A 115,343-nucleotide genomic window follows, 5' to 3' on the forward strand; every position below is an offset into this window, starting at 1 on the left:
TTTGACGTCTTGGTTAGACAGAGGTTCCAACTCAAAAATTTGCACCCGGCTACGAATGGCTGGCGTAACAGAGAAGAAAGGATTTTCAGTTGTAGCCCCAATCATGATGACCAGTCCACTTTCCAAGAGAGGCAAGAGGAAGTCTTGCTTGGTTTTATCTAGTCTATGAATCTCGTCTAGTAATAGGACGAGACCACCAGAGAATTTAGCCTCTTCCGCAATTTCTTGCAATCGCTTTTTACTATCAACTGTCGCATTGAAAGTTCGAAAGGCATACTTGGTCGTCCCTGCGATGGCAGAGGCAATACTGGTTTTGCCGATTCCAGGAGGTCCGTAGAGAATCATGGAGGACAGACGATTGGCTTCCACCATGCGGCGGATGATTTTTCCTTGTCCGACCAGATGTTCCTGACCGATGACCTGGTCGATGGTTTTAGGGCGCATGCGAAGCGCGAGATTGTCTGGCATAGCAGTCCTTTCTAACGTGGATTTTAGTTTCATATTTTTTGAGTAGAATGACTCATCTAATATATCTTACTATGTCCATTCTAGCCTATTAGTTGTGATATTTCAATGGTTTTGTAATATTCAGGGTGTGAGATAGAATCTTTTTGACTATTTAATTGGATGAGGAGAGGTATCAGCATTCCCTTAAAGCTCAAAATGTGATAGTTGAGTCTAAAGAAGTGTAATTACTGATTTGAGAAATAACATTGCTAAATGTTATTGCATGAACTATAATGAAAAGAGAGGTAATAAGTAGTGGAAATAATGGAATTACCAAGTTAGGAAGTTTTGATTTTTACAAAACAAATTCGTCATTGGATTCTTAGTGATCAAGTTATTTCAGGAAAAAGAAAATTTTTCTTCCGGGAAGATACTCCAAAAGAGATTTTAGATTTGTACGAAAACATTAAATCTAAACTTGATTTTGCTTACCAAGAAGTTCATTCTAATAATTATGAATTGGAAAAATATGAAAAATAGAATAATTGGTGTTTTTAAAGTAGTAAGTCGTCTTCTTGTAATATAGTGGAATGAAATAGAAACCGAACAAATCAAGTAGGGAATTCAAACCAATTTCTAACAATGTTTTAGAAACCTTGGCGTACTATTCCAAATTCAATAAACTACAACTGTTAAAAATCCTGATTTCGAAGACTTGAGAGTTAATCAATTTGTAAAAATTGGAGATAAAAAGTATAGAGTACGCAGTGTTCCTATGATTCATTCAACTCCGCCTCAGTCTGTCTTAAATCGAGATACTTTTACAATTGACTATACAAATGATGAATGGATCGAGAAAGAAGCAGTATTTACCACTCAAAAAAATAGACATGAATAAATTGGCTACCCTTAGAACCACATCTAGGAGCTTTTTGGTATGAGAGAATAATAAGTATCATCCTCCTTTACAATACGTGTAGCACGTGTTATAATGGTGTTGTCAGGAGGTAAAAGCGCTATGCCTATGACACAAAAAGAGATGGTTAAACTCCTTACGGCTCATGGTTGGATAAAGACTAGAGGCGGTAAAGGCTCCCATATTAAAATGGAGAAGCAAGGGGAAAGACCTATCACAATCCCTCATGGTGAGCTGAATAAGTACACTGAAAGAGGGATAAGAAAGCAAGCTGGGTTGTAAAATTCAGCCCCTGCTTTTTGATATGGAGGTAGTGAAATGTTAGTGACATATCCAGCTTTATTTTATTATGATGATACAGATGGGGTAAAAGCGACTTATTTTGTTCATTTCCCGGATTTTGAATACTCAGCTACACAAGGAGAGGGGATTTCTGAGGCTTTGGCTATGGGTTCGGAGTGGTTAGGGATAACTGTCGCAGATTTGATAGAGAGTGATGGAGATTTGCCCCAGCCATCAGATATCAATAGCTTGTCTTTAATTGATAATGATCCTTTTAAAGATGATGAAGATTTCGTGTCAACCTATGACCTTGATAAATCTTTTATTTCTATGGTATCTGTTGATGTATCAGAGTACTTAGGAAGTCAGGAACCAATTAAAAAGACCTTGACCATACCAAGATGGGCAGATAAGTTGGGACGAGAAATGGGACTTAACTTTTCTCAGACTTTGACAGACGCTATTGCAGATAAGAAAATACAAGCATAAGATTAAGTGTGACATCGTGGGAATGGCCAATAAAAAAGCACATCTAATTGTGCTGGTTACTTGTCTATTGATTTTATAGATTTCTTAGCCCTTTCGAGGGCTTTTTGTGTTGAGTTTTTGGAAAAAATAAAGAAATCAGACTGTTAAGAAAATCACTAATACCAAGGGTTTAAATGAGGTAATATGGTATAATTAGGACATAAAATAATTTTGTGGTAAGATGGTAGTATCTATTTTAGCATATTTCCGAGCAATCGGGGCGATTAAAGAGTCGCATAGAAAGAGGACAAAATGGCAACATACGGATTTTTAGATGTTTTAGAGGAAGAGTTGGAGAAGAATTTTCCCTTTGACTTTGAGATTAGTTGGGACAAGCGTAACCACGCGGTTGAAGTGAGTTTTCTATTGGAAGCGCAAAACGCTGCAGGTGTGGAGATGGTAGATGAAGACGGAGAGGTTTCGTCAGATGACATTCTCTTTGAGGAAGCAGTGCTTTTTTACAATCCTGCCAAATCAACAGTCAATGAGGAAGACTATTTGACGGTTATTCCTTACCTACCTAAAAAAGGTTTTTCTCGTGAATTTTTAGCTTATTTTGCTCTATTCCTTAAAGACACTGCCGAGGTTGGACTAGATGCCCTCATGGACTTTTTGGAAGACCCAGAAGCAGAAGAATTCGTCATGGAATGGAACCAAGAAGTCTTTGAAGAAGGAAAAGTTGGCTTGGAAGAGGGAGAATTTTATCCTTATCCGAGATATTAGGAGTTGGTTGGAGATTTTATGAAGAAAATTGGGATTTATTTGGTTTATGTGCTAGCTGTTGTCTTTATTATGCTAGCTTTTGCTTGTGGAACCATCGCATTTGCAGAGTTGGGCTATTCTGCATTATTAGTTTTTAGTTTTGGTTATGCTTTTGCTTTTCTAAGCATGTATGTAATCTTGATTCTTCATGAGCTTGGTCATGCATTTTGTGGTTATCTGACAGGCTATCGTCTGGTGGCTTTTGGGTTAGGACATTTTATTTTGACCAAAAAGTTAGGCAGGTTTCATCTTAGTAGAACAGCCATTCTGAAAAATGTTGGTGCTCAATACATTGGTTTAAAAGAGGATGAAAGTGATCAAAGAATCATCCTGATGCTTTCAGGAGGCTTGATGGTTCATCTCAGCTTGATATTATTGGCGATAGTGTTTGGATTTTTGACAAGAAGCTGGTATTTTGCAGGGACTTGGATTTTTCTTAATTTGTCTTTCTTCCTAAATAACATTTTGCCAGTCGGCATCACCGATGGAGCAAAAATTTGGGAATTGCTACAACACCCTGAAAATACGAAATACGCCTACCTGATGTTGAGGCATTCTGCCCAGACCTTGCTAGCTCCTCAAGAATATGATTTAAAAGACTTTATCATGCCTGTTGATGAGGAGGTGAGAGGGAGTTTTGCAGAAAGTGTTCAGACTCTTCAGGGGTTGGTATTCATATTGGATGATAATATAGAACTTGCAAAGCAACAGTTTCAGTCTGTGTTAGATAAAACAGACAATCCAATGTCTAAAACTAGTTCTCAATTATACCTTCTTCAAGTTGCTCTGATGGAAGGAGATAATAAGAAGGCGGAAGAATATGCAAGTATTCGAGGAGTCAAATCCTTTTTATCTCTAAAAACAGCAGATATGCAGGTCATTCAAGCTTGGTATCAATTTAAGGTAAAGAAAGATGTAGTTCAAACTCACAAGGCTATGAAGATTGCTAGACAGAAAATGAATAGCAGTCGGATGTTACGGGATGAGAAAAGCTATTATCAAAACTGGTTAGCTGAGCTGGAAAAGGAATTAACCGAAGGAGTCTAATATGGAAATAGAGATTTCTGATTTCACAGGCTGTAAGATTGCTTTGTTTTGTGGGGATAGGCTCCTGACCATCTTACGCGATGATAAGGCAAGCATTCCCTGGCCCAATATGTGGGAACTTCCAGGCGGTGGACGTGAAGGTGATGAAAGTCCTTTTGAGTGCGTGGCGCGTGAAGTTTATGAAGAACTGGGAATTTATCTGACTGAGGATTGTCTGCTTTGGAGTAAGGTTTATCCAAGTATGCTTTTTGCGGATAAACAATCTGTATTTCTAGTCGGTCAGTTGACACAGGCTCAGTTTGACAGTATCGTATTTGGAGATGAAGGACAGGGCTATCAGCTGATGAATGTTGAGGAATTTCTTAGTTCCAGTCAAGTTGTCCCTCAGTTGCAGGATAGATTAAAAGATTATTTAAAAGTAAGTGATTAGAAAGGATGGTTCAGTTACATTTCTAAACTGAACTCGCCCTAAACACTGTGCCAAAAAGATAAACTTCTCTTAGACACAAGCGTCTTCAGAGAATTTCCTATTTTGGTCTTATGTTTTACGGGCTTGGTGTCTTAAATATGGAAACATGGCAAGAGTTAAAAGTTACAGTTAAGCGTGAGGGAGAGGAATTGGTTTCTAATCTCTTGATTGAGCTGGGAGCGCAAGGTGTTGCGATTGAAGATAGCATGGACTATGTGGGGAATGTGGATCGCTTTGGCGAAATTTTCCCAGAGGTCGAGCAACAGGAAGAAATTGTAGTGACGGCCTACTACCCTGATACGGTTGATGTAGTAACGGTTGAGGCAGACTTGCAGGCCCGTCTCGCGGAACTAACTGATTTTATGGATTTGGGAGAGGTAAAAATGGGGACGACTGCCTTGGCTGAAGAAGACTGGGCAGACAACTGGAAGAAATATTATGAACCAGCTCGTATTACTCATGATTTGACCATCGTTCCCTCTTGGACAGACTATGAGGCGACTGCTGGAGAAAAGATTATCAAGCTAGATCCTGGTATGGCCTTTGGAACAGGAACCCACCCAACTACCAAGATGAGCCTTTTTGCCTTGGAACAGGTTCTTCGTGGTGGGGAAACGGTGCTAGATGTGGGGACTGGATCAGGCGTTCTCTCCATTGCTAGCTCGCTGCTTGGTGCCAAGGAAATCTTTGCCTACGACCTGGATGATGTAGCAGTTCGTGTTGCTCAGGAAAATATTGAGCTAAACCCTGGTATGGAAAACATCCATGTAGCAGCAGGAGATTTGCTTAAGGGAGTTGAGATTGAGGCAGATGTGATTGTAGCTAATATCTTGGCGGATATCCTCATTCATCTGACAGACGATGCCTATCGTTTGGTTAAGGACGAAGGCTACCTGATCATGAGTGGGATTATCAAGGACAAGTGGGACATGGTGCGCGAGTCGGCTGAGTCAGCTGGATTTTTCCTTGAAACCCACATGGTTCAAGGGGAATGGAATGCCTGTGTCTTTAAGAAAACCAAGGATATTTCAGGTGTGATTGGAGGCTAGCATGCAACAGTATTTTGTCAAAGGCAGTGCTGTCTCTCCTGTCACCATCGAGGACAAGGAAACCAGCAAGCATATGTTTCAGGTTATGCGCTTGAAAGAAGATGATGAGGTTACTTTGGTCTTTGATGATGGAATTAAGCGCTTGGCGCGTGTGCTGGATGTGGAAGCCCGTCAGTTTGAGTTAATCCAAGAATTGGCTGACAATGTGGAACTGCCAGTCCAAGTGACCATTGCATCCGGCTTTCCCAAGGGGGACAAGCTGGAGTTTATCACTCAAAAAGTAACCGAACTGGGTGCCAGCCAAATCTGGGCCTTCCCTGCCGATTGGTCCGTTGCCAAATGGGATGGCAAGAAATTGGGTAAAAAGGTTGAAAAACTAGAAAAAATTGCTCTCGGAGCGGCAGAACAAAGTAAGCGTAATGTTGTTCCAAGTATCCAGCTTTTTGAAAGGAAAGCAGACTTTCTAGCCCAACTTGACCAGTTTGACCGCGTCGTAGTGGCTTATGAAGAGTCGGCCAAAGAAGGAGAAAGCGCTGCGCTTTTACAAGCAGTTACTGGACTCGAGAAAGGAGACAAATTGCTCTTTATCTTTGGTCCAGAAGGTGGCTTGTCACCTGCAGAAATTGAGAGTTTTGAAGCTAAGGGAGCAGTCTTGGCAGGTCTTGGTCCTCGTATTTTGAGAGCAGAAACAGCACCACTTTACGCTTTATCAGCCCTTAGTGTTTTATTAGAATTAGAGAAATAAGAGGAAGAAAATGGAACAAAAACACCGTTCAGAATTTCCAGAGAAGGAACTTTGGGATTTAACAGCCCTATACCAAGATCGTGAAGATTTCTTGCGTGCAATCGAGAAGGCTCGCGAAGACATCAACCAGTTTAGCCGTGATTACAAGGGCAATCTTCATACTTTTGAGAATTTTGAAAAGGCCTTTGCAGAATTGGAACAAATCTACATTCAGATGAGCCATATTGGAAACTATGGATTTATGCCTCAGACGACAGACTATAGCAATGACGAATTTGCCAATATTGCCCAAGCTGGGATGGAATTTGAAACAGACGCCAGCGTAGCTCTGACCTTCTTTGACGATGCCTTGGTGGAAGCTGATGAGGAAGTCTTAGACCGTTTGGGTAAATTGCCACATTTAACAGCTGCCATTCGTCAGGCAAAAATCAAAAAAGCCCACTATCTAGGGGCTGATGTGGAAAAAGCCTTGACCAATCTTGGTGAAGTTTTCTACAGTCCACAGGATATTTACACTAAGATGCGAGCTGGGGATTTTGAAATGGCTGACTTTGAAGCCCATGGCAAGACCTACAAAAACAGCTTTGTGACCTATGAGAATTTCTACCAAAACCATGAGGATGCTGAGGTTCGTGAGAAATCCTTCCGTTCCTTCTCAGAGGGACTTCGTAAGCACCAAAATACGGCTGCTGCAGCCTATCTAGCTCAGGTTAAGTCTGAAAAACTATTGGCAGATATGAAGGGCTACGACTCTGTTTTTGACTATCTTCTAGCTGAACAAGAAGTGGACCGTGCCATGTTTGACCGCCAGATTAACCTCATCATGAAGGATTTTGCGCCAGTCGCTCAGAGATACCTCAAGCATGTTGCAAAGGTTAATGGTCTTGAAAAGATGACTTTTGCAGACTGGAAATTGGACTTGGATAGCGCCCTTAATCCTCAAGTGACTATTGACGACGCCTATGATTTGGTCATGAAGTCAGTAGAACCTTTGGGGCAAGAATATTGTCAGGAAGTTGCTCGCTATCAAGAAGAGCGCTGGGTGGACTTTGCTGCTAACAGTGGCAAGGATTCCGGAGGTTATGCGGCGGATCCATATCGCGTGCACCCTTATGTCCTCATGAGCTGGACAGGTCGTTTGAGCGATGTCTATACTTTGATTCATGAAATCGGCCATTCTGGTCAATTCATCTTTTCAGACAATCATCAGAGTTACTTCAATGCTCACATGTCGACCTACTATGTCGAAGCGCCGTCAACTTTCAATGAATTGCTACTCAGTGACTACTTGGAGCACCAATCTGACGACCCACGTCAAAAACGTTTCGCTCTTGCCCATCGCTTGACAGACACCTACTTCCATAACTTTATTACCCACCTCTTGGAAGCAGCCTTCCAGCGTAAGGTGTATACATTGATTGAAGAAGGAGAAACCTTTGGAGCAAGCAAGCTCAACAGCATTATGAAGGAAGTTTTGGCCGATTTCTGGGGAGATGCCATTGAGATTGACGACGATGCAGCTTTGACTTGGATGCGCCAAGCTCACTACTACATGGGCTTGTATAGTTACACTTACTCAGCAGGACTAGTCATCTCGACTGCAGGTTACCTTCATCTGAAACATTCTGAAACTGGAGCTGAAGACTGGCTCAATCTCCTCAAATCAGGTGGTAGCAAGACACCGCTTGAGTCAGCTATGATTATCGGAGCGGATATCTCAACAGATAAACCACTTCGTGATACGATTCAGTTCTTGTCTGACACAGTTGACCAGATTATCGCCTACAGTGCCCAGTTGGGAGAGTAAATTAAAAGAGTCTGGGACAAAAGTCTAACCTTAAATATAAAAAGCGAACAAAACGAGTTATCTGACACTCAGAATTCTGTCTTGTTCGCTTTTTTTCTAATCTATCGATTTTAAAAATTTATAATAAAGAATTCCTAAAATCAAAATTTTTTGTCCTGGCCTCTTAAATTATCCCCAAAAGCTATCTTCTTCAGCTTGATCTGAAGAGAAGAGCCAAACTTCTTTGATTTTTCCGTCTTCAATGCGGAAGAGGTCAATCCCGTTCATATTGAGTTCAGTACCATCAGCCCGTGTTCCAAGAAAAGTAACATTGGCTGCGATTAAATCCTTATTGTCAGAAACCCAATTTGTTATCACTTTAAAGGTTCCATTAGTTTTCTCAGCAAATGTAGCCAGGTGAGTTCCTAGCTTGTCCTTACCAACAACTGAACCAGATATACTATGATTACCAGGTTGATGCCAGACAATATCGTCTGCCATCGTTTCAAAGACACCAGGAAAGTCACCAGCAATTAAAGCTTGGTTATAAGCGTTGAAAATTTCTAAGTTTGTTGACATATATATTCTCCATTTCTTTTTTATGATATAATTGTAACAGTTACAAACAAAAAAACAAGTAGACACTTTTTCGATAGCTAGTATCAAAAGTAGTACTATTATTGATACTAAAAGATAAATTTTTTTAAAAAAATAGAAAGAAGATATTTTATGACAAATAAAGTGAGTGAGTATGGTATTTGTCCATTTGCGACAACGCAGAGGGTTTTAACAGGGAAATGGGCACTGGTAATCATTTATCAGTTGAGTACGGGTACCAAACGATTTAAAGAATTGCAGAGATTATTGCCTGGGATTACTCAAACTATTTTGACCCGTCATCTCCGTCAATTAGAAAAGGATAAGATTGTTCAACGAAAGGTCTATGCCGAAGTTCCACCACGAGTTGAGTACAGCTTAACTGAAGTGGGGCAGGAATTCAGAGTTGTTTTAGATGCTGTCGAGAAATGGGGTCTAGATTATATCAAGTTGCTAGAAATGTAGAGGTATTGCCCATGTATCAAGAGTTACTTAGAAAAATGGCAGAAGAAAAACCAAGTTATCATGAGGAAGAAATCCAATGGTTGCTTGATCATTTGGGAGATCCTTCTCCAGAAATTCGCGATGATCTTGTTTTTACAAACTTTGCTAGAGGGATTCAGGAAGAGCTATTTACACAGGAACAATTTCATTTCATTGCTGAGGTTGTCTTAGCTGATGGAGGACTAAATAAAGAAATTGATAAGGTAGGTCTGCCAACCCTTGAACGTTCTTTTAGGGCGCTTATTTATGCAAATCTCTTGTCTGCGGATACCAACCAGCAATCGATTTTTTATCAGGGATTAAAAGCAGAAATTCGTAATGTCCTTTTAAATCAAGGCTTGCACTATCTTTCAAAAGAAAAGGATACAACGGGTTTTTCAAGTCAGTACGGTTGGGTTCATGCTTTTGCACATGGAGCCGATTTACTGACAGAGGTGGTTTGTCATCCAGACTTTCCTAAAACCAGAGTTCATGAAGTATTTGATATACTTGGCCAACTATTTAAAAGAATTTCGATTCGCTTTACAGATGATGAGGATTGGCGTTTAGCAAGAGTAATCTATGAACCTATTTTACAAGGGAAGTTGGAGCAAGAGAAAGTGACTTCTTGGATAAAAGCTGTTGACTTTCCGATAGAAGAAAGGGAAGATTTTTATAAATTTTCCAACTTCAGATCCTGTCTGTTGGAAGTCTATGTCCAACTTGACCAGAGAAATAGTTTACAAGATGACTTGAAAGAAGCCATCCAGTCTTTTCAATACTAGGGATAAGCTAATATTATTTATTGAAAGAGTTTCTATTGTATCCTCCTAACTAATAATGAAAACTAATAAAAGAGGTTAAATCATTTTCCAACCTCTTTTCTTGTATCTTAATGGAATTGCATACCACCATCAACGATAATGGTTTGTCCTGTAATGTAGTTTGAATCTGGCCCTGCAAGGAAGCTGACAGCAGCAGCCACATCTTCTGGTTCAGATAGACGTTTTAGGGTAATATCTTTTGCAAATGTCTGCATACCCCACTCGTCATCTTTTCCTGCATTTTTACCAACTTCATGAGCGATATCGTACATCATTGGTGTTTTCACAATACCTGGTGCGTAGGCGTTAACAGTGATGCCTGAGTCTGCTAAATCACGTGCTAATGTTTGCGTAATTCCACGAACAGCAAATTTTGTCCCACCGTAAACAGTTAGATTTGGATTACCGACTACACCAGCTTGAGAGGTTGCGTTGATAATTTTACCTCCGTGGCCAAGTGCTTTAAATTGCGCTTGTGCAGCTTGTGAACCCCAAATGACACCACCAACGTTGATACCGAAAGTGCGTGTAAATTGTTCCTCAGTAATTGTATCAAGAGGAGTAGTTGGAGCAACACCAGCGTTATTTACGACAACATTTAAATCACCAAAATGGTCAACAACCTTTTGAAATGCTTGTGCAACTTCGGCCTGTTTCGAAACATCGGCCACGACAGCAAAGGCATTTTCAGCTGATAATTCGGCAACAGCTTTTTCAGCTGTTTCAGGATTGTAGTCTAAGACTCCTACCTTAAAGCCATCTTGAACCAATCGTTTTGCGATTGCAAAACCGATTCCTTGACCTGCACCTGTGACAATAGCAACTTTAGACATATGATTCCTCCTTGGTATTCACGATACCATTCAAACGTTCATAAAAGAACAGCAAAGGTTTACAAATAAGCTTCGATAATGGGTTTTGTAAACCCTATCAAAACTACGCTATTAGTATACACCTTTGAAAAAAATGTTTCAAATAATCACTACCGTTTTTACAGAATTCTAACCTGAAATTTCCAATCAATTTTCTTGAAACCCTTTCCCTCTTTTGATAGACTAGTATCTAGTTTTTGAACAAAGGAGAAAGAAAATGAAAAAATTTGTTGCTGAGTTAATCGGTACTTTCATGCTTGTGTTCGTCGGAACAGGAGCTGTCGTTTTTGGAAATGGTCTTGATGGTCTTGGACACCTTGGAATTGCTTTTGCTTTTGGTTTGGCAATCGTGGTTGCAGCCTACTCAATCGGAACTATTTCAGGTGCTCACTTGAACCCAGCGGTTTCGATCGCTATGTTTATTAACAAACGTTTGTCATCTTCAGAGCTTGTAAACTACATCCTTGGACAAGTAGTTGGAGCTTTCCTTGCGTCAGCTGCGGTATTCTTCCTCTTGTCTAACTCAGGCATGTCAACTGCTAGCCTTGGTGAAAATGCCTTGGCAAACGGTGTCACTGTCTTTGGTGGATTCTTGTTTGAAGTCATCGCAACCTTCTTGTTTGTTGTGGTTATCATGACTGTTACTTCAGAAAGTAAAGGAAATGGCGCGATTGCTGGTTTGGTAATTGGTTTGTCATTGATGGCTATGATTCTTGTTGGATTGAACATTACTGGACTTTCAGTAAACCCAGCTCGTAGCTTGGCACCAGCTGTCTTGGTAGGTGGCGCAGCCCTTCAACAAGTTTGGATTTTCATCCTTGCCCCAATCGTTGGTGGAGTTCTTGCAGCCCTCGTTGCAAAAAACTTCCTTGGAACAGAAGAATAATTGAAAAACAAAAAGCCTTGCTCCTCAGCTTGAGGAACAGGGCTTTTTCGTATGAGTTTAGCGGTTGTCAATTTTCTCTGGATAAAGGTCGTGTTGGAATAGGCGTTGTTCTGCCAAGCCTTCATACTTAGTTCCAGGCTTACCGTAGTTGTAGTAGGGATCGATTGAGATGCCACCGCGCGGAGTGAATTTTCCCCAGACCTCTAAATAGCGAGGGTCTAGCAAGTTGACCAAGTCTTTCCCGATGGTGTTGATACAGTTTTCGTGGAAATCTCCGTGGTTTCGGTAGCTAAAGAGGTAGAGTTTGAGGGATTTTGACTCAACACAGAACTTGTCAGGAATGTAGGAAATATAAATAGTCGCAAAGTCTGGCTGAGCAGTGATTGGGCAAAGTGAGGTGAATTCAGGGCAGTTGAATTTGATGAAATAGTCATTTTCCACATGACGATTGTCAAAGGATTCCAGGACTTCTGGTTGATACTCGAAAATGTAGTTGGTTTCTTTGTTGCCTAGTAGGCTTAGGTTTTTCATTTCTTCTTGTTGTGACATGATTTTTTCTTTCTAATCTTAAACACCACGTTTGTTGTCGTAGAGGAGGGTATGGAGTTGAGGAAGGACGCGGACATTGCCCCAGCTATCGTCGGCAGCGATGCGTTCCCAGAGTTCTTTGAGACGGTCCAGTTGGTCTTGGACAATATTACCCGTAGCCTTGGGCTCAGGATTTCCTGCTGATAAAAAGAGAACATCTGGTTGGTAGCGTTCTTGTATGCCTCTGGCAAAGGCCAAATCTACATCGTCAAAGACAGGGATTTTAAAGGTGACCTTGTCTGGATCAAGTTGGGAAACGATAAAGTCCAAGGTTTCAAAGTTGACTTCCATCTTGGATGAAGGAGGTTTTGGACTGAGAGTAACCTGGTCGATGTCTTTCAACCAATTTTGCCAGCGGGAGCCTTGAGTTTCAACAGCTAGAGTGACACCACGTTTCTTGAGTTTAGTGACCAATTCAGCCATGTTGGCTGCTAGGATAGCAGGATTTCCCCCAGATAGGGTTACATAGTCGTAGCTCCCTAATTTATCCAAGGCAGCAATGACCTCGTCAGCAGTCATACGAGTTGGCTTTTCAGAGCCATCCCATGTAAAGGCAGAATCGCACCAGTCGCAGTGGTAGTCGCAACCTGCAGTGCGGACAAACATGGTTTTCTGCCCGATTGCACGGCCTTCGCCTTGAAAGGTTGGGCCAAAAATTTCCAAAACTGGTAGTTTGAGGACACGTTCCCTAGTCATCTAACCACTCCCGTCTAAACTCTGCAAAGGCAGTCGGAGTTTCATAGAGGCGAACATATTCCAAACGGAGACCGCGCTCGTCTGGCAACTCTTGGTTCATGGTTTGGAAAATCCAGTAAACCATATTTTCAGCAGTCGTGTTCATATAGGGAAGAGTTTCATTGAGATAGCGATGATCCAAGTGGGGCTCTAAGTAGTTCTTGTAGATCGCTTTGATATCTCCGAAATCGTAGGTCATGCCACGTTCATCTAAAAATCCACTGACAGCAATCTGCAGATGATAGGTGTGGCCGTGCAGGGACTTGCATTTTCCCTCATAGTGAAAGAGGTGGTGGGCAGCATCGAAGGTAAATTCTTTTGATACCAAGGTTCTGTGTGGATTGTAGACAAGAGACTCCCCAGTTTCTCGTTTGATTTCTTTGGGTGCAAAAAACATTAGGCTTCTCCTTTCTGTGAGAGATAAACATCTAAACCATGTTGACGTAGGTGGCAGGATGGACAATCTCCACAACCACTTCCGATAATCCCGTTGTAGCAGGTTAAGGTCTTTTCACGAACATAGTCAAAGGCACCGAGTTGGTCGGCTAATTCCCAAGTTTCAGCCTTGTCTAGCCACATGAGAGGTGTTTGGATAACGAAGTCGTAATCCATGGCAAGGTTGAGGGTAACATTAAGGGATTTGACAAAGACATCTCGACAATCGGGGTAGCCTGAGAAGTCTGTCTCGCAGACACCTGTCACGATATCTTTAATACCTCGTTGCTTAGCAAGGACTGCCGCAAAGGACAGAAAGAGGTGGTTGCGACCGTCAACGAAGGTATTGGGAACCTCTCCCTCTTTTTGCTCGATTTCCATATCAGAGGTCAGGGCATTTTCAGTGATTTGCCCCAGCAGAGACATATCTAGGATATGATGACGAATCCCCTGTTCCTTAGCGATTTCTCTAGCAACTTGAATTTCGAGGTGATGGCGTTGGCCGTAGGCAAAGGTAACGGCTTCGACCGTTTCATAGTGTTCTTTAGCCCAAAAGAGGCAGGTTGTAGAATCTTGACCGCCACTAAAGACGACCAAGGCTGATTGACGTTTCATAATACTCCTTCCAAAATGGGAAATGTTCAGAGCACGCAAAAAGCTCCCTTGAGGGAGCTAAAAAATACCAAGTAGAGGTTTTTTTTAGCGATGGCATGTCCCAAACATCGTAATATTCTACTTATAGTCTAGCATATTTTTTGAAAAATGGCAAAGGGCAAGAAAAAAGAGACCAAAGCAAGTACTTGGTCTCTAGTGCGATTAGCTCAATTCAGCAACGATGGCCTTGATTTGTTCTGCTGTGTGAACACCAGCAACTTGTTTCACCACTTGGCCGTCTTTTTTGAAGAGAAGGGTTGGGATAGACATGATTCCAAAAGCACGAGCTGTGTTTGGATTTTCATCAACGTCCATTTTAACGATTTTCAAAACATCTTCTGAAAGTTCTTCAGACAATTTATCCAAGATTGGACCTTGCATACGACATGGACCACACCAAGTTGCCCAGAAGTCTACCAAGACCAAACCGTCTTTTGTTTCTTGTTCGAATGTTGCATCTGTAATTGCTTTTGCCATTGTATTTCTCCTTTTTTAGTTATATTGGCTTAAATCTTGTTTCATGAGGTAGAAGAAGACATCTCCATAAGTCCCATGGTAGTCCAAATCATGACCGTTATAAGTCAATTTTTGGACAGGGTAGTAGTCTGCGACGCCGATAAGGCAAGCTTGTTGTGAACGATCAAAGTCTTCATAAGATTCGAAAGTTACAGTTCTTTCGTTCTTGCTGGCATCTAGATAGGTAATTTCAATCATGTTTAAAACTCCTTTGTTTAATGATGATTTTATTTTACTCCTTGTAAAAGAGAATGTCAAGAAAAATGATTGCGCACGCAACTTTTTTCTAAAATCATCTTAAATCAAGAAATCCAAACCAGTTTCCAAGCTTTCTTCAACAGCCTTTTGTAGTGTGGCCAGTGTCTTTTGCCCATCACCTGTCAGGCAGATAAAACTAGAGCGTCTATCTTGATCACAACACCTGCGACTAAGTAGACCGCAATTTTTGGCTTCCAAGCGAGCCACCATCCGAGAAACAGCGCTCGGGCTCAGATGAAGCTTATCTGGCAGGTCAATCTGGCGTAGAGATTTTTCTTGAGCCAAGTCCAGATAGTAGAGCAGGTAGAACTCTTTCAAGGTCAGACTTTGCTCGCTCTGTTGGGCAATGGTCTCTTCCAAGAGACTTTCAATTTCTTTCTGACGCCGATTGAAGTCAAACCATTTTTCCAAATAGGTCATAGTATCTCCTTTCTTTTTAGAGTTGTAAATAGAAGAAAGTCCATTCACGGACAGTCTCTGTATCACAAGATGATTGCGCATGCAATAATTATACTACTTTTCAAGAATGCTGGCAAGAAGGACGCTGGAATATTTTATCCTAAATCATGCCTGTTTTCACAAGTCAAGAATTGTTTGTATCCCCTTTCCTTTCTAATTTTCATTATCCCTTGTGCATTTCCTTGAAATTTTCTGAAAAAAGAGTAAACTGGTATGCAAGAAGTCTATTTCGTGGAGTTTAGGATGAAATTATATGTTCAATTAATGATTCTCTTTGTGATTTCTCTAATCGGAGAGGGGATCTCTAGTTTCTTTCATTTGCCCATCCCAGGCAGTATTATCGGTTTGATTATTCTCTTTTTAGCCCTACAATTCAAGTGGCTGAGAACTAGGCATGTCAACATGGTGGGGAATTTCTTGCTGGCCAATATGACCATTCTCTTTTTGCCACCAGCAGTGGGAATCATGGAGAAGTTTGATGTGATTGCTCCCTATCTTTTGCCAATTGTTTTGATTATCTTTTTTGCAGCAGTCATCAATATTATCCTCATTGCTTTGGTGGTTCAGTTTATCAAACGACGGTTTGAGGGAGATTATGAGAAAGGAGATGCCAAATGAGTGAATTTGTTTCCAATCCCCTGTTTGGGCTTGCCCTGTCTATCCTAGCTTACCTGGTGGGAATGCTGATTTACAGGCGGTTTCCCCATCCTTTGACAACGCCCTTGCTTTTGTCAGCTGTTTTCATTATCATCTTTCTAAAGGTGACGGGTATTTCTTACCAAGATTACTACCAAGGTGGGGTTTATCTGAACAACTTGATTGTCCCATCGACTGTTGCTCTAGGGATTCCGCTTTATAAGAGTTTTCATCTGATGAAGCACCATGCTCGGAGTATTCTCTTTGGTAGTTTGCTAGCAGTAGTTGTCAATACCTCTTTCACAGCCCTTGTAGCTAAGATTTTTGGCATGGACTTTTTCTTAGCCATTTCTCTCTTTCCTAAGTCAGTAACAACCGCTATGGCAGTGGGAATCACAGAAAAATTGCAAGGTTTGACGACTGTGACCTTGGTCGTTGTAGTGGCTACTGGGATTTTAACCAGTGTCATCGGCCCAACCCTTTTGAAGTGGTTGAAAATAGATGATCCAGTAGCTGTTGGTCTTTCCCTTGGAGGAACAGGCCACGCAGTCGGAACAGGCACAGCCTTTCGATACGGTTCTGTAGCAGGAGCCATGGGTGGCTTGGCTATCGGTGTTACCGGTATTCTCTATGTCTTTGTCAGCCCTATCGTAGCCAGTTTGATATTGAGTTAAAAAGCAAGGAATTTGAGTTCCTTGCTTTTTAAAATCGTATGTTATAGAGCATTACTTTTCTCTGCTTAAATGAATGACTTGGTCGTAGTGTTTTAAGTCCTCTTCTGTGTAGTGGTGAATGACTTCAATGACTGTTTGAGGTAGGGAGAAGAGCAAGTCACTAATTTTTCTGCTATTTTCCAAGTCAAGATTGGCCTTAATCTCATCAGCTAAGATGAGCTGGCTATCATGGTAGAGGGCGCGAGCGATTTCAAGGCGTTGTTTCTCGCCACCAGATAGACTATCATTTCTGAGCGTTCGATTTTTCAAATGTTCTAATCCTGTTTTTTTGAGGATATGATTTAAAGTCTCTTTATTTTTATCCAGTCCCAGAAGGATATTGTCTTCCAGAGATAGTGTGTCAAAGTAATGGCTATCTTGGAGGATATAGGAACTAAAGCTTGTGATTTCTTTACGTGACAGGTTTTGACCAGCAAAGCTAATCTGTCCACTTGTCGGTGTCTCTTCTCCATGAATGATATTGAGTAGGGTTGTTTTACCAGAGCCACTTTCCCCGATAATGGCGATTTTTTCTCCTTGCTTAATGTGCATGGAAATCGGAGACAGGAGGCTATTCCCATCTTTTTCTAGGGAGATGGTGTTAAGCTGGATAGGGAAAATATTTTCTATGCTTCTAGGCGAGATGAAGTTAGACTGGCTCAAAAGTTTTTGGTATTTGTTGAGAAGAGTTCTATTCGCTTTTCGGGTGTTGGTAAAGTAAGCCAACTCTTGGAATTGATAACCGATATTATGGGAAACTAGATAGATGGCCACAAAACTCGCCGCATCTAAATAATTATAGTAGGTCATAAAGCCACCGATGACGATTGGTGTGACAGAACAAAAGGCATCGATGCTATTGATCAAGAGACTGTTTAAAGTGCGTTGCTTTTCATAGTTGATTTCGGCATCTAGACTGGTTTGTAATTGCTTTTGATAGCGAGCAAAAAAGTAGTCTTGCCCCTGATAATGGCGAATTTGTTGGCTACCACCAATAAAATTTGTCAAGCTTGCTAAGTAGCTCTGGTTAACAGTGGACCGCTTTTCAGAAAGTGAATCCAATCGCTTTGATCCGATAGCACTGCAGAGTACAGGAAAGGAGTAGAAGAGGATGAAAATCAAGCCCAGGTAAAAATTGGTCCATAGGGCATAGAGAATGGACACAGTTGTGAAGCCAAGAGAAGAAATGATGATGACCGTTGGCTCGATATAGTTTTCTTCTAGTTGCTTGATGTCGTTTTCTAGGTCAGACAAAATATCCTTTTCATCAATCTCATAACTGTTTAAAAATCGCTTGAAAATAGCACTCTTGATTCCATATTTGAAGTCAGTAATCAAACGGGCGTAGTAATAGCGTTTCCCAGCCAAACCTAGTAAGAGGATGAGATTACCAAGGATTCCTAAAATCAAAACTTTCCAAAGAAGGCCTAGTTCTTGATTGGTAAAACTAGCAACAATATTCTGAACAAGGGCTGGCGTGATAATTGCTTCCAGCCAAGTAATGGCAATAGAAAAGAAGTAAAGTACGAGGTGCTTCTTGGTAACAAATCTTCTCAGCATAAAGAGTTGCCCTCCTTATCGATATACATGTAATTAGTTTTAAAGTCATTATACTCCTTTTTATTAAATACTTCATATAAAAATGTAAATTTTGGGGGATATACAATTAAATGACAATGTCAAAATGTAACAGATTAAATAAAAAGCGAACAAAACAGAATTTGTTGTTTCGATTCGCTTTTTGTATTATTAAATAGATTTTTCTTGTAGTTCTGATAACATTTAGTCTGAGCAGGTGCACTAATAGCTGATGGAATAAAATGTATACTTTAGCTTATTTCCAAGCGCCACTGGCATCTACATAGTAACCATCAGGTGTATAGGTGTTGTGAAGCATCTTACCAGTTGAAGCAAGATAGTACCACTGACCGCCATCTTTTACCCAACCAGTCGCCATAGCACCTGAATTGCTTAGGTAATACCAAGAGTCACTATCTTTTACCCAGCCTGTTACCATAGTACCTGAATTGTTTAGGTAATACCAAGAGCCACTATCTTTGAGCCAGCCTGTTGCCATAGCACCTGAGTCTTTTAGGTAATACCAAGAGTGATTATCATATAGCCAATCACTAGCAATCATGGCTCCTGATGGTTTAAAGGCATACCAGTTGCCACCTTGATAGAGCCAAGTTTGATTGAACATGACACCTTTATCATTCATAAAGTACCAGCTTCCATTGTCCTTAACCCAAGAATTTTGAACTAATTGACCTTGTTTTTGATAGTACCAGGTTTCATCGTCACTATTTTTTCGATTTAGCCAGCTTTCTGCTTTTACAATCGGATAAAGTGTTCTGAAGGCTCCTCCCCCCTTGTAGGAATGACTGATAACTCCTGGTTTTACAAGTTTCATACCACCAGACTCCTCTGCCCAAGCAAAAACTTTTTGACCATTGACAGTCTCTGGTAAGGTGGCAGTATAAGTCTTGGTTTGATAGTCCCATTTGGTATCAAGGTAGGTGTATTGATCATTAGATTCTTTAATATGGTAGTAGCCTCTCTTTCCACCGTCATGATATACATCATCAACCACTTTAGTGGACCAGGTCTTCACCTCATTTCCGCTCTTGGCCTCTACCTTGATATCTCCTCTATAGCCATATGGAACATAGAAATTCAGGTAACGTCCTTCTTCACCGATATTGGATCTATCCACTTCTTGAGCTAGGAAATTGACAGTCTGGTCTTGACCATCTAAAGTAACTTTCCACTCGATTTTCTCAGTTGTTGGCAAATCCAAGGCTTTGATATCTATGTCATGGCCATTGTTAAATCGAAGAATTTTACCATCTTGATATTGAACACCACCCTTAATACGCCATACCTCTTGTAGCTCAAAAGCTTTGGCAGATTGAGGAAGAATAAACATAGCCAACCCTGCCAATGACAAACTAAATAGTGTGATTTTTTGTGATATTTTCATTTTATGAACTCCTTATTTTTTGAATAAAACAAATTGACTGTTTTTTGGATAAACTGATACATGTTGCTCTTCGTGAATTTGTGATGCAGCTTCAAGGACTAGAGGATAAGAGTATTGATACAGTTCCTCTAAAGTAATTTTTCCGTTAGTATTGGTGTCTGCCATAGGCGAAATCATTCTATTTTGAAGTGGATCCCAACCTGTACCCATTGCCCAGTATCTAGTGGCAAGACTACCTACTCCGACCGCACTATACGATTCTTCACCCATACAAGAGGCACATAGTACGAGGAATTTAGAATCAAGCATTTCGCCATTCTTGCTTGCTATATCTCCTGTTGAAAATCCTGCCAAAAATGCTTGATCATCAAATCTTTTTTCAGACTTGGAGGCAACCTTTTTGTTTGGCTTATCTACATCTATAATCGTTCCTGAATAGCAACAATCCAGCATAACAACAAACTTACCTTTGTATTGTTTCAGTATGGATGCTAATTCCCAACCTGAAAATGATGTTTTATCGCTACCAATGGCTATCGTTCCATCTTCTCCACCATGACAAGTAAGGTAAAGGTAGTTCACATCGCTTTCGCTAGAAGATTTGAAAAGCTCTTGCATTTTTGCAATAATCTCGGACTTAGTTTTATCTGGGAACCGAACAACTTTACTAAAGTTTTGGTTGCTAAAAACCTTTTCCATAGTATTAACGTCTTCGATAGGTACTTCTATCGTTGATGTTTCACCAAGAACTAAAGCACGGCGATTAATCGTTTGTCTTGCTCCACTAGTGGCAAAGAAATAGGTATCATCTCCGATATTGTGCCAACCTGTCTGCATAGCACCGCTATCAGCTAAATAATATTGTTGTCCTTCGATAGTCTGTAGGCCAGTTTGCATGACACCGCTAGTATTTAAATAGTACCAACTACCAGAAATCAAACACCAGCCTGTTTTCATAGCACCACTATCATCTAGATAATACCAATTTCCATGCTCATTAAACCAACCTGTTTTCATCCAACCTTCACTATCAAAATAGTACCAGGTTTCATTGATCTTTTCCCACCCGTTTTTAGTGTAAGAACCGTCAGAATGTTTATACCACCAACGGCCATTCGATTGAATCCAACTGCCGTCAGAGTGACTATAAGCCTTGGGAGAAATAGATTCTTGAGCAGAAACTGGACTATTTACTGATAGTGATGTCACTAGGCTCAGTAAAGCAACTGATGACAATAAAATTTTTTTCATAATCATATTGTCCTTTCTGTTTTATTTTTGTATAATCATAATCATATCACAAATAAAAAAACAGGTTTTATTTTTTGCAGAAATGGAAGAGGAATAGTATGGAAAATTTTGGAGCAGTTTTAAAGGATATTCGTATTTCAAAAAATTTTCGTCTTAAAGATTTGGCTTGTGATAAGATTAGTGAGTCAACTATTTCTCGTTTCGAAAATGGGATTACAAAATTATCTATTGATCATTTTTACATGTTATTAAATCGCCTGGGGATATCATTTTCGGAATTTGAAGAATTAGTTCATTGCTATTATTCTAAAAAAGAATGTTTTTTTGAAGAACTAGAACATGCTGTAAACTCTTCAGATATCATTTTGTTACAAGAACTAATAAAGAAAATAGAACTAAAACAAAAGCAGGAAAAAAGTTTATGCAATTGTCACATAAAGTTGATTGCTGAACAACAGATTAATCGCCTTGCAAACCTTCCTTACAATGCATCTAAATGTAATGAGTTAATAAAGTATTTGCTTTCTGTAGATAATTGGATGGAGTATGAACTGAAAATTTTCTATAATTCGGTGTTTTTTATGAACACTAAAACCATAAGTTTACTATATAGAGCGGTAATCAAGAAAACACGACATTTTTTAAAAACAGATATGGGAACACATAGAGTAATTCCTTTATATTTATTTAATTTAGAATTATTATTAAAAAATAATTTGTTAGATAGCGCTCAATTTTTTATAGATGATTTAGAAAATTTACTGACCAGACAAGGATATTATTTTGAAAAGACTTATTTGCTTTTTTTAAAAGGTATTTATCTTATAAAAACGAATCAAGTAGAGTTAGGTAAAAAAGAATGTTCCAAAGCTATGAGAATATGTAAGGAATATAATGATAGTGTCACAATAGAGAAATTAAACAAGACCTTTAAATCAGATTTAAAAGGATTTGTTTTTTGAATAAAGTTAGACAGAAAATGAGATAAAAGAAAAAAGGATAGCCTCTCTGTGATGAGATGTTATCCTTTTTGATTATGAAACTATTGCAAATTAACCTTGTTTCTCAAGATATAGTAGGTTCCGAGATAAAAGATAGCTATGAAAATGAGTTCTTCAACAATACCTATGCTTGTTCCCATATAGAAATTATCATTAAATCCTGCAAGTGAATTGACATAGAAGTTAGCACTGGTATTGAAGAAGACTTCAATAAATCCAATGACGATTAGGATTCCAATGTAGGCTACAATAGCGAGTGCTGTACGGTATTCATTGAACAGTTGTCCAATAGAAATGGCCAAGTAAATGCAGAGGATTCCTGAGATTGTACTAAGCAGGAAGGATACCCCCATAAGAGAGAGTTGAGGAAGGTATGTTCCTACAAGTGGAATCAACTCAGAATTTGATATCCATTCTGGAACCGTTATAGTCACAATAATAACAGCACTTAGAGCCAGTACAGCCGAGCTAAGGATAGACCAGATGAAGGCTCCGACTAATTTAGCAGTGATGATATAGTGCTCAGAAACTGGCAAGGTCAAAGTCAGATAGCCTTGTCGGTCATATACACTACCTTTGAAGCGTTTAATGATTAAGAAAAGAGTTGAAATCCCCAGTGTAATTATCAAGCCACCGAAGACGAGAGCCAGAAAGATAAATAGGAAAGGTTGGCTATCTTTGAAAGATACATAAGAATAGTAGTGTCCTTGCATTCCTATGGGGACGGAAAGGACTAGCACGGCAGCGTAAAGGGCTAAATACCACTTGTTAACATTTTTAAATTCGTAGCGAACTAAATTCCAAAACATAATAATCTCCTTTGCTTAGGCCTTAAATTCCTGACGGAAGAGTTGGTCAATGGATTCACCTGACTCATAGCGAATATCATCTACATTTCCTTGACGAACGACTTTTCCGTCTTTGAGGAAGACAATTTCATCCAAGATTGGCTCAATATCAGAAATCAAGTGGGTAGAAATCAAAACGGTAGAAGTTGGGGAGTAGTTGTTGATAATGGTATTGAGGATATACTCACGGGCTGCTGGATCCACTCCACCAATGGGTTCGTCCAGAACGTAGAGACGAGCATCACGGCTCATAACCAAAATCAGTTGGACCTTTTCCTTGTTCCCTTTTGATAGTTTCTTGAGACGACTATTTTCATCAATGCCCAGGTCTGCAAGTAGATGATGGGCGCGTTCCAGATTGAAATCTTTATAGAAGGTCTTGAAGTAGGTTAGGGCTTCCTTGACCTTCATTTGCTCATTGAGATAGGTCGTATCTGGCAAATAAGCTACGATAGCCTTGGTTGCTGGGCTTGGGTCCATATCGTTGATAAGGACGCGTCCTTGATCTGGCTGCAAGAGGCCATTGATGAGTTTAATCAGGGTTGTTTTTCCTGAGCCATTTGGCCCAAGAAGACCGACAATTTTTCCAGCTGGAATGTCAAGAGAAACATTTTCAAGGGCTGGTGTTGCTCCATATGATTTGGATACATTTTCAAATGCTAGTAATGACATAGGCTTAAACTCCTTTAATATAATCGCCGACTACGCCTGGTAGTTCTTCTTTTTCATAGCCAAAATGGGTCATGGAGGAAACGAAGTGTTCCAATTCTTCTTCTGATAATTGTTTACGCGATTGAGCGATTAGCTCCTTATCCTCAGTCACAAATCGTCCAGTTGTGCGCTTGCTGTAGACAAATCCTTCTCGTTCGAGGTCTGATAAGGCTCTTTGGATGGTGTTTGGATTGACACCCGCCTCGCTCGCCAGCTCTCTCACGGTTGGAAGTTGTTGATTGGGTTCCAGTGTATGGGAAACAATCTGAAGCTTGATTTTCTCCATAATCTGTAAATAAATGGGTTTTTTGTTGTCAAATGTCCAGGACATCTTGGTCTCCTTTCTTTTATCCTCTTGTCTTAATTAAATAATACAACAAAACAAAAAACTTGTCAAGCAAAAAGAAGAATTGTTTTGGGAATCGTTTAAAAAATGGTATAATGAAAAGAAAACGATAAGGAGGGAAAGGATGCGTTGTCCAAAATGTGGGGCTACCAAGTCAAGTGTTATCGATAGTCGCCAAGCAGAAGAAGGGAACACTATTCGTAGAAGACGTGAGTGCGATGAATGCCAACACCGTTTTACAACCTACGAAAGAGTAGAAGAAAGAACCTTAGTGGTTGTTAAAAAAGATGGCACGCGGGAACAATTCTCCAGAGATAAAATCTTTAATGGGATTATCCGCTCAGCCCAGAAACGTCCTGTGTCAAGTGATGAAATCAACATGGTAGTCAATCGTATCGAACAGAAACTCCGTGGTCGAAATGAAAATGAAATTCAAAGTGAGGACATTGGTTCACTCGTCATGGAGGAGTTGGCTGAGTTGGATGAGATTACTTATGTGCGTTTTGCCAGTGTCTATCGTAGTTTTAAGGATGTTAGTGAGTTAGAGAGCTTGCTCCAACAAATCACCCAGTCCTCTAAAAAGAAAAAGGAAAAATAAATGAAGCCAATTGACCGTTTTTCTTATCTAAAGAATAATCGGGTGTCACAAGATACCTCATCTCTGGTACAGTGCTACCTCCCGATTATCGGTCAGGAGGCACTGAGCCTTTATCTTTATACAATCAGTTTTTGGGATAATGGTAGAAAGGAATACCTCTTTTCAAGCATTCTTAACCATCTCAACTTTGGGATGGATAGACTGATAAAATCCCTGAAAATCCTATCTGCTTTCAATCTCTTGACCCTCTATCAAAAGGGTGATACCTATCAGATAGTTATCCATGCTCCTCTTTCAAGTCAGGATTTCTTGGAACATCCTGTTTATCGTAGACTCTTGGAGAAAAAAATTGGCGATGCCGCTGTGGAGGATTTGAGAGTTGAGAGTGCTGAGGGAGAAGAAATACCTGTCTCACTCAATCAAGTTTTTCCAGACTTGGCAGAACTGGGAAGTCAAGAAGACCTTGGTCTCAAGAAGAAAGTGGCCAACGATTTTGACTTGGACCATTTTCGTCAGCTTATGGCTCGAGATGGGCTTCGCTTTGCGGATGAGCAGTCCGACGTCTTAAACCTCTTTGCCATTGCTGAGGAGAAGAAATGGACTTGGTTTGAAACCTATCAACTGGCTAAGTCAACAGCTGTTTCCCAGGTTATTTCAACCAAACGCATGCGGGAAAAAATCGCACAAAAACCGATTTCCTCTGACTTTAGTCCTAAGGAAGCAACCATTATCAAGGAAGCCAAAAGTAAAACTGCCCTGCAGTTCCTGGCAGAAATCAAGCAAACACGCAAGGGGACCATTACCCAAACAGAAAGAGAACTCTTGCATCAGATGGCTGGCTTGGGCTTGCTGGACGAAGTCATCAATATCATTCTCTTGTTGACCTTTAATAAGGTAGATTCGGCAAACATCAATGAGAAATATGCCATGAAGGTAGCCAATGACTATGCCTATCAAAAGATTCATTCGGCAGAAGAGGCAGTCTTACGAATCCGTGAGCGAGGACAGAAGAATCAGGCTCAAAAAGGCAGTAAAACGAGTCCTACCAAGTCCAATGTACCCAAGTGGAGCAATCCAGATTATAAAAATGAAACCAGCGAGGAAACTCGTCTGGAACTAGAACGTAAGAAACAAGAACTATTAGCTCGATTAGAAAAAGGAGGAGATTAGATGGAAAGTGTCGGAGACGTACTCAAACGTCAACCTAGCCGTTTTCATTATCAAGATTTGGTCCAGAAAATCATGAAGGACCCTGATGTTGCGGCCTTTATCCAGCAAGAATCCTTGACTCCAGAGGAATTAAATCGCAGTATCTCCAAGTTTAATCAATACATCACCGAGAGAGACAAGTTTCTTCGTGGTGATACGGATTATATTGCCAAAGGCTACAAGCCTATTTTGGTTATGAATCATGGCTATGCGGATGTTTCTTATGAAGAAACTCCCGAACTAATCGCAGCTGAAAAAGAAGCGGCTATTAAGAACCGTCTCAAGTTAATCAATCTGCCAGCCAGTCTCAAGCAAGCTAGTTTGGCTCAAGTAGACTTGGATGATTTGGGTCGCTTGCCAGTTTTTGAAAAGCTATTAGCCTTCGTGGAGCAATATCCAGCTATTCGAAAAGGTCTTTACCTATATGGAGATTTTGGTGTGGGTAAAAGTTTCATGGTGGCTGCCTTGGCTCATGATTTATCAGAAAAACGCGGTGTTTCATCCACTCTGCTCCACTATCCTAGCTTTGTCATTGATGTCAAAAATGCTATCGGTGATGGCAATGTCAAGACCTTGGTGGATGAGATTAAGCTTTCTGAAGTCCTGATTTTAGATGATATTGGTGCCGAGCAATCAACAGCTTGGGTACGTGATGAAATCCTGCAAGTCATTCTTCAATATCGAATGCAGGAAAATTTACCGACCTTTTTTACCTCCAACTTCAACTTTGAAGATTTGGAGCTGCATTTCGCTAAAGGGAAAAATGGAAATGACGAAACCTGGGAAGCTAGACGCGTCATGGAACGCATCCGTTATTTGGCTGAGGAGACTCGTTTAGAAGGAGTAAACCGTCGATGACAGAAACGATTAAACTGATGAAAGTTCATAAGTCTGTTCGAAGATTTAAGGAGCAAGCCCTTCCTCAGGAGGATTTGACTGAAATCCTGACAGCAGCTCAGATGGCCTCGTCTTGGAAGAATTTCCAATCCTACTCTGTGATTGTAGTCCGAAGTCAAGAAAAGAAAGATGCCTTGTATGAATTGGTACCTCAAGAAGCCATTCGACAGTCAGCTGTTTTCCTTCTCTTTGTCGGAGATTTGAACCGAGCAGAAAAGGGAGCCCAGCTTCATACCGATTCATTCCAACCCCAAGGTGTGGAAGGTCTCTTGATTAGTTCGGTCGATGCGGCTCTTGCTGGACAGAATGCCCTGCTGGCAGCTGAAAGCTTGGGCTATGGTGGTGTCATTATTGGCTTGGTGCGTTACAAGTCAGAAGAAGTGGCAGAGCTTTTTAACCTGCCTGACTACACCTATCCTGTCTTTGGGATGGCACTAGGTGTGCCAAATGAGGAACATGAAGTCAAACCTCGCTTGCCATTGCATCAAGTGGTATTTGAGGAAGAATATGAGGAGCAAACAGTTGATGTGATTGAGGCTTATGACCGTGTACAGGCAGACTATGCTGGGGCGCGTGCGACAACAAGCTGGAGTCAGCGCCTAGCAGAACAGTTTGGTCAAGCTGAACCAAGCTCAACTAGAAAAAATCTTGAACAGAAGAAGTTATTGTAGAAAGTGAGAAATTATGGCCCTACCAACTATTGCCATTGTAGGACGTCCCAATGTTGGGAAATCAACCCTATTTAATCGGATCGCTGGTGAGCGAATCTCCATTGTAGAAGATGTCGAAGGAGTGACACGTGACCGTATCTATGCAACGGGTGAGTGGCTCAATCGTTCTTTTAGCATGATTGATACAGGAGGAATCGATGATGTCGATGCTCCTTTCATGGAACAAATCAAGCACCAGGCAGAAATTGCCATGGAAGAAGCCGATGTTATCGTCTTTGTAGTGTCTGGTAAGGAAGGAATTACCGATGCGGACGAATACGTGGCCCGTAAGCTTTATAAGACCCATAAACCAGTTATCCTCGCAGTTAACAAGGTGGACAACCCTGAGATGCGAAATGATATCTATGATTTCTATGCCCTCGGTTTGGGTGAACCACTGCCTATCTCATCTGTCCATGGTATCGGTACAGGGGATGTGCTAGATGCCATCGTAGAAAATCTTCCAAATGAATATGAAGAAGAAAATCCAGATGTGATTAAGTTTAGCTTGATTGGTCGTCCCAATGTTGGAAAATCAAGCTTGATTAATGCTATCTTGGGAGAAGACCGTGTCATTGCCAGTCCTGTTGCTGGAACAACGCGTGACGCTATTGATACCCACTTTACAGATACAGATGGTCAAGAGTTTACCATGATTGATACAGCTGGTATGCGTAAGTCTGGTAAGGTTTATGAAAATACCGAGAAATACTCTGTCATGCGTGCCATGCGTGCTATTGACCGTTCAGATGTGGTCTTGATGGTCATCAATGCGGAAGAGGGTATCCGTGAATACGACAAGCGTATCGCTGGATTTGCCCACGAAGCTGGTAAAGGGATGATTATCGTGGTCAATAAGTGGGATACACTTGAAAAGGACAACCACACTATGAAAAACTGGGAAGAAGATATTCGTGAGCAGTTCCAATACCTGCCTTACGCACCGATTATCTTTGTATCCGCTTTGACCAAGCAACGTCTCCACAAACTTCCTGAGATGATTAAGCAAATCAGTGAAAGTCAAAATACACGTATCCCATCAGCTGTCTTGAACGATGTCATCATGGATGCCATTGCCATCAACCCAACACCGACAGACAAAGGGAAACGCCTCAAGATTTTCTACGCGACCCAAGTGGCAACCAAACCACCAACCTTTGTTATCTTTGTCAACGAAGAAGAACTTATGCACTTTTCTTACCTACGTTTTTTGGAAAATCAAATCCGCAAGGCCTTTGTCTTTGAAGGAACACCGATTCATCTCATCGCAAGAAAACGTAAATAAAAAAGCAGAATCTGGAATGACATTTCCAGATTTTTTTGATAGAATGAAGATAAAGAAAGCGCTGTCAAATCGAGAGGGGCTGGTGATGAAACATTTGTTTAAATTGATAATCTTATTTCCCTGGTTTTACTTTTTCAGCTGGATTGAAAAGGCCGATAGAGATAGTAAATTTTTCCCAATTTTTTACTATTTTTACTGGTTTTACATCCCCCTCTATGCTCTTTTTAGCCTTGCTTGGACAGTTATTTCAGTTCTGTTTTTCAATATCGTCTTGAGAAATGTGACAGATATCAAGTTATGGGGCATTTGGTTTCTTTTTATTCTGCTAGCTATTGGTCTGAATAGGTTAACTTATTTCTGTTTCAAAAAAATGCTTCGCTTGAGACGGGAGCTAGGGAAGTCTAAAGGAGGCAAGCATTGATTTATACTCTTCGAAAATCTCTTCAAACCACGTCAACGTCGCCTTGCCGTACTCAAGTACAAGTTTCCTAGTTTGCTCTTTGATTTTCATTGAGTATTATATTACTTTCTATTTGTAGGAGGTGGCTTATGAAGATTCCTCTCTTAACTTTGGCAAGGCATAAATTTGTTTATATCTTGCTTACTTTGATTTTTCTTGCTTTGGTTTATCGTGATTTTTTGATGACTTATTTCTTTTTTGATATTCATGCGCCTGATCTAGCCAAATTTAATGGACAAGCAATTAAAAATGACTTATTAAAATCAGCGTTAGATTTTCGTATTCTCCAGTTCAATCTAGGCTTTTATCAATCATTTATTATTCCAATCATCATTTCTTTGCTAGGTTTTCAATATGTTGAGCTGAAAAAGAAAGTTTTACGATTGAGTATTGGAAGAGAAGTGAGTTATCAAGGGTTAAAAAGAAAGTTGACTTTTCAAGTCGCAAGTATCCCTTGTGTGATATATTTAGTGGCTGTGCTGACAATTGCAATCATAACCTATTTCTTTGGGACTTTTTCGCCTCTGGAATGGAATTCTCTATTTTCTGATGGAAGTAGTTTACAAAGGTTTCTAGATGGAGAGATAAAAAGGTATTTGTTCTTTACTTGTGTCCTTCTAATCGGTATCTTCATCAATACGGTCTATTTTTTAAAAATAGTTGATTATTTAGGGAATGTGACTCGTTCGGCAATTGCCTATTTGATGTTTCTTTGGCTTGGTTCTATGCTACTCTATAGTATCTTGCCGTACTATATGGTTCCTATGACGAGTTTGATGCAAGCTAGCTATGGGGATGTAAGTTTGATAAAACTCTTTACTCCTTATATCCTTTATATTGTCCCTTATATGGTGCTTGAAAAATATGAAGATAATGTTTAAGAATTTTAACAATATTTTGCTAAAGAGAAAGATCGTTTTACTACTTCGTATAGTTCTGATGATGATTTTGACCAACTATCTATTGTCAACAGCGGTTCAAAAGCAGGATATTTTTCTCTTTTTTAAGAGAGAATTGATTTCAATCTTTTCCTATAATGACTATTCTGAAGTGAATTTAGAAATCCCCAAACTCTTGTTAAACCTTTCTATTTTCATGGTAGGATGGCTCTCTGTCATTTTACTTGAAAGTGATTTGGCAGACCATTACCATCACTTGATTCGCTATCAATCAAGCTCCTTTTTCGATTATACAAGGAAACGATTGGTTGTCATTTCTAAATTTTTTACTCAAGATTTATTTGTCTGGTTCCTTGGTTTATTTCCTCTAGGAATTCATTTCAAAACAGTTGCTCTCTTCTTTTTACTTGCTCAGTTAATGATCTTGTATTTGTTACTGTCTTATCTGATAGCACTTATTAGTGTAGGCGCTGGTTTTTCCTTTTTTCTCTATTTTTTAGCATTTGTGGGACAAGAATGGATGATGGATCATATTGTAACAGTGTATTTAGGACTCTTAAGTTTATTAGTTATCTTGATTGTTAGTCGCTTGGAAGAGAAATTTAAGAAAGGATAAACGATGAGACTTGAAATTATAAATGGACAGAAAAATTACGGGAAAAGATCTATTTTAAATCAGTTAAATCTGGTCTTTCAATCAGGAAAAATTTATGGCCTTAAAGGTGATAATGGATCTGGAAAGACGGTCCTTTTAAAGGTACTTGCTGGTCATATTAAGCTTGACAAAGGAAAAGTTCTTCAAGATGGCAAAGTTTACGGGGTAAAAAATCATTATATTCAGGATGCAGGGATTTTAATTGAAAAGGTAGAGTTTCTATCCCATTTATCCCTGAGAGAAAATTTGGAACTGTTAAGGTATTTTTCATCTAAAGTTACGGAAAAAAGAATTGCCTATTGGATTCAATACTATGATTTACAGGAATTTGAAGACATTGAATACCGTCATTTATCCTTAGGAACGAAACAAAAAATGGCTTTGATTCAAGCCTTTATTGCCGAACCATCTATACTCTTTCTCGATGAACCTATGAATGCTTTGGATGAGAAGAGTGTGAGGTTAACCAAACAGGTCATTTTATCTTACCTGAAAAAAGAAAATGGTCTGGTTATCCTGACGTCGCACATATCGGAAGATATTTCAGACCTTTGTACAGATGTATTAGTTGTCGAAAATGGACATATACAATATTTAAAGGATATATAATCCTAGGAGGTGGCTTATGGAACATCTAAAATCATTTATTACACGCTATTCTAAGGTCTATATTGGTTTCGTTCTGTTGATCTGGATTGCTTTCTTCTTTCTTCCTTGGGGCAGTCCGATTCTGGGGGGGGAAGATTGACCTCTTCAGCATACAGAAAGTCTTGCTAGTTTTTGGTATTCTGTCTATTTTGATGGCCTTGCTGTCCAAGAAAGTCAGTCTCTTTGTTTTTGGATTGATCTGCTGTTTTTCTCTTTGGATAAATCTATTTATCCTATTTGCGATTTTGCCGATTTTTGTTGGCAATTAAATCATCATAAAAGTCAGAGAGGTTAGCTTGGAAACTAGCCTCTTTTTCCTTTTCAAAATGGGGATTCTTCCTTGAAAATAATCAGTAATTGTGCTAAAATTAAAAGAACATTCTAAAATATTCGGAATTTAAAGTAAGGAAAAACATGGCTAATATTTTAAAAACAATTATCGAAAATGATAAAGGAGAAATCCGTCGTCTGGAAAAGATGGCTGACAAGGTTTTCAAATACGAAGACCAAATGGCTGCTTTGACTGATGACCAACTAAAAGCAAAAACAGTTGAATTTAAAGAACGTTATCAAAATGGAGAATCACTGGATTCATTGCTTTATGAAGCATTTGCGGTTGTCCGTGAGGGTGCCAAACGTGTCCTAGGTCTCTTCCCATATAAGGTTCAGGTCATGGGAGGAATCGTTCTTCACCATGGTGACGTGCCAGAAATGCGTACAGGGGAAGGAAAAACCTTGACTGCGACCATGCCAGTATACCTCAATGCCCTTTCAGGTAAAGGGGTCCACGTAGTTACGGTCAATGAATACCTATCCGAACGTGACGCGACTGAAATGGGTGAATTGTACTCATGGCTTGGCTTGTCAGTAGGGATTAACTTGGCTGCCAAATCTCCAATGGAGAAAAAAGAAGCCTATGAGTGTGATATTACTTACTCAACTAACTCAGAAATCGGATTTGACTACCTTCGTGATAACATGGTCGTTCGTGCTGAAAACATGGTACAACGCCCGCTTAACTATGCCTTGGTCGATGAGGTTGACTCTATCTTGATTGACGAGGCCCGTACACCTTTGATCGTATCAGGTGCTAATGCGGTTGAAACTAGTCAGCTCTATCACATGGCAGACCACTATGTAAAATCTTTGGACAAAGACGACTACATCATCGATGTGCAGTCTAAAACTATTGGTTTGTCTGATTCAGGGATTGACAAGGCTGAAAGCTACTTCAAGCTTGAAAACCTCTATGATATCGAAAACGTAGCTTTGACTCACTTTATCGATAATGCCCTTCGTGCCAACTACATCATGCTTCTCGATATTGACTATGTGGTGAGCGAAGAGCAAGAAATCTTGATCGTTGACCAATTTACAGGTCGTACCATGGAAGGTCGTCGTTATTCTGATGGATTGCACCAAGCTATTGAAGCTAAAGAAGGTGTGCCAATCCAGGATGAAACCAAGACATCTGCCTCAATCACTTACCAAAACCTTTTCCGTATGTACAAGAAATTGTCAGGTATGACGGGTACAGGTAAGACTGAGGAAGAAGAATTCCGTGAAATTTACAACATTCGTGTTATTCCAATCCCAACCAACCGTCCTGTTCAACGTATTGACCACTCAGACCTTCTTTATGCAAGTATCGAGGCTAAGTTTAAGGCGGTTGTCGAAGACGTTAAGGCTCGTTACCAAAAAGGTCAGCCTGTCTTGGTTGGTACAGTAGCGGTTGAAACTAGTGATTACATTTCTAAGAAATTGGTCGCAGCTGGCGTGCCTCACGAAGTCTTGAATGCCAAAAACCACTATAAAGAAGCCCAAATCATTATGAATGCTGGTCAACGTGGTGCTGTTACCATTGCGACTAACATGGCCGGTCGTGGTACCGACATTAAGCTTGGTGAAGGAGTTCGTGAATTGGGTGGACTTTGTGTGATTGGTACAGAACGCCATGAAAGCCGTCGTATCGATAACCAGCTTCGTGGACGTTCAGGTCGTCAAGGAGACCCAGGTGAGTCACAATTCTACCTCTCTCTTGAAGATGATTTGATGAAACGTTTTGGTTCTGAACGCTTGAAGGGAATCTTTGAACGCTTGAACATGTCTGAAGAGGCCATTGAGTCTCGTATGTTGACACGTCAGGTTGAAGCAGCACAAAAACGTGTCGAAGGAAATAACTACGATACCCGTAAACAAGTCCTTCAATACGATGATGTCATGCGTGAACAACGCGAGATTATCTACGCTCAACGTTACGATGTCATCACTGCAGACCGTGACTTGGCACCTGAAATTCAGGCTATGATCAAACGCACGATTGGTCGTGTCGTTGATGGTCATGCGCGTGCAAAACAAGATGAAAAACTAGAAGCAATTTTGAACTTTGCTAAGTACAACTTGCTTCCAGAAGATTCTATTACGATGGAAGACTTGTCTGGCTTGTCTGATAAGGCCATCAAGGAAGAGCTTTTCCAACGTGCCTTGAAGGTTTACGATAGTCAGGTTTCAAAACTACGCGATGAAGAAGCAGTTAAAGAATTCCAAAAAGTCTTGATTCTACGAGTGGTAGATAACAAGTGGACAGATCATATCGATGCCCTCGATCAATTGCGTAACGCGGTTGGACTTCGTGGTTATGCTCAGAACAACCCTGTTGTTGAGTATCAGGCAGAAGGTTTCCGTATGTTTAATGACATGATTGGTTCGATTGAGTTTGATGTGACACGCTTGATGATGAAAGCACAAATTCATGAACAAGAAAGACCACAAGCAGAACACCATATCAGTACAACAGCGACTCGCAATATCGCTGCCCACCAAGCAAATATGCCTGAAAATCTGGATTTGAGCCAGATTGGACGGAATGAACTTTGCCCATGTGGTTCTGGTAAGAAGTTTAAAAACTGTCACGGTAAAAGACAATAAAATGAGATAGTTTAGAGGCGGATACCTTGTGAAAAGTAAATTTTTACTTGGTATCCGTTTGATTTATAAGGAGATGAGTTATGGTATTTACAGCAAAAAGTCCTAAAATTAATATTGAAGAAGTTCGTGCCTTATCAAAATTAGAAGGCCAAGCTTTGGAGAGAAAATCACAGCGCGATCAAGAGCTAGAAGCCATTATACGTGGAGAAGACCAGCGGATTCTCTTGGTAATCGGGCCATGCTCATCTGACAATGAAGAAGCTGTTCTTGAGTACGCTAAGCGTTTGGCAGCTTTGCAAGAAGAAGTAGCAGACCGTATCTTTATGGTTATGCGTGTTTATACTGCTAAACCCCGTACCAACGGAGATGGCTATAAGGGCTTGATTCACCAGCCTAATGCGACAGAAGCGCCTAGTCTTATCAACGGAATCAAAGCTGTTCGCCATCTTCACTATCGTGTTATCACGGAAACAGGTATGACAACAGCTGATGAAATGCTTTATCCTGAAAATCTACCGCTAGTGGATGATTTGATTTCTTACATGGCGGTTGGTGCCCGTTCTGTTGAAGACCAGCAACACCGCTTTGTGGCAAGTGGAGCAGATTTCGCGACTGGGTTTAAAAATCCAACTTCTGGAAATCTCAATGTTATGTTTAATGGGATTTATGCTGCTCAAAATAAACAAAGCTTCCTTTTCCTAGGAAAAGAAGTGGAAACAACTGGTAACCCGCTTTCACATGCCATTCTTCGTGGAGCAATCAATGAGTATGGTAAGAATATTCCTAACTACTACTATGATAATTTGATGGATACCATTGCCCAGTATGAGAAAATGGGCTTGGAAAATCCTTTTATCATCGTCGATACCAATCATGACAATTCTGGTAAGCAACATATGGACCAAATTCGAATTGTTCGCCAGACCTTGATTAACCGTGATTGGAATGAAAAAATTAAGCAGTACGTTCGTGGCTTTATGATTGAGTCTTATCTAGAAGACGGCCGTCAAAACGAACCGGAAGTATTTGGCAAGTCTATCACAGACCCTTGCCTTGGCTGGGAGAATACGGAAGTCCTCGTCAGAGAAATCTACCAAACGCTAGGAGAATAAGATGGCATTTATTGAAAAAGGTCAAGAAATCGATATTGAAGCAATCAAGGCAGAAACCCAATTGTCTGCGGAAACCTTGCGACTAAAGGAGCGTCGTGATAGAGAATTGGCAGACATTATTTCAGGAGAAGATGACCGTATCCTTTTGGTGATTGGTCCTTGTTCTTCTGATAATGAAGAAGCTGTATTGGAATATGCTCGCCGTTTATCTGCCTTGCAAAAGAAGGTGGCGGACAAGATTTTCATGGTTATGCGTGTGTATACTGCTAAACCTCGCACCAATGGAGACGGCTATAAAGGTTTGGTTCACCAACCAGATACCTCTAAGGCTCCAAGCCTGATTAACGGTTTGCAGGCTGTGCGCCAGTTGCACTACCGCGTGATTACAGAGACTGGTTTGACAACAGCAGATGAGATGCTTTATCCGTCAAATCTGATCTTGGTAGATGATTTGGTCAGCTACCATGCTGTGGGGGCTCGTTCTGTGGAAGACCAAGAGCACCGCTTTGTGGCCTCAGGAATTGATGCACCGGTCGGGATGAAAAATCCAACCTCAGGAAATCTCGGAGTCATGTTTAACGGTATCTATGCTGCTCAAAATAAACAGACCTTCCTCTTTCATGGCCAAGAAGTTGAGACTTCAGGAAATCCTTTGGCACACGTAATCCTTCGTGGAGCAGTCAATGAATATGGGAAAAATGAGCCTAACTTTTACTATGAAACCCTACTAAATGCCATTGAACGTTATGAGACAATGGGACTTGAAAATCCTTTTATTCTCATCGACACCAACCATGATAACTCAGGCAAGCAATATATGGAGCAGATTCGAATTGTTCGCCAGACCTTGCAAAATCGTGATTGGAACGAGAAAATCAAAAAGACAGTTCGAGGCTTTATGATTGAATCTTATCTAGCAGATGGTCGTCAAAACCAACCAGAGGTCTTTGGATGTTCCATTACCGATCCTTGCCTAGGTTGGGAAAATACAGAGGCCTTGGTAGAAGAGATTTATGCTACCTTGACAAAATAAGTGAAAAGGATGGAGTTGGGGAATCTCAACTCCTTTTGATGAGAATGATAGTTGGACATGGAATTGACATCGAAGAATTAGTTTCGATAGAAAGCGCAGTTACACGACATGAAGGTTTTGCTAAGCGCGTGCTGACCGCTAAGGAAATGGAACGGTTTAACAGTCTTAAAGGGCGCAGGCAAATAGAATATTTGGCTGGTCGCTGGTCGGCTAAAGAAGCCTTTTCCAAGGCCATGGGAACTGGTATTGGCAAGCTCGGTTTTCAGGATTTGGAAGTCTTGAATAATGAACGCGGGGCTCCTTATTTTAGTCAGTCACCATTTTCAGGAAAGATTTGGCTGTCTATCAGCCACACAGATCAGTTTGTGACAGCCAGTGTCATTTTGGAGGAAAATCATGAAAGCTAGTCCGCATAGACCAACTAAGGCTCTGATTCATCTGGGAGCTATTCGACAAAATATTCAGCAAATGGGGGCTCATATCCCTCAAGGAACGCTCAAATTTGCAGTGGTCAAGGCTAATGCCTATGGGCATGGGGCTGTTGCCGTTGCCACGGCGATTCAAGATGATGTTGATGGCTTTTGCGTTTCGAATATTGATGAAGCTATTGAACTCAGACAGGCTGGACTCAGCAAACGAATCCTCATTTTAGGAGTTTCTGAAATCGAAGCTGTTGCTCTAGCTAAAGAATACGACATTACCTTGACTGTGGCTGGACTGGAGTGGATTCAAGAACTCATAGCTAGAGAGGAAGAGTTAGCTGGTTTGACAGTCCACCTCAAGATTGATTCAGGAATGGGACGGATTGGTTTTCGAGAGGCTAGTGAGGCTGAGCAAGCTCAAGACTTGCTCCAACAACATGGTGCTCGTGTTGAAGGGATTTTTACCCACTTTGCTACTGCAGACGAGGAATCAGATACTTACTTTAATGCCCAGTTAGAGAGATTTAAAACTATTTTGGCCAGTATGAAAGGTCTTCCAGAGCTGGTTCATGCCAGCAATTCTGCAACGACTCTTTGGCATGCAGAGACTATTTTCAATGCGGTCCGTATGGGAGATGCTATGTATGGTCTTAACCCTAGCGGAGCGGTCTTGGACTTACCCTATGACTTGATTCCGGCCTTGACCTTGGAGTCTGCTATGGTCCATGTCAAGATAGTTGCAGCTGGAGCTTGCATGGGCTATGGAGCAACTTATCAAGCGGATAGCGAGCAAGTCATCGCGACCGTGCCAATCGGCTATGCGGATGGATGGACACGTGACATGCAGAATTTCTCTGTCTTGGTAGATGGCCAAGCTTGCCCAATCGTAGGCAGGGTTTCGATGGACCAAATCACCATTCGTCTGCCTAAGCTTTATCCCTTAGGAACCAAAGTCACCCTCATTGGTTCTAATGGGGGCAAGGAGATCACAGCTACTCAGGTAGCGACCTACCGTGGAACCATTAACTATGAAGTGGTTTGTCTTCTCAGCGACCGCATTCCGAGAGAATATTATTAGAAAAGAAAGGAGTGGAGCATGAATCTACATCAACCCTTGCATGTCTTACCTGGTGTGGGACCAAAGTCAGCAGAAAAATACGCCAAACTAGGAATTGAAAACTTGCAAGACCTCTTGCTCTACTTTCCTTTCCGTTATGAAGACTTCAAAACTAAGCAAGTATTGGAACTAGAGGACGGGGAGAAGGCAGTCCTATCTGGTCAAGTCGTGACTCCTGCCAGTGTCCAGTATTATGGTTTCAAGCGCAATCGCCTGCGTTTTAGCCTCAAGCAGGGAGAAGTCGTTTTTGCGGTGAACTTCTTTAACCAGCCCTATCTAGCAGATAAGATAGAGTTGGGAGCAACTCTTGCCGTCTTTGGAAAATGGGACCGCGCCAAGGCTAGTCTGACTGGGATGAAGGTCCTGGCTCAGGTGGAAGATGACCTCCAACCTGTCTATCGCTTGGCTCAGGGAATCAGTCAGGCCAGTCTGGTCAAAGTTATCAAGACAGCCTTTGATCAGGGACTGGACCTCTTGATTGAGGAAAATCTTCCCCAGTCCTTGCTGGACAAATACAAACTCATGTCCCGTTGTCAGGCAGTTCGTGCTATGCATTTCCCCAAGGATTTGGCAGAATATAAGCAGGCTCTTCGCCGTATCAAGTTTGAGGAGCTCTTTTATTTCCAAATGCAGTTGCAGACGCTCAAGTCTGAAAATAGAGTTCAGGGAAGCGGTCTGGTTCTGAATTGGTCTAAGGAAAAAGTGACAACAGTCAAGGAAAGCCTACCTTTTGCCCTGACTCCAGCTCAGGAAAAGAGTTTGCAGGAAATTTTAACTGACATGAAGTCGGATCACCACATGAATCGTCTCTTGCAAGGAGATGTGGGGAGCGGGAAAACGGTAGTCGCTGGTTTGGCTATGTTTGCGGCGGTGACAGCTGGTTATCAGGCTGCTCTCATGGTGCCAACAGAAATCCTTGCAGAGCAACACTTTGAGAGTTTACAGAACCTTTTTCCAGACTTGAAACTGGCTCTTTTGACAGGTTCCTTGAAAGCTGCAGAAAAGAGAGAAGTCTTGGAGACTATTGCTAAGGGTGAGGCTGATTTGATTATCGGAACCCACGCTCTGATTCAGGATGGGGTAGATTATGCTCGTCTTGGCTTGATTATCATCGATGAGCAGCACCGCTTTGGTGTGGGGCAAAGGCGTATTTTACGAGAAAAAGGCGACAATCCAGATGTCCTCATGATGACGGCGACTCCCATTCCACGGACGCTGGCTATCACAGCATTTGGAGATATGGATGTTTCCATTATTGACCAGATGCCAGCAGGACGGAAGCCTATTGTGACACGCTGGATCAAACATGAGCAACTGCCTCAGGTCTTGACTTGGTTAGAGGGGGAAATTCAAAAAGGTTCTCAAGCCTATGTCATCTCTCCCTTGATTGAAGAATCTGAAGCACTGGATTTGAAAAATGCCATTGCTTTATCAGAGGAGCTGACGGCTCATTTTGCGGGTAAGGCAGAGGTGGCTCTTCTACATGGTAAGATGAAGAGTGACGGAAAAGACCAGATAATGCAGGATTTCAAAGAGAGAAAAACGGATATTCTGGTTTCTACAACGGTTATCGAGGTTGGGGTCAATGTTCCCAATGCGACTGTTATGATTATCATGGATGCCGATCGCTTCGGGCTTAGCCAACTTCACCAGCTCAGAGGTCGTGTCGGTCGGGGGGACAAGCAGTCCTATGCTGTGTTAGTTGCCAATCCTAAGACGGATTCTGGGAAAGACCGCATGCGCATCATGACAGAAACGACCAATGGATTTGTCCTGGCCGAAGAAGATTTGAAAATGCGTGGTTCAGGTGAAATTTTTGGAACCAGACAGTCAGGTCTTCCAGAGTTCCAAGTAGCTGATATTATCGAAGATTTTCCGATTTTAGAAGAAGCTAGAAAAGTGGCCAGTTACATTAGTTCTATTGAAGGATGGCAAGAGGATCCAGAGTGGCGCATGATTGCCCTTCATTTGGAAAAGAAAGAATATCTAGATTAAGCTTTCTCTAAGGAAATCTTAAGCTAGCTTTCAGGTTTGACCCTTATACTAGAGTCATCAAAAAGAAACGAGGACTCTCACATGACCGTAACGATTAAAGTAAATTACCAAACCACTTTCCAAAAGAAAGAAGCAACAAAATAAGATTGAACAGGAGAAAAAGGGCGGAAATGCTCTTTTTTTGTTTCTAAAAGCACAATTTATTGAATCTAAAATAGCACACTGCGGATTCTAAAAAATTTCTAGAAATTATAGTAGATTGAATCCGAAATAGTCCACCGAGTTTTCTAAAACGTTGCTAGAAATTAGCTTGAATTCCGCAATCAATTTGTTCAGTTTTTATTTCATTTAACTATAATTTGACTTTCCTAATTTCTTTGTTCATATCTTATTTCAATACACTATATCTTACTATTTCAGAGCCCACATCTAGCATAACTAAAAAACAGATTCTTCCATCTATTACGGAAAAATCTGTCATTGATTAAATGATTTACAAAAACTCCAACCAGGGTTTGCGAACCTTGTCTTTGCTGGTTTCTCTGTATTTTTTTAATTCCAAGAACGCCATCTTGACTAGGTGGTTTTCTTGTCCATTATTTGTGATTGTCTTAATCTTTCAATAACGCCTCAAACTCAGCGACAGTCATACCCAATTGATCACTTGCAAATTCGGAAGTTAAAACATGTTGGCGTACCATATCCAGAAATGCAAAAAGTTTCCCTTCTTCCCTTCCTTCAACTTTCCCACGCTCAAGACCACGTTCCAATCCCTGTTCAATCCCTTCCGCCCTAGCAGTTTCTAAGGCATAATCCTGAGCCAATAACGCTTGTTCTTCGCGCATACGTAGTTGACTAAACATTTTCCTGTCCTCCTCGGACCAGCTCTTGTAGTCCAGCAGTTGGTCTGCCTGGCTGATGGCTCGCTCGGGTTGCTGGGTAAAGGGTTTATTCCCAAAAAACTCCAACCAGGGCTTGCGAACCTTGTCTTTGCTGGTTTCTCTGTATTTTTTAGTTCTTATTTATGATGCTCTTTCAATAGTTCTTCAAACTCAGCGACAGTCATACTCAACTGTTGACTGGCAACTTCAGAAGGCAAAAGACCTTGATGGACTAGATTTAATAGCATAGACAAACTCCCTTCGACTTTCCCACGCTCCAGTCCCTGTTCAATACCACGTTCCAACCCCTGTTCAATCCCTTCTGCCCTAGCAGTTTCCAAGGCATAATCATGAGCCAATAATGCCTGTTCTTCACGCATACGTAGTTGACTAAACATTTTCCTGTCCTCCTCGGACCAGCTCTTGTAGTCCAGCAGTTGGTCTGCCTGGCTGATGGCTCGCTCAGGTTGTTGGGTAAAGGGCTTGTTACCAAAAAACTCCAACCACGGCTTGCGAATATTATCTTTGCTGGTTTCTCTATATTTTTTAGTTCTTATTTATGATGCTCTTTCAATAGTTCTTCAAACTCAGCGACGGTCATTCCTAATTGTTCACTTGCAACCTCAGCTGTCAGAAGGCCTTGACGGACTAGATTCAATAGCATAGACAAACTCCCTTCAACTTTCCCACGCTCCAGTCCCTGTTCAATCCCTTCTGCCCTAGCTTGTTCCAAGGCATAGTCCTGCGCTAACAAGGCTTGTTCTTCTCGCATACGTAGTTGACTAAACATCTTCCTGTCCTCCTCGGACCAGCTCTTGTAGTCCAGCAGTTGGTCTGCCTGGCTGATGGCTCGCTCGGGTTCCTGAGTAAAGGGTTTATTCCCAAAAAACTCCAACCACGGTTTGCGAACCTTATCTTTGCTGGTTTCTCTGTATTTTTTGAGTTCCAAGAATGCCATCTTGACTAGATGGTGTTCCTGTCCATTGTTTGTGATAGTTAAGACCTCACCTGTCGTGTCCTCGCGCATACTAAAGCTGTGAAAAGCCAAGTCATCTTGGAAGTAGTTGCTGTCCACAATTGCAATGGCGTAAACAGGAGCAATATACTTGTAACTCTGGTGGGTGTCACCTTCACGTTGGCGAATTTTTTCGAGGTTTTGATTGACCTGGCTGCACAAATAAGCCCACAGGCGATTGATGAAAAAATTCTGATGATGTACCTGAATCTCAATAATTACTTGTGTCCCATTGTCCAACTCCGCCAAAACATCTATACTGGTATAGAAATCCTGCGCCGAGTACGGCAGGGAAGGCAAGACATGAATATTGCTTCCCTCTAAAATAGTTACATTTTTAGCTGGTAAATCCAGCATATCGCGGATAAACTGACAAGTGATTTCTGGATTGCTAAAGATTTTCTTAGCAACCAAGTCATTGGTTGGGCTGATGCCCGGATGTCTGAGAATCATCCATTCCCTCCTTCTATTATACCATATTTTAAAATCTAATTTTGCTAGATTCGATGGTTCTATCTATTTATTCGGAAAAAAGAGGATAAATGAAATAGTAAATAAAAAATAAGAACAGCGGATAAGCAATAAATTTTAAGATTATCTGTCTTCTCCGCTTATCTGATAATAAATAAGGTTCGCAATATAGCCTTTTCTCTCTACCCCATTTGCAACAGTCTTTAGATAGGACATTCCAGTCTTATCCATAACATGACCTGAAGCTGGGTTGAGACTGCCATATCGTGCTTTGACTTTTTGAAAATCTGCTTGAGTAAAACAGAAGTCTAAGATAGCTTTTAAGGCCTCTGTCATAAGACCACGACTCCAATAGTTTTTTCCTAAAACATAGCCAATTTCACAACTGGAATCATCCTCATTTATCTCAATGATGCTGATATCTCCTATCACTTGCTCTGGCTTTTCTTTGAGGTAAATGACTCATTTGTAATAGTTGGGATTGGCATAGGAAGCAACCCAATTACGAATTGAGTTTCGAGTGTTCTCAACATCAGGATGGGGATTTCAAGTAACATAGGTCAGATTCTCAGCAGACGAAGCCCAATTCTGAAACATGGTTTCTGCATCACTTTCCACAAATCTTCGCAAGATTAAACGATCTGTCTGTAATATTTGCGTACCTATTGCTTTCATGATGTTACCTCGCTTTCTGGTGTGTGATTCTCTATTCAATCTCCATTGAAACTATAGTATATTGAGATAAACTGTAGACAAATCAACTGTGGCATTCACATTAATTTCTAAAAATACTTTAGAAGTTGATTGGTACTATTCTAGATTCAATTTATTAGACTTTCAGTCAGTAGGTTTGAAGAAATAAAATCTAAATTCACTTTCTATATTATACTCAATGAAAATCAAAGAGCAAACTAGGAAACTAGCCGAAGGCTGTACTTGAGTACGACAAGGCGACGTTGACGTGGTTTGAAGAGATTTTCGAAGAGTATTACCCTTCTTTCTTGCATTGCTTTCTTAGATATGCTACAGTTGTGGTAGCGATTACAAAATAAAAGGAGTATATTATGAAAAATCCAGCTTTGTTAGAAGAAATCAAGACCTATAAAGGCAGGGATGAGGTTCCAGAAGACTTTGATGCTTTCTGGGATGAGGAGGTGAAAAAAGTTTCAACTCTTCCAGCCTACCACTTGGAGGAAAGAAATTTCCACATTCCTCAAGTCAAGTGCTATGAGTTAACGTTTGAAGGAACCAATGAAGGCAAGGTCTATGCGCGCGTCGTTCTTCCAAAAAGTGAGGAGAAGGTTCCACTAATCTTCCATTTCCATGGTTATATGGGACGTGGCTGGGACTGGGCCGATATGCTGTCCTTCACCGTAGCTGGTTACGGTGTTGTCTCCATGGATGTGCGGGTCCAGTCAGGTTATTCGCAAGACGGCTTACGTTCTCCTATAGGAAATACAGTTAAAGGACATATTATCCGTGGTGCTGTGGAAGGTCGGGAGCATCTCTTTTATAAGGATGTTTATCTGGACATTTACCAGTTGGTTGAAATTGTTGCTAGTCTGCCTCAGGTGGATGAGAAGCGACTTTCTAGCTATGGTGCCTCACAAGGAGGAGCTCTAGCCTTGGTTGCGGCGGCGCTCAATCCTCGAATTGAGAAAACTGTTGCCATCTATCCTTTCTTGTCAGACTTCAGACGAGTGCTTGAGATTGGGAATACTAGCGAGGCTTACGACGAACTTTTTCGTTATTTCAAGTTTCACGACCCCTTCCATGAAACTGAGGAGGAGATTATGGCGACCCTTGCCTATATCGATGTGAAAAATCTTGCCCATCGTATCCAAGATGAGGTTAAGATGATTACTGGCTTGGACGACGATGTTTGCTATCCTATTACCCAGTTTGCGATTTACAATCGTTTGACCTGCGATAAGGCCTATCGTATCATGCCAGAGTATGCTCATGAAGCCATGAATGTTTTTGTCAACGACCAAGTCTACAACTGGCTTTGTGGTAGTGATATCCCTTTTAAGTATGTGAAGTGATGAATGAGAGAGTCTAGTAGCTCTCTTTTTGTATATGGGAATTGAAAATACTTTCAAAAAAACCAGAAAAGCAAAATATTTCTAAAAATAGAATCTATTATAGATCAACATAGAGAGAAATATATTATTTTATTGTATAATAAATAAAAGTCTAGATTTTAAGAAATAAAATAATTACTTAGGGAGTATGTATTAATCGAGAATAATAAATTGCATCAATTAGATTACTTTCCTATTTTAATTTTTCAACTAATTAAAAAAATCTTAACCAAAAAAGAAAGCGCTTACTAAAAGTGTAGGAGGAGTCATATGAATCAAAGTTTTCTTAATCGTAAAAACCGATATGGTATTAGAAAATTTACTATTGGGGTTGCTTCGGTAGTTATTGGATCAGTTTTATTTGGTATTACGCCGGTTTTAGCACAAGAAACTATAACTAATATTGATGTAAGAAAGGTAGAAACTCCTTTAGAAAGTGGAGCGTCAGTATCAGAATCTGTAAGTGAGGTAGTTTCTGGTGGACTAAATCAACTAGATAAGGATTTAGTAGGCAAATTAGCTTCAGCAATTGTTAATGGAGGTGAAATTAAAAAGGAAAGTCTGAAAGAAGAAGTGCCAATTAATCAAGGGGGAAATTCTAGAAATTTTCCAGTAGAATCAAATGCAGGAAGAGGAGAAAAAACAGAGAATCTTCCAGGAAAAACTAGAAGTGCAGATGACGTTGTGCTTCCTCCACGTGATTACTTTGCCAGAGATTTAAAGAATGTTAAAACTGTATTTGAAAAAGAAGACCTTGCTACGAATGCTGGAAATGGGCAAAGAGTTGACTTGGCAGAAGCATTAGATAAGTTGAAACATCTTCAAAATGCGACTATTCATATGGAGTTTAAACCAGATGCTAATGCTCCGCAATTCTATAATCTCTTTTCTGTATCAAGTGATAAGAAAAGAGACGAATATTTCAGTATGTCTGTTAATAAAGGTACTGCAATGGTCGAAGCACGAGGAGCTGATGGAAATCATTTCTACGGAAGTTATTCAGATGCACCGCTTAAAGTAAATCCTGGTCAATGGAATTCGGTTACTTTCACAGTGGAAAGACCAAAAGTAGACCAACCAAATGGACAAGTTCGTTTATATGTCAATGGAGTTTTATCTAGAACAAATACAAAATCTGGTCGTTTTATTCAAGATATGCCAGATGTTAATCAGGTTCAGATTGGAACTACTAAGAGAGCAAACCAAACAATGTGGGGATCCAATCTTCAGGTTCGTAATCTGACTGTATATGATCGTGCCTTGACGCCTGAAGAAGTAGGGAAACGCAGTCAATTATTTAAAGTAGCGGATTTAGAAGTGAAATCATCGGAAAGTGCAAAAATTACAGAGAAGAAGGAAGTTTTTGTAAGTGGTGTAAATGGTGGATTGAATAAGGATGGAATTAATACTTACCGAATTCCAGCACTGCTAAAAACAGATAAAGGCACATTAATTGCCGGAGCGGATGAAAGACGTTTACAATTCGCAGATTGGGGAGATATTGGTATGGTAGTTCGTCGAAGTCAGGACGGAGGAGAGACGTGGGGAGATAGAATAACAATTTCTAATCTTCGTGATAATCCAGATGCCAAAGACAAAACTGCTCCGTCGCCATTAAATATTGATATGGTATTAGTTCAAGATCCGGAAACTAAGAGAATCTTTTCGGTTTATGATATGTTCCCAGAAGGAAAAGCAGTATTCGGTATGCCTGCTAAACCTGAAAAAGCATACGAGCGTATAGGGGATAAAACTTATCAAATTTTATATAAAACAGGCGAAAAAGGATATTATACAATTCGTGAAAATGGTGAAGTTTATAATTCTAAAAATCAAAAAACAGATTATCATGTTGTAGTAAATCCCAAAAAACTAGGATATAGCGACAAAGGTGATTTGTATAAAGGGAAGGATTTAATTGGTAATGTTTACTTTGCACAAAGTACGAAAAATCCTTTTAGAGTTGCAAATACTAGCTATTTATGGATGTCTTATAGTGATGATGATGGTAAAACATGGTCTGCACCGAAAGATATCACACCAGGGATTCGACAAGATTGGATGAAATTCCTTGGAACAGGTCCTGGAACAGGTATTGTATTACGTACAGGTAAGCATAAGGGACGGATATTGGTACCAGCTTATACAACAAACAGTATTTCGCATTTAGGTGGTTCGCAGTCTTCGCGTCTAATTTATTCAGATGATCATGGGGTAACTTGGCATGCTGGAGAAGCCCCAAATGATAATCGACCTGTTGGAAATAGTGTCATCCACTCGTCTAATATGAATAATAGTGGCGCTCAAAATACAGAATCAACTGTTCTTCAATTAAATAATGGTGATGTCAAACTCTTCATGCGTGGCTTGACTGGGGATCTTCAGGTTGCTACTAGTAAAGATGGTGGAGTGACTTGGGAGAAAACAATCAAACGTTATCCAGAAGTAAAAGATGCCTATGTGCAAATGTCAGCTATTCATACTATGCATGATGGGAAAGAGTATATTATTCTTAGCAATGCTGCTGGACCAGGACGCGAACGAAAAGATGGTCTAGTTCACTTGGCACGTGTTGAGAAAAATGGCGAGTTAACTTGGTTGAAGCATAATCTAATTCAAGGTGGGGAATTTGCATATAATTCATTACAAGACTTAGGTGACGGAGAATACGGAATTTTATATGAACATAGCGAGAATAGTCAAAATCGCTATACAATTTTTTATAAGAAATTTAATTGGAACTTCTTGAGTAAATAAAAGCTAATTATAGACATAAGAAAACATCTCTGTGTTAGGCTTGTCGTTCAAATACAAACGCTAAATTTCAAGTTAGTTAGCAATAAAAAAATCTCTGGGAGACTTGTAGTTCAAGCATTTTTTATGATAGTTGTTAATCCAATTTTTGATGAATGCGACTTCTTTAGGAGTCGTTTTCTTAGTTTCTTTAGGTAACCATTTATGAATGAGCTTATTGTGATTCTTATTAGTTTTATACTTAATGAAAATCAAAGAGCAAACTAGGAAGCTAGCCGCAAGCTGTACTTGAGTACGGTAAGGCGACGCTGACGTGGTTTGAATTTGATTTTCGAAGAGTTTTAGTTCATTTGGTTGTATATACGGATATTTATGTTACCTGAAACTACTTTCAGAAACAGCTGTTCTATAAAATACTTTTGAAACTGTAATCTATCCTACTACAAAGTATTGAAAGCGCTTCATAAATGATATATAATCAACTCATAAGAACAAAGAAAAGGAGGAAAGAGGATGCCACAGATTACTAAAGAAGCCTTGATTGAACAAATCAAAGATGGAATCATCGTTTCTTGTCAGGCCCTTCCTCACGAACCGCTTTATACAGAAGCGGGAGGAGTCATTCCCTTGCTGGTCAAAGCGGCTGAGCAAGGTGGAGCAGTCGGTATCCGAGCAAACAGTGTTCGCGATATCAAGGAAATCAAGGAGGTCACAAACCTTCCAATAATTGGGATAATTAAACGAGATTATCCACCGCAAGAACCCTTTATCACTGCCACCATGAAAGAAGTTGATGAATTGGCAGAACTTGATATAGAGGTAATTGCTCTGGATTGTACCAAGCGTGAACGCTACGATGGTTTAGAGATTCAAGAGTTTATTCGTCAGGTTAAGGAAAAATACCCTAACCAGCTCTTGATGGCTGACACAAGTACTTTTGAAGAAGGCCTAGCAGCTGTTGAAGCGGGAATTGACTTTGTCGGAACAACCTTATCAGGATACACATCTTACAGTCCTAAAGTGGATGGTCCCGATTTTGAATTAATTAAAAAACTCTGTGATGCCGGTGTAGATGTCATTGCAGAAGGGAAAATTCATACACCAGAACAAGCCAAACAAATCCTTGGATATGGAGTGCGAGGTATTGTTGTCGGTGGCGCTATTACTAGACCAAAAGAGATTACAGAACGCTTCGTTGCTGGTCTTAAATAACACAATTTAAAAACAGAGGAGAGTGGTGGATGCGTAGGATGGAATGAAAACGTATACAAACGCAAGAACTCATTATCCAATATGGATACGCTTATAAATTAGGAGAATACAAATGAAATTTAGAAAACTAGCTTGTACAGTACTTGCGGGTGCTGCGATTCTTGGCCTTGCTGCATGTGGTAATTCTGGTGGAAGTAAAGATGCTGGAAAATCTGGTAGCGATAGTGGAAAAACAGAAATCACTTGGTGGGCATTCCCAGTCTTCACTCAAGAAAAAACTGGTGACGGTGTTGGAACATATGAAAAATCAATCATCGAAGCGTTTGAAAAAGCAAATCCAGATGTAAAAGTGAAATTGGAAACCATCGACTTCAAGTCAGGTCCTGAAAAAATCACAACAGCTATCGAAGCAGGAACGGCTCCAGACGTACTTTTTGACGCACCAGGACGTATCATCCAATATGGTAAAAATGGTAAATTAGCTGAATTGAATGATATTTTCACAGATGAATTTGTCAAAGATGTCAACAATGAAAATATCGTACAAGCAAGTAAAGCTGGAGATAAAGCCTACATGTATCCAATTAGTTCAGCCCCATTCTACATGGCTATGAACAAGAAAATGTTGGAAGAAGCTGGAGTTGCAAACCTTGTAAAAGAAGGTTGGACAACTGATGATTTTGAAAAAGTTTTGAAAGCGCTTAAAGATAAAGGCTATACACCAGGTTCATTGTTCAGTTCTGGTCAAGGGGGAGACCAAGGAACACGTGCCTTCATCTCAAACCTTTACGGCGGTTCTGTAACAGATAAAGATGTAACAAAATATACAACTGATGATCCTAAATTCGTCAAAGGTCTTGAAAAAGCAGCTGGCTGGATCAAAGACGGTTTGTTGAACAACGGTTCACAATTTGACGGTGGAGCAGATATCCAAAACTTTGCCAACGGTCAAACATCTTACACAATCCTTTGGGCACCAGCTCAAAACGGTATCCAAGCTAAACTCTTGGAAGCAAGTAAAGTAGAAGTAGTAGAAGTACCATTCCCATCAGATTCAGGCAAACCAGCTCTTGAATACCTTGTAAACGGATTTGCAGTATTCAACAACAAAGACGACAAGAAAGTTGCAGCATCTAAGAAATTCATCCAATTTATTGCGGATGATAAAGAATGGGGTCCAAAAGACGTTGTTCGTACAGGTGCCTTCCCAGTTCGTACTTCATTTGGCAAACTTTATGAAGACAAACGTATGGAAACAATCAGTGGTTGGACTAAATACTACTCACCATACTACAACACTATCAATGGTTTTGCTGAAATGAGAACACTTTGGTTCCCAATGTTGCAATCTGTATCAAATGGTGACGAAAAACCAGCGGACGCTTTGAAAGCCTTCACTGAAAAAGCTAATGAAACAATTAAAAAAGCTACAAAACAATAAGCACTAAATCAGATTGATCCCTCCCTTTTCCCTGTGCATAGTCTATGTAAGAAAAGGGAGGATTTTGTTTGAGATGTAAGGAACTGTCACGAAATTAAAATGAAGTTCTTACATAAGCGAATCTTAAAAAATTTCATTTTGATTTTAAAACAGTTCAAGAAAGTCAAAAAATTATTCTATTTGAAAGAGAGGTGCCGACAGTGAAAGTTAATAAAATTCGTATGAGAGAAACTATTATTTCTTATGCTTTCCTAGCGCCAGTTTTATTCTTCTTCGTTGTCTTCGTTTTAGTACCAATGATTATGGGCTTCATCACAAGTTTCTTTAACTACTCTATGACTAGTTTTGAATTTGTGGGCTTAGATAACTATATCCGTATGTTTAAAGATCCTGTTTTTACAAAATCTTTGATTAACACAGTTATTTTGGTTGTTGGATCTGTACCGATTGTTGTTCTCTTTTCGCTCTTTGTGGCGTCGCAAACCTACCATCAAAATGCTATTGCCAGATCTTTCTACCGTTTCGTCTTTTTCCTTCCTGTTGTAACAGGTAGTGTTGCCGTAACAGTTGTTTGGAAATGGATTTATGACCCACTATCAGGGATTCTAAACTTTGTCCTTAAATCAAGTCATATCATCAGCCAGAATATTTCTTGGTTGGGAGATAAACACTGGGCATTACTGGCAATTATGATTATCCTCTTGACAACTTCAGTTGGTCAGCCGATTATCCTTTATATCGCTGCTATGGGGAATATTGACAATTCACTGGTTGAAGCGGCTCGTGTAGACGGTGCAACTGAATTTCAAGTTTTCTGGAAGATTAAATGGCCAAGCCTTCTTCCAACAACTCTTTATATTGCAATCATCACAACAATCAACTCATTCCAAGTTTTCGCCTTGATTCAGCTTTTGACATCTGGTGGGCCAAACTACTCAACAAGTACCTTGATGTACTACCTGTACGAAAAAGCCTTCCAATTGACAGAATACGGCTATGCCAACACAATTGGTGTCTTTTTGGCAGTCATGATTGCGATCGTAAGTTTTGTTCAATTTAAAGCACTCGGAAACGACGTAGAATATTAAAGAAAGGAGACGGCTATGCAATCTACACAAAAGAAACCTTTAACAGCTTTCACTGTTATTTCAACTATTATCTTGCTCTTGTTGACCGTGCTGTTCATCTTTCCATTCTACTGGATTTTGACAGGGGCATTCAAATCACAACCTGATACAATCGTTATTCCTCCTCAGTGGTTCCCTAAAATGCCAACCATGGAAAACTTCCAACAACTCATGGTGCAAAACCCTGCTATGCAATGGATGTGGAACTCTGTGTTTATCTCGCTAGTAACCATGTTCTTAGTCTGTGCGACCTCTTCTCTAGCAGGTTATGTATTGGCTAAAAAACGTTTTTACGGTCAACGCATTCTATTTGCTATCTTTATCGCTGCTATGGCGCTTCCAAAACAAGTTGTCCTTGTACCATTGGTACGTATCGTCAACTTCATGGGAATTCACGATACTCTCTGGGCCGTTATCTTGCCTTTGATTGGATGGCCATTCGGGGTCTTCCTCATGAAACAGTTTAGTGAGAATATCCCTACAGAATTGCTTGAATCAGCTAAAATCGACGGTTGTGGTGAGATTCGTACTTTCTGGAGCGTAGCCTTCCCGATTGTGAAACCAGGATTTGCGGCCCTTGCAATCTTCACCTTCATCAATACTTGGAACGACTACTTCATGCAGTTGGTAATGTTGACTTCACGTCAAAACTTGACCATTTCACTCGGGGTTGCGACCATGCAGGCTGAAATGGCAACCAACTATGGTTTGATCATGGCGGGTGCCGCTCTTGCAGCCGTGCCAATCGTAACAGTCTTCCTAGTCTTCCAAAAATCCTTCACACAAGGTATCACTATGGGAGCTGTCAAAGGTTAGTACTCTGCGAAAATCGAATTCAAACTACGTCAGCGTCACCTTGCCATACTTAAGTATTGCCTGTGGTTAGCTTTCTAGTTTGTTCTTTGATTTTCATTGAGTATAAGAGAATATAGAGTTATAAGTGTCTACAAAATGTTGGGTATTTGCTGACCATAGAGATTTTGTTAGACACTTATCAACTTAAGAATGATTTTAGTTAACTATCAGAAACGAAGGAAAGAGTATGATTTTTGACGATTTGAAAAACATCACCTTTTACAAAGGAATTCATCCCAATCTAGACAAGGCTATCGACTATCTCTATCAACATCGTAAGGATTCTTTTGAATTAGGTAAGTATGAAATTGACGGGGACAAGGTCTTTCTAGTTGTTCAGGAAAATGTCCTCAATCAATCTGAAAATGATCAATTTGAGCATCATAAGAACTATGCAGATTTGCATTTGCTGGTAGAAGGACATGAATATTCGAGCTACGGTTCACGTATCAAAGATGAAGCAGTAGCATTCGACGAAGCGAGTGACATTGGCTTTGTTCATTGTCACGAAAACTACCCACTCTTGTTGGGTTATCACAATTTTGCAATTTTCTTTCCAGGAGAACCACACCAGCCAAATGGCTATGCAGGTATGGAAGAGAAGGTTCGCAAATATCTCTTTAAAATTTTGATTGATTAAAAAATCAGGAGGAGCAAACATGGCACAAAAAGGAGTAAGCCTTATCAAGGCAGCATTTGATACAGATAACTTTCTCATGCGTTTTAGTGAGAAAGTCTTGGATATCGTGACAGCCAATCTTCTTTTTGTCATCTCTTGTTTACCCATCGTGACGATTGGAGTGGCTAAAATTAGCCTCTACGAGACTATGTTTGAGATTAAGAAGAGTAGACGTGTGCCTGTCTTTAAAATCTATCTAAGAGCTTTCAAGCAAAATCTGAAGCTAGGTCTTCAGTTAGGTCTGCTTGAGTTGGGTATCGTCTCATTAAGCCTTCTAGACCTCTATCTCTTTTGGGGGCAGACAGCTATGCCTTTCCAAATGGTGAAAGCTATCTGTCTAGGCGTTCTTATCTTCCTCACTATCGTGATGTTGGCTAGCTATCCCATCGCTGCGCGCTATGATTTAACTTGGAAAGAAGTGCTGCAAAAAGGACTTATCTTGGCAAGTTTTAACTTTCCTTGGTTCTTCCTCATGTTAGCTATTCTCTTTCTTATTGTGATGGTTCTTTATCTGTCCGCCTTCAGTTTACTTTTAGGTGGCTCAGCCTTCCTACTCTTTGGGTTTGGCTTATTAGTTTTTATCCAGACTGGATTGATGGAGAAAATTTTCGCAAAATACCAATAAGATGACTTGTCTATGAAACTACTTTCAAGACATAAACATTTCAAAATTCATATCGAAACTAAAATCTAAGTGTATACAAGATATTGAAAGCGTTTTTTACAAGGTGTATACTAAAAACGTAAAGAATAAATCCTGCTTTTAGCAGAAAAAAAGAAATCTTAGGAGAAAATCTATGTCAGATTTAAAAAATACGAAGGTGTCATTCCAGCCTTCTACGCATGTTATGATGATCAAGGAGAAGTAAGTCCAGAGCGTACTCGTGCCTTGGTTCAATACTTCATTGATAAAGGTGTTCAAGGTCTTTATGTCAATGGTTCTTCTGGTGAATGTATCTACCAAAGCGTTGAAGACCGCAAGTTAATCTTGGAAGAAGTCATGGCAGTTGCCAAAGGTAAATTGACCATCATTGCTCACGTTGCTTGCAACAATACTAAAGATAGCATGGAACTGGCTCGTCATGCTGAAAGCTTGGGTGTAGATGCCATTGCAACGATTCCACCAATTTACTTCCGCTTGCCAGAATACTCAGTTGCTAAATATTGGAACGATATCAGTTCTGCAGCTCCAAACACAGACTACGTGATTTACAACATTCCTCAATTGGCAGGGGTTGCTTTGACTCCAAGCCTTTACACAGAAATGTTGAAGAATCCACGTGTTATCGGTGTGAAGAACTCTTCTATGCCAGTTCAAGATATCCAAACTTTTGTGAGCCTTGGTGGAGAAGACCACATCGTCTTTAACGGTCCAGATGAGCAGTTCTTAGGTGGTCGTCTCATGGGAGCTAAAGCTGGTATCGGTGGTACTTATGGTGCTATGCCAGAACTCTTCTTGAAACTCAACCAATTGATTGCTGACAAAGACTTGGAAACAGCGCGTGAATTACAGTATGCTATCAACGCTATCATTGGTAAACTCACTTCTGCACATGGAAATATGTATGGTGTCATTAAAGAAGTCTTGAAAATCAATGAAGGACTTAACATTGGTTCTGTTCGTTCACCATTGACACCAGTGACTGAAGACGATCGTCCAGTTGTAGAAGCAGCTGCAGCCTTGATTCGTGAAACCAAGGAGCGCTTCCTCTAATCCATAAGGAGGTATTTATGACACACTACGTTGCAATTGATATCGGTGGAACAAATATCAAATATGGTTTGATTGACCAAGAAGGCCAACTTGTTGAATCGCATGAAATGCCAACAGAGGCGCATAAGGGTGGATCTCATATCTTACAAAAGACAAAAGATATTGTAGGCAGCTATTTAGAAAAAGGACCAGTAGCAGGTGTTGCCATTTCTTCTGCAGGAATGGTGGATCCTGACAAGGGTGAAATCTTCTATGCTGGGCCTCAGATTCCAAATTATGCAGGAACTCAGTTCAAAAAGGAAATCGAAGAAAGCTTTAATATTCCTTGTGAAATTGAAAATGATGTCAACTGTGCAGGTCTTGCTGAAGCGGTATCTGGTTCAGGCAAGGGGGCGAGTGTCACCCTTTGCTTGACCATTGGAACAGGGATCGGTGGTTGCTTGATTATGGATGGGAAAGTCTTCCATGGTTTTAGTAATTCGGCCTGTGAAGTCGGTTATATGCATATGCAGGATGGAGCGTTCCAAGATTTGGCTTCTACAACAGCCTTGGTGGAGTATGTAGCAGCAGGTCATGGAGATCCAGTTGATCAGTGGAATGGCCGACGCATCTTTAAGGAAGCCACTGAAGGCAACAAGATTTGTATGGCTGGTATTGACCGGATGGTAGATTACCTTGGGAAAGGTCTGGCTAATATTTGCTACGTTGCTAATCCAGAAGTGGTCATTCTCGGTGGCGGTATCATGGGACAAGAGGCTATCCTTAAACCCAAGATCCGCAAAGCCTTGAAAGATGCCTTGGTGCCAAGTCTGGCTGATAAGACGAGATTAGAATTTGCTCATCATCAAAATACAGCAGGTATGTTGGGCGCCTACTATCATTTTATACTCAATGAAAATCAAAGAGCAAACTAGGAAGCTAGCCGTAGGCAGTACTTGAGTACGGCAAGGCGAAGCTGACGTGGTTTGAATTTGATTTTCGAAGAGTATCAATACAAAACAATCCTAGTTTGGCCCAACCAAACTAGGATTTTCTAATCAAGTTCCCTTGACTTTCTTTATAATTATGAGATAATAAAGAAAATATATAAAGGAATTATATAAAATGTCTATAGCAAATTCAAATAAAATTGTGACCTTCCAAGCTAATAGAGAATTAGTAAATGATGCCATGGAAGTGTTAAAAGAAAAAAATCTCTCTCTTTCATCGGCACTCAGATTATTTTTAAAGAATGTTGCCGTAACAAATGAAGTAGATTTACTGAGTGAAGAGGAATTAGAGAAGGAGTATTTGTTTAGACAATTACAAGCAGAAGTTCAAGAAAGTTATGCCAAGATTGAGGCTGGAAATTACTTGACAGATGAGGATGTCGTGACACGCTATGGATTATAAAAAATATAGGATTTTGTATTCTCCTAGAGTGATTGATAGTTTGGATAAAATATATCAGTATATAGCGGAGGAAATCGGTTCTGTAGAGGCTGCGAGACGAAAAGTAGCCAATATTAGAAAAGATATTAATCGGCTAGAAATTTTCCCCCAAGCTGGATTTGATGCCGATGAAAAATTTGGTAAGAAATTAGATCCTCACTACCAAACGCGAGGATTGACCTTGAGTAAGGATTACATCGTATTATATACAATTGTTGAGGATACCGTCAGACTTGCTTATTTACTCCCTTCAAAAAGTGATTACATGAAATTATTCAAGACTAAGTCAAGATATGACTAATTCATAATCTTGAAGAGGTATGTTTGGTGATGAATAAAAATCCTAGTTTGGCCCAGCCAAACTAGGATTTTCTGACACGTTTTTGTCTACGATAGCCGTTGAGTTTTTTATTTTCCCAGTAGCTATTAAAGATTTTTTCCTTGCTTTCGCGATTGATTTCCAAAAAGTAGGCATAAATCAAATCGATAAAGAAGAGCATAGGAAGTTGAGCGGATATTCGTTGGATATAGGAAGGCTGGCTGTGGGTGGCTACAAGAACAGTCTCTGTATAGGCTTGACTATCTTTATTGGGAACACTTGAAAAGAGTACAGTCTTTGCCCCCATCTCCTTGGCATCTAATAAACTGTCTAAAATAGAGGGAGTTGTACCAGAAAGTGAGAAACCAAGTACGAGACAATTTTCATCCATAATACTGGTTGTCCAGGCAAAGCCGTCTTGATCGGTCAAGGCCTCGCAGACCACACCCAGACGCATGAAGCGCAATTTCATTTCGCGAGCAACAAGGCCAGAACTCCCTGTTCCGAAGAAGTAGACACGCTCAGCATCTTCGATTAATTGGGCAATTCGTTCTAGTTGTACTTCGTCAATCAAGTCTTGTGTTTGTTCCCTCATATTGCTATAGCTTCTGAGGACTCGTTTGGTCAGTGGACTGTGCTTAGAGACTTGGTTGGCTTGATTTTCTGCCTGATGTTGGTATTGGAAAATGAATTCTCGGTAGCCAGTAAAGCCACACTTTTTAGCAAAGCGAGTTAGTGCAGCCTGAGAGATATGTAATTTTTGAGTGACCTGTTGGGAAGATAAATCATCTGTAATCGTTTCAGCTTGCAAAAAATAGCGAGCGATTTCTTGCTCTAGGTCTGTCATTTCTTCAAAATGTGAATCAATGACAGTTGCGATATCTGGTTTGTCCATAGGGAAGGCTCCTTTAAATGAGTCGTGTTGGAAAAAGGCTAGATTATTGAACTTTTACATTCATTATAACATATAATATAGGGATGAATAAATAAAAACGTATCTTGCCGTAAAAACGAAAAAAGCTTCTTTCTTTTCCATAATTTTTTGCTCAAATTGTGGTACAATTAAGAGTAAGATTTTAATTATACTCTTCGAAAATCCAATTCAAACTACGTCAGCTTTATCGGCAACCTCAAAGCTGTACTTTGAGCAGCCTGCGGCTAGCTTCCTAGTTTGCTCTTTGATTTTCATTGAGTATTAGAAATGAGACTGATTTGTATGAGAAAATTTAACAGCCATTCGATTCCGATTCGGCTTAATTTATTGTTTTCAATCGTCATTTTACTCTTTATGACCATTATTGGTCGTTTGTTGTATATGCAGGTTTTGAACAAGGATTTTTACGAAAAAAAGCTAGCCTCAGCTAGTCAGACCAAGGTCACAACCAGTTCTGCCCGTGGGGAAATTTATGATGCTAGTGGAAAACCTTTGGTAGAAAATACGTTAAAGCAGGTTGTTTCCTTTACGCGTAGTAATAAAATGACGGCTAAAGATCTGAAAGAAATCGCTAGTCAGTTGCTGGGATATGTGAGCATCAGTTCGCCAAATTTGACAGAACGTCAGTTGGCTGATTACTATTTGGCTGATCCTGAAATCTATAAAAAAACAGTGGAGGCTCTCCCAAGTGAGAAACGCTTGGATTCAGATGGCAATCGCCTATCCGAATCAGAACTGTATAACAATGCGGTCGATAGTGTTCAAACGAGTCAACTAAACTATACAGAGGATAAAAAGAAAGAAATCTATCTTTTTAGTCAGTTAAATGCCGTTGGAAACTTTGCGACAGGAACCATTGTGACAGATGCCTTGACAGATACCCAGATTGCTCTGATTGCCTCTGCTTCGAAACAATTACCCGGCGTCAGTATTTCAACTTCTTGGGATCGAAAAGTTCTAGAGACTTCCCTTTCTTCTATAGTAGGTAGTGTATCCAGTGAAAAAGCTGGTCTCCCGGCGGAAGAAGCAGATGCTTATCTTAAAAAAGGTTATTCTCTAAATGACCGTGTTGGGACCTCTTATCTAGAAAAGCAATACGAGGAAACCTTGCAAGGTAAACGCTCAGTGAAGGAAATTCATCTAGACAAGTACGGAAACATGGAAAGTGTCGAAAATATCGAAGCTGGTACCAAAGGGAATAATATTAAACTGACTATTGATTTGGCCTTCCAAGATAGCGTAGATGCCTTGCTGAAAAGTTATTTCAATTCAGAGTTGGGGAATGGTGGAGCCAAGTATTCTGAAGGTGTCTATGCAGTCGCCCTTAACCCAAAAACAGGTGCTGTTTTGTCTATGTCAGGGATTAAACATGACTTGAAAACGGGAGAGTTGACGCCTGATTCCTTGGGAACGGTAACCAATGTCTTTGTTCCAGGTTCGGTTGTCAAGGCGGCGACCATCAGCTCAGGTTGGGAAAATGGAGTCTTGTCAGGAAATCAGACCTTGACAGACCAGTCCATTGTCTTCCAAGGTTCAGCTCCAATTAATTCTTGGTATACTGCCTTTTCTGGGCCAATGCCGATTACGGCGGTTCAAGCTCTGGAGTATTCATCCAATACTTATATGGTCCAAACAGCCTTAGGTCTTATGGGGCAAACCTATCAACCCAATATGTTTGTCGGCACCAGCAATCTAGAGTCTGCTATGGGTAAATTGCGTTCAACCTTTGGCGAATATGGCTTGGGGGCTGCGACCGGGATTGACCTACCAGATGAATCTACTGGATTTATTCCCAAAGAGTATAACTTTGCCAATTTCATTACCAATGCCTTTGGGCAGTTTGATAACTATACGCCGATGCAATTGGCTCAGTATGTAGCAACTATTGCAAATGATGGTGTTCGTGTAGCTCCTCGTATTGTTGAAGGCATTTATGGTAATAATGATAAGGGAGGACTGGGCGACTTGATTCAGCAACTGCAACCGACAGAGATGAATAAGGTCAATATATCCGACTCCGATATGAGTGTCTTGCACCAAGGTTTTTATCAGGTTGCTCATGGGACTAGCGGATTGACAACTGGACGTGCCTTTTCAAATGGTGCCTTGGTATCCATTAGCGGAAAAACGGGTACAGCCGAAAGCTATGTGGCAGATGGTCAGCAAGCAACCAATACCAATGCGGTGGCCTATGCCCCATCTGATAATCCCCAAATCGCTGTTGCAGTGGTCTTTCCTCATAATACCAATCTAACAAATGGTGTAGGACCTTCCATTGCGCGTGACATTATCAATCTGTATCAAAAATACCATCCAATGAATTAGAAAGGAAATTATGCTTTATCCAACACCTATTGCTAAGCTGATTGACAGTTATTCCAAGTTACCAGGTATCGGGATTAAGACGGCTACGCGTCTGGCCTTTTATACGATTGGGATGTCTGATGATGATGTCAATGAATTTGCAAAAAATCTCCTTTCTGCTAAGAGAGAATTGACCTACTGTTCTATTTGTGGACGTTTGACAGACGACGATCCTTGTTCTATCTGTACCGATCCGACTCGTGACCAGACAACGATTTTGGTGCTAGAGGATAGTCGGGATGTGGCGGCCATGGAAAATATCCAAGAATACCATGGACTCTATCATGTCCTGCATGGCCTTATTTCTCCTATGAATGGTATCAGTCCGGACGATATCAATCTCAAGAGTCTCATGACTCGTCTGATGGATAGTGAGGTTTCAGAAGTAATCGTAGCAACCAATGCCACAGCAGATGGGGAAGCGACTTCCATGTATCTTTCCCGTTTACTCAAGCCAGCTGGGATCAAGGTTACGCGCCTGGCACGAGGCCTCGCTGTGGGAGCAGATATCGAGTATGCGGACGAAGTCACACTCTTACGGGCTATTGAAAATCGGACAGAGTTGTAAGTGTAGACAAATTTATGAACTCCATTCATTTATAAAAAATCAAGGAGGCTGAAAATCGTTCCTATCGGCCTCTTTTTGTATAGTGTGATGAGTAGGATCAGGTTCAAGTTTTAAAAAAACAAGCAAATATGATATACTAAAGAGCGAGTATTCTAGTAGAATTAGGACAAATAATATGAAACAAACGATTATTCTTTTATATGGTGGACGGAGTGCGGAACGCGAAGTCTCTGTCCTTTCAGCGGAAAGTGTCATGCGTGCGGTCAATTACGACCGTTTCACAGTTAAGACTTTCTTTATCAGTCAGTCAGGTGACTTTATCAAAACGCAGGAATTTAGTCAGACTCCAGGTCAAGAGGACCGTCTCATGACCAATGCGACCATTGATTGGGATAAGAAAGTTGTACCAAGTGCCATCTACGAAGAAGGGGCAGTTGTCTTTCCAGTTCTTCACGGTCCGATGGGAGAAGATGGCTCTGTTCAAGGATTCCTTGAAGTTTTGAAAATGCCTTATGTCGGCTGTAATATCTTGTCATCTAGTCTTGCCATGGATAAAATCACGACCAAGAGTGTTTTAGAATCTGCTGGTATTGCCCAAGTTCCTTATGTGGCCATCGTTGAAGGTGATGATGTGACTGCTAAAATCGCTGAAGTGGAAGAAAAATTGGCTTATCCAATCTTCACTAAGCCGTCAAACATGGGGTCTAGTGTCGGTATTTCTAAGTCTGAAAATCAAGAAGAACTCCGTCAAGCTTTGAAACTTGCCTTCCGATATGACAGTCGTGTCTTGGTTGAGCAAGGGGTGAATGCCCGTGAAATCGAGGTTGGTCTCTTGGGTAACTACGATGTCAAAAGCACCCTTCCAGGAGAAGTAGTCAAGGATGTTGCCTTTTATGACTACGATGCCAAGTATATTGATAACAAGATTACTATGGACATTCCAGCCAAGATTAGTGATGATGTGATAGCTGTCATGCGTCAAAATGCAGAAACAGCCTTCCGTGCCATTGGTGGGCTCGGTCTATCTCGTTGCGATTTCTTCTATACAGATAAGGGAGAGGTTTTCCTCAACGAGCTCAATACCATGCCAGGTTTCACCCAGTGGTCAATGTATCCACTTCTTTGGGACAATATGGGAATCAGCTATCCAGACTTAATCGAGCGATTGGTTGATCTTGCCAAGGAAAGTTTTGACAAGCGCGAAGCGCATTTGCTATAAAAATGAAAGAGAGGGTAGAAGCCAGAACCATCACTGCAAGGTGACTAGAGTTCTCGGACTTCAACCCTTTTTAAAGGAGTAGAAATGAAATTAACAATTCATGAAGTGGCCCAAGTTGTCGGAGCTAAAAATGATATCAGCATCTTTGAGGATACCCAGTTAGAGAAAACTGAGTTTGACAGTCGTTTGATTGCGGCAGGGGATTTATTTGTGCCCCTCAAAGGTGCGCGTGACGGTCATGACTTTATCGAAACAGCTTTTGAAAATGGCGCTGCTGCAACCCTGTCTGAGAAAGAGGTCGCAAATCATCCCTACATTCTAGTAGATGATGTTCTGACTGCCTTTCAAAAACTAGCTGCCTACTATCTTGAGAAAACAGCTGTTGATGTCTTTGCTGTCACAGGTTCAAATGGTAAAACAACGACCAAGGATATGTTAGCTCACTTGCTATCAACAACCTACAAAACCTATAAAACACAAGGCAACTACAATAATGAGATTGGTCTTCCTTACACAGTTCTCCATATGCCTAAAGGAACAGAAAAGTTGGTCTTGGAGATGGGGCAGGATCACTTGGGAGATATTCATCTCTTATCTGAATTGGCTCGTCCAAAAACAGCCATCGTGACCTTGGTTGGAGAAGCCCATTTGGCCTTTTTCAAAGACCGTTCTGAGATTGCTAAAGGAAAAATGCAAATTGCAGACGGGATGTCTTCGAATTCCTTGCTCTTGGCACCAGCAGATTCGATTGTAGAGGACTACTTGCCAACTGATAAAAAGGTAGTCCGTTTTGGGAAAGGAGCAGAGTTGGAAATCACAGACTTGGTTGAGCGCAAGGATAGTCTGACCTTTAAGGCTAATTTCTTGGAACAAGTCCTTGATTTGCCAGTGACTGGTAAGTACAATGCCACTAATGCTATGATTGCATCCTATGTTGCCTTGCAAGAAGGAGTGACTGAGGAACAAATTCGTCAGGCCTTCCAAAAACTTGAATTGACGCGTAACCGTACCGAGTGGAAGAAAGCAGCCAATGGAGCAGATATCCTATCAGATGTTTACAATGCCAATCCAACTGCTATGAAGCTGATTTTAGAGACTTTCTCTGCCATTCCAGCCAACGAAGGTGGCAAGAAAATCGCTGTCTTGGCGGACATGAAGGAACTTGGTGACCAGTCTATTCAACTCCATAACCAGATGATTTTGAGCCTTTCTCCAGATGTGCTTGATACCGTTATTTTCTATGGAGAAGACATTGCTGAATTAGCCCAATTGGCCAGTCAAATGTTCCCAATCGGTCACGTTTACTACTTCAAGAAAACAGAAGACCAAGACCAATTTGAAGACCTAGTTAAGCAGGTTAAAGAAAGCCTTGGTGTCCATGATCAAATCCTGCTCAAAGGCTCTAACTCTATGAATCTAGCCAAGCTGGTAGAATGTTTAGAAAATGAATGCTAGTGATTTTGCCAAGTATCTTCAAAGAATGATTGCCCTTACAGATACTGGATTAACCTTTACAAAAGATCCTTTCGACCGTGAGCGCTACGAAGACTTGCGAGGCCTTTTATCTGAAATGTTGAATCAGGCATCAGACCTTGATTCCGAAGAAGTGGCAGAAGTCTTGAAGCCAACTTCTGCTTATGCGACTCCGTTAATGGACGTCCGTGCTTGGATTGTTGAGGACGAAAAGATTTGTCTGATTAGGGGACAAGGAGAGAATGATTGGGCTTTGCCAGGTGGCTTTGGTGAAGTCGGCTATTCTCCAACAGAAAATATTCTCAAGGAAATTGAAGAAGAAACCGGTTTTGAAGCTAAAGTAGAAAGACTACTAGCTGTTTTTGATACCAATCGTTTCCAACTACAGAGCAAGCAATATGCAAAGTTTGTTTTTGAATGTAAGCTTCTTGATGGACAATTCCAAAAAAATCAAGAAATTGCTGACCTTCAATTTTTTGCCATTGACCAACTGCCAGCCTTATCTGAAAAACGCATTACCAAGGAGCAAATAGAGATTCTTTGGCAGGTTTATCAAGGTCAGAGGGAGCAATATCTTGATTAAGAAGATGATTATCGTATTTCTAAATTCATTTTTGACAAATAGCATGGTATAATAAAATGCAGGAAAATTTTGAATCATGAGGAATACTAGATGAATTTATGGGATATTTTTTTACGACCCAAGCAACAGAGCCACCCAAGTTTGATCTTTATTGGTATGTCAGTATATTTACACTCTTGGCCTTGACCTTCTATACAGCCTATCGTTATCGTGAAAAGAAGGTTTACCAACGATTTTTCCAAATCTTGCAGGCCGTTCAGTTAATCCTTCTTTATGGTTGGTATGGGGTCAATCATATGCCACTGTCAGAAAGTTTACCCTTTTACCATTGCCGTATGGCTATGTTTGTGGTGCTCTTGCTTCCTGGTCAGTCTAAATATAGGCAGTATTTTGCATTACTAGGAACATTTGGGACATTAGCTGCCTTTGTTTATCCAGTGCCAGATCCTTATCCATTCCCGCATATTGCGATTTTATCCTTTATCTTTGGCCACTTAGCTCTCTTGGGGAACTCTCTAGTTTATCTCTTGAGACAGTACGATGCAAGAATGCTAGATGTGAAAAGAATTTTTCTTATGACCTTTGGACTAAATGCCTTGATTTTTGTGGTCAATTTAGTAACAGGTGGGGATTACGGATTTCTGACAAAACCGCCATTGGTTGGGGATCACGGCTTAGTAGCTAATTATTTGATTGTTTCTCTGGCCTTGTCAGCAGCCATTACTTTGACAAAGAAAATCTTGGAACTATTTTTAGAACAAGAAGCAGAAAAAATGATTGCAAAGAAAGCTTAGAAATGAGCTTTCTTTTTTGTAGAATAGACAGATTGTTGACAAAGTTTACAGTGAATGAATTTCTGAACAGAAAAACTAAAAAATTGGCTGGTAAATTTAGGAAAAAACTGAGCACGATGAGATTTTTTGTGTTATAATATTCTGTGAATAGCTATGCCTACGTTTAGCTATTGAATATTACGAAGTTAGAAACTTGGAAGATAGAGAGGATGCGATGTAATGGCTAGAGAAGGCTTTTTTACAGGTCTAGATATTGGAACAAGCTCTGTCAAGGTGCTTGTAGCCGAGCAGAGAAATGGTGAATTAAATGTAATTGGCGTGAGTAATGCCAAAAGTAAAGGTGTAAAGGATGGAATTATTGTTGATATTGATGCAGCAGCAACTGCTATCAAATCAGCAATTTCCCAAGCAGAAGAAAAAGCAGGCATCTCAATTAAATCAGTGAATGTTGGTTTACCAGCTAATCTCTTACAGGTAGAACCAACTCAAGGAATGATTCCAGTAACATCTGATACCAAGGAAATTATGGATCAAGATGTCGAAAATGTTGTCAAATCAGCTTTGACAAAGAGTATGACACCTGATCGTGAAGTTATCACATTCATTCCTGAGGAATTTATTGTGGATGGTTTTCAAGGGATTCGTGACCCACGTGGTATGATGGGGGTTCGCCTTGAAATGCGTGGTTTACTTTATACAGGACCTCGTACTATCTTGCACAATCTGCGTAAGACAGTTGAACGTGCAGGTGTTCAGGTTGAAAATATTATTATTTCACCACTAGCAATGGTTCAATCTATTTTGAATGAAGGTGAACGTGAATTTGGTGCTACAGTGATTGATATGGGGGCAGGTCAAACGACTGTCGCTACAATCCGTAACCAAGAACTCCAGTTTACCAATATTCTCCAAGAAGGCGGAGATTATGTAACTAAGGATATTTCTAAAGTCTTGAAGACATCACAGAAACTAGCCGAAGGTTTGAAATTAAACTATGGAGAGGCTTATCCTCCTCTCGCAAGTAAAGAAACCTTCCAAGTCGAAGTGATCGGGGAAGTAGAACCTGTTGAAGTAACAGAAAATTACTTGTCAGAGATTATTTCTGCACGAATTAAGCATATTTTTGAACAAATCAAACAAGACTTAGACAGAAGACATTTATTGGATCTTCCTGGTGGCATTGTTTTGATTGGTGGAACCGCTATTTTACCGGGTATTGTGGAACTTGCTCAAGAAGTTTTTGGTGTTCGTGTTAAGCTTTATGTTCCAAACCAAGTTGGTATTCGCAATCCAGCCTTTGCGCATGTGATTAGTCTATCAGAATTCGCGGGACAATTGACAGAAGTACATCTCTTGGCTCAACGAGCAGTCAAGGGTGATGAAGGATTATTCCAACAACCGCTTAGTTTTGGGGGAATGATTCAGAAAACAGCTCAGTTTGTACAATCAACGCCTGTTCAACCAGCTCCTGCTCCAGAAGTAGAGCCGGTGGCGCCTACGGAACCAATGGCGGATTTCCAACAAGCTTCACAAAATAAACCGAAATTAGCAGATCGTTTCCGTGGCTTGATCGGAAGCATGTTTGACGAATAAAGAGGAAAAATAAATTATGACATTTTCATTTGATACAGCTGCTGCCCAAGGCGCAGTAATTAAAGTAATTGGTGTCGGTGGAGGTGGTGGCAATGCCATCAACCGTATGGTCGACGAAGGTGTTACAGGCGTAGAATTTATCGCAGCAAACACAGATGTACAAGCATTGAGTAGTACAAAAGCTGAGACTGTTATTCAGTTGGGACCTAAATTGACTCGTGGTTTGGGTGCAGGAGGTCAACCTGAGGTTGGTCGTAAAGCTGCTGAAGAAAGCGAAGAAACACTGACGGAAGCTATCAGTGGCGCAGATATGGTCTTCATCACTGCTGGTATGGGAGGAGGCTCTGGAACTGGAGCTGCTCCTGTTATTGCTCGTATCGCCAAAGATTTAGGTGCTCTTACAGTTGGTGTCGTAACACGTCCGTTTGGTTTTGAAGGAAGCAAACGTGGACAATTTGCTGTAGAAGGAATCAATCAACTACGTGAGCATGTAGATACTCTATTGATTATTTCAAACAACAACTTGCTTGAAATTGTTGATAAGAAGACACCGCTTTTGGAGGCTCTTAGCGAAGCAGATAACGTTCTTCGTCAAGGTGTTCAAGGAATTACCGATTTGATTACCAACCCAGGATTGATTAACCTTGACTTTGCCGATGTGAAAACAGTTATGGCAAATAAAGGGAATGCTCTTATGGGTATTGGTATCGGTAGTGGAGAAGAACGTGTTGTTGAAGCAGCACGTAAGGCAATTTACTCTCCACTTCTTGAAACAACAATTGATGGAGCAGAAGATGTGATTGTCAACGTAACTGGTGGTCTTGACTTAACCTTGATTGAGGCAGAAGAGGCTTCACAAATTGTGAACCAGGCAGCAGGTCAAGGAGTGAACATCTGGCTCGGTACTTCAATTGATGAAAGTATGCATGATGAAATTCGTGTAACAGTTGTTGCAACAGGTGTTCGTCAAGACCGCGTAGAGAAGGTTGTTGCTCCACAAGCTAGACCGACTACTAACTATCGTGAGACAGTAAAACCAGCTCATTCACATGGATTTGATCGTCATTTTGATATGGCAGAAACAGCTGAATTGCCAAAACAAAATCAACGTCGCTCGGAACAAGCTCAAGGATCTGCTTTTGGTGATTGGGATTTACGTCGCGAGACAATTGTTCGTCCGACTGATTCAGTAGTGTCACCGGTAGAACGTTTTGAAATTCCAAATTCACAAGATGAAGATGAGTTGGATACACCTCCATTTTTCAAAAATCGTTAAGTAAATGAATGTAAAAGAAAATACAGAACGTGTTTTTCGAGAAGTCGCAGAAGCAAGTCTGAGTGCTCATCGCGAGAGTGGCTCAGTCTCTGTCATTGCAGTTACCAAGTATGTAGATGTACCGACAGCGGAAGCCTTGCTTCCGCTAGGGGTTCATCATATCGGTGAAAATCGTGTCGATAAGTTTCTAGAGAAATATCAAGCTTTAAAAGATCGAGATGTGACTTGGCATTTGATTGGTACCTTGCAAAGACGTAAGGTGAAAGATGTCATTCAATACGTTGATTATTTCCATGCATTGGATTCAGTAAAGCTAGCAGAGGAAATTCAAAAAAGAAGTGACAGAGTCATCAAATGTTTCATTCAAGTAAATATTTCTAAAGAAGAAAGCAAACACGGTTTTTCGAGAGAGGAACTGCTGGAAATCTTGCCAGAGTTAGCCAAACTAGATAAGATTGAATATGTTGGTTTAATGACGATGGCACCTTTTGAGGCTAGCAGTGAGCAGTTGAAAGAAATTTTCAAGGCGACTCAAGATTTACAAAAAGAAATCCAAGAAAAACAAATTCCAAATATGCCTATGACCGACTTAAGCATGGGAATGAGTCGTGATTATAAAGAAGCGATTCAATTCGGTTCCACCTTTGTTCGCATAGGTACAGCATTTTTTAAGTAGGAGAGAACCATGTCTTTAAAAGATAGATTCGATAGATTTATAGATTATTTTACGGAGGATGAGGATTTAAGTCTCCCTAATGAAAAACGAGATGAGCCCATTTTAACTCCAGTAAATTCTACACAGGAAAAGGCTCTCTCAACGAATCAACCACCGAGCACAAATAGTACAAAAGAAAATAATATTACTAGACTGCATGCACGTCAACAAGAGCTAGCAAAGCAAAATCAGCATTCTACTGAAAAAGTAACAATTGATGTTCGTTATCCTAGAAAATATGAAGATGCGATAGAAATTGTTGATTTATTAGCAGGAAACGAAAGTATTTTGATTGATTTTCAATATATGACTGAAGTGCAAGCTCGTCGTTGTTTAGATTATCTGGATGGAGCTTGCCATGTTCTAGCTGGAAATTTGAAAAAGGTAGCTTCTACCATGTACCTGTTGACACCAGTGAATGTTATTGTAAATGTTGAAGATATTCGTTTACCAGATGAAGATCAACAGGGTGAGTTTGATTTTGATATGAGACGAAATAGAGTACGATGATGATTTTTTTAATTCGTCTGATTTATAATGCAGTGGATATTTACTCCCTGATTTTGGTAGCCTTTGCTGTCATGTCTTGGTTTCCAGGTGCCTATGAATCAAGTTTGGGTCGTTGGATTGTAGCATTGGTAAAACCAGTGCTTGCTCCTTTGCAACGCCTGCCTTTACAGATAGCAGGTCTGGATTTATCTATTTGGGTTGCGATTGTTTTGATTCGATTTTTAGGAGAAAACCTAGTCCGTTTTCTGGCGATGATAGGATGAATAAAGGGATTTACCAGCATTTCTCCATAGAAGATCGTCCATTTCTTGATAAGGGAATGGAATGGATAAAAAAGGTAGAAGATAGCTATGCTCCTTTTTTAACTCCTTTTATCAATCCTCATCAGGAGAAGCTATTAAAGATTTTGGCCAAAACCTATGGTCTTGCTTGTAGCAGTAGTGGGGAATTCGTCTCGAGTGAGTATGTTCGAGTTTTATTATACCCAGATTATTTCCAGCCAGAGTTTTCAGATTTTGAAATATCTCTCCAGGAAATAGTGTATTCCAATAAATTTGAACACTTAACGCATGCTAAGATTTTAGGGACAGTCATCAATCAATTGGGGATTGAGCGGAAACTTTTTGGAGATATCCTAGTAGATGAAGAACGGGCGCAGATTATGATTAATCAGCAATTTCTTCTTCTCTTTCAAGATGGATTAAAGAAAATTGGCCGTATACCTGTTTCGCTGGAGGACCGTCCTTTCACCGAGAAAATAGATAAGCTAGAACAGTATCGAGAGCTGGATTTATGTGTGTCTAGTTTTAGATTAGATGTTCTTTTATCAAATGTTTTGAAACTATCTAGAAATCAAGCAAACCAGTTGATTGACAAGAAACTTGTCCAAGTAAATTATCATATGGTAGACAAATCAGATTATACTGTTCAAGTTGGAGACTTGATTAGTGTGAGAAAATTTGGGCGTTTGAGGTTGCTTCAAGATAAGGGACAAACTAAAAAAGAGAAGAAAAAAATAACAGTCCAGTTATTATTAAGTAAGTGAGGAAAAATATGCCAATTACATCGTTAGAAATCAAAGATAAAACCTTTAGCACACGTTTTAGAGGTTTTGATCCAGAAGAAGTAGATGAATTTTTAGATATTGTGGTTCGTGATTATGAAGATTTGGTTCGTTCTAATCATGATAAGGATTTACATATTAAAAATTTGGAAGAGCGTTTGTCTTACTTTGATGAGATGAAAGATTCGTTGAGCCAGTCTGTATTGATTGCCCAAGATACAGCTGAGAGAGTGAAACAAACAGCACACGATCGTTCAAATAATATTATTCATCAAGCTGAACAGGATGCACATCGATTATTGGAAGAAGCAAAATACAAGGCAAATGAAATTCTTCGTCAGGCTGCTGACAATGCTAAGAAAGTTGCTGTTGAAACCGAAGAATTGAAGAACAAGAGCCGTGTCTTCCACCAACGTCTCAAATCTACAATTGAGAGCCAGTTAGCTATTGTTGAATCTTCAGATTGGGAAGATATTCTCCGTCCAACAGCTACTTATCTTCAAACCAGTGATGAAGCTTTTAAAGAAGTGGTTAGCGAAGTACTTGGAGAACCGATTCCAGCTCCAATTGAGGAAGAACCAATTGATATGACACGTCAATTTTCTCAAGAAGAAATGACAGAGTTACAGGCTCGTATTGAGGCAGCCAATAAAGAATTGGCTGAATTTGAAGCTCAAGCTAAACAGGAAGTGGAAAATCCAACTCCTGTAGTGAGTCCTCAAATGGAAGAAGAGCCTGCTCATCCAGTTGGTCCAATGTACGAAGAACCAGAAGTAGCTCCAGTACATCCTTCGGCTCCAACACCAGCTACAGAAACGTTTGATTCAGCACCAGGATTTGAAGCACCGCAAGAATCCGTTACAATTTTATAAGAAATATTCTGAGAACAATATCTTATCCTTATATTTCCAGCGAGCAGGAGATGGTGTGAGTCCTGTATTCCCTAACGATAAGATTATCCTCTCAAAAACTCAAGTCTGAAGCTAGTAAGATTTGACGTTTCCCACGTTACGGGATAAGAGGGAGAAAGACTAAATCTTTTTTCGAATAAAGGTGGTACCACGATTTTCGTCCTTTTTGGAAGTCGTGGTTTTTAATTTGTTATTATTTATAAAGGAGATACCATGAAACTCAAAGATACCCTTAATCTTGGGAAAACAGCTTTCCCAATGCGTGCAGGCCTTCCGACCAAAGAGCCAGTTTGGCAAAAGGAATGGGAAGATGCAAAACTTTATCAACGTCGTCAAGAATTGAACCAAGGAAAACCTCATTTCACCTTGCATGATGGCCCTCCATACGCGAACGGAAATATTCACGTTGGACACGCTATGAACAAGATTTCAAAAGATATCATTGTTCGTTCAAAATCAATGTCAGGTTTTTACGCACCATTTATCCCAGGTTGGGATACTCATGGTCTGCCAATCGAGCAAGTTTTGGCAAAACAAGGTGTCAAACGTAAAGAAATGGACTTGGTTGAGTACTTGAAACTTTGCCGTGAATACGCTCTTTCTCAAGTAGATAAACAACGCGAAGACTTCAAACGTTTGGGTGTTTCTGGCGATTGGGAAAATCCATATGTGACTTTGACTCCTGACTATGAAGCAGCTCAAATCCGTGTATTTGGTGAGATGGCTAATAAAGGCTATATCTACCGTGGTGCCAAGCCAGTTTACTGGTCTTGGTCATCTGAGTCAGCCCTTGCTGAAGCGGAGATTGAATACCATGACTTGGTTTCAACTTCCCTTTACTATGCCAACAAGGTAAAAGATGGCAAAGGTGTTCTAGATACAGATACTTATATCGTCGTTTGGACAACGACTCCATTTACTATCACTGCTTCTCGTGGTTTGACTGTTGGTGCGGATATTGATTACGTCTTGGTTCAACCTGCTGGTGAAGCTCGTAAGTTTGTGGTTGCTGCAGAATTATTGACTAGCTTGTCTGAGAAGTTTGGTTGGGCTGATGTTCAAGTTTTGGCAACTTACCGTGGTCAAGAACTCAACCACATCGTAACAGAACACCCATGGGATACAGCTGTAGATGAGTTGGTTATCCTTGGTGACCATGTTACCACTGACTCTGGTACTGGTATTGTCCATACAGCCCCTGGTTTTGGTGAGGACGACTACAATGTTGGTATTGCTAATGATCTTGAAGTCGCAGTGACTGTTGACGAGCGTGGTATCATGATGAAGAATGCTGGTCCTGAGTTTGAAGGTCAATTCTATGAAAAGGTAGTTCCAACTGTTATTGAAAAACTTGGTAACCTCCTTCTTGCACAAGAAGAAATCTCTCACTCATACCCATTTGACTGGCGTACTAAGAAACCAATCATCTGGCGTGCAGTACCACAATGGTTTGCCTCAGTTTCTAAATTCCGCCAAGAAATCTTGGACGAAATTGAAAAAGTGAAATTCCACTCAGAATGGGGGAAAGTCCGTCTTTACAATATGATTCGTGACCGTGGCGACTGGGTTATCTCTCGTCAACGTGCTTGGGGTGTTCCACTTCCAATCTTCTATGCAGAAGACGGTACAGCGATCATGACAGCTGAAACTATTGAACATGTGGCTCAACTCTTTGAAGAACATGGTTCAAGTATTTGGTGGGAACGTGATGCTAAGGACCTCTTGCCAGAAGGATTTACTCATCCAGGTTCACCAAATGGCGAGTTCAAAAAAGAAACAGATATCATGGACGTTTGGTTTGACTCAGGTTCATCATGGAATGGGGTTGTAGTGAACCGTCCTGAGTTGACTTACCCAGCAGACCTTTACCTAGAAGGTTCTGACCAATACCGTGGTTGGTTCAACTCATCACTCATCACATCTGTTGCCAACCATGGTGTAGCACCTTACAAACAAATCTTGTCACAAGGTTTTGCCCTTGACGGTAAAGGTGAGAAGATGTCTAAATCTCTTGGAAATACCATTGCTCCAAGCGATGTTGAAAAACAATTTGGTGCTGAAATCTTGCGTCTCTGGGTAACAAGTGTAGACTCAAGCAACGATGTGCGTATCTCTATGGATATCTTGAGCCAAGTCTCTGAAACTTACCGTAAGATCCGTAACACTCTTCGTTTCTTGATTGCCAATACATCTGACTTTAACCCAACTCAAGATTCAGTAGCTTACGATGAGCTTCGTTCAGTTGATAAGTACATGACTATTCGCTTTAACCAGCTTGTCAAGACCATTCGTGATGCTTATGCAAACTTTGAATTCTTGACAATCTACAAGGCCTTGGTGAACTTTATCAACGTTGATTTGTCAGCCTTCTACCTTGATTTTGCTAAGGACGTTGTTTATATCGAAGGTGCCAAATCATTGGAACGCCGTCAAATGCAGACTGTTTTCTATGACATTCTTGTGAAAATCACCAAACTCTTGACACCAATCCTTCCTCACACAGCAGAGGAAATCTGGTCATATCTAGAGTTTGAAGCCGAAGACTTTGTTCAATTGTCAGAATTACCAGAAGCGGAAACTTTTGCTAATCAAGAAGAAATCTTGGATACATGGGCAGCCTTCATGGACTTCCGTGGACAAGCTCAAAAAGCCTTGGAAGAAGCTCGTAATGCCAAAGTAATCGGTAAATCACTTGAAGCACACTTGACAGTTTATCCAAACGAAGTTGTGAAAACTCTACTTGAAGCAGTAAACAGCAATGTAGCTCAACTTTTGATCGTGTCAGACTTGACCATCGCAGAAGGACCAGCTCCAGAAGCTGCCGTTAGCTTCGAAGATGTGGCCTTCACAGTTGAACGCGCTGCAGGTGAAGTGTGTGACCGTTGCCGTCGCATAGATCCAACAACAGCAGAACGCAGCTACCACGCAGTCATTTGTGACCACTGTGCAAGCATCGTAGAAGAAAACTTTGCGGACGCAGTCGCAGAAGGATTTGAAGAGAAATAGTTTCGAGTAGTCTGGAGAATATTCATGAATTGAGTATTTTAACTAGTTATGGTATAATATTTAGTATAAAATATTAAAGGAGATTTATTATGAAGTCAAAATCTTTAGCACTTTATAGTGGTATTGTTGGTTTAGTAGGTGGAATATACTTGCTTATTGCCCCATTTCTTTTACTAGCAGCAGTTGTGAGTACAGCTGCTACAGCAACAGCTACACAGAGTCCTGAATTAACTGCATCTACAACAGTTGCAGGAGTTGCAGGAGTTTTACTTCCAACCGTTTTAAAAATTGCTATTTTAGTTTTAGGAATTGTTGCGATTGTATACTATAAGGGAGAAAGTCGTGTTGGTTCGGCTCCTTCTGTCCTATTAATCGTAGGTGGAGCAGTTGGCTTGATTCCAGCCCTTGGTTGGGTAGGAGGAATCCTAGCAATTATCGGTGGTTCACTATTTTTAGGAAGTCTCAAAAAATTCAAAGTTGAAGGATAAAAAATAAGGAAAAGGATTGCCAAACAGTCCTTTCCTTTTTGGTTTTGACTAGCTTTTTTGTGAAAAATTGTGTAAAATAGAATAGATAAACGAGGGGAAACCTCGGAAAATTTAAAGGAGAATCCATCTAATGGTAAAATTGGTTTTTGCTCGCCACGGTGAGTCTGAATGGAACAAAGCTAACCTTTTCACAGGTTGGGCTGATGTTGATTTGTCTGAAAAAGGTACACAACAAGCGATTGACGCTGGTAAATTGATCAAAGAAGCTGGTATCGAATTTGACCAAGCTTACACTTCAGTATTGAAACGTGCTATCAAAACAACTAACTTGGCTCTTGAAGCTTCTGACCAATTGTGGGTTCCAGTTGAAAAATCATGGCGCTTGAACGAACGTCACTACGGTGGTTTGACTGGTAAAAACAAAGCTGAAGCTGCTGAACAATTTGGTGATGAACAAGTTCACATCTGGCGTCGTTCATACGATGTATTGCCTCCAAACATGGATCGTGATGATGAGCACTCAGCTCACACTGACCGTCGTTACGCTTCACTTGACGACTCAGTTATCCCAGATGCTGAAAACTTGAAAGTGACTTTGGAACGTGCCCTTCCATTCTGGGAAGATAAAATCGCTCCAGCTCTTAAAGATGGTAAAAACGTATTCGTAGGAGCTCACGGTAACTCAATCCGTGCTCTTGTAAAACACATCAAAGGTTTGTCAGATGACGAAATCATGGACGTGGAAATCCCTAACTTCCCACCATTGGTATTCGAATTTGACGAAAAATTGAACGTAGTTTCTGAATACTACCTTGGAAAATAAAAAATTGTAAGCCTAGGATTGATTTCTAGGCTTTTTATGTTAGTATGGTAGTATGATAAGGAATAAAAAACAAGATTATGTATTGGCCTACAAGCAACCAGCGTCAACAACATATAAGGGTTGGGAAGAAGAGGCCTTACCGATAGGCAATGGTTCTTTAGGGGCAAAAATATTTGGGCTTATAGGGGCTGAGCGGATTCAATTCAATGAAAAAAGTCTCTGGTCTGGTGGTCCACTTCCTGATAGTTCAGATTATCAGGGTGGAAATCTTCAGGATCAGTATGCTTTTTTAGCTGAGATTCGGCAGGCTTTGGAGAAGAGAGACTACAATACTGCTAAGGAACTGGCTGAACATCACCTGGTCGGGCCCAAAACGAGTCAATATGGGACCTATCTGTCTTTTGGGGATATTCATATTGAGTTTAGCAAGCAAGGCAAGACTTTGTCTCAGGTGACGGATTACCATAGACAGCTTAATATCAGTAAGGCGCTTGCGACGACTTCTTATGTCTATAAGGGAACGAAATTTGAACGTGAAGCTTTTGCGAGTTTTCCAGATGATCTCTTGATTCAGCGCTTTACTAAGGAAGGGGCAGAAACTCTAGATTTTACTATAGAACTATCCTTGACCCATGATTTGGCTTCTGATGGAAAGTATGAGCAGGAAAAATCTGATTACAAGGAATGCAAGTTGGATATCTTTGATTCTCATATCTTGATGAAGGGAAGGGTTAAGGACAATGACCTGCAGTTTGCTAGCTGTTTAGCTTGGGAAACGGATGGGGACATTAGAGTCTGGTCAAATAAGGTTCAGATATCAGGAGCTAGTTATGCTAATCTCTTCTTGGCGGCTAAGACAGATTTTGCCCAAAATCCTGCTAGCAATTATCACAAGAAAATAGATTTAGAGCAACAGGTAAAGGACTTGGTGGAGATAGCTAAAGAAAAGGGCTATACCCAATTGAAATCAAGGCATATTGAGGACTACCAAGCATTATTCCAGCGTGTTCAATTGGATTTGGGAGCTGATGTAGACACATCCACTACAGATGATTTGCTAAAAAATTATAAGCCACAAGAGGGGCAGGTTTTGGAGGAGCTATTCTTCCAGTATGGACGGTATTTATTGATTAGTTCTTCTAGAGATTGCCCAGATGCCCTACCAGCTAACCTACAGGGAGTATGGAATGGGGTCGATAATCCTCCTTGGAATTCGGACTATCACTTAAATATCAATCTGCAGATGAATTATTGGCCAGCCTATGTGACTAACCTCTTAGAAACGACCTTTCCGGTCATCAACTATATAGATGATTTGCGTGTCTATGGTCGCCTAGCAGCTGCAAGGTATGCAGGAATTGTCTCTCGGGAAGGAGAGGAGAATGGTTGGTTGGTCCATACCCAAGCGACCCCTTTTGGCTGGACGGCACCTGGTTGGGATTACTATTGGGGTTGGTCACCAGCTGCCAATGCGTGGATGATGCAAACTGTTTATGAAGCCTATTCATTTTATAGGGACCAAGACTATCTTAGGGAGAAAATTTATCCCATGTTGAGGGAAACGGTACGCTTTTGGAATGCCTTTTTACATGAGGATCAGCAGGCCCAGCGTTGGGTTTCTTCTCCATCTTATTCGCCAGAACACGGTCCGATTTCGATTGGCAATACCTATGACCAATCTCTGATTTGGCAATTATTTCATGATTTTATTCAGGCTACTCAAGAATTGGGGCTGGATGGGGATTTGTTGACTGAGGTCAAGGAGAAGTTTGACTTGCTTAATCCTCTTCAAATCACTCAATCTGGTCGAATCAGGGAGTGGTATGAGGAGGAAGAGCAGCATTTTCAAAATGAGAAAGTGGAGGCCCAGCATCGGCACGCTTCCCATCTAGTGGGACTCTATCCTGGCAATCTCTTTAGCTACAAGGGGCAGGAGTATCTTGAAGCGGCGCGTGCTAGCCTCAATGATCGTGGAGATGGCGGAACAGGCTGGTCCAAGGCTAATAAGATCAATCTTTGGGCGCGTCTAGGAGATGGCAATCGAGCCCATAAATTATTAGCAGAGCAGTTAAAGTCATCCACCTTGCCAAATCTTTGGTGTAGCCATCCTCCTTTTCAGATAGATGGTAATTTTGGTGCTAGCAGTGGCATGGCAGAAATGTTACTCCAGTCTTATACAGCTTATCTGGTACCTCTAGCCGCCCTACCCGATGCATGGTCAACAGGTTCCGTTTCAGGCTTAATGGCACGTGGACATTTTGAAGTTAGCATGAGTTGGGAGGATAAAAAACTCTTACAGATGACTATTTTATCAAGAAGTGGGGGAGATTTGCGAGTCTCTTATCCAGGTATTGAGAAGAGTGTGATTGAAATGAATCAAGAAAAAGCAAAAGTGAAATGCATAGAGAAAGATTGTATTTCGGTAGCAACAGCAGAAGGCGATCTGGTTCAATTTTATTTTTAAGAAGATGTTATACTCTTCTTAAATCTCTTCAAACCACGTCAGCGTCGCCTTACCGTATATATGTGACTGACTTTGTCAGTCTTATCTACAACCTCAAAGCGGTGCTTTGAGTAACCTGCGGCTAGCTTCCTAGTTTGCTCTTTGATTTTCATTGAGTATTAGAAGGCAGTAATTTGATACTGCCTTTTAATAAGGATTTGAGAATGTAAGCAGTTTCCAACTAGTTGAAAAAGCGTTATAATGGTAGTAGGAAGTAATTTGTTTGAGAGAGGGTGGGTCTGATGGCTTATATTGAGATGAAACACTGTTACAAGCGTTATCAGGTTGGGGACACGGAGATTGTGGCCAATCGTGATGTGAATTTTGAGATTGAGAAGGGTGAATTGGTTATTATTCTAGGTGCGTCTGGTGCAGGCAAGTCAACGGTTCTTAACCTTCTTGGGGGAATGGATACCAATGACGAGGGGGCAATCTGGATAGATGGTGTTAATATTGCAGACTATAGTTCCCACCAGAGGACCAATTACCGTAGAAATGATGTCGGTTTTGTTTTTCAGTTTTACAATCTAGTTTCCAATCTAACCGCTAAGGAAAATGTGGAGTTGGCTTCAGAAATCGTGACAGACGCCTTGAATCCTGAACAGGTCTTGACAGATGTAGGTCTGGCTCATCGTCTCAATAACTTTCCAGCCCAGCTTTCTGGAGGGGAGCAACAGCGAGTCTCCATTGCACGCGCAGTAGCCAAAAATCCTAAAATTCTCCTTTGTGATGAACCGACAGGCGCCTTGGATTATCAGACAGGTAAGCAGGTTTTGAAAATTCTCCAAGATATGTCTCGTCAAAAGGGAGCGACGGTAATCATCGTGACTCACAATGGAGCTTTGGCGCCCATTGCTGATCGCGTGATTCATATGCACGATGCCAGTGTCAAGGATGTGGTGATCAACCAGCATCCTCAGGATATCGACAGTTTGGAGTACTAGCATGATGAAGCGAAAAACCTATTGGAAGGATTTAATTCAGTCCTTCACAGGCTCCAAGGGGCGTTTTTTATCCATTTTAACCTTGATGATGTTGGGGTCTCTAGCCATAGTAGGCCTCAAAGTGACTAGCCCCAACATGGAGGCGACAGCTAATGCTTATTTAAGAACTGCTCAAACCTTGGATTTGGCAGTTATGTCTAATTATGGTTTGGATCAAACAGATCAAGAAGAACTAGAACAGATAGAGGGCGCAGAGGTTGAGTTTGGCTATTTGACAGATGTGACTATGGAAAATGGGCAGGATGCCATTCGGCTGTACTCCAAACCAGAGCGAATTTCAACCTTTCAGCTAAGAGAGGGACGACTTCCTCAGTCAGACAAGGAAATTGCTTTGGCCACTCATTTGCAAGGCCAATACAGCGTGGGACAGGAGATTAGTTTTAAAGAAAAAGAAGAGGGTCATTCCCCTCTAAAAGGCCATACTTATACCATTTCTGGTTTTGTGGATTCAGCTGAAATCCTCTCCCAGCGAGATATGGGCTACGCAGGAAGTGGAAGTGGGACTCTGACAGCCTATGGGGTGATTTTACCTAGTCAGTTTGATCAGAAAGTCTACAATATAGCTCGTTTGAAATATCAAGATTTAGCAGGATTAAATGCTTTTTCAGCAGCTTATGAAGAGAAATCCAAGCAACATCAGGAAGAACTTGAACAAGTTCTATCTGATAATGGCAAGGCACGTCTACAACTCTTGAGAAAAGAAGGACAAGAGTCTCTAGACAAAGGCAAAGAAACCCTTGATAAGGCTGAGACTAATCTGCAGGAAGGCCAGCGTCGTTTAGCAGCTGCTCAAGCTCGTATACAGGCTCAGGAAAGTCAACTAGCCTTGCTTCCTCAAGCTCAGAGAGAGCAGGCTAGTGCTCAACTTACCCAAGCTAAGCAGGAATTGGGTAAAGAAGAGGATAGACTAAAGCAGGCTGAACAAAATCTAGCCCAAGAAAAGGAAAAACTAGAAAAACATCAGCAAGTATTGGATGATTTGGCTGAGCCCAAGTATCAAGTCTATAATCGTCAGACCGTGCCTGGCGGTCAGGGCTACCTCATGTACAGCAATGCTTCAGCCAGTATTCGGGCAGTGGGCAATATCTTTCCTGTAGTGCTTTATGCCGTAGCAGCTATGGTGACCTTTACCACCATGACTCGTTTTGTGGATGAAGAGCGAACTCATGCAGGGATTTTTAAGGCCTTGGGCTATCGCAGCAAGGATATTATCGCCAAGTTTCTCCTCTACGGTCTAGTAGCTGGTACTCTAGGAACAGCTCTAGGTAGCATACTTGGTCATTATTTGCTAGCCAGTGTGATTTCAAGTGTCATTACAAAAGGCATGGTGGTGGGAGAAACTCAGATTCAGTTCTATTGGACCTATAGTTTATTAGCTCTTGGTTTGAGTTGGTCGGCGAGTGTGTTACCAGCTTATCTGGTAGCTAAGAGGGAACTGCACGATGAAGCAGCCCAGCTTTTACTGCCTAAACCTCCTGTTAAAGGAGCTAAAATCTTACTGGAGCGCATCGGTTTTATTTGGCGTCGTCTCAGTTTTACTCATAAGGTAACAGCTCGCAATATCTTCCGTTATAAGCAGCGGATGTCGATGACGATCTTTGGTGTGGCAGGTTCAGTCGCTCTGCTCTTTGCAGGTTTGGGAATCCAATCCTCTGTAGCAGGAGTTCCGTCTAGACAGTTTCAACAAATTCAACAGTATCAGATGATTGTCTCTGAAAATCTTAGTGCGACCAATCAGGACAAGGCAGAGCTAGAAGAAGTATTGAAAGGGCAAGATATCCAAGCTTACCAGAAAGTCTATTCTAAAACGCTAGACAAGGATTTCAAAGGTAAGGCTGGTCTTCAAACTATTACTCTTATGATGACATATAAGGAAGATTTGACTCCCTTTATCCATCTGCAAAATCATCAGCAGGAGCTGACATTAAAAGATGGCGTCGTTATTACAGATAAACTAGCCCAGCTGGCAGGTATCAAGGTTGGGCAGACTCTAGAAATTGAAGGTAAAGAGCTAAAGGTCGCTGCCATTGCTGAGAACTACGTTGGTCACTTTATTTATATGAGTCAGGCTAGCTATGAGCAAATTTACGGACAGCTACCCCAAGCCAACACTTATTTGGTCTCGTTAAGAGATACCAGTGCTACTAGTATCGAAAGACAGGCAGGCTTACTTATGAATCAATCTGCGGTGTCCAGCGTCGTCCAGAATGCTTCAGCCATTCGCCTCTTTGACTCCGTCGCCAGCTCACTCAATCAGACCATGACCATCTTGGTCATCGTATCGGTTCTGTTGGCTATTGTTATCCTCTACAATCTGACCAATATCAACGTGGCTGAGAGAATCCGTGAACTCTCCACTATCAAGGTTCTCGGTTTTCATAATAATGAAGTTACCCTCTACATTTATCGTGAGACGATTGTGCTGTCCCTTGTGGGAATCGTACTTGGTTTGGTATCTGGTTTCTATTTACACCAATTTTTGATTCAAATGATTTCGCCTGCGACTATTCTCTTTTATCCGCAGGTAGGCTGGGAAGTCTATGTAATTCCAGTGGCAGCAGTAAGCATCATTTTGGCCTTGCTTGGTTTCTTTGTCAATTATCATCTGAGAAAGGTTGATATGCTTGAAGCCTTGAAATCTGTAGAGTAAGATAGCTGTTTTTAGCTGATTGACCTTGTATTTACGAGTAAATCATGACCACCCGCATAGCGGGTGGTTTTTTTGTCTCGCACCTAGCGGAGCGAGACGAACTAATAGTCACATAATTATAAGGCTGATAGTATTCATTTCACTATCAGCCTTACAGGTTATTTAACGTTTCAGAAAAACTATAATGTCAAGATTAACTAAACAGTATCTAATTCCTTCAAATAATTTTCTATCTTCATCAACATTAAAGGATTGTTATAAATCTTACATAACTCTCTTGCTTCTATATAATAATTTTTGACTTGTTCTTTGTCTAGAAATTTGGCTCCAGCATTTCCTACAAGAATAAGTAGAGAAGCCAGTTGGTAGCTTGTCTGTCTTTGTTTACAGAGTTCAATCGTCTCAAGAGCTTCTTGGATGGCTTCGTTATATTTTTCCTTTGACACTAGGTAGTGAGCGTAGTTGTAACGAACTCTGATGTAGCCAAATAAAAACTCTTGATGCTCAAAATTTTTTGTCTGATATAACTCCATCAAATGAGAGTAGTTTACCTCATATTCTTGTTCACGACCCACTAAGGAATAGAAATTAGATAGAGTATTCAATGCCTTTAAATAAATCAGAGTATTTGAGGAGACTTTTAATAATATATTTTCCAATGAAGAAATTGCCTCACACTTACTGTCATATTGATAGAAGTCAATAATAGCTTTAATCCATTCAAGGTAAGTTCGGTCTTCTAGTGTTAGAAAGGTGCTTCGCTCAACCTCTATTTTATAAAGATATTCTAAATCGTCATAATTTCTATCATCTAATAGGCGAGCAGATAATTGCTTGAAATTAGAGAGGTTAGATTTAATTTCAATTTGTTCATTGAAAAAGTAATCTAATGGTACTTCAAGTCGTTGGGAGAGTTTGAACAAAAGGTCTGCGGAGGGAATGAAATGTCCTCTCTCAATTTTACTAATCTGGCTTTGTTCACAAATTCCTTCTGCAAGAGTTTGTTGGGAGAGTCTCAGCTCTTTTCTTTTCAATCTGAATTTCTCTGCGAGTGTATTCATTAAAGATAATAAACCTTCCTATTTGCTTAATTTCATTATAAAATTTTTAGTTCAAATAGCAAGTTAAAGGAATAAATAATTCCCTATGGTAATAAACTAAAAAAAGTCAAAAATTACATAAAAATGCTTTACCGAATAATATATATATGTTAAAATAAAAACAAGGAAATAGAAAGCGGTTTCATTTGCATTACTAGGTGTTTTTATGTTTAGTAATACAATTCCTTACCAACAGTTTATTCAGAAGAATAAACAATTGGAGATTCGAGTGCAATCACAAAAGAAGTCCAATGGTCCTGATGTTGGGAAGGCTGATTGATTTCGTATTACTTTAAAATTCAACTATTTAGAGAAAGGTATTCTGATGAGAGCTTGTAACAATACCAGATAGATATAAGAATGGAGATGTTTGATAAAATGCTTTCATAGCTAACCAACTGTTGAAAATTATGAGTTACAAAATCTAAAGTATTTAAGATTGGTTTATAAAATTAGGTCTCTGCCTGTAGAAAGGAACGTGCAGTTAGAAAGGAGGAAAAAATAGGATACTATAATTCAGACTGAGATTTCTAATTAAAATATGTAGTTGCATTTCGCTCATTTTCATAATATTTCATTCAGAGGAGTAATAATATGTTAAAAATTAGATTTGATGCGGGATGGTAAAGAATAATTGAAGAAGATTCTTTTATCAATAGTTTAGTAAGCTTGTTAGTTTATAGAGGGCAGGGGTATTTCTGCCCTCTGCTTTAGAATAAGGAATGCACTATGAAAAAATTATTTATACTCATATCCAACCTGCTTGCTAGTTTGTTCTTTGTTTGGGTATTTACCATTTGGACTGATACATATGTCTCCTATTATTACCCCAACGTTGTTGTACGTGATTCTTCCCCTGAAACAACTTTTCAGCATGTTGCTACACGCTTGGAAAAACTAGCAGAAGAAACGGATAGCTTTATTGCGATTCAACACCAGGATCCTAACTCAGAAGGTACTCCAGTGTTTTCTTATACGACCTTTGGGAACGGAAAGTTGCCTGATGGGCTACAGGAAAAAAATCTAGAAGATGCTCAAAGTAGTAGTGTTGAAACAAACTATTTTGTATTCGATGGAAACCTAGATATTCACTTGCTAAAGGAGGAGCTAAGTCAACTTGGCTTGACTAACATGCACCTGACAATTCCATCTAAACTATCTACGTTAATGGCTATCTTTAGTAACGGATTTCAGTTAATCAGTCTATTGATTTTCATCTTAACCTTTGGAGCACTGACTTTAATTAGTCAAATTAGCCAATTACGATCGTCGGGCATTCGCCTCATTTCAGGAGAGAAACGGTGGTCCATTTTCCTTAGACCAGTTGGTGAGGATTTGAAAGGGATAGCTGTTGGTTTCAGTTTAGCTGGCGTGCTCGCCATTCTTATGCAAAAAATTCTGTCGCTTCCAACGCAATCCCTAATGACCATAGGAGAAGGCTTGCTCAGTTATAATCTCATCTTGTTGTCGATCTCCCTGTTTTTCGCTCAACTCTTCGCAGTTGGGATAAAAAAGATACACCTGATGCAGATTATAAAAGGGCAAGTGCCTGTCAGAGGAATCATTAGTTTGATTTTAATCGGTCAACTATTAGCGATTATTATTGTAACGCTGGGAATAGGGAGTAGCTTAAAGTATTCCCAAGTCTGGCAACAGCATCGGATTGGACAAGAGGCTTGGAGCCAGGAAAGGCAACTGATTACCCTATCAATCAGCCGTGAAGGAACGAGTCCTGGTTTTGATGAACAAGCTCAAAGGAAACTCAGAACTTGGTATCAATTGATGGATCTGGCTGTTTCAGAAAAAAAGGCTTTCTTATCTAGACACCAGTTAATTGACCGTTCTTTGCAAAATGGCATGGCTTCCTCCAAAAACTTGACAACCTCTACAGAATGGCACGACTACAGCCCGAATGGCAATGTCCTTATCGTCACACCGCAATACTTGGAGCGTCAAAACATTCCTGTAGATACAACTATTGAGCAAAAGATGAATCACCTTGATGTAGGGGAGTTTGTCTTATTGCTGCCTGAACACCTCCGTTCAGAGGAAGAACATTATAAATCTGTTTTTGAAGACGACTTAACCAGTCGCATGTCTAGTCAAGATGAACGACAGCAAATGACTGCTACGGTAGGTTATTTGGAATCAGGTCAGGATCGTTTTGTGTATAATACGACCCCTATTTCTTACCAGCAGTTTTTGAAAGATCCAATCATCATTGTTATAACACCCCAATCAACTGGTCCACAGTCCATTTTGTTTTGGGTAGACGCAGTACAGAACTACGCTCTCTTTAATCAATTGTCTGATGCCCAGGAGCTTATCCAGAGACAAGGCATTGAAAATTGGGTCTCAGAAATGCAAACAGGTTACCACAACTACATCACATTATTGGATAATATCCAGAGGGAACGTTGGGTAATGCTAGCAGGAGCTGTGCTTGGGATTGCAACTTCAATCTTGTTGTTTAACACTATGAATAGGCTCTACTTTGAAGAATTTAGACGTGCCATTTTTATCAAACGCATTGCAGGTCTCAGGTTCTTAGAAATCCATCGCACTTATCTCTTTGCTCAACTGGGTGTGTTTTTACTGGGATTTGTTGCGAGTGTATTTCTTCAGGTAGAGATAGTAGTTGCTTTCTTAGTCTTGTTACTCTTTACTGGTCTATCTCTTTTACAGTTACATGTCCAAATGCAGAAAGAAAACAAGATGTCCATGCTTGTTTTGAAGGGAGGTTAATATGATTGAACTTAAACAGGTGAGTAAATCTTTTGGAGAACGAGAGTTATTTTCGAATCTTTCAATGACATTTGAGGCTGGAAAAGTCTATGCCTTAATTGGTTCAAGTGGTAGCGGAAAAACAACCTTGATGAACATGATTGGGAAATTAGAATCTTATGATGGGACGATTTTTTACCGAGGTAAAGACTTGGCCAATTATAAATCGAGTGATTTTTTCCGTCACGAATTGGGCTACCTCTTCCAGAACTTTGGCTTAATTGAAAACCAAAGTATTGAAGAAAACCTTAAGCTAGGTCTCATTGGTCAAAAGTTGAGTCGGTCGGAACAGCGGTTGAGGCAGAAGCAGGCTTTAGAACAGGTCGGCCTGGCTTATCTTGACCTAGATAAGCGCATCTTTGAGTTATCGGGCGGAGAATCGCAACGGGTTGCCTTGGCAAAAGTTATCTTAAAGAATCCACCCTTTATTCTGGCAGATGAGCCAACAGCTTCAATAGACCCAGCAACCTCTCAGTTGATTATGGAGATTTTGCTATCTCTTCGAGATGATAATAGGCTAATCATTATCGCAACACATAATCCGGCAATTTGGGAGATGGCTGATGAAGTGTTCACGATGGATCGTCTGAAATAAAAATCCTTGTTTTTAATTGCACGATGAGTTACCGAAATATTATCATGAATCAATAATAGCGTAGGAGAGATTTTCCTCCTACAATCGTTTCAAAAGAAATATTTACCCATTGGGAGAAGATGTTGCAGTGGATAATGTGTTACTCACTGAAAAATATAATTTTCAACTAAAAGATTTTGAAGGATTCATTTCAAAATAAACAATAATTAAAGAATAAGAAAAATCCTCCGTTTCAAAGAGTAGGGAACTCTTTGTGACAGAGGATTTTTTCTATAGGGCTTTAGCGGCTGCAATTGCGGCTTCGAAGTTTGGTTCAGAGTTGATATTGTCCACGTATTCAACGTAGCGAATCGTATTGTCAGTATCGAGGACAAAGACTGCGCGTGCCAATAGGTGCCACTCATTGATTAAGAGGGCATAATCACGTCCAAAGGAATGGTCGAAATAGTCTGAGAGCATGATGGCATTTTCAATACCTTCAGCACCGCACCAACGTTTTTGGGCAAAAGGGAGGTCCATGGAAACAGTCAAGACAACTGTATTATCCAGTCCAGCCAATTCTTCATTAAAACGACGCGTTTGAGTTGAACAGATACCTGTATCGATAGAAGGCACGACACTCAAGACTTTTTTCTTGCCATCAAAATCAGCTAGAGATTTTTTAGAAAGGTCTGTAGTAGTGAGTGAAAAATCAAGTGCCTTGTCGCCGACTTGTAGTTGTTTACCTGTAAAGCTCACAGGATTTCCGAGGAAAGTTACCATAAGATACTCCAATCTTTTTTCTTCCATTTTAGCTGAAACAGTCAGAATTTTCCAATGATTTGACTGGAAATGTGGGCATAGAAAAAACGTCAATTCGGAAAAGAATGACGTTTTTCAGAGGCTTATTTTGCCAATCCTTCAGCAATCTTATCAAGGTTGTATTTCATCATGTTGTAGTAGCTGTCGCCTTCTTTACCTTGTTCTGCGATAGAGTCAGTAAAGATTTGTGCGTAGATTGGGATGTTTGTGTCTTGAGAAACAGTTTTCATTGGACGGTCATCCACACTTGATTCTACAAAGAGTGAAGGAGTTTTTGTTTGGCGAAGTTTTTCAACCAAAGTCTTGATTTGGTCAGGTGTTCCTTCTTCTTCAGTGTTGATTTCCCAGATGTAGGCACTTGGGACACCGTAGGCTTTAGAGAAGTATTTGAAGCATCCTTCGCTGGTTACGATAAGTTTTTTCTCAGCAGGGATGTTGTTAAATTTCTCCTTAGCTTCCTTATCAAGTTTGTCTAGTTTTTCAGTATATTCTTTGAGATTTTTTTCGTAGAATTCCTTGTTGCTAGGGTCTTTAGCGCTCAATTGTTTTGCGATATTTTTAGCAAAAATCATACCGTTTTCAAGGTTAAGCCAAGCGTGTGGGTCTTCTTTGCCTTTTTCGTTTTGACCTTCAAGGTAGATAACATCAACGCCTTCGCTGACTGCAAAGTAATCTTTGTTTTCAGTTTTCTTAGCATTTTCTACCAATTTTGTAAACCAAGCATTGCCACCTGTTTCAAGGTTGATACCGTTATAGAAAATCAAATCAGCTTGAGAAGTTTTCTTAACGTCTTCAGGAAGTGGTTCGTATTCGTGCGGGTCTTGGCCAACAGGAACGATACTGTGAAGATCAATCTTGTCACCAGCAATATTTTTAGTAATATCAGCGATGATTGAGTTTGTAGCAACAACTTTTAGTTTTTGACCAGAAGCTGCATCTTTTTTTCCACTAGCACATGCTACAAGAGCAATGACGGAAAGAAAGAGAACGAGTAATGTACCTAATTTTTTCATTAGATCCTCCAATTTATTGGGGTTTTGCCCCTTATTTTAACAAATGTTTATTTTTCAGTTTCAAATATCGTTGTTTTGGAGCGATAAAGAAGCTAATGAGAAAGAAACTAGCGGCTGTAAGCACGATACTAGAACCTGCCGCAACGTTAAAGCTATAGCCGATAAAGAGCCCCAAAACGGAAGCTGTCGCTCCAAAGGTTGAGGAAAGGAAAATCATGCTTTTCAGGCTATTAGCATAAAGATAAGCAGTTGCAGCTGGGGTGATCAGCATGGCTACAATCAGGATAGTTCCGACACTTTGCATGGCTGTCACAGACACGAGAGTCAAGAGTACCATGAGAAGGTAGTGATAGAAATTGACAGGCATTCCCATGGCTTTGGCCAAGAGTTCATCAAAGGAAGTTATCAAGAGTTGCTTGAAGAAAATCCAGATTAACAAGAGAATGGCTGCCCCTACACCCATAGTAATAAACATATCCGTATCTTGGACGGCCAGGATATTACCAAAAAGGATATGGAAAAGGTCAGTTGAACTTTTAGCGACACTAATCAAGATGATACCGAGGGCTAAGAAAGAAGAAAAGGTAATGCCGATGGCGGTATCGCTTTTGATAATCGAGTTCCCCTTGATGTAGGTAATGATGATGGCAGCTAGCAATCCAAAGACAATGGCTCCGATAAAGAAGTCAAGGCCCAAGATGAAGGAGAGGGCTACACCTGGCAAGACAGCATGTGAAATGGCATCTCCCATGAGTGACATCCCGCGTAGAATGATGAAACATCCCACAGCTCCAGCTACGACCCCGATGACAATGGCTGTTATCAAGGCATTTTGTAAGAAATGGAATTTTTGCAATCCATCGATAAATTCTGCAATCATAGGTCACCTCCATTGAAAAAGAGTCGATTACCGTAAGCTTCTTTGAGATTGGCTTCGGTAAAGGTTTCTTTGGTTGGACCAAAGGCAATCACTTCTCGATTGACAAGCAAGACTTGATCGAAGTAGTGGGCAACCTTGCTGAGGTCGTGGTGGACGATGAGAACCGTCTTCCCAGCTTTTTTCAAATCTCTCAGCGTATTCATGATGATTTCCTCACTGACAGAGTCAATCCCAACAAAGGGTTCATCCAAGAGGATATAGTCGGCTTCCTGTACCAAACATCTGGCAATCAAGACCCGCTGGAATTGACCTCCAGACAGTTGACTGATTTGCCGTTCAGCATAGTCAGCTAGACCGACGATTTCAAGGGCTTCTTGCACTTTCTTCCAATGTTTAGCCTTTAAACTTCGAAAGAGAGGGATAGAGGGAAAGAGTCCTAGCGAGACACATTCCTTGACCTTGATGGGAAAGTTGTAGTCGATATTGATTTTTTGTTCGACATAGGCGATTCGATGTAAGGATTTTTTAACTTCCTTGTCATCGAGAAATGCCTGACCTTGATGTGGGATAATTCCCAGCATCCCTTTTAATAATGTTGATTTCCCAGCACCGTTTGGACCAATAATACCGGTAATTGTTGGTCCGTGGAGCACTAGTGAAATATCCTTAAGTGCCAACGTTTCTTTGTAGGAGACACTGAGGTTTTCGATACGTATCATAAACTTGTATTCCTCCTGCCTCTTAATATACATTAAAAAAAAATTAAGTCAAGTTAATTTTTAAAAAAATTTAAAATAATAACTGAAAAATGATGGAAAGAGAAAGTTCATTTTTAATTGCATTCCCAGTTAATTTTTGTTAAGCTAAAAACAAGTACAAATGAAAGCGAGAACAAGATGACACGTTATCAAGATGATTTTTATGATGCAATCAATGGAGAATGGCAACAGACAGCTGAAATTCCAGCAGATAAGTCTCAAACAGGAGGTTTTGTTGATTTAGATCAGGAAATTGAAGACCTGATGCTGGCGACAACAGACAAGTGGTTGGCAGGAGAAGAGGTGCCTGAGGATGCTATCTTGGCGAACTTTGTCAAATACCACCGCCTAGTTCGTGACTTTGATAAGAGAGAAGCTGACGGTATCAAACCTGTCTTACCACTCCTTAAAGAATTCCAAGAATTGGAGACTTTTGCGGATTTTACAGCTAGACTAGCAGAGTTTGAACTTGCAGGAAAACCTAACTTCCTACCTTTTGGTGTATCGCCAGACTTTATGGATGCTAGAATCAATGTTCTATGGGCTAGCGCTCCAAGCACAATCCTTCCAGATACGACCTACTATGCTGAAGACCATCCTCAGCGTGAAGAGCTTTTGACTCTTTGGAAAGAAAGCAGCGTAAATCTTCTCAAGGCTTATGATTTATCTGATGAAGAAATTGAAGACTTGCTAGAGAAAAGACTAGAATTGGACCGTCGCGTTGCAGCAGTGGTACTTTCTAATGAAGAAAGTTCAGAATATGCTAAACTCTACCATCCATATGCTTACGAAGATTTCAAGAAATTCGCACCTGCCCTACCTTTGGATGACTTCTTCCAAGCTGTTCTTGGACAAGCACCAGACAAGGTTATCGTAGACGAGGAACGTTTTTGGCAAGCAGCAGACCAATTCTATAGTGAAGAGGCCTGGCCTCTCCTCAAGGCAACCTTAATTTTAAGTGTTGTCAATCTCTCAACCAGCTATTTAACAGAAGAAATCCGTGTCTTGTCAGGTGCCTATAGCCGTGCGCTTTCAGGAGTTCCAGAAGCCAAAGACAAGGTCAAAGCAGCCTACCAGCTAGCACAAGGTCCTTTCAAACAAGCCTTGGGTCTCTGGTATGCCCATGAAAAATTCTCTCCAGAGGCTAAGGCGGACGTGGAGAAAAAAGTGGCAACTATGATTGATGTCTATAAGGAACGCTTGGCCAAAAATGACTGGCTGACTCCTGAAACTCGTGACAAGGCCATCGTCAAACTCAATGTCATCAAGCCTTATATTGGTTACCCAGAAGAATTGCCAGAACGCTACAAAGACAAGGTAGTGGATGAGACCGCTAGTCTTTTTGACAATGCTCTAGCCTTTGCGCGTGTGGAAATCAAGCACAGTTGGAGCAAGTGGAACCAACCTGTTGACTACAAGGAGTGGGGCATGCCTGCTCATATGGTCAATGCCTACTACAATCCACAGAAGAACCTGATTGTCTTTCCAGCGGCTATTTTACAGGCTCCTTTCTATGACTTGCATCAGTCATCTTCTGCTAACTACGGCGGTATTGGGGCAGTTATTGCTCATGAAATTTCCCACGCCTTTGATACCAACGGAGCTTCCTTTGATGAAAATGGTAGCCTCAAGGATTGGTGGACAGAGAGTGACTATGCCGCCTTCAAGGAGAAAACACAAAAAGTTATTGACCAATTTGATGGACAAGATTCTTATGGAGCAACCATCAACGGTAAATTGACTGTATCAGAAAACGTGGCTGACTTGGGAGGAATCGCTGCAGCGCTTGAAGCAGCTAAGAGAGAACCAGACTTCTCAGCAGAAGAATTCTTCTACAACTTCGGTCGTATCTGGCGCATGAAAGGTCGTCCAGAATTTATGAAACTTTTGGCTAGCGTCGATGTGCACGCGCCAGCCAAACTCCGTGTCAATGTACAAGTACCAAACTTCGATGATTTCTTTACGACCTATGATGTCAAAGAAGGCGACGGTATGTGGCGTTCACCAGAAGAGCGCGTGATTATTTGGTAATGCAAAAAGGTAAGTAATTAGAAAAAGGCATCCAATCAGGTCTGAAAACTTGATTGGATGCCTTTTATAATGGAAAGACTTGCTGGATAGTTTACTTAAATTGTGCTATTGATTGTCATCATCTTGCTAGAAAAAAGGATTGAAGGTCTTTTCATGAGCAATAGTCGTAGCTGGACCATGTCCTGGATAGACATCGTAGTTTGGTAGGGTGAAGAGTTGAGTCTGGATACTATGGAGGAGTTGCTCCATGCTACCAGTTGGAAGATCCGTCCGTCCGATTGTTTCACGGAACAGAGCATCACCTGTCAAGACCAAGTGAGCTTGTGGAAAGACGATAGAAACACCGCCGATAGAGTGACCTGGTGTTGGCAAGACAGTGAAACGAAATTCCTCTAATTGATATTCCTCATGAAAGACAAAGATGTGCTCTGCAGGTTTTGCGATCACATCTGCCATATCATCGTGGCGAGGAAGCCCAGAGAGATTATCGACAGGAGTGTAGAGCCAGCTGGCTTCACTCTCTGCGATATAGACAGGAGGATTGCCAAAGGTCTCGCGAACCAAGTCCAGACTCATGATATGGTCATAATGGGCGTGGGTCAATAGAATGGCACAGATCGGTTTGTTGATCTTCTCGATTGTCTGACGAATGGCTTCCCAATGGCTACCAGGATCGACAACGATGAGGTGCTTTTCGCCTTCTAGGTAATAGGTGTTTTCATAGGCAACAGGATTCACGGTTTTATGAATTTTCATATTGGCTCCGATCTCAAAGAATGTACTAAGATAAGTATAGCACAGTTAGGGAGAATAGGTAAGAAATGAGCTTCCAACATAAGACTTGTTAACATTTTGAAAAAATGAGTGTGAAAGTTGAAGAAATTTAATAGTCTTTATATTATAGTCCTTGAAGAAGGCAAAAATAAATTCGGCAGAACTTGTAAAAGTGCGAAAGTGCAGTTGAGGAATAACACAAGATAGGTCTGAATTATGAATAGTTTCCTTTATAGACTTCCTGTAAAGCAGCTTATGTACGATAGTTTTTGTATTTTAAAGTAAATAATTTAGAATGATATTTTGGAGCTATTGATTATTTGCTTACAGGTTGCCTAACATGTATTAATTTCTATGATATAGAGGACTTCTACCAATTTTTATAGAACACCCTCCTGCTGGACCGGATTGATTACAGTAACTGTGCCCCCAACAAACTGTACTAGATAATAAGGCAAGATCACAGTCACTTCCCGCAAAATTAATCCATGCTCTAGGGTTAGATTTTGGATAATGAATATCATCTGTCGCAGGACCATTGAATCTGTTACAATGAACCCAATCACCAGTATAATATTTATCCCCGTAACCCTTTTTAAAAACAACTTTAAAATGTTCAGAATCCATTTTATCAAATAACTCTCCCATATTAACATCAAAAATAGCTACTTTTTCTCCATTAATTTCTTGTATTTCAGCGACTCTTAAGGAATGATGATCTGTAGATATCTTATCTCCAACGCTAGCATTTCTAAATTGAACGAGCCCGCTTTCGTTTAAATCATATTTCGTATGATGAGAATAGACTTCTCCATTTGTTAAGGTCACTTCTCTATATGCCCCTGTATCAGTTATAATCCAACCTGATAATTTATACTCTAATTGAATTTTTAAGGGTAAATTTTTTATAGGGAAGTTAATAATCTGTCGTGCCTTGATTTTCACAAAGCTAGATTCTTGTGCCTTAGTTATATTAACAGACAATATAGTAAATGCTGATAGCAAAAATGCTAATAATATTTTGAATTTTTTCATTATATACTCCTTTAAAAATTTTCTGTAAACGAAAATAGAAAGTATAAAATGGAGAGAATAGCAAGAATTGTTAATAGAATAGAAAAATAAAGAGCAATTTTTTTTCTACTAAATACATAAAAGTACAGCATGGATTGACTAGTAATAAGAAATAAAAGAAAATAAGACATAATATTATACCGTTAAACTATTCATTAGACTAGGTTTATTTCCCTCCTAAAATATAAATAATTCTTGTGTTAGTTCGCTAAGAATAAGTTCTAGTATATTTTAAAATATTACCAAATATATTTTTGCTTTCTTCAAGGAATAATGAATAAAGCAAAATGGTTTCTATTTTGAATTTTAAGATTTAAAATAGAAACGTTAGGAACAAATTGCTATATACATACTAGGAAAAATAAATTTTTTTAACTTCTAAAGGAACTGATTTTGTCATTAAAATGATGTAAAATATAAACTTAAGGTCATCGCAAATCAAAAAATTAAAGAGAGCATTAAAAAAATAAGTTACAAGAAGTATTTCAGGAATTATATTGAAATATATTAAAAAACGATTATTTGCAGATAACTACTTAGTTTCTGATTCAGCTTTAGTATCAATTATATTTACAAATCACTCCTTTCTATCATTCAAGGAATAACATTGAATGAAAAATGTTGATGTAGATGGGGGAGATTACCATACGAATCACGGTGGGGTAAATAATAACCTTATTTGTGAAAGAGAAGTACAGGAACTTTTCAAATTTATTTAAGGAATGCTCCCTAAGTATCTAATAATGGTAGATTCAAAAAATTATAATATTGCTTGTTAGCATCATGGTAAGCTAGTGTTGCCCTTGGTAATCATTATATTACAAAATTATTATATCATACTTTTCTAAAAATGCAAGCGTTTACTAGCATATTATTTTGGGTTTAGATAAAAATATTTCTTCCAGTTTTCATATTCTTAAAAAAGTGATAAAATGGTAGGAAGAATTGGAGAGTAGAGATGCCAAAAGAAGTGAATTTAACAGGCGAAGAAGTTGTCGCTTTAACTAAAGAATATTTAACGGAAGAGGATGTTCATTTTGTCCATAAGGCCTTGGTCTATGCTGTTGAATGCCACAGTGGCCAGTATCGCAAATCTGGCGAACCTTACATTATTCACCCTATCCAAGTGGCAGGTATTTTAGCCAAACTCAAGCTGGATGCTGTAACGGTAGCTTGTGGTTTCTTGCATGATGTGGTGGAAGATACTGATGCGACCTTGGACGATTTGGAAAGGGAGTTTGGTCCTGATGTGCGGGTAATCGTAGATGGGGTTACCAAGCTTGGTAAGGTCAAATACAAGTCTCACGAAGAGCAGTTGGCTGAAAACCACCGTAAGATGCTCATGGCCATGTCTGAGGACATTCGTGTTATCTTGGTCAAACTGTCTGATCGCTTGCACAATATGCGGACCCTGAAACACCTTCGAAAAGACAAGCAGGAGCGTATTTCCAAAGAAACCATGGAAATCTATGCACCTCTTGCTCACCGTCTGGGGATTTCTAGCGTCAAATGGGAATTGGAAGACTTATCTTTCCGTTATCTCAACCCAACGGAGTTTTACAAGATTACCCATATGATGAAGGAAAAGCGTAGGGAGCGTGAGGCCTTGGTGGATGAGGTGGTCACAAAATTAGAGGAATATACGACGGATCATCACTTGAGAGGGAAGATTTATGGTCGTCCCAAGCATATTTACTCTATTTTCCGCAAAATGCAGGATAAGAGAAAACGGTTTGAGGAAATCTATGACCTGATTGCTATTCGTTGTATTTTGGATACCCAAAGTGATGTTTATGCCATGCTTGGTTATGTGCATGAACTTTGGAAACCTATGCCTGGTCGTTTCAAAGACTATATCGCCAATCGCAAGGCCAATGGTTACCAGTCTATCCATACGACAGTTTATGGGCCAAAAGGGCCGATCGAATTCCAGATTCGAACCAAGGCCATGCATGAGGTGGCTGAGTACGGGGTTGCGGCTCACTGGGCTTATAAGAAAGGCATTAAGGGACAGGTCAACAGCAAGGAATCGACTATTGGGATGAACTGGATCAAGGAGATGATGGAGCTCCAAGATCAGGCTGATGATGCCAAGGAATTTGTGGATTCAGTTAAGGAAAACTATCTGGCTGAGGAGATTTACGTCTTTACCCCAGATGGAGCTGTCCGTTCCCTTCCAAAAGATTCAGGACCGATTGACTTTGCCTATGAAATCCATACAAAAGTCGGAGAAAAAGCGACTGGTGCCAAGGTCAATGGCCGTATGGTTCCTTTGACAACCAAGCTCAAGACAGGAGATCAGGTTGAAATTGTTACCAACCCGAACTCCTTTGGACCGAGCCGTGACTGGCTCAATATGGTCAAGACCAGCAAGGCGCGTAACAAGATTCGTCAGTTCTTTAAAAACCAAGACAAGGAATTATCTGTCAACAAGGGCCGTGAGATGCTGATGGCTCAGTTCCAAGAAAACGGCTATGTAGCAAATAAATTCATGGACAAGCGTCACATGGATCAAGTTCTGCAAAAGACTAGCTACAAGACAGAAGAATCCCTTTTTGCGGCTATTGGTTTTGGAGAAATTGGAGCTATTACCGTCTTTAACCGTCTGACTGAAAAGGAACGCCGTGAAGAAGAACGTGCAAAGGCTAAGGCGGAAGCAGAAGAACTTGTCAAAGGTGGCGAGGTCAAGGTTGAGAACAAAGAAACCCTCAAGGTTAAGCATGAGGGTGGTGTGGTCATTGAAGGTGCATCAGGTCTCCTAGTGCGGATTGCCAAGTGTTGTAATCCTGTTCCTGGCGATGATATTGTCGGCTACATTACCAAGGGTCGTGGTGTGGCTATTCACCGTGTGGACTGTATGAACCTGCGTGCCCAAGAAAACTACGAGCAACGTCTCCTTGATGTGGAGTGGGAAGACCAGTACTCTAGCTCAAATAAGGAGTATATGGCCCATATCGACATTTACGGCCTCAACCGTACAGGACTGTTGAATGATGTACTGCAAGTTCTTTCAAACACAACCAAGAATATCTCAACAGTCAACGCCCAACCAACCAAGGATATGAAATTTGCCAATATTCATGTGTCCTTTGGTATTGCCAACCTCTCTACATTGACCACGGTCGTGGACAAGATTAAGAGTGTGCCAGAAGTTTACTCTGTTAAACGTACCAATGGCTAATTGTCCTAGCTCTTAACTAGAAAGGCTATTATGAAAATCATTATCCAACGGGTTAAAGAAGCCCAAGTGAGTATAGAAGGTCAGGTTCAGGGGAAAATCAACCAAGGCCTCTTATTGCTGGTTGGTGTTGGACCAGAGGACCAAGAGGAAGATTTGGACTATGCTGTGAGAAAACTGGTCAATATGCGGATTTTTTCAGACGTAGAAGGCAAGATGAACCTGTCTGTCAAAGATATTGAAGGAGAAATCCTCTCTATTTCTCAGTTTACCCTCTTTGCGGATACTAAGAAAGGCAATCGTCCAGCCTTTACAGGGGCAGCCAAACCTGATATGGCATCAGACTTCTATGACGCTTTCAATCAAAAATTAGCGCAAGAAGTGCCCGTTCAGACAGGCATCTTTGGAGCGGATATGCAGGTTGAGCTGGTCAATGACGGACCTGTTACCATAATCCTTGATACTAAAAATAGATAAGAAAGACCAAGCCCAGTCAGCTTGGTTTTTCTCATCTATTACAAAATACTCCAAAATGAAATCGGTTCTTGATAGGCTTTTAGGAAGTCTATTTTCAGGCTTTGGCTTATGCGATAGGAAGGGATGAGATGTCCTAGGATGAGGAGGGTACCCTGAAGGAAAAGTGGAATACCACTTAAACATATCAAGGAGAGAATCATTAGGATATCCCATAGGAGAATTTGTAAGGCAAAGCGCCAGAATCTCGGTCTAATCTGGGAATAGAGGTGACTAAAGTGGTCACAAAGTTGGTTTGAAAGATAGGTCAATAGCACAGGATGAAAGAAAATGAGCCAACCGCTATAAATTAAAATCCAATCCCAAGTAAGCCCTTCTTTAAATGTCAAAAATGCCAGCATGATTCCATCAATGACAAGGAGTTGAATAGTTTTGATGAAGATGATGTTTTTCATGATAAAACCTCCTTTTCCCTAGAGACACTCCCACAAAGAGATGTGTTTATCGTAAAAGTCTGGATAGTTTTCTCTCAAGTGGCTAGCCGTTATATAATAAAAAGTAGAATGACAGGAAGTAAAGACTGGAGTAAGAGAGTAAAAATGTTGAGGGCCATTGATGGCTAAAAAGACAAATAATAGTAGGTCGGCGGAGAGAATCTCTAAGTAGTAAAGGCGAATTTTTTTGTTCATCTGAGGATAAATCTCAGCGAATTGATTTTTTAGTTGGACAAGCAAGCGAAATAGCAGGAGTCCCTGAGTAAGGATGAAAATAAAACCAGTGAGCAAGAGCCATTCTAAAGCTGTCTCGGGTCTAGTGCTAAAAAATGCAAATAGTAGCAAATCGATGACTGCAATTGCTGTAAAATGGATTCTAAAGAGTTTTTTCATAAGATGACATCCCTCTTTTATCTAACTTCATTCTACATCAAACGAATGGGAGTTACAACTAAAATGATAAAAATTTTAGTAAGGAGATTCTGTTAGATTTCTTTATTTGATTTTCCTCTTATTGTTTTACTTCTTCATCATTCCAGACAAATAAAGCTCCGATTGCATTGAGGATATAAAAGATGTATTTACCGATATTGGCAAAGTTTCCTTGAATGCCAGCCTTTGTCAGTTGAACGAAATTGTAAATCAACCAAAAGCCCCACTGAGTTGTTAGTTTCAATGCATTCAAAGCATTGGCAATGAGGGACAGTGCAAAGGCAATAGTTGTTACGTAGGCAAGGAGATTCATCTTTCCTCCATAGCCGATATAGTTGGTCACAAAGGCAAAGAGGAAGGCGATGATGGAAATGATGATAGCCGCCAATTTTAGCTGTTTTTGGCTCATTTGGTTGGGTCTGCCTTCTTGCGAAGCTTCCCATTTCTTAATAGCAAAGGTATAAATGAGGAAGGTGACGGGATAGGTAATGATGGCTGCCTTATTTCCAAGGATATAATCAATAGCACCGGACAAAATGGTATTAACAATACCAAAGTAATTTCCCCATTTACTTAATTTCCCCGTGAAACGAGTGGACAACATGGAAATCCCAACGTTGGTTACGGAAATCAATCCAAAGGGTACAAGAGCTGTCCATGGTCCCCAATCTACGAATTTATCGAGACGGGAGTTGAGGTAACCAGATGCAATCGCAATCCCAACGACCAGAGCAACTCCAAAGAGGTCAAACCATTTAGATGTAGCAAAAATTTTTAGTGATTTTTTCATAGGTTAAACTATCTTTCTTTTTTTTACAAATATTCTACAATTAAATGAAAGCAAAATCAAATGATAGAAATAAAACCCTGAAAATAAAACTTTCAGGGTTGGTAGTGGTACTTGAGAAATTAGTCGATTTTCTCGACGTAGAGTTGTTTGGCAATGTCCATACTTACTTGTAAGTCCTCTTTTTTACTGAGGATAGTGAAAGTATTGCTGAAGCCATCAAACTGCTTGACTTGGAGCGAATCACCGATGTGAAGTGAGTGTTTGTCCAGATAATGGAGAATGTCAAAACTATCGTGCACCCGAGTCAGGTGGTAGGCGCCAGCTTCCTTGATGTCAGCTAGTGGCAGGTTATTGATTTCAACTAGGAGTTCTCCCTTGGCAGGAATGGTTCCTCCGTGGGGGCAGGTTTTAGGGAAACCTAGCAATTTATCCAGTCTTTCCACGAACAGGTCAGATACAGTGTGTTCCAAGACCTCAGCTTCCTCGTGAATCTGGTCACTTGTATAGTCTAAATGATGAACTAGAAAAACTTCAATCAAGCGGTGTTTACGATAGAGCTCAGAGACCAGTTTGAGGCCGAGGTCAGTCAGTAGATAGCCACATTCCTTGTCCTTAAGGATGAGATTTTCGCTCTTCATCCGTTTAATCATTTCAGTTACGGCAGGGGGAGAGACTTGCATGCGGGCCGCAATTTCCTTGTTGGTAATCTTATGCAAATCTATGCCAATTTCATAAATACATTTTAGATAGTCTTCTTTATTCGGGGTCATTCGCTTCCTCTTGTCTAATATCTTTATCTAGTATATCAAAAAAAGCTAGATTTCTCTAGCTGTGACTTTTTATGTTATACTTATTGCAAGAGAAAAAACGAGGAGATGGATATGACGAAAATAGCTCTTCTTTCAGATATTCATGGAAATACCACCGCCTTGGAGGCTGTTTTGGCAGATGCTCGGCAGCTAGAAGTGGATGAATACTGGCTTTTGGGAGATATTCTCATGCCAGGGACAGGACGTAGAAGGATTTTGGACTTGTTGGCTCAACTACCGATTACGGCTAGAGTTTTGGGAAACTGGGAAGACAGTCTGTGGCATGGTGTCCGTAAGGAATTGGATAGTACTCGTCCCAGTCAACGCTATCTCTTGCGCCAGTGCCAGTATGTTTTAGAGGAAATTTCCCTAGAAGAAATCGAACTGCTCCACAATCAACCCCTCCAGATTCATCGTCAGTTTGGTGATTTGACGGTAGGAATTAGCCACCATCTTCCTGATAAGAACTGGGGGAGAGAGTTGATTCATACTGGAGCGCAAGAGGATTTTGACCGTTTGGTGACCAATCCGCCTTGTGATATCGCTGTATATGGTCATATTCACCAGCAGTTGCTTCGTTACGGGACTGGTGGGCAATTAATTGTCAATCCAGGTTCGATTGGGCAACCTTTCTTTATAGATGCCCAGCTACGGAAGGACTTGCGAGCGCAGTATATGATTTTGGAGTTTGATCACAAGGGCTTGGTAGATATGGACTTCCGACGGGTGGACTACGATGTGGCAGCTGAATTGCAGTTGGCTAAAGACCTCAAACTTCCCTATTTTGAGGTTTACTATGAAAGTCTGGTCAATGGGATCCACCATACTCATCATCAGGAATTTCTGAGAGAATTGGCCCAGAAAGAGGGCTATGATAGGGAATTAGATGCTTGGTTGAAAAGTGGTAATGATTGACATTACAACTAAAAAGGGTATAATAAAAGAAAAAGAAGAGTAGAGGCAGGGGAGCCTCGTAAAAAGGAGAAGAGGATGCAAATTCCAAGTAGATTTACCATTGCGACTCATATGCTGATAATCATTGCCCTCAAGGGGAAGGAAAGCAAGGTGACCAGTGATTTTCTGGCTGCTAGTGTCGGGGTCAATCCTGTCATTATCAGAAAGACCTTGTCCCAGTTGAAGAAGGCAGAGTTGATTTCAGTCGCGCGCGGAACAGGGGGAACAGAGATTGTTAAGGATCTAAAAGACATTAGTCTTTTAGATGTTTATCAAGCGGTTGAGTGTCTTGGTAAGACTGGTCAACTCTTCAGTTTCCATGACAATCCGAATCCAAATTGTCCAGTTGGAGCTCATATTCATGATGTTTTGGATCAAAAATTGGAGAGAATCCAGTTGGCAATGGAGACTGAACTTGGTCAGACCAGTCTAGAACAAGTCGTGGCAGATGCAGAGAGTCAGATGAAGGAGTAAGAGGGATAGATGCCCTCTTTTTCTCTTTAGATAATTATGATAAAATGTAGTTATTAAAGGAGGAAGAAATGTATCTCGTTATAGGAATTGTATTAGCATTTATAGTGTCATTTTGGAAGGATAATAGAAGTTTGTGGAATCCAGTATTATTCTTATTATCCCTCATTTCCAGTTATTTTTATCTAGGCTACCTTTTTTATCAAAATGGGTATGAGAAGATTCATTTCGCTTTTTTTATATTTCCCTTTATTTTACTTCCTTTTTTGCTTTTTCTAAGTGGCATCTTTCTAATCTATAATGGGGTCATTTTGTTGAAGCGAGAGGGACGTTCAAAGGCTAATTATCTCTCCATGCTCCTTGGAATAGTCATTTTGCTATTTTTTGCTTTGATGTCATTTCGATTGGGAGGACGACATGAATTATTTTACACCAATCACTTTCTAAATATTTTATTTGCATTTATTGCTTATTCTTACTTTATTTTTGGTTTTGCTTTTGTGGGTTTTATGCTCTACTCTATCTTGTATCTCTTTATTCCTAAGAAGAAGCATTATGATTTTATCATCATTCATGGTGCAGGTTTGTTAGATGGAGAAAGAGTAACTCCTTTGCTGAAGAGGAGAATTGATAAGGCGGTAGAAGCTTACCACAAGTCTAAGAATTCTAACATAAAAATTATTGCCAGCGGTGGAAAAGGAGCAGATGAGAAGATTTCTGAAGCTCAGGCCATTACAAACTATCTGCTTGAAGAGACAGATGTTCCCCAAGATGCGATTATCCTGGAGGATCAATCAAGGACTACCTACGAGAACCTTCTCTTTTCTAAGGAACTTGGTGAGAAACTGGTAGCCAAACCTCAATTTCTCTTTGTTACAAATGACTATCATGTTTTTCGTACCAGTACCTATGCGCGTAAGTTAAATATGAAGGGAGATGGCCTCGGATGTAGGACGGCAGGCTACTACATACCATCTGCCTTTATTCGGGAGTACTTAGCGCTCTGTGTCAAGATGAAATGGCTTTTCCTTGCCTTTTATGTCCTACTATCAGTCCTCATTTTGATAGCCTACAAAGGGATTATTTGGTAGTTAGATTTTATTTAAAAAGACTTAGAATGCACATGAAAGTATGTATTCTAGGTCTTTTGTTTTGTATACATTTAATTTTCAAGAGTATTATCTATTCTTCCATGCTTGGTAACGGGTATCAATCAATAACTGGGTAAGACGTCCCATAGTTTCCCTTTCTTCTGGAGTGAGGGATTGAGCTTGGACGAAGAGATGACGAATGTGTTCGATAGCCTTTAAGGAAGACAAGTCATTGATAGAAGTAATACCAGAATCAAGAATGGTGCCAAAGAAGAGATCGAAGTAGAGCTGGAGTTCTTCGTCAGGGACTGTGGCCACCCACTCCTTGAAGGTTGTGTCAACTTGTTGGCTATCACTGTTGGTCTTATCCAGTTGGACGAAGTGCTTGTCCTCAATCTGCCAACTAAAGGTATCGTGCTGGGCGATACCACCTAAGGCAGTACTGTGCACGATGATTTGGTGGGCAGGAATTTCCAGCATCATACCGATAATGGAGCCTTGTGGGATGAAGACCTTGGTTCTCTCCATTATCCTTTGATAGCCCTCAGTTTGTGTCAGCTCTTTATGGAGACCAGGCGCATCAAAGGTATAAACTGCTGTGATTTGATTTTGCAAGCTTTGCTCAATTTGACTAGCCGCATAGATGGCTAAATTTCCTCCCTTGGAATGCCCAGCCAGAATGACCTTTTGATTAGGATGGTGGGCAAAAAAGTTCTTTAAATAGCGAAGGGCGTGCTTTTGAGCAGGAATTTCCTTCATATAGGTCAGGTGGAAATCTTCCTTCCAGCCAATGATACTGTCATCTGTCCCACGAAAGACAATCAGATAGGTATCGAGAGTGAGGCGGTAGGTCATAGCCGCAAACTGTTTTTGCAATTCAGGATCAATGTCATTGACAAAATGGGAGAGTTTGCAATTTTTGAAGCGTTTGTGTTGAGCTAGTTCATCTAATAGCTGGAGGCGATTTTTACTAGTAAGCATGGTGGGTTCTCTTGGAACCTGAGGTGCTAGGTCTAAAAGTCGCTGAGGAGCTGTGGAGACCAGATTATCAAATGAGAGATAGGTGATTTCTGTTAAGGCTAAAACATCTAATTCATTCAAAGGAAGGTCGTAATAAGAATCGTGTGCGACATCTTTCAGATAATCAAAAATATTGGTCATAAGAGCTCCTTTCTTTTTATTTATCTTATCACAAACACATAGAATTTACTAGTTGGTTTGTACGATCTCTCTACATACCGACCTATAATGGTATGATTTAGATACATAGAAGACAGTTTGCTTTTATTTCAAACCTCTAAACATACTTGTTTGTATCTGTTTGGCGTCAATCCCATTCTCTTTTAAGAAATTCTTCATCTCATTTATATCATCAGGTTGGCCGGTTAAGAGATAAATAGCTTGGTTACCGTATTTCACAACCGCATTTTTTAAAAATGCTTGGCTTTGAGAAAAGGTTTCGCTAGTTTTATAAGTTAGATTCGGATTATTCTTACTAAGCTCTCTTAACTCATTATCAAAAATGTTTACTCCTTTGTCTAAATGATTAAGAATGATGGAGCGCTTACCAGTCCACTCTTTCACAACTGGACGTAGAGTAGAAATACCGACATCAGAGGCAAAACAAACCAGTGCTTGGTCATTGTCTTTAACAGATAAAGATGACTCCAGCCAACTCATCTCAATTTTACTACCAGCTGGTAAATGTGTTAAGGTTTCCTTAAATACGCTACCACTATTATGGGTTACAATAAGAATTTCATCCTCATCAGGAGTGGAAGCAAGGGTTAGCCATCGGCTAGCCTGATCCTCCTTTACTGGACTTTTGTCTGGACCAAACGAGCTGTCAGGAAGCTTAAACTGAGCATAGGAGCCAGCTTTCCCTATTTGATTTTTTGGTTTTGTGATGTGAACTAAATACAAATCTCCGCTGGGATTTTCAATGGATTTTATCGATAAAGTTTGACTTCGTCCAAGATAGGTAATGATTCCCCAAGATATAAAGCCGAGCACTCCAAGTGTAGTTAGAATAATTATGAACATTTTTTTCCCTCGTTTCATTTTTAACTCCTATAGTGTAGTAATTTTCTATGAATGAATAATATTTTTTTCATTCAATAATTTCCAAAAAATAAAGAAAAGATTTCTTTATTTCAGTATTCCTTTAATGAAGTTGGTTGCTAGTATTTCTACAGTTTTGCTAATATCTGGAAAATCATTTTCTGTGATATGCATATCCATGTAGTAAAATAGGTTGTAAACTTGTAAAATATCTTGAATTTTTTCTGGAGAATGGCCTTCAGCCTGCAAACGATGAGTAAAGGTTTTCACGAGAAATTGATGAAATGGATTCGTGACTTTCCCTTCTTCTGAGGAATAGTAGCTATGCAACTCATCTGCTATGGCAGGATTGTACCATTCTGCAAGGATTTTATTGGAAGAAACGAGTGCTCTGGATTGAGCAAAGAGTTGACTAATAAGATCAATCATATCAATTTCCCAATCCAGTTCTTCGATCATAGTTTGGCGAACACGGTTGTTTTCATCAATATAGATATCTAAAAAAATAGCCTCTTTACTTTCGTAATAGTTATAAAAAGATCCGACTGCCATATGAGCTTGTCTAGCAATTTCTGAAATTCCTGTCGCCTTGTATCCTTTTTTTGAAAAAACTTCATAAGCTGCGGATTTCAAAGCCTGTTTTTTGTCCAATTTGATTCACCTCTTTTCTGAATGAATATTAAATATTGTTCATTCATATCTTAACAAATCTTTTTCAGATTGTCAATCTGAAAGCTAGAACTTTTTACGGATACCACTTGATAAGGAGCTTTTCAATGTTAGAAGAGTATAGAGTGTCGTTTTAACTACACTCAAGGTTTGGAAGAATAGATATAAATTTTGGTTAAGGGGATGGATAAAAGAACTGAAATGAGGGTTGAAAAAATTAAAAATAAATGGGTAGTGCTGGCACTATGTCTGAAAATAAGGTATGATATCAATGGGGTTATTCACTATCTGTTTTTGAGCTGTTGTGACAAGGAAATGTCAAAAAAGTATTAGATACTAAGCCCTCTATTTATACTAAAGGATTTAAGACTCCTAAAATTAGCAAAGGAGAATCAGATGCACAAGATTTTATTAGTAGAAGATGATCAGGTCATTCGTCAACAGGTCGGGAAAATGCTCTCTGAATGGGGATTTGAAGTGGTCCTGGTAGAAGACTTTATGGAAGTTTTGAGTCTATTTGTTCAGTCGGAACCTCATCTGGTCCTCATGGATATTGGACTGCCTTTGTTTAATGGCTATCACTGGTGTCAGGAGATTCGCAAGATTTCCAAGGTACCCATCATGTTTCTGTCTTCGAGAGACCAGGCTATGGATATCGTCATGGCGATTAACATGGGCGCGGATGACTTTGTGACCAAGCCTTTTGACCAGCAGGTTCTTTTAGCCAAGGTTCAGGGCTTGCTACGCCGTTCCTATGAGTTTGGGCGTGACGAGAGTTTACTGGAATACGCCGGTGTGATCCTCAATACCAAATCCATGGATTTACATTATCAAGGCCAAGTCTTGAATTTGACCAAGAACGAATTCCAGATTTTACGAGTTTTGTTTGAGCATGCGGGCAATATTGTAGCGCGTGACGACCTCATGCGGGAACTTTGGAATAGTGACTTTTTCATTGATGACAATACCCTATCTGTTAATGTAGCTCGTTTGCGTAAAAAATTGGAAGAGCAGGGTTTGGTAGGATTTATCGAGACCAAGAAAGGGATAGGGTACGGACTGAAGCATGCTTGATTGGAAACAATTTTTTCTAGCCTATCTGCGCTCCCGTAGTCGTCTGTTTGTCTATCTACTTTCTTTGACGTTTCTGGTCTTACTCTTTCAGTTTTTATTTGCCAGTTTAGGAATTTACTTTCTCTATTTTTTCCTCTTGTGTTGCTTTGTAACCATTTTATTTTTTGCTTGGGACATATTGGTAGAAATGCAGGTATATCGTCAGGAACTTCTCTATGGGGAGAGGGAAGCTCAGTCTCCTTTGGAAAGAGCCTTGGCTGAAAAATTAGAAGCGCGTGAGATGGAACTCTATCAGCAGAGGTCAGATTCAGAAAGAAAACTGACGGATTTGCTGGATTACTATACCTTGTGGGTTCATCAGATTAAGACCCCCATTGCAGCCAGTCAACTCTTAGTTGCAGAAGTAGATGATCGCCAATTAAAGCAGCAGTTAGAACAGGAAATTTTTAAAATCGATTCCTATACCAATCTAGTTTTACAGTACCTGCGTTTAGAAAGTTTTCATGATGATTTGGTCTTAAAGCAGGTTCAAATTGAGGACTTGGTCAAGGAAATAATTCGTAAATACGCTCTTTTCTTTATTCAAAAAGGCTTAAATGTCAATCTACATGACCTTGATAAAGAAATCGTGACGGATAAAAAGTGGCTGCTAGTGGTCATTGAACAAATTATCTCAAACAGTCTCAAGTACACCAAGGAAGGTGGTCTGGAGATTTATATGGACGGGCAAGAGCTTTGTATCAAGGATACGGGAATCGGGATAAAAAACAGTGATGTCCTCCGAGTCTTTGAACGTGGCTTTTCAGGATATAATGGACGCCTAACTCAGCAGTCATCTGGACTTGGCCTCTATCTATCTAAGAAAATTTCTGAAGAACTAGGTCACCAGATTCGCATCGAGTCTGAGGTCGGAAAAGGAACGATAGTGCGGATTCAGTTTGCTCAAGTGAACTTAGTCCTTGAGTGAGAAGAGACAATGAGTTTTTACCCAATCTCTTTTTGCTATATTTCAGGATATTTGAAGACTGTTTTTTACAAAACCAATAATAGAATTTTTAATACGGAATATAGTATAAATACTGGTTCAAAGTGAAGTTTTGTATGCTTTATACTTTTGTTGAGCATAAAATCTATAAACTAAGGGTGAATTACAAAAATTAATTTGAGATGAAGTGAATTGTAGACTTGGGAAATGTCTCCTATTCGATTTCAGAATGAATCGTTGATACAGGATTAAAAGAACTGCAGCTTTCTTTTTATTTTGAATGAGATAGGTGTATATAGATTTGTGTAACTGGTGTAGAACTGTTTCCAAGAATTTATTGAATGTATCGAATACACACATTCTATTGATTTTGAACCAGTTTTTAATTTCTAAATGTTATAATAGTTTTATCAAGTAAAAGGAGACTGCCATGATTGGAGACAATATAAAATTCTTACGAAAATCACATAATCTGATATAACCAGAATTTTCACGGATTGTGGGTGTGTCACGAAATAGCCTAAATCGTTAGAAAAACTGAAAAAGCTTTCAATAGAAGTATTGGAAATATTCATTTTACATCTATCAAAGAAACATGGGATAGACCTATATTTTACAAAATAGCAAATTATATTTTGAATGATAGTAAAAACGGCAGTACTTGTGTGATTTACAATTATTGCACTCAATGTCCGAGTATCGCACTATCTGAAATAGGGAATAGTAGAGATTGTTCTGCGATATGTAAAAAACGCATTAGCAAGGAGTATCGTATATGCTACCATATCTTAAAACTATTAGATGGTATCTCTTCTTTAATTTTCTTTTTGGTGTAGTATCGAATATCTGCACAGCTTTGTTACCGTATTTCACGCAGGCATTAATCAAAGGGGATTATCAAGTAGCTCTATATGGTTACTCTATGTCAGTGGCAGGCTATTTGAGTTGTAACTATATCCAAATGATACTTGATTGGAAGCAGGGGATTATCTTTTCGACTACTTTGAAAAATGAGTGGTTTCGTTCACTTCTGGGACTCAGTCACCACGATTTCAAGCAGAAAACAGTAGCAGAGTATATTTCCTATCAATCTAATGACCTAGATTCGTTGGAAAAGGATTACCTTCCTCCATTGATGAGTTTTATCAAACAAATTTTACGTATCCTCATTTACGCTTTCATTATTAGCAGAACAATTAATCCTATTGTATCACTGATTTTAATCTTTTCCACTGGAATTAGTATTCAAATTCCTAAAATCGTTGGGAAGTTGACCGCTAATCGGAGACAGGTTTACTTGAAAAAACAAGGAGATTACTATCGAACTTTGGAGGATTTGCTCATGGGACATCATTTGGTAAATAAACTAACTATGTCGCATTTTTTGAATCAACAAAAGAGTTCTCTAAAGAATTTGCAGGATAAGTATTTTAAGTATGGTTTGACAAAAATTACAGGCATCTTATTGACAGGTGTTTCTTTTGAATTCATTAGTCTTGTTCTGTTTATTTATTTAGCCTACTCTCTATCTCACCAGCAACTCGGTATTCCTGAGGTGGTGGCGAGTTTCGGATATATTAATGCTTTTTCTGAACCAATACAGGAAATCCTTTATGATTTACAAATGTTAGAGTCCGTAAAGCCTGTAATCAAGAGTTTTCAAAACATTGTTGGGAAACCCGTTTCAGTTCAAGCACCTCAACATTCTTTTGATACGATTACTTTGAAAAACATTTCCAAACAACTGGGAGAATCAAAATTGATAATTACTTCCGCTACGATTCAAAAAGGGGATAAAATTGCGCTTATTGGTAAGAATGGGTCTGGAAAAAGTAGTCTTCTCAATATTTTAAATGGAACAGATGAAGATTTTGAAGGACAAATTGTGCTAGATGGGCTTGTTTTGGACCATCTTTGGGGAAGATTCGGTATGATTCTGCAACAAGAACATACATTTATTTCGAGTTATGAAAATAATGTAACGCTATTCAATAGTTTCAATGAAAAATTCAGAGAAGAAGATTTTGAAAAAATTCCACCACAATCCCTGTCAGGTGGTCAGCAACAACGAATGTATTTAAATCGTGAGAAAAATCGTAAAAATCCATTGCTTATCCTAGATGAACCTTTCTCTGCCTTGGATACTAATCAGTTTAAAATGGAATTGGAAAGAGTTCTGGAACTACCAAGTGCCGTCATTGTTACTTTACATCGCCAAAACGAATTATTAAGTAAGTTTGACCAAGTTTGGGAAATTAAGAATGGAGAACTTGTAATTTTGAAATAGCTAAATTATAGAGAATAAAACGCATATTATCAAGGTTCAGGAGATACCGTTTTTCCTTCTTCGGATAAGGAAACAAAAATTTCTTGCTTCATCTATCTGTTCAATTGATAGATTTCGTCAGAGAAAGAATGTAAAATTTTTGATATAATGTTAAGGATGGACTGTCGGATATTTAAAAGATAATGTTCAAAAGAATAACAGGTGAGAAGAAAAATATGTAAGATTGGACAGAAGTCTCTCTACCATCATCTATGCAGAAACAAGATTATATGAAATAAAAGGAGTAACCAATGACCGGAAACTATTCAACACGTGAATACCGTGAGAAATTATATGATGATCTTCATGTTCGATTAAGAGATACAGTGATTTTGATGTGTGCGATTTTTATTGCCTCTATTGGCCTAAATATGAATTCAACAGCTGTCATTATTGGAGCCATGCTGATTTCCCCTCTTATGACACCGATTGTTGGACTCGGATTTGGTTTAGCTATTTTTGATACGCGTTTAATCAAGCAATCTCTAGAGGTTTTATTTACCCAAGTATTGGTTAGCTTGCTTGTCTCGGCTCTGTATTTCTGGATTTCTCCCTTATCTTATGAAAGTAGCGAATTGATTGCACGAACCTCTCCAACAATTTGGGATGTGCTCATTGCTATTGCTGGTGGGATTGCTGGTGTGATCGGTTCAAGGAAAAAAGAAGCAAACAATATCGTACCAGGAGTAGCCATCGCAACAGCTCTGATGCCACCTATCTGCACTGCAGGTTACGGTTTAGCTAATGGAAATGTACGATTTTTATTTGGGGCTCTCTATCTTTTCTTGATCAACTGTGTCTTTATCATGCTAATCAACATTGTTGGAACAAGAATTATGATGAGAAAATCTCCCTTAAGTTCATTTAAAGAGCTAAACATTAAAATGAGAATTGGGTTGATATCCTTGATTGTATTATTGATTCTTCCGGCCAGCTATTCAGCAATTACTTTGACGATAGATCAAGCGCGAAAAGAAGGAATCAAACAGTTTGTAGGAAAAGAGTTCGCCAATCACACGGTCATTAATCAAGTCTACAAATCAAGAAACAATGAGTTGGTCTTGACGGTTGTTGGAGATCCGATTTCAGAAGAAGAATTAGAAACGCTCCACCAAAAACAAGCCTCTTACGGTATTCAATCTGTTCAATTGAAAGTCAATCAAGTTCATAATTCGACAAAATTAGACAGTGATTCGACCAAGGAATTTTATGAAACCATTAACAAGTATATCGATCAAAAACTCTCTGAAAAGGATTCACAAAAAGATCTCGTAAAAGAAAATGAAGCAGACAAGGATTGAGGACAATGAACTGAATCGGTTTTTACGCCGTGTTTTTCTTGTATCTTCCTCTTTCTTACTTATAGCAGGTTGTTTTTGATAAATCTAAGCAACACTAAATGATGAAGTGAAAGGGGATGAATCTTTGATAGTATTCATTTATTGTGAAATATGATATATTTATTAATTAGATGGATGAATACTTCTAGAGTTAAATATAGCATAATAGGGACAGACTTTTTGGTTTATTTTTGTTTGTAGTCGGATTATGAAAGAATATCCAATATTATGCGATAAGATAGAATGTTACAAAAAAGAAAGGGGATGCAATCCGATGAAGAAAGACAGATTAATTGTATTGACAGATGCTGTTCTAGCAATTATTATGACCATCTTGATTTTAGAGTTAGAAAAACCAACAACACCAAGTCTTGAAGCTTTTTGGGATTTACGGCAAAATTTCTTTGCTTGTTTTCTTTCCTTTTTCTGGTTGGGATCGTTATGGATGGCACTAAACACATTATGGGAAAAGGTTGAGAAAATTTCCTCAGAAATTATTTGGTGGAATTTGTTTCTACTCTTGGAGCGGCAGGAGTTCTCTTTGGAGAATTTCATGCCATCCAAGATACCAGTCTGAATGATGTGGTGGACCGGATCTATATAAATGTCAAGGATTTACCGTTTCAGTCCTTGGGAGCTTTAGCTAATATCCTGTCTGATGTTAAGAAGGGACTGATTCAAGACAGTCATATCTGGTCTTTCTTCCAGTCATTTTTCAAACAATATCAGTTGATAATCAGCTTAAATCAGATCTATCAGTTTGTCTATCTTTCTCTGATGGAGATCATGTCCTATCTTCACTTTGATTATTGGAAAAAACGGCTCGGTCAGGAGCTAGTATGAATAAGGAGAACAAATGAGACGTTTAAAAATGTTATGGCATATTATACAGGTTACGGGTTTTACTCGGTTTGCTCTGAGTTTTGTGACCTTTGTTTTTGGGTCAGGAGGCGTGCTTTTCCTAGTTGAACCTGCTATCACAAATTACGGAGACGGTCTTTGGTATGCTTTTGTGACTTCGACGACTGTCGGCTACGGGGATCTCCTAGCTGTGACCTTGATTGGAAGGATTACCAGTGTCTTCTTGACGATTTATGGGCTCATATTTTTTGGCTGTTTATCAGCTGTTATTATTAATTATTATACCGATTTAAATAAGGAAAGAGGAGAGGACAAATGACTGCCAATTATTCAACACGGGAATACCGTGAGAAATTATACGATGACCTTCATGTTCGATTGAGAGATACAGCGATTTTGATGTGTGCAATTTTTATTGCCTCTATCGGTCTAAATATGAATTCAACAGCTGTTATTATTGGAGCCATGTTAATTTCACCTCTCATGACACCGATTGTTGGACTGGGATTCGGTTTAGCTATTTTTGATACGCGTTTAATCAAGCAATCTCTAGAGGTTTTATTGACTCAAGTGTTGGTCAGTTTGCTTGTCTCGACTCTGTATTTCTGGATTTCTCCCTTGTCTTATGCAAGTAGCGAGTTGATCGCACGAACCTCTCCAACCATTTGGGATGTTCTCATTGCTATTGCTGGTGGGATTGCTGGTGTGATCGGTTCAAGGAAAAAAGAAGCAAACAATATCGTGCCAGGAGTAGCCATTGCTACAGCTTTGATGCCGCCTATCTGTACTGCTGGCTATGGTTTAGCTAATGGGAATGTACGATTTTTATTGGGGGCTCTCTATCTTTTCTTGATCAACTGTGTCTTTATCATGCTAGCCAACATTGTTGGAACAAGAATTTTGATGAGAAAATCTCCTTTAACTTCATTTAAAGAGCTGAGCATTAAAATGAGAATTGGCTTGATTTCTTTGATTGTATTGTTGATTCTTCCAGCTAGCTATTCGGCAGTTACTCTGACAATAGAACAAGCGCGCAAAGAAGGGATCAAACAGTTTGTAGGAAAAGAGTTCGCCAATTATACGGTTATTAATCAAGTCTACAAGTCAAGTAACAATGAATTGGTCTTGACGGTTGTTGGAGATCCGATTTCAGAAGAAGAATTAGAAACACTCCACCAAAAACAAGCCTCTTACGGTATTCAATCTGTTCAATTGAAAGTGAATCAAGTTCAGAACTCGCCAACATTAGATAGTGAAGCGACCAAGGAATTTTATGAAAACATTGACAAGTATATTGATCAAAAACTCTCTGAAAAAGATTCACAAAACGATCTCGTAAAAGAAAATGAAGCAGACAAGGATTGAGGATACTGACTTTATCTAACTCATGAAAGTAAATCTTGTGTGGTGGTTTGGTCAATCACTACTAGCTCGGATTAAATAATACTCTTCGAAAATCAAATTCAAACCACGTCAGCGTCGCCTTACCGTACTCAAGTACAGCTTGCGGCTAGCTTCCTAGTTTGCTTTTTGATTTTCATTGAGTAAAAATATAAAAAGCAACAGCTGAAATAGTTGTTGCTTTTTAGGTAGCTAGGATTTTATCTCTTATTTCTCAACGCGTGATTTGTTGGCGATATCAGCTAGGATAGCTTGAACAAAGTCATCTACTGAGACAGTTTGTGTTTCTTTTTGGCCGTAGCGACGAACGTTAACAGTTCCGTCTTCCATTTCCTTGTCTCCAACGATCAATTGGTAAGGAATCTTGCTGGTTTGTGAAGCACGGATCTTGAACTGCATTTTTTCATTGCGCTCATCCACATCGGCACGGACACCGTGGTCACGGAGTTTCTTGGCCACTTCCCAAGCGTAGTCCACGTGTTTTTCGTTAGATACTGGGATGAGGGTTACTTGGTGTGGTGCAAGCCATGTTGGGAAGGCACCCTTGTAGTTTTCAATCAAGATAGCAGTGAAACGTTCCATAGTTGAGATAACCCCACGGTGGATCATAACTGGACGGTGCTCTTCGCCATCAGCTCCGATATATTTAAGGTCGAAGCGTTCTGGAAGCAAGAAGTCAAGCTGGATAGTAGAAAGAGTTTCTTCTTTTCCAAGGGCGGTCTTAACTTGAATATCCAATTTTGGTCCGTAGAAGGCTGCTTCACCTTCGGCTTCAAAGTAGTCCACACCCATTTCATCAAGAGCTGCACGAAGCATGGTTTGGGCATTTTCCCACATCTCATCGTTGTCAAAGTATTTGTGAGTATCTTGAGGGTCGCGAAGAGAGAGACGGAAGCGGTACTCATTCAAGTTGAAGTCTCCGTAAACATCGATAATCAACTGAAGGGCACGCTGGAATTCTTCTTGGATTTGCTCTGGAGTAACGAAGAGGTGACCGTCGTTCAGAGACATTTCACGTACACGTTGAAGACCAGTGAGGGCACCAGATTTTTCGTAGCGGTGCATCATACCGATTTCAGCGATACGGATTGGCAACTCACGGTAAGAGTGAACATGGTGTTTGAAGACTTGGATGTGGTGCGGACAGTTCATTGGACGAAGGACAAATTCTTCCCCGTCACCCATGTCCATAGTTGGGAACATGTCTTCTTGGTAATGATCCCAGTGACCAGAAGTCTTGTAAAGTTCAACAGAAGCAAGTGGTGGAGTGTAGACGTGTTGGTAGCCTGAAGCTAGCTCTTTGTCTACGATGTAGCGTTCCAACTCACGACGGATAGTCGCACCATTTGGCAACCAGAATGGAAGCCCTTGACCGACCTCTTGAGAAATCATGAAGAGGTCAAGCTCTTTACCAAGCTTACGGTGATCACGTTCCTTAGCTTCTTCACGCATTTGAAGGTAGTTTTTCAAGTCTTTTTTGTCAAACCAAGCTGTACCATAGATACGTTGCATCATAGCGTTGTCGCTATTTCCGCGCCAGTAAGCACCTGCTACATGGAGAAGGTGGAAGATTTGGATACGGCCTGTTGATGGGACGTGAGGGCCACGGCAAAGGTCTACATATTCACCCTGACGATAGATAGTCAAACCGCCTTCGTCTTCTGAGTGTTCTTCAATCAATTCCAACTTGTAAGGGTCATTTTTGAAGATTTCACGTGCCTCGTCTTTAGTAACTTCTTCACGAATTGATGGGAAGTTTTCTTTGACGATTTTTTGCATTTCTTCTTCGATACGAGGAAGGTCTTCGTTAGAAATTTGACCAGCTGTGTTGTCAGTATCGTAGTAGAAACCATCTTCGATGGCTGGACCAACTCCCAAGTGAATATCTGGGAAAAGACGACGAGCTGCTTGGGCGAACAAGTGAGCAGCTGAGTGACGCAAGATTGGAAGGGCATCTTCGTGATCAGGTGTCACGATTTCGATGCTTCCATCTTCAGTGATAGCACGAGTAGTGTCTATGAGTTTGCCGTTGAATTTACCAGCCAAGGCCTTTTTAGCTAGGGAATTGCTGATAGATTGGGCAATTTCAAAAGTTGTAACGCCAGATTCGAATTCACGAACAGCGCCATCTGGGAAAGTAATGTTAATCATGATTTTCTCCTTATATTGGTTATCCATTATTTCTAAAGCAGAAGTGTTTCCCTATTTCGCAGTCTTAAATAAAGAAAAACAAACAGCGACATCCTCGAAAGGACGTCGCAACGTGGTTCCACCTTCATTTATGTACAACAAAAACTGTTGACACCTCTGATTGGCTCTAACGTAGCCACCGTTTTATGTTTTCATAAAAAACTCAAGAGTAGTATCAGTTTAGACTTTCTATGCGTTTCCAGCAACCACGCACTCTCTAGTAGAAAGGGACTAAGTGACTTGTCTCTATGGATTATTATAGCATGATTGTGAAAATTTTCAAGATATTTGTAGATTTTTTTGAATTTCCTTGTTTAGGGTGAGAATTAGGAATGGTACTCTTTAGAAGAAGTTGAGTATCTCCTTTATGCTAGTAAAGTAAAGAGAAATAAGTCAATCTGTTGACAAAGAAGTTAGTTATTGGTAGAATAGGGAATGTCGTAAAGACAAATAACTTCTTCTTGGTTACAGGCATGCCAACCTGTCACTCGGATGAAGCCAAATAAAAAGGAGAAACATCATGGCAATCTCAAAAGAGAAAAAAAATGAAATCATCGCACAATATGCACGTCACGAAGGTGATACAGGTTCAGTAGAGGTTCAAGTTGCTGTCCTTACTTGGGAAATCAACCACCTTAACGAACACATCAAACAACACAAAAAAGATCACGCTACTTACCGTGGATTGATGAAAAAAATCGGTCGCCGTCGTAACTTGCTTGCATACTTGCGTAAAAACGACGTTAACCGTTACCGTGAGTTAATCAACTCTCTAGGACTTCGTCGCTAATTCAAGATACAAAGGCCGTCAAAAGCGCAAAGCAAAAATAGGAAAATTGACGAAGAAACTTCAGTTTCTAGGAGATTTTATCTTTTTTGCCAAGTGCTTAGGCCGTGTTCAATTGAGCATATCTTGATAATGAAGCTACTCTAAATTGGGTAGCTTTTTTACTTTTGTCACCTTACCTCGATATACTCAAGTATAATTTTCGGTTACGGTTCCTAGTATTGTAAGGTAAAATAAACCAGAATGATCTCCCTTTGGGGAGATTTTTTTTGTTTCACTGAAAGTTTCGTACAACCTTCGCCTCGTCTATAAACGGTTTATCCAGCAAGAATCATGATGCTAAGGGCATCAAAAATCCGTATGAAAATAGGGAAATGACACAGTGTTCGATGAACACAAGGAGTTTCATCTTTTTCACTAGGATTTTAGCCTGTGCTCAAATCAGCTCTCTGACTTCAGAGGGCCTTTTTATTGTCACAATTTTGGAGACTACAAAAACCTCAAATGGTATCAGCTACTTACACCATAAAGGTGCGTAGCTACTCGGCTTGAAAAACCGAGTAGCTGTACAAGCCCCCTCGGAGAGCCCACACTTTATGAAGTAAAGTATAATATGTTATACTTTACTTGGAAGTAGTCACCGAATTCCAGTTAGAAATTACTATGTAACTAAGTTTTGAGGAGGAGTAAAATGCTTTCCTACGTTCGACATTACCCACTAGCGATAGCTAAATTAATGTGTCTGTGCTTTCCTAAAATCTACTGATTTATTACTGACCAATACAGGAGGTTTTTTTATGGGACAGACAATCATATCTGCTATTGGTGTTTATATTTCCACCAGTATCGATTATTTAATTATTTTATTTATTTTATTTGCACAGCTATCAC

At 40.1% G+C, this 115,343-nt stretch carries 111 protein-coding genes and 10 pseudogenes (2 of these 121 only partly in view); 82 read left to right on the top strand and 39 right to left on the bottom strand.

The window, feature by feature from the left end; genetic code table 11:
- Positions 1-468, bottom strand: the start of a protein-coding gene (locus SK608_RS02985; RefSeq protein WP_033676488.1) for a replication-associated recombination protein A. The gene continues 804 nt to the left of window position 1, outside the view; 468 of the gene's 1,272 nt are visible here — the first part of the coding sequence; it begins with the start codon at positions 466-468; its stop codon lies off the left edge, out of view.
- 327 nt (positions 469-795) lie between these two features.
- Between SK608_RS02985 and SK608_RS02990 the strand changes: the two genes are divergently transcribed.
- From SK608_RS02990 to pepF, 10 genes are all read left to right on the top strand, one after another.
- Positions 796-987: a hypothetical protein gene (locus SK608_RS02990; protein ID WP_000578034.1), complete on the top strand. Its 192-nt coding sequence runs from the start codon at positions 796-798 to the stop codon at positions 985-987.
- A 175-nt stretch (positions 988-1,162) separates the two neighbouring features.
- Positions 1,163-1,345: a hypothetical protein gene (locus tag SK608_RS02995; RefSeq protein WP_033630633.1), complete on the top strand. Its 183-nt coding sequence runs from the start codon at positions 1,163-1,165 to the stop codon at positions 1,343-1,345.
- A gap of 120 nt (positions 1,346-1,465) precedes the next feature.
- Positions 1,466-1,645 carry a type II toxin-antitoxin system HicA family toxin gene (locus SK608_RS03000; RefSeq protein WP_001132287.1) on the top strand — a complete coding sequence of 60 codons (180 nt, stop codon included), beginning with the start codon at positions 1,466-1,468 and terminating at the stop codon, positions 1,643-1,645.
- Positions 1,646-1,681: 36 nt separating this feature from the next.
- Positions 1,682-2,134 (top strand): type II toxin-antitoxin system HicB family antitoxin, encoded by a 453-nt coding sequence (locus tag SK608_RS03005; RefSeq protein ID WP_033676492.1) that lies wholly within the window; start codon positions 1,682-1,684, stop codon positions 2,132-2,134.
- 291 nt (positions 2,135-2,425) lie between these two features.
- Complete coding sequence (locus SK608_RS03010; RefSeq protein WP_000257122.1) at positions 2,426-2,896, top strand: DUF3013 family protein; 471 nt, start codon at positions 2,426-2,428, stop codon at positions 2,894-2,896.
- An 18-nt stretch (positions 2,897-2,914) separates the two neighbouring features.
- Positions 2,915-3,982: a M50 family metallopeptidase gene (locus SK608_RS03015; protein WP_024057540.1), complete on the top strand. Its 1,068-nt coding sequence runs from the start codon at positions 2,915-2,917 to the stop codon at positions 3,980-3,982.
- Between the two features lies 1 nt (position 3,983).
- Positions 3,984-4,412, top strand: a complete 429-nt coding sequence (locus tag SK608_RS03020) for an NUDIX hydrolase (RefSeq protein ID WP_033676493.1) — start codon at positions 3,984-3,986, stop codon at positions 4,410-4,412.
- Between the two features lie 137 nt (positions 4,413-4,549).
- Positions 4,550-5,500, top strand: coding sequence for a 50S ribosomal protein L11 methyltransferase (prmA, locus tag SK608_RS03025; RefSeq protein WP_033677742.1), 951 nt, complete (start codon positions 4,550-4,552; stop codon positions 5,498-5,500).
- Between the two features lies 1 nt (position 5,501).
- Positions 5,502-6,245, top strand: a complete 744-nt coding sequence (locus SK608_RS03030) for a 16S rRNA (uracil(1498)-N(3))-methyltransferase (RefSeq protein WP_033676494.1) — start codon at positions 5,502-5,504, stop codon at positions 6,243-6,245.
- Positions 6,246-6,255: 10 nt separating this feature from the next.
- Positions 6,256-8,052, top strand: coding sequence for an oligoendopeptidase F (gene pepF / locus SK608_RS03035; RefSeq protein ID WP_033676495.1), 1,797 nt, complete (start codon positions 6,256-6,258; stop codon positions 8,050-8,052).
- A gap of 168 nt (positions 8,053-8,220) precedes the next feature.
- Here the strand turns inward: pepF and SK608_RS03040 are convergent, their stop codons facing one another.
- Positions 8,221-8,610, bottom strand: a complete 390-nt coding sequence (locus SK608_RS03040; protein ID WP_033676496.1) for a nuclear transport factor 2 family protein — start codon at positions 8,608-8,610, stop codon at positions 8,221-8,223.
- A gap of 150 nt (positions 8,611-8,760) precedes the next feature.
- On the opposite strand from SK608_RS03040, the gene SK608_RS03045 reads away from it, so the two are divergent.
- Together SK608_RS03045 and SK608_RS03050 are read left to right on the top strand one after the other, a co-directional pair.
- Positions 8,761-9,093 (top strand): winged helix-turn-helix transcriptional regulator, encoded by a 333-nt coding sequence (locus tag SK608_RS03045; RefSeq protein WP_033676499.1) that lies wholly within the window; start codon positions 8,761-8,763, stop codon positions 9,091-9,093.
- An 11-nt stretch (positions 9,094-9,104) separates the two neighbouring features.
- Complete coding sequence (locus SK608_RS03050; RefSeq protein WP_033676500.1) at positions 9,105-9,896, top strand: DUF2785 domain-containing protein; 792 nt, start codon at positions 9,105-9,107, stop codon at positions 9,894-9,896.
- Positions 9,897-10,003: 107 nt separating this feature from the next.
- On the opposite strand, the gene SK608_RS03055 is transcribed toward SK608_RS03050, so the two are convergent.
- Positions 10,004-10,768, bottom strand: coding sequence for a (S)-acetoin forming diacetyl reductase (locus tag SK608_RS03055; protein ID WP_000048147.1), 765 nt, complete (start codon positions 10,766-10,768; stop codon positions 10,004-10,006).
- Between the two features lie 256 nt (positions 10,769-11,024).
- Here SK608_RS03055 and SK608_RS03060 point away from each other — a divergent pair, with 256 nt between their 5' ends.
- Positions 11,025-11,693: an MIP/aquaporin family protein gene (locus SK608_RS03060; RefSeq protein ID WP_033676501.1), complete on the top strand. Its 669-nt coding sequence runs from the start codon at positions 11,025-11,027 to the stop codon at positions 11,691-11,693.
- Between the two features lie 57 nt (positions 11,694-11,750).
- Here the strand turns inward: SK608_RS03060 and queF are convergent, their stop codons facing one another.
- From queF to SK608_RS03095, 7 genes are all read right to left on the bottom strand, one after another.
- Positions 11,751-12,242 (bottom strand): preQ(1) synthase, encoded by a 492-nt coding sequence (queF, locus tag SK608_RS11420; protein ID WP_033676502.1) that lies wholly within the window; start codon positions 12,240-12,242, stop codon positions 11,751-11,753.
- Positions 12,243-12,260: 18 nt separating this feature from the next.
- A complete protein-coding gene (queE, locus tag SK608_RS11425; protein ID WP_033676503.1) occupies positions 12,261-12,977 on the bottom strand; it encodes a 7-carboxy-7-deazaguanine synthase QueE in 717 nt (238 codons plus the stop codon).
- Positions 12,970-13,413: a 6-carboxytetrahydropterin synthase QueD gene (gene queD / locus SK608_RS03075; RefSeq protein WP_033676505.1), complete on the bottom strand. Its 444-nt coding sequence runs from the start codon at positions 13,411-13,413 to the stop codon at positions 12,970-12,972. Before queD ends, queE begins: the two co-directional genes overlap by 8 nt.
- Complete coding sequence (gene queC / locus SK608_RS03080) at positions 13,413-14,066, bottom strand: 7-cyano-7-deazaguanine synthase QueC (protein WP_033676507.1); 654 nt, start codon at positions 14,064-14,066, stop codon at positions 13,413-13,415. The genes queD and queC overlap by 1 nt, the downstream gene beginning before the upstream one ends.
- A gap of 201 nt (positions 14,067-14,267) precedes the next feature.
- On the bottom strand, positions 14,268-14,582 hold the full coding sequence (gene trxA, locus SK608_RS03085; RefSeq protein ID WP_001029581.1) for a thioredoxin: 315 nt from the start codon (positions 14,580-14,582) through the stop codon (positions 14,268-14,270).
- A 15-nt stretch (positions 14,583-14,597) separates the two neighbouring features.
- Positions 14,598-14,819, bottom strand: a complete 222-nt coding sequence (locus SK608_RS03090; protein WP_000570256.1) for a DUF4649 family protein — start codon at positions 14,817-14,819, stop codon at positions 14,598-14,600.
- A gap of 99 nt (positions 14,820-14,918) precedes the next feature.
- Positions 14,919-15,299: a MarR family winged helix-turn-helix transcriptional regulator gene (locus SK608_RS03095; protein WP_033676510.1), complete on the bottom strand. Its 381-nt coding sequence runs from the start codon at positions 15,297-15,299 to the stop codon at positions 14,919-14,921.
- Between the two features lie 282 nt (positions 15,300-15,581).
- Here SK608_RS03095 and SK608_RS03100 point away from each other — a divergent pair, with 282 nt between their 5' ends.
- Both SK608_RS03100 and SK608_RS03105 read left to right on the top strand, forming a co-directional pair.
- Positions 15,582-15,956 (top strand): CidA/LrgA family protein, encoded by a 375-nt coding sequence (locus SK608_RS03100; RefSeq protein ID WP_000781322.1) that lies wholly within the window; start codon positions 15,582-15,584, stop codon positions 15,954-15,956.
- Positions 15,953-16,648, top strand: a complete 696-nt coding sequence (locus SK608_RS03105) for an LrgB family protein (RefSeq protein WP_001288952.1) — start codon at positions 15,953-15,955, stop codon at positions 16,646-16,648. The genes SK608_RS03100 and SK608_RS03105 overlap by 4 nt, the downstream gene beginning before the upstream one ends.
- A 51-nt stretch (positions 16,649-16,699) precedes the next feature.
- Here SK608_RS03105 and gggC read toward each other — a convergent pair whose 3' ends face one another.
- The 3 genes from gggC to SK608_RS03120 all read right to left on the bottom strand — a co-directional run bounded on the left by gggC (position 16,700) and on the right by SK608_RS03120 (position 20,921).
- Positions 16,700-18,247, bottom strand: coding sequence for a streptosactin export ABC transporter GggC (gggC, locus tag SK608_RS03110; RefSeq protein WP_033676513.1), 1,548 nt, complete (start codon positions 18,245-18,247; stop codon positions 16,700-16,702).
- Between the two features lie 274 nt (positions 18,248-18,521).
- Positions 18,522-19,670, bottom strand: coding sequence for a cell wall-binding repeat-containing protein (locus SK608_RS03115; protein WP_000703838.1), 1,149 nt, complete (start codon positions 19,668-19,670; stop codon positions 18,522-18,524).
- A gap of 12 nt (positions 19,671-19,682) precedes the next feature.
- Positions 19,683-20,921: a caspase family protein gene (locus SK608_RS03120; protein ID WP_033677743.1), complete on the bottom strand. Its 1,239-nt coding sequence runs from the start codon at positions 20,919-20,921 to the stop codon at positions 19,683-19,685.
- A gap of 98 nt (positions 20,922-21,019) precedes the next feature.
- Between SK608_RS03120 and SK608_RS03125 the strand changes: the two genes are divergently transcribed.
- Positions 21,020-21,883: a helix-turn-helix domain-containing protein gene (locus tag SK608_RS03125; protein ID WP_004249316.1), complete on the top strand. Its 864-nt coding sequence runs from the start codon at positions 21,020-21,022 to the stop codon at positions 21,881-21,883.
- An 80-nt stretch (positions 21,884-21,963) separates the two neighbouring features.
- On the opposite strand, the gene SK608_RS03130 is transcribed toward SK608_RS03125, so the two are convergent.
- The 3 genes from SK608_RS03130 to SK608_RS03140 are packed head-to-tail and all read right to left on the bottom strand — an operon-like array spanning position 21,964 to position 23,812.
- Positions 21,964-22,731 (bottom strand): hypothetical protein, encoded by a 768-nt coding sequence (locus tag SK608_RS03130; protein ID WP_000498768.1) that lies wholly within the window; start codon positions 22,729-22,731, stop codon positions 21,964-21,966.
- Positions 22,732-22,746: 15 nt separating this feature from the next.
- Entirely contained in the window at positions 22,747-23,442 is a 696-nt protein-coding gene (locus SK608_RS03135; protein ID WP_000054197.1) for an ABC transporter ATP-binding protein, read from the bottom strand.
- Positions 23,443-23,446: 4 nt separating this feature from the next.
- Positions 23,447-23,812, bottom strand: coding sequence for a GntR family transcriptional regulator (locus tag SK608_RS03140; RefSeq protein WP_000119149.1), 366 nt, complete (start codon positions 23,810-23,812; stop codon positions 23,447-23,449).
- A 139-nt stretch (positions 23,813-23,951) separates the two neighbouring features.
- Between SK608_RS03140 and nrdR the strand changes: the two genes are divergently transcribed.
- The 16 genes and pseudogenes from nrdR (at position 23,952) to recG (ending at position 39,795) form a co-directional block, all read left to right on the top strand.
- Positions 23,952-24,425: a transcriptional regulator NrdR gene (gene nrdR, locus SK608_RS03145; protein ID WP_033676519.1), complete on the top strand. Its 474-nt coding sequence runs from the start codon at positions 23,952-23,954 to the stop codon at positions 24,423-24,425.
- Positions 24,426-25,595 carry a DnaD domain protein gene (locus tag SK608_RS03150; RefSeq protein WP_033676521.1) on the top strand — a complete coding sequence of 390 codons (1,170 nt, stop codon included), beginning with the start codon at positions 24,426-24,428 and terminating at the stop codon, positions 25,593-25,595.
- Positions 25,596-26,492 (top strand): primosomal protein DnaI, encoded by an 897-nt coding sequence (dnaI, locus tag SK608_RS03155; protein ID WP_033676523.1) that lies wholly within the window; start codon positions 25,596-25,598, stop codon positions 26,490-26,492.
- Positions 26,489-27,202 (top strand): NADPH-dependent oxidoreductase, encoded by a 714-nt coding sequence (locus tag SK608_RS03160; RefSeq protein ID WP_033676525.1) that lies wholly within the window; start codon positions 26,489-26,491, stop codon positions 27,200-27,202. The genes dnaI and SK608_RS03160 overlap by 4 nt, the downstream gene beginning before the upstream one ends.
- A 13-nt stretch (positions 27,203-27,215) precedes the next feature.
- Positions 27,216-28,526 (top strand): ribosome biogenesis GTPase Der, encoded by a 1,311-nt coding sequence (der, locus tag SK608_RS03165; RefSeq protein WP_001207696.1) that lies wholly within the window; start codon positions 27,216-27,218, stop codon positions 28,524-28,526.
- A gap of 85 nt (positions 28,527-28,611) precedes the next feature.
- Positions 28,612-28,947: a hypothetical protein gene (locus SK608_RS03170; protein WP_033677744.1), complete on the top strand. Its 336-nt coding sequence runs from the start codon at positions 28,612-28,614 to the stop codon at positions 28,945-28,947.
- A gap of 128 nt (positions 28,948-29,075) precedes the next feature.
- The gene (locus SK608_RS03175) at positions 29,076-29,867 is read left to right on the top strand and encodes a hypothetical protein (RefSeq protein WP_033676528.1); all 792 of its coding nucleotides are present in this window, start codon (positions 29,076-29,078) and stop codon (positions 29,865-29,867) included.
- Positions 29,860-30,501, top strand: a complete 642-nt coding sequence (locus tag SK608_RS03180; RefSeq protein WP_033676531.1) for a hypothetical protein — start codon at positions 29,860-29,862, stop codon at positions 30,499-30,501. The genes SK608_RS03175 and SK608_RS03180 overlap by 8 nt, the downstream gene beginning before the upstream one ends.
- A gap of 3 nt (positions 30,502-30,504) precedes the next feature.
- Entirely contained in the window at positions 30,505-31,149 is a 645-nt protein-coding gene (locus SK608_RS03185) for an ABC transporter ATP-binding protein (RefSeq protein WP_033676533.1), read from the top strand.
- 16 nt (positions 31,150-31,165) lie between these two features.
- Positions 31,166-31,457 (top strand): annotated as a pseudogene (locus tag SK608_RS03190) (hypothetical protein).
- A gap of 145 nt (positions 31,458-31,602) precedes the next feature.
- Positions 31,603-34,116, top strand: coding sequence for a preprotein translocase subunit SecA (secA, locus tag SK608_RS03195; protein WP_033676535.1), 2,514 nt, complete (start codon positions 31,603-31,605; stop codon positions 34,114-34,116).
- 80 nt (positions 34,117-34,196) lie between these two features.
- Positions 34,197-35,228 carry a 3-deoxy-7-phosphoheptulonate synthase gene (locus tag SK608_RS03200; RefSeq protein ID WP_033676537.1) on the top strand — a complete coding sequence of 344 codons (1,032 nt, stop codon included), beginning with the start codon at positions 34,197-34,199 and terminating at the stop codon, positions 35,226-35,228.
- Position 35,229: 1 nt separating this feature from the next.
- Positions 35,230-36,261, top strand: coding sequence for a 3-deoxy-7-phosphoheptulonate synthase (locus tag SK608_RS03205; RefSeq protein WP_033676539.1), 1,032 nt, complete (start codon positions 35,230-35,232; stop codon positions 36,259-36,261).
- 44 nt (positions 36,262-36,305) lie between these two features.
- On the top strand, positions 36,306-36,668 hold the full coding sequence (gene acpS, locus SK608_RS03210) for a holo-ACP synthase (protein WP_033676541.1): 363 nt from the start codon (positions 36,306-36,308) through the stop codon (positions 36,666-36,668).
- Entirely contained in the window at positions 36,658-37,761 is a 1,104-nt protein-coding gene (gene alr / locus SK608_RS03215; protein ID WP_033676543.1) for an alanine racemase, read from the top strand. The genes acpS and alr overlap by 11 nt, the downstream gene beginning before the upstream one ends.
- Before the next feature lie 18 nt (positions 37,762-37,779).
- Complete coding sequence (recG, locus tag SK608_RS03220; RefSeq protein ID WP_033676546.1) at positions 37,780-39,795, top strand: ATP-dependent DNA helicase RecG; 2,016 nt, start codon at positions 37,780-37,782, stop codon at positions 39,793-39,795.
- A 499-nt stretch (positions 39,796-40,294) separates the two neighbouring features.
- Here the strand turns inward: recG and SK608_RS12065 are convergent.
- The 5 genes and pseudogenes from SK608_RS12065 to SK608_RS03240 all read right to left on the bottom strand — a co-directional run.
- Positions 40,295-40,414: pseudogene (locus SK608_RS12065) on the bottom strand (Rpn family recombination-promoting nuclease/putative transposase); the annotation flags it as partial.
- Positions 40,407-40,817: pseudogene (locus SK608_RS03225) on the bottom strand (Rpn family recombination-promoting nuclease/putative transposase); the annotation flags it as partial. The pseudogenes SK608_RS12065 and SK608_RS03225, both read right to left, overlap by 8 nt.
- Positions 40,814-41,233 (bottom strand): annotated as a pseudogene (locus SK608_RS11635) (Rpn family recombination-promoting nuclease/putative transposase); the annotation flags it as partial. The pseudogenes SK608_RS03225 and SK608_RS11635, both read right to left, overlap by 4 nt.
- Entirely contained in the window at positions 41,230-42,144 is a 915-nt protein-coding gene (locus SK608_RS03235) for an Rpn family recombination-promoting nuclease/putative transposase (RefSeq protein WP_033676552.1), read from the bottom strand. The gene SK608_RS03235 and the pseudogene SK608_RS11635, both read right to left, overlap by 4 nt.
- 141 nt (positions 42,145-42,285) lie before the next feature.
- Positions 42,286-42,837 (bottom strand): annotated as a pseudogene (locus SK608_RS03240) (GNAT family N-acetyltransferase).
- Between the two features lie 389 nt (positions 42,838-43,226).
- On the opposite strand from SK608_RS03240, the gene SK608_RS03245 reads away from it, so the two are divergent.
- Both SK608_RS03245 and SK608_RS03250 read left to right on the top strand, forming a co-directional pair.
- A complete protein-coding gene (locus tag SK608_RS03245) occupies positions 43,227-44,207 on the top strand; it encodes an acetylxylan esterase (protein ID WP_033676554.1) in 981 nt (326 codons plus the stop codon).
- Between the two features lie 309 nt (positions 44,208-44,516).
- Positions 44,517-47,000 (top strand): annotated as a pseudogene (locus SK608_RS03250) (sialidase domain-containing protein); the annotation flags it as partial.
- A 50-nt stretch (positions 47,001-47,050) separates the two neighbouring features.
- Here SK608_RS03250 and SK608_RS03255 read toward each other — a convergent pair.
- Positions 47,051-47,234, bottom strand: a pseudogene (locus tag SK608_RS03255) (IS30 family transposase); the annotation flags it as partial.
- Between the two features lie 279 nt (positions 47,235-47,513).
- Between SK608_RS03255 and SK608_RS03260 the strand changes: the two are divergent.
- From SK608_RS03260 to SK608_RS03305, 10 genes are all read left to right on the top strand, one after another.
- Positions 47,514-48,212, top strand: a complete 699-nt coding sequence (locus tag SK608_RS03260) for an N-acetylmannosamine-6-phosphate 2-epimerase (RefSeq protein WP_033676556.1) — start codon at positions 47,514-47,516, stop codon at positions 48,210-48,212.
- Between the two features lie 112 nt (positions 48,213-48,324).
- Entirely contained in the window at positions 48,325-49,653 is a 1,329-nt protein-coding gene (locus tag SK608_RS03265) for an ABC transporter substrate-binding protein (RefSeq protein WP_033676558.1), read from the top strand.
- Between the two features lie 221 nt (positions 49,654-49,874).
- Entirely contained in the window at positions 49,875-50,741 is an 867-nt protein-coding gene (locus tag SK608_RS03270; RefSeq protein ID WP_162489245.1) for a carbohydrate ABC transporter permease, read from the top strand.
- Between the two features lie 15 nt (positions 50,742-50,756).
- Complete coding sequence (locus SK608_RS03275; protein ID WP_033676563.1) at positions 50,757-51,596, top strand: carbohydrate ABC transporter permease; 840 nt, start codon at positions 50,757-50,759, stop codon at positions 51,594-51,596.
- A 226-nt stretch (positions 51,597-51,822) separates the two neighbouring features.
- On the top strand, positions 51,823-52,275 hold the full coding sequence (locus SK608_RS03280; protein WP_033676566.1) for a NanQ anomerase/TabA/YiaL family protein: 453 nt from the start codon (positions 51,823-51,825) through the stop codon (positions 52,273-52,275).
- Positions 52,276-52,294: 19 nt separating this feature from the next.
- A complete protein-coding gene (locus SK608_RS03285) occupies positions 52,295-52,939 on the top strand; it encodes a YesL family protein (RefSeq protein WP_033676569.1) in 645 nt (214 codons plus the stop codon).
- 168 nt (positions 52,940-53,107) lie between these two features.
- Positions 53,108-54,028, top strand: a complete 921-nt coding sequence (locus tag SK608_RS03290) for a dihydrodipicolinate synthase family protein (RefSeq protein WP_033676572.1) — start codon at positions 53,108-53,110, stop codon at positions 54,026-54,028.
- A 17-nt stretch (positions 54,029-54,045) separates the two neighbouring features.
- A complete protein-coding gene (locus SK608_RS03295) occupies positions 54,046-54,942 on the top strand; it encodes an ROK family protein (protein WP_033676574.1) in 897 nt (298 codons plus the stop codon).
- A 190-nt stretch (positions 54,943-55,132) separates the two neighbouring features.
- Positions 55,133-55,420, top strand: a complete 288-nt coding sequence (relB, locus tag SK608_RS03300; RefSeq protein WP_000020413.1) for a type II toxin-antitoxin system RelB/ParD family antitoxin — start codon at positions 55,133-55,135, stop codon at positions 55,418-55,420.
- Positions 55,410-55,760, top strand: coding sequence for a type II toxin-antitoxin system RelE/ParE family toxin (locus SK608_RS03305; protein ID WP_033676577.1), 351 nt, complete (start codon positions 55,410-55,412; stop codon positions 55,758-55,760). The genes relB and SK608_RS03305 overlap by 11 nt, the downstream gene beginning before the upstream one ends.
- Before the next feature lie 61 nt (positions 55,761-55,821).
- On the opposite strand, the gene SK608_RS03310 is transcribed toward SK608_RS03305, so the two are convergent.
- A complete protein-coding gene (locus SK608_RS03310; RefSeq protein WP_033676581.1) occupies positions 55,822-56,673 on the bottom strand; it encodes a MurR/RpiR family transcriptional regulator in 852 nt (283 codons plus the stop codon).
- 306 nt (positions 56,674-56,979) lie between these two features.
- Between SK608_RS03310 and pbp2b the strand changes: the two genes are divergently transcribed.
- From pbp2b to SK608_RS03410, 19 genes and pseudogenes are all read left to right on the top strand, one after another.
- Positions 56,980-59,037 (top strand): penicillin-binding protein 2B, encoded by a 2,058-nt coding sequence (pbp2b, locus tag SK608_RS03315; protein WP_082242404.1) that lies wholly within the window; start codon positions 56,980-56,982, stop codon positions 59,035-59,037.
- Between the two features lie 10 nt (positions 59,038-59,047).
- Positions 59,048-59,644 (top strand): recombination mediator RecR, encoded by a 597-nt coding sequence (recR, locus tag SK608_RS03320; RefSeq protein ID WP_000966754.1) that lies wholly within the window; start codon positions 59,048-59,050, stop codon positions 59,642-59,644.
- A 175-nt stretch (positions 59,645-59,819) separates the two neighbouring features.
- Complete coding sequence (locus SK608_RS03325) at positions 59,820-60,863, top strand: D-alanine--D-alanine ligase (protein ID WP_033676587.1); 1,044 nt, start codon at positions 59,820-59,822, stop codon at positions 60,861-60,863.
- Positions 60,864-60,947: 84 nt separating this feature from the next.
- A complete protein-coding gene (locus SK608_RS03330; RefSeq protein ID WP_033676590.1) occupies positions 60,948-62,318 on the top strand; it encodes a UDP-N-acetylmuramoyl-tripeptide--D-alanyl-D-alanine ligase in 1,371 nt (456 codons plus the stop codon).
- On the top strand, positions 62,308-62,919 hold the full coding sequence (locus tag SK608_RS03335) for an NUDIX hydrolase N-terminal domain-containing protein (protein WP_033676592.1): 612 nt from the start codon (positions 62,308-62,310) through the stop codon (positions 62,917-62,919). The genes SK608_RS03330 and SK608_RS03335 overlap by 11 nt, the downstream gene beginning before the upstream one ends.
- A gap of 90 nt (positions 62,920-63,009) precedes the next feature.
- Positions 63,010-63,713 (top strand): annotated as a pseudogene (locus SK608_RS03340) (YwaF family protein).
- Positions 63,714-63,932: 219 nt separating this feature from the next.
- A complete protein-coding gene (gene ftsA, locus SK608_RS03345; protein WP_000090384.1) occupies positions 63,933-65,306 on the top strand; it encodes a cell division protein FtsA in 1,374 nt (457 codons plus the stop codon).
- 16 nt (positions 65,307-65,322) lie between these two features.
- A complete protein-coding gene (gene ftsZ / locus SK608_RS03350; protein ID WP_033676597.1) occupies positions 65,323-66,582 on the top strand; it encodes a cell division protein FtsZ in 1,260 nt (419 codons plus the stop codon).
- 4 nt (positions 66,583-66,586) lie between these two features.
- On the top strand, positions 66,587-67,258 hold the full coding sequence (locus SK608_RS03355; RefSeq protein ID WP_033676599.1) for a YggS family pyridoxal phosphate-dependent enzyme: 672 nt from the start codon (positions 66,587-66,589) through the stop codon (positions 67,256-67,258).
- A 9-nt stretch (positions 67,259-67,267) separates the two neighbouring features.
- Positions 67,268-67,807, top strand: a complete 540-nt coding sequence (locus SK608_RS03360; RefSeq protein WP_033676601.1) for a cell division protein SepF — start codon at positions 67,268-67,270, stop codon at positions 67,805-67,807.
- Positions 67,807-68,070 carry a YggT family protein gene (locus tag SK608_RS03365; protein ID WP_033676603.1) on the top strand — a complete coding sequence of 88 codons (264 nt, stop codon included), beginning with the start codon at positions 67,807-67,809 and terminating at the stop codon, positions 68,068-68,070. The genes SK608_RS03360 and SK608_RS03365 overlap by 1 nt, the downstream gene beginning before the upstream one ends.
- Positions 68,067-68,852 (top strand): YlmH family RNA-binding protein, encoded by a 786-nt coding sequence (locus SK608_RS03370; RefSeq protein ID WP_033676605.1) that lies wholly within the window; start codon positions 68,067-68,069, stop codon positions 68,850-68,852. Before SK608_RS03365 ends, SK608_RS03370 begins: the two co-directional genes overlap by 4 nt.
- 8 nt (positions 68,853-68,860) lie before the next feature.
- Entirely contained in the window at positions 68,861-69,742 is an 882-nt protein-coding gene (locus SK608_RS03375) for a DivIVA domain-containing protein (protein ID WP_033676607.1), read from the top strand.
- A 252-nt stretch (positions 69,743-69,994) separates the two neighbouring features.
- Complete coding sequence (ileS, locus tag SK608_RS03385; RefSeq protein ID WP_033676611.1) at positions 69,995-72,787, top strand: isoleucine--tRNA ligase; 2,793 nt, start codon at positions 69,995-69,997, stop codon at positions 72,785-72,787.
- 89 nt (positions 72,788-72,876) lie between these two features.
- Positions 72,877-73,275 carry a hypothetical protein gene (locus SK608_RS03390; RefSeq protein WP_033676613.1) on the top strand — a complete coding sequence of 133 codons (399 nt, stop codon included), beginning with the start codon at positions 72,877-72,879 and terminating at the stop codon, positions 73,273-73,275.
- A gap of 130 nt (positions 73,276-73,405) precedes the next feature.
- Positions 73,406-74,098 (top strand): phosphoglycerate mutase, encoded by a 693-nt coding sequence (locus SK608_RS03395; RefSeq protein ID WP_000240129.1) that lies wholly within the window; start codon positions 73,406-73,408, stop codon positions 74,096-74,098.
- A gap of 52 nt (positions 74,099-74,150) precedes the next feature.
- The gene (locus SK608_RS03400; protein WP_033676615.1) at positions 74,151-76,562 is read left to right on the top strand and encodes a glycoside hydrolase family 95 protein; all 2,412 of its coding nucleotides are present in this window, start codon (positions 74,151-74,153) and stop codon (positions 76,560-76,562) included.
- Between the two features lie 281 nt (positions 76,563-76,843).
- Complete coding sequence (locus SK608_RS03405) at positions 76,844-77,545, top strand: ABC transporter ATP-binding protein (protein ID WP_033676617.1); 702 nt, start codon at positions 76,844-76,846, stop codon at positions 77,543-77,545.
- Between the two features lies 1 nt (position 77,546).
- Positions 77,547-80,255, top strand: a complete 2,709-nt coding sequence (locus tag SK608_RS03410) for an ABC transporter permease (protein WP_033676619.1) — start codon at positions 77,547-77,549, stop codon at positions 80,253-80,255.
- 197 nt (positions 80,256-80,452) lie between these two features.
- On the opposite strand, the gene SK608_RS03415 is transcribed toward SK608_RS03410, so the two are convergent.
- Positions 80,453-81,316, bottom strand: a complete 864-nt coding sequence (locus SK608_RS03415) for a helix-turn-helix domain-containing protein (protein ID WP_033676621.1) — start codon at positions 81,314-81,316, stop codon at positions 80,453-80,455.
- Positions 81,317-81,488: 172 nt separating this feature from the next.
- Between SK608_RS03415 and SK608_RS11895 the strand changes: the two are divergent.
- The 3 genes and pseudogenes from SK608_RS11895 to SK608_RS03425 all read left to right on the top strand — a co-directional run.
- A pseudogene (locus tag SK608_RS11895) lies at positions 81,489-81,635 on the top strand (PhrA family quorum-sensing system peptide); the annotation flags it as partial.
- A gap of 449 nt (positions 81,636-82,084) precedes the next feature.
- The gene (locus SK608_RS03420; protein ID WP_033676623.1) at positions 82,085-84,100 is read left to right on the top strand and encodes a DUF1430 domain-containing protein; all 2,016 of its coding nucleotides are present in this window, start codon (positions 82,085-82,087) and stop codon (positions 84,098-84,100) included.
- Position 84,101: 1 nt separating this feature from the next.
- Positions 84,102-84,734: an ABC transporter ATP-binding protein gene (locus tag SK608_RS03425; protein WP_033676625.1), complete on the top strand. Its 633-nt coding sequence runs from the start codon at positions 84,102-84,104 to the stop codon at positions 84,732-84,734.
- 270 nt (positions 84,735-85,004) lie between these two features.
- Here the strand turns inward: SK608_RS03425 and tpx are convergent, their stop codons facing one another.
- The 4 genes from tpx to SK608_RS03445 all read right to left on the bottom strand — a co-directional run bounded on the left by tpx (position 85,005) and on the right by SK608_RS03445 (position 88,147).
- Positions 85,005-85,496 (bottom strand): thiol peroxidase, encoded by a 492-nt coding sequence (tpx, locus tag SK608_RS03430; protein ID WP_000256026.1) that lies wholly within the window; start codon positions 85,494-85,496, stop codon positions 85,005-85,007.
- A gap of 122 nt (positions 85,497-85,618) precedes the next feature.
- Positions 85,619-86,548, bottom strand: a complete 930-nt coding sequence (psaA, locus tag SK608_RS03435; RefSeq protein WP_000733078.1) for a metal ABC transporter substrate-binding lipoprotein/adhesin PsaA — start codon at positions 86,546-86,548, stop codon at positions 85,619-85,621.
- A gap of 31 nt (positions 86,549-86,579) precedes the next feature.
- Positions 86,580-87,428, bottom strand: coding sequence for a metal ABC transporter permease (locus SK608_RS03440; protein WP_000559776.1), 849 nt, complete (start codon positions 87,426-87,428; stop codon positions 86,580-86,582).
- Positions 87,425-88,147, bottom strand: a complete 723-nt coding sequence (locus SK608_RS03445; RefSeq protein ID WP_000619145.1) for a metal ABC transporter ATP-binding protein — start codon at positions 88,145-88,147, stop codon at positions 87,425-87,427. Before SK608_RS03445 ends, SK608_RS03440 begins: the two co-directional genes overlap by 4 nt.
- A gap of 177 nt (positions 88,148-88,324) precedes the next feature.
- On the opposite strand from SK608_RS03445, the gene pepO reads away from it, so the two are divergent.
- The gene (pepO, locus tag SK608_RS03450; RefSeq protein ID WP_033676627.1) at positions 88,325-90,217 is read left to right on the top strand and encodes an endopeptidase PepO; all 1,893 of its coding nucleotides are present in this window, start codon (positions 88,325-88,327) and stop codon (positions 90,215-90,217) included.
- Positions 90,218-90,343: 126 nt separating this feature from the next.
- Here pepO and SK608_RS03455 read toward each other — a convergent pair whose 3' ends face one another.
- Positions 90,344-90,973 carry an MBL fold metallo-hydrolase gene (locus tag SK608_RS03455; protein ID WP_033676629.1) on the bottom strand — a complete coding sequence of 210 codons (630 nt, stop codon included), beginning with the start codon at positions 90,971-90,973 and terminating at the stop codon, positions 90,344-90,346.
- A 363-nt stretch (positions 90,974-91,336) separates the two neighbouring features.
- Positions 91,337-92,026 (bottom strand): hypothetical protein, encoded by a 690-nt coding sequence (locus SK608_RS03460; RefSeq protein WP_033676631.1) that lies wholly within the window; start codon positions 92,024-92,026, stop codon positions 91,337-91,339.
- A 997-nt stretch (positions 92,027-93,023) separates the two neighbouring features.
- On the opposite strand from SK608_RS03460, the gene SK608_RS03465 reads away from it, so the two are divergent.
- A complete protein-coding gene (locus SK608_RS03465; protein ID WP_033676633.1) occupies positions 93,024-95,246 on the top strand; it encodes a RelA/SpoT family protein in 2,223 nt (740 codons plus the stop codon).
- Positions 95,247-95,276: 30 nt separating this feature from the next.
- On the top strand, positions 95,277-95,720 hold the full coding sequence (dtd, locus tag SK608_RS03470; RefSeq protein ID WP_033676635.1) for a D-aminoacyl-tRNA deacylase: 444 nt from the start codon (positions 95,277-95,279) through the stop codon (positions 95,718-95,720).
- Between the two features lie 38 nt (positions 95,721-95,758).
- Here the strand turns inward: dtd and SK608_RS10600 are convergent, their stop codons facing one another.
- From SK608_RS10600 to SK608_RS03500, 4 genes are all read right to left on the bottom strand, one after another.
- Complete coding sequence (locus SK608_RS10600; protein WP_082242406.1) at positions 95,759-96,172, bottom strand: hypothetical protein; 414 nt, start codon at positions 96,170-96,172, stop codon at positions 95,759-95,761.
- Positions 96,173-96,190: 18 nt separating this feature from the next.
- Positions 96,191-96,604 (bottom strand): hypothetical protein, encoded by a 414-nt coding sequence (locus SK608_RS03485; RefSeq protein ID WP_033676637.1) that lies wholly within the window; start codon positions 96,602-96,604, stop codon positions 96,191-96,193.
- 118 nt (positions 96,605-96,722) lie between these two features.
- Positions 96,723-97,433, bottom strand: coding sequence for a nicotinamide mononucleotide transporter (locus SK608_RS03490; protein ID WP_000749112.1), 711 nt, complete (start codon positions 97,431-97,433; stop codon positions 96,723-96,725).
- 119 nt (positions 97,434-97,552) lie between these two features.
- Positions 97,553-98,203 carry a metal-dependent transcriptional regulator gene (locus SK608_RS03500; RefSeq protein WP_033676638.1) on the bottom strand — a complete coding sequence of 217 codons (651 nt, stop codon included), beginning with the start codon at positions 98,201-98,203 and terminating at the stop codon, positions 97,553-97,555.
- A 111-nt stretch (positions 98,204-98,314) separates the two neighbouring features.
- On the opposite strand from SK608_RS03500, the gene SK608_RS03505 reads away from it, so the two are divergent.
- From SK608_RS03505 to SK608_RS03515, 3 genes are all read left to right on the top strand, one after another.
- Entirely contained in the window at positions 98,315-99,157 is an 843-nt protein-coding gene (locus SK608_RS03505; RefSeq protein ID WP_033676639.1) for a metallophosphoesterase family protein, read from the top strand.
- Between the two features lie 75 nt (positions 99,158-99,232).
- Positions 99,233-99,670 (top strand): Rrf2 family transcriptional regulator, encoded by a 438-nt coding sequence (locus tag SK608_RS03510; protein ID WP_033676640.1) that lies wholly within the window; start codon positions 99,233-99,235, stop codon positions 99,668-99,670.
- Positions 99,671-99,738: 68 nt separating this feature from the next.
- Positions 99,739-100,758, top strand: coding sequence for a YdcF family protein (locus SK608_RS03515; protein WP_033676642.1), 1,020 nt, complete (start codon positions 99,739-99,741; stop codon positions 100,756-100,758).
- Between the two features lie 87 nt (positions 100,759-100,845).
- Here the strand turns inward: SK608_RS03515 and SK608_RS03520 are convergent, their stop codons facing one another.
- The 3 genes from SK608_RS03520 to SK608_RS03530 all read right to left on the bottom strand — a co-directional run bounded on the left by SK608_RS03520 (position 100,846) and on the right by SK608_RS03530 (position 103,476).
- Positions 100,846-101,919 carry a DUF2974 domain-containing protein gene (locus SK608_RS03520; protein ID WP_033676645.1) on the bottom strand — a complete coding sequence of 358 codons (1,074 nt, stop codon included), beginning with the start codon at positions 101,917-101,919 and terminating at the stop codon, positions 100,846-100,848.
- 123 nt (positions 101,920-102,042) lie between these two features.
- Positions 102,043-102,819: a ferredoxin reductase domain-containing protein gene (locus SK608_RS03525; RefSeq protein ID WP_000820267.1), complete on the bottom strand. Its 777-nt coding sequence runs from the start codon at positions 102,817-102,819 to the stop codon at positions 102,043-102,045.
- Between the two features lie 87 nt (positions 102,820-102,906).
- The gene (locus SK608_RS03530; protein WP_101776789.1) at positions 102,907-103,476 is read right to left on the bottom strand and encodes a TetR/AcrR family transcriptional regulator; all 570 of its coding nucleotides are present in this window, start codon (positions 103,474-103,476) and stop codon (positions 102,907-102,909) included.
- 408 nt (positions 103,477-103,884) lie between these two features.
- Here SK608_RS03530 and SK608_RS03535 point away from each other — a divergent pair, with 408 nt between their 5' ends.
- The 8 genes from SK608_RS03535 to SK608_RS03565 all read left to right on the top strand — a co-directional run bounded on the left by SK608_RS03535 (position 103,885) and on the right by SK608_RS03565 (position 111,439).
- Positions 103,885-104,562, top strand: coding sequence for a response regulator transcription factor (locus SK608_RS03535; RefSeq protein ID WP_000548991.1), 678 nt, complete (start codon positions 103,885-103,887; stop codon positions 104,560-104,562).
- On the top strand, positions 104,555-105,529 hold the full coding sequence (locus tag SK608_RS03540) for a sensor histidine kinase (RefSeq protein WP_000887973.1): 975 nt from the start codon (positions 104,555-104,557) through the stop codon (positions 105,527-105,529). Before SK608_RS03535 ends, SK608_RS03540 begins: the two co-directional genes overlap by 8 nt.
- A 793-nt stretch (positions 105,530-106,322) precedes the next feature.
- A complete protein-coding gene (locus SK608_RS03545; protein WP_033676649.1) occupies positions 106,323-107,834 on the top strand; it encodes an ATP-binding cassette domain-containing protein in 1,512 nt (503 codons plus the stop codon).
- A 290-nt stretch (positions 107,835-108,124) separates the two neighbouring features.
- Positions 108,125-109,174, top strand: a complete 1,050-nt coding sequence (locus SK608_RS03550; protein WP_033676651.1) for a DUF389 domain-containing protein — start codon at positions 108,125-108,127, stop codon at positions 109,172-109,174.
- 313 nt (positions 109,175-109,487) lie between these two features.
- Positions 109,488-109,790, top strand: a complete 303-nt coding sequence (locus tag SK608_RS10610; protein WP_004240734.1) for a TMEM175 family protein — start codon at positions 109,488-109,490, stop codon at positions 109,788-109,790.
- On the top strand, positions 109,715-110,056 hold the full coding sequence (locus SK608_RS03555; RefSeq protein WP_000397556.1) for a hypothetical protein: 342 nt from the start codon (positions 109,715-109,717) through the stop codon (positions 110,054-110,056). Before SK608_RS10610 ends, SK608_RS03555 begins: the two co-directional genes overlap by 76 nt.
- Positions 110,057-110,069: 13 nt before the next feature.
- Entirely contained in the window at positions 110,070-110,393 is a 324-nt protein-coding gene (locus SK608_RS03560) for a potassium channel family protein (RefSeq protein WP_001253404.1), read from the top strand.
- On the top strand, positions 110,390-111,439 hold the full coding sequence (locus SK608_RS03565; protein ID WP_000126416.1) for a DUF389 domain-containing protein: 1,050 nt from the start codon (positions 110,390-110,392) through the stop codon (positions 111,437-111,439). Before SK608_RS03560 ends, SK608_RS03565 begins: the two co-directional genes overlap by 4 nt.
- A gap of 243 nt (positions 111,440-111,682) precedes the next feature.
- Here the strand turns inward: SK608_RS03565 and thrS are convergent, their stop codons facing one another.
- Together thrS and SK608_RS11970 are read right to left on the bottom strand one after the other, a co-directional pair.
- Complete coding sequence (thrS, locus tag SK608_RS03570; protein ID WP_033676652.1) at positions 111,683-113,626, bottom strand: threonine--tRNA ligase; 1,944 nt, start codon at positions 113,624-113,626, stop codon at positions 111,683-111,685.
- A gap of 51 nt (positions 113,627-113,677) precedes the next feature.
- A pseudogene (locus tag SK608_RS11970) lies at positions 113,678-113,871 on the bottom strand (hypothetical protein).
- Positions 113,872-114,185: 314 nt separating this feature from the next.
- On the opposite strand from SK608_RS11970, the gene rpsO reads away from it, so the two are divergent.
- A complete protein-coding gene (gene rpsO / locus SK608_RS03575; RefSeq protein ID WP_001018251.1) occupies positions 114,186-114,455 on the top strand; it encodes a 30S ribosomal protein S15 in 270 nt (89 codons plus the stop codon).
- 794 nt (positions 114,456-115,249) lie between these two features.
- Positions 115,250-115,343, top strand: partial view of a CadD family cadmium resistance transporter gene (locus SK608_RS03580; RefSeq protein WP_000531713.1) — the beginning only. Its footprint extends 527 nt past the window's final position; the window shows 94 of its 621 coding nt (coding positions 1-94); its start codon is at positions 115,250-115,252; the stop codon falls past the right edge of the window.

This window comes from Streptococcus mitis subsp. hohhotensis (assembly GCF_000722775.1).
Classification (GTDB): Bacteria; Bacillota; Bacilli; order Lactobacillales; family Streptococcaceae; genus Streptococcus; species Streptococcus carlssonii.

Coding starts and splice junctions, on each gene's coding strand:
- SK608_RS03270 (WP_162489245.1), top strand. CDS start 49,875: ATGAGAGAAACTATTATTTCTTATGCTTTCCTAGCGCCAGTTTTATTC.
- SK608_RS03545 (WP_033676649.1), top strand. CDS start 106,323: ATGCTACCATATCTTAAAACTATTAGATGGTATCTCTTCTTTAATTTT.
- acpS (WP_033676541.1), top strand. CDS start 36,306: ATGATAGTTGGACATGGAATTGACATCGAAGAATTAGTTTCGATAGAA.
- SK608_RS03125 (WP_004249316.1), top strand. CDS start 21,020: ATGGAAAATTTTGGAGCAGTTTTAAAGGATATTCGTATTTCAAAAAAT.
- SK608_RS03000 (WP_001132287.1), top strand. CDS start 1,466: ATGCCTATGACACAAAAAGAGATGGTTAAACTCCTTACGGCTCATGGT.
- SK608_RS03425 (WP_033676625.1), top strand. CDS start 84,102: ATGATTGAACTTAAACAGGTGAGTAAATCTTTTGGAGAACGAGAGTTA.
- SK608_RS03455 (WP_033676629.1), bottom strand. CDS start 90,973: ATGAAAATTCATAAAACCGTGAATCCTGTTGCCTATGAAAACACCTAT.
- SK608_RS03040 (WP_033676496.1), bottom strand. CDS start 8,610: ATGTCAACAAACTTAGAAATTTTCAACGCTTATAACCAAGCTTTAATT.
- SK608_RS03060 (WP_033676501.1), top strand. CDS start 11,025: ATGAAAAAATTTGTTGCTGAGTTAATCGGTACTTTCATGCTTGTGTTC.
- SK608_RS10610 (WP_004240734.1), top strand. CDS start 109,488: ATGAAGAAAGACAGATTAATTGTATTGACAGATGCTGTTCTAGCAATT.
- SK608_RS03540 (WP_000887973.1), top strand. CDS start 104,555: ATGCTTGATTGGAAACAATTTTTTCTAGCCTATCTGCGCTCCCGTAGT.
- SK608_RS03325 (WP_033676587.1), top strand. CDS start 59,820: ATGAAACAAACGATTATTCTTTTATATGGTGGACGGAGTGCGGAACGC.
- SK608_RS03420 (WP_033676623.1), top strand. CDS start 82,085: ATGAAAAAATTATTTATACTCATATCCAACCTGCTTGCTAGTTTGTTC.
- SK608_RS03525 (WP_000820267.1), bottom strand. CDS start 102,819: ATGAAACGAGGGAAAAAAATGTTCATAATTATTCTAACTACACTTGGA.
- SK608_RS03400 (WP_033676615.1), top strand. CDS start 74,151: ATGATAAGGAATAAAAAACAAGATTATGTATTGGCCTACAAGCAACCA.
- SK608_RS10600 (WP_082242406.1), bottom strand. CDS start 96,172: ATGAAAAACATCATCTTCATCAAAACTATTCAACTCCTTGTCATTGAT.
- SK608_RS03090 (WP_000570256.1), bottom strand. CDS start 14,819: ATGATTGAAATTACCTATCTAGATGCCAGCAAGAACGAAAGAACTGTA.
- dtd (WP_033676635.1), top strand. CDS start 95,277: ATGAAAATCATTATCCAACGGGTTAAAGAAGCCCAAGTGAGTATAGAA.
- SK608_RS03310 (WP_033676581.1), bottom strand. CDS start 56,673: ATGGACAAACCAGATATCGCAACTGTCATTGATTCACATTTTGAAGAA.
- SK608_RS03180 (WP_033676531.1), top strand. CDS start 29,860: ATGTTTAAGAATTTTAACAATATTTTGCTAAAGAGAAAGATCGTTTTA.
- SK608_RS03170 (WP_033677744.1), top strand. CDS start 28,612: ATGAAACATTTGTTTAAATTGATAATCTTATTTCCCTGGTTTTACTTT.
- tpx (WP_000256026.1), bottom strand. CDS start 85,496: ATGGTAACTTTCCTCGGAAATCCTGTGAGCTTTACAGGTAAACAACTA.
- SK608_RS03020 (WP_033676493.1), top strand. CDS start 3,984: ATGGAAATAGAGATTTCTGATTTCACAGGCTGTAAGATTGCTTTGTTT.
- SK608_RS03245 (WP_033676554.1), top strand. CDS start 43,227: ATGAAAAATCCAGCTTTGTTAGAAGAAATCAAGACCTATAAAGGCAGG.
- rpsO (WP_001018251.1), top strand. CDS start 114,186: ATGGCAATCTCAAAAGAGAAAAAAAATGAAATCATCGCACAATATGCA.
- SK608_RS03130 (WP_000498768.1), bottom strand. CDS start 22,731: ATGTTTTGGAATTTAGTTCGCTACGAATTTAAAAATGTTAACAAGTGG.
- SK608_RS03285 (WP_033676569.1), top strand. CDS start 52,295: ATGGCACAAAAAGGAGTAAGCCTTATCAAGGCAGCATTTGATACAGAT.
- SK608_RS03045 (WP_033676499.1), top strand. CDS start 8,761: ATGACAAATAAAGTGAGTGAGTATGGTATTTGTCCATTTGCGACAACG.
- trxA (WP_001029581.1), bottom strand. CDS start 14,582: ATGGCAAAAGCAATTACAGATGCAACATTCGAACAAGAAACAAAAGAC.
- thrS (WP_033676652.1), bottom strand. CDS start 113,626: ATGATTAACATTACTTTCCCAGATGGCGCTGTTCGTGAATTCGAATCT.
- pepF (WP_033676495.1), top strand. CDS start 6,256: ATGGAACAAAAACACCGTTCAGAATTTCCAGAGAAGGAACTTTGGGAT.
- SK608_RS03465 (WP_033676633.1), top strand. CDS start 93,024: ATGCCAAAAGAAGTGAATTTAACAGGCGAAGAAGTTGTCGCTTTAACT.
- SK608_RS03370 (WP_033676605.1), top strand. CDS start 68,067: ATGAATAAAGGGATTTACCAGCATTTCTCCATAGAAGATCGTCCATTT.
- dnaI (WP_033676523.1), top strand. CDS start 25,596: ATGGAAAGTGTCGGAGACGTACTCAAACGTCAACCTAGCCGTTTTCAT.
- SK608_RS03205 (WP_033676539.1), top strand. CDS start 35,230: ATGGCATTTATTGAAAAAGGTCAAGAAATCGATATTGAAGCAATCAAG.
- relB (WP_000020413.1), top strand. CDS start 55,133: ATGTCTATAGCAAATTCAAATAAAATTGTGACCTTCCAAGCTAATAGA.
- SK608_RS03050 (WP_033676500.1), top strand. CDS start 9,105: ATGTATCAAGAGTTACTTAGAAAAATGGCAGAAGAAAAACCAAGTTAT.
- pbp2b (WP_082242404.1), top strand. CDS start 56,980: ATGAGACTGATTTGTATGAGAAAATTTAACAGCCATTCGATTCCGATT.
- SK608_RS03105 (WP_001288952.1), top strand. CDS start 15,953: ATGAGTGAATTTGTTTCCAATCCCCTGTTTGGGCTTGCCCTGTCTATC.
- secA (WP_033676535.1), top strand. CDS start 31,603: ATGGCTAATATTTTAAAAACAATTATCGAAAATGATAAAGGAGAAATC.
- SK608_RS03010 (WP_000257122.1), top strand. CDS start 2,426: ATGGCAACATACGGATTTTTAGATGTTTTAGAGGAAGAGTTGGAGAAG.
- nrdR (WP_033676519.1), top strand. CDS start 23,952: ATGCGTTGTCCAAAATGTGGGGCTACCAAGTCAAGTGTTATCGATAGT.
- queD (WP_033676505.1), bottom strand. CDS start 13,413: ATGTTTTTTGCACCCAAAGAAATCAAACGAGAAACTGGGGAGTCTCTT.
- recG (WP_033676546.1), top strand. CDS start 37,780: ATGAATCTACATCAACCCTTGCATGTCTTACCTGGTGTGGGACCAAAG.
- SK608_RS03305 (WP_033676577.1), top strand. CDS start 55,410: ATGGATTATAAAAAATATAGGATTTTGTATTCTCCTAGAGTGATTGAT.
- SK608_RS03510 (WP_033676640.1), top strand. CDS start 99,233: ATGCAAATTCCAAGTAGATTTACCATTGCGACTCATATGCTGATAATC.
- SK608_RS03260 (WP_033676556.1), top strand. CDS start 47,514: ATGCCACAGATTACTAAAGAAGCCTTGATTGAACAAATCAAAGATGGA.
- SK608_RS03280 (WP_033676566.1), top strand. CDS start 51,823: ATGATTTTTGACGATTTGAAAAACATCACCTTTTACAAAGGAATTCAT.
- SK608_RS03515 (WP_033676642.1), top strand. CDS start 99,739: ATGTATCTCGTTATAGGAATTGTATTAGCATTTATAGTGTCATTTTGG.
- SK608_RS03015 (WP_024057540.1), top strand. CDS start 2,915: ATGAAGAAAATTGGGATTTATTTGGTTTATGTGCTAGCTGTTGTCTTT.
- SK608_RS03410 (WP_033676619.1), top strand. CDS start 77,547: ATGATGAAGCGAAAAACCTATTGGAAGGATTTAATTCAGTCCTTCACA.
- psaA (WP_000733078.1), bottom strand. CDS start 86,548: ATGAAAAAATTAGGTACATTACTCGTTCTCTTTCTTTCCGTCATTGCT.
- ileS (WP_033676611.1), top strand. CDS start 69,995: ATGAAACTCAAAGATACCCTTAATCTTGGGAAAACAGCTTTCCCAATG.
- pepO (WP_033676627.1), top strand. CDS start 88,325: ATGACACGTTATCAAGATGATTTTTATGATGCAATCAATGGAGAATGG.
- SK608_RS03335 (WP_033676592.1), top strand. CDS start 62,308: ATGAATGCTAGTGATTTTGCCAAGTATCTTCAAAGAATGATTGCCCTT.
- ftsA (WP_000090384.1), top strand. CDS start 63,933: ATGGCTAGAGAAGGCTTTTTTACAGGTCTAGATATTGGAACAAGCTCT.
- SK608_RS03550 (WP_033676651.1), top strand. CDS start 108,125: ATGACCGGAAACTATTCAACACGTGAATACCGTGAGAAATTATATGAT.
- SK608_RS03560 (WP_001253404.1), top strand. CDS start 110,070: ATGAGACGTTTAAAAATGTTATGGCATATTATACAGGTTACGGGTTTT.
- SK608_RS03395 (WP_000240129.1), top strand. CDS start 73,406: ATGGTAAAATTGGTTTTTGCTCGCCACGGTGAGTCTGAATGGAACAAA.
- SK608_RS03375 (WP_033676607.1), top strand. CDS start 68,861: ATGCCAATTACATCGTTAGAAATCAAAGATAAAACCTTTAGCACACGT.
- SK608_RS03445 (WP_000619145.1), bottom strand. CDS start 88,147: ATGATACGTATCGAAAACCTCAGTGTCTCCTACAAAGAAACGTTGGCA.
- queF (WP_033676502.1), bottom strand. CDS start 12,242: ATGTCACAACAAGAAGAAATGAAAAACCTAAGCCTACTAGGCAACAAA.
- ftsZ (WP_033676597.1), top strand. CDS start 65,323: ATGACATTTTCATTTGATACAGCTGCTGCCCAAGGCGCAGTAATTAAA.
- SK608_RS03485 (WP_033676637.1), bottom strand. CDS start 96,604: ATGAAAAAACTCTTTAGAATCCATTTTACAGCAATTGCAGTCATCGAT.
- prmA (WP_033677742.1), top strand. CDS start 4,550: ATGGAAACATGGCAAGAGTTAAAAGTTACAGTTAAGCGTGAGGGAGAG.
- SK608_RS03330 (WP_033676590.1), top strand. CDS start 60,948: ATGAAATTAACAATTCATGAAGTGGCCCAAGTTGTCGGAGCTAAAAAT.
- SK608_RS03440 (WP_000559776.1), bottom strand. CDS start 87,428: ATGATTGCAGAATTTATCGATGGATTGCAAAAATTCCATTTCTTACAA.
- SK608_RS03535 (WP_000548991.1), top strand. CDS start 103,885: ATGCACAAGATTTTATTAGTAGAAGATGATCAGGTCATTCGTCAACAG.
- SK608_RS03160 (WP_033676525.1), top strand. CDS start 26,489: ATGACAGAAACGATTAAACTGATGAAAGTTCATAAGTCTGTTCGAAGA.
- SK608_RS03265 (WP_033676558.1), top strand. CDS start 48,325: ATGAAATTTAGAAAACTAGCTTGTACAGTACTTGCGGGTGCTGCGATT.
- SK608_RS03355 (WP_033676599.1), top strand. CDS start 66,587: ATGAATGTAAAAGAAAATACAGAACGTGTTTTTCGAGAAGTCGCAGAA.
- SK608_RS03235 (WP_033676552.1), bottom strand. CDS start 42,144: ATGATTCTCAGACATCCGGGCATCAGCCCAACCAATGACTTGGTTGCT.
- SK608_RS03120 (WP_033677743.1), bottom strand. CDS start 20,921: ATGAAAAAAATTTTATTGTCATCAGTTGCTTTACTGAGCCTAGTGACA.
- SK608_RS03405 (WP_033676617.1), top strand. CDS start 76,844: ATGGCTTATATTGAGATGAAACACTGTTACAAGCGTTATCAGGTTGGG.
- SK608_RS03140 (WP_000119149.1), bottom strand. CDS start 23,812: ATGTCCTGGACATTTGACAACAAAAAACCCATTTATTTACAGATTATG.
- SK608_RS03150 (WP_033676521.1), top strand. CDS start 24,426: ATGAAGCCAATTGACCGTTTTTCTTATCTAAAGAATAATCGGGTGTCA.
- SK608_RS03295 (WP_033676574.1), top strand. CDS start 54,046: ATGACACACTACGTTGCAATTGATATCGGTGGAACAAATATCAAATAT.
- SK608_RS03490 (WP_000749112.1), bottom strand. CDS start 97,433: ATGAAAAAATCACTAAAAATTTTTGCTACATCTAAATGGTTTGACCTC.
- SK608_RS03175 (WP_033676528.1), top strand. CDS start 29,076: ATGAAGATTCCTCTCTTAACTTTGGCAAGGCATAAATTTGTTTATATC.
- SK608_RS03500 (WP_033676638.1), bottom strand. CDS start 98,203: ATGACCCCGAATAAAGAAGACTATCTAAAATGTATTTATGAAATTGGC.
- queC (WP_033676507.1), bottom strand. CDS start 14,066: ATGAAACGTCAATCAGCCTTGGTCGTCTTTAGTGGCGGTCAAGATTCT.
- SK608_RS03005 (WP_033676492.1), top strand. CDS start 1,682: ATGTTAGTGACATATCCAGCTTTATTTTATTATGATGATACAGATGGG.
- SK608_RS03415 (WP_033676621.1), bottom strand. CDS start 81,316: ATGAATACACTCGCAGAGAAATTCAGATTGAAAAGAAAAGAGCTGAGA.
- SK608_RS03505 (WP_033676639.1), top strand. CDS start 98,315: ATGACGAAAATAGCTCTTCTTTCAGATATTCATGGAAATACCACCGCC.
- queE (WP_033676503.1), bottom strand. CDS start 12,977: ATGACTAGGGAACGTGTCCTCAAACTACCAGTTTTGGAAATTTTTGGC.
- SK608_RS03115 (WP_000703838.1), bottom strand. CDS start 19,670: ATGAAAATATCACAAAAAATCACACTATTTAGTTTGTCATTGGCAGGG.
- gggC (WP_033676513.1), bottom strand. CDS start 18,247: ATGCTGAGAAGATTTGTTACCAAGAAGCACCTCGTACTTTACTTCTTT.
- SK608_RS03185 (WP_033676533.1), top strand. CDS start 30,505: ATGAGACTTGAAATTATAAATGGACAGAAAAATTACGGGAAAAGATCT.
- SK608_RS03565 (WP_000126416.1), top strand. CDS start 110,390: ATGACTGCCAATTATTCAACACGGGAATACCGTGAGAAATTATACGAT.
- SK608_RS03275 (WP_033676563.1), top strand. CDS start 50,757: ATGCAATCTACACAAAAGAAACCTTTAACAGCTTTCACTGTTATTTCA.
- SK608_RS03200 (WP_033676537.1), top strand. CDS start 34,197: ATGGTATTTACAGCAAAAAGTCCTAAAATTAATATTGAAGAAGTTCGT.
- SK608_RS03460 (WP_033676631.1), bottom strand. CDS start 92,026: ATGAAAAAATTCAAAATATTATTAGCATTTTTGCTATCAGCATTTACT.
- SK608_RS03055 (WP_000048147.1), bottom strand. CDS start 10,768: ATGTCTAAAGTTGCTATTGTCACAGGTGCAGGTCAAGGAATCGGTTTT.
- SK608_RS03365 (WP_033676603.1), top strand. CDS start 67,807: ATGATTTTTTTAATTCGTCTGATTTATAATGCAGTGGATATTTACTCC.
- recR (WP_000966754.1), top strand. CDS start 59,048: ATGCTTTATCCAACACCTATTGCTAAGCTGATTGACAGTTATTCCAAG.
- der (WP_001207696.1), top strand. CDS start 27,216: ATGGCCCTACCAACTATTGCCATTGTAGGACGTCCCAATGTTGGGAAA.
- alr (WP_033676543.1), top strand. CDS start 36,658: ATGAAAGCTAGTCCGCATAGACCAACTAAGGCTCTGATTCATCTGGGA.
- SK608_RS03135 (WP_000054197.1), bottom strand. CDS start 23,442: ATGTCATTACTAGCATTTGAAAATGTATCCAAATCATATGGAGCAACA.
- SK608_RS03360 (WP_033676601.1), top strand. CDS start 67,268: ATGTCTTTAAAAGATAGATTCGATAGATTTATAGATTATTTTACGGAG.
- SK608_RS03520 (WP_033676645.1), bottom strand. CDS start 101,919: ATGACCAATATTTTTGATTATCTGAAAGATGTCGCACACGATTCTTAT.
- SK608_RS03095 (WP_033676510.1), bottom strand. CDS start 15,299: ATGACCTATTTGGAAAAATGGTTTGACTTCAATCGGCGTCAGAAAGAA.
- SK608_RS03030 (WP_033676494.1), top strand. CDS start 5,502: ATGCAACAGTATTTTGTCAAAGGCAGTGCTGTCTCTCCTGTCACCATC.
- SK608_RS03100 (WP_000781322.1), top strand. CDS start 15,582: ATGAAATTATATGTTCAATTAATGATTCTCTTTGTGATTTCTCTAATC.
- SK608_RS03390 (WP_033676613.1), top strand. CDS start 72,877: ATGAAGTCAAAATCTTTAGCACTTTATAGTGGTATTGTTGGTTTAGTA.